Annotated in this window: 99 protein-coding genes and 1 pseudogene (1 of these 100 running past the window's edge); 49 read left to right on the forward strand and 51 right to left on the reverse strand. The window is 47.8% G+C overall.

The features are described from left to right. Window positions 1-264: 264 nt before the first annotated feature. Entirely contained in the window at window positions 265-942 is a 678-nt protein-coding gene (locus MJ770_RS01110; protein WP_239249573.1) for a haloacid dehalogenase type II, read from the forward strand. Window positions 943-1,070: 128 nt separating this feature from the next. On the opposite strand, the gene nhaA is transcribed toward MJ770_RS01110, so the two are convergent. The 3 genes from nhaA to MJ770_RS01125 form a co-directional block, all read right to left on the reverse strand. After that, window positions 1,071-2,933, reverse strand: a complete 1,863-nt coding sequence (gene nhaA / locus MJ770_RS01115) for a Na+/H+ antiporter NhaA (protein ID WP_239249575.1) — start codon at window positions 2,931-2,933, stop codon at window positions 1,071-1,073. Window positions 2,934-3,281: 348 nt separating this feature from the next. Further along, entirely contained in the window at window positions 3,282-3,926 is a 645-nt protein-coding gene (locus tag MJ770_RS01120; RefSeq protein ID WP_239249577.1) for a DsbA family oxidoreductase, read from the reverse strand. A gap of 111 nt (window positions 3,927-4,037) precedes the next feature. Next, window positions 4,038-4,598, reverse strand: a complete 561-nt coding sequence (locus MJ770_RS01125; RefSeq protein WP_239249579.1) for a carboxymuconolactone decarboxylase family protein — start codon at window positions 4,596-4,598, stop codon at window positions 4,038-4,040. Between the two features lie 139 nt (window positions 4,599-4,737). On the opposite strand from MJ770_RS01125, the gene MJ770_RS01130 reads away from it, so the two are divergent. Then, window positions 4,738-5,340, forward strand: a complete 603-nt coding sequence (locus tag MJ770_RS01130; protein WP_239249581.1) for a TetR/AcrR family transcriptional regulator — start codon at window positions 4,738-4,740, stop codon at window positions 5,338-5,340. Window positions 5,341-5,442: 102 nt separating this feature from the next. Continuing rightward, the gene (gene yghU / locus MJ770_RS01135) at window positions 5,443-6,285 is read left to right on the forward strand and encodes a glutathione-dependent disulfide-bond oxidoreductase (RefSeq protein ID WP_239249583.1); all 843 of its coding nucleotides are present in this window, start codon (window positions 5,443-5,445) and stop codon (window positions 6,283-6,285) included. A 603-nt stretch (window positions 6,286-6,888) separates the two neighbouring features. Here yghU and MJ770_RS01140 read toward each other — a convergent pair. Genes MJ770_RS01140 through MJ770_RS01150 form a run of 3 tightly spaced genes read right to left on the reverse strand, consistent with a single transcriptional unit; the run spans window position 6,889 to window position 9,825 of the window. Beyond that, window positions 6,889-7,902, reverse strand: a complete 1,014-nt coding sequence (locus MJ770_RS01140) for a tyrosine-type recombinase/integrase (protein WP_239249585.1) — start codon at window positions 7,900-7,902, stop codon at window positions 6,889-6,891. Beyond that, entirely contained in the window at window positions 7,895-8,869 is a 975-nt protein-coding gene (locus MJ770_RS01145) for a tyrosine-type recombinase/integrase (RefSeq protein ID WP_239249587.1), read from the reverse strand. The genes MJ770_RS01140 and MJ770_RS01145 overlap by 8 nt, the downstream gene beginning before the upstream one ends. Further along, window positions 8,866-9,825, reverse strand: a complete 960-nt coding sequence (locus tag MJ770_RS01150; RefSeq protein WP_239249589.1) for a tyrosine-type recombinase/integrase — start codon at window positions 9,823-9,825, stop codon at window positions 8,866-8,868. Before MJ770_RS01150 ends, MJ770_RS01145 begins: the two co-directional genes overlap by 4 nt. A gap of 193 nt (window positions 9,826-10,018) precedes the next feature. On the opposite strand from MJ770_RS01150, the gene MJ770_RS15360 reads away from it, so the two are divergent. Continuing rightward, entirely contained in the window at window positions 10,019-10,141 is a 123-nt protein-coding gene (locus tag MJ770_RS15360) for a hypothetical protein (RefSeq protein WP_256448763.1), read from the forward strand. Window positions 10,142-10,211: 70 nt separating this feature from the next. On the opposite strand, the gene MJ770_RS01155 is transcribed toward MJ770_RS15360, so the two are convergent. The 4 genes from MJ770_RS01155 to MJ770_RS01170 form a co-directional block, all read right to left on the reverse strand. Further along, window positions 10,212-11,009 (reverse strand): hypothetical protein, encoded by a 798-nt coding sequence (locus MJ770_RS01155; RefSeq protein ID WP_239249591.1) that lies wholly within the window; start codon window positions 11,007-11,009, stop codon window positions 10,212-10,214. A gap of 96 nt (window positions 11,010-11,105) precedes the next feature. Then, window positions 11,106-11,450 carry a hypothetical protein gene (locus MJ770_RS01160; RefSeq protein WP_239249593.1) on the reverse strand — a complete coding sequence of 115 codons (345 nt, stop codon included), beginning with the start codon at window positions 11,448-11,450 and terminating at the stop codon, window positions 11,106-11,108. Window positions 11,451-11,538: 88 nt separating this feature from the next. Next, window positions 11,539-11,994, reverse strand: a complete 456-nt coding sequence (locus MJ770_RS01165) for a hypothetical protein (RefSeq protein ID WP_239249594.1) — start codon at window positions 11,992-11,994, stop codon at window positions 11,539-11,541. A 96-nt stretch (window positions 11,995-12,090) separates the two neighbouring features. Then, window positions 12,091-13,416 carry a hypothetical protein gene (locus MJ770_RS01170; RefSeq protein WP_239249596.1) on the reverse strand — a complete coding sequence of 442 codons (1,326 nt, stop codon included), beginning with the start codon at window positions 13,414-13,416 and terminating at the stop codon, window positions 12,091-12,093. 266 nt (window positions 13,417-13,682) lie between these two features. Here MJ770_RS01170 and MJ770_RS01175 point away from each other — a divergent pair, with 266 nt between their 5' ends. Continuing rightward, window positions 13,683-14,624: an integron integrase gene (locus MJ770_RS01175; protein WP_239249598.1), complete on the forward strand. Its 942-nt coding sequence runs from the start codon at window positions 13,683-13,685 to the stop codon at window positions 14,622-14,624. A 290-nt stretch (window positions 14,625-14,914) separates the two neighbouring features. Here the strand turns inward: MJ770_RS01175 and MJ770_RS01180 are convergent, their stop codons facing one another. The 3 genes from MJ770_RS01180 to MJ770_RS01190 are packed head-to-tail and all read right to left on the reverse strand — an operon-like array spanning window position 14,915 to window position 20,066. Then, window positions 14,915-16,156 (reverse strand): phosphorylase family protein, encoded by a 1,242-nt coding sequence (locus tag MJ770_RS01180; protein WP_239249600.1) that lies wholly within the window; start codon window positions 16,154-16,156, stop codon window positions 14,915-14,917. Beyond that, window positions 16,153-16,623, reverse strand: coding sequence for a response regulator (locus MJ770_RS01185; protein ID WP_239249602.1), 471 nt, complete (start codon window positions 16,621-16,623; stop codon window positions 16,153-16,155). Before MJ770_RS01185 ends, MJ770_RS01180 begins: the two co-directional genes overlap by 4 nt. Next, on the reverse strand, window positions 16,620-20,066 hold the full coding sequence (locus MJ770_RS01190; protein WP_239249604.1) for a hypothetical protein: 3,447 nt from the start codon (window positions 20,064-20,066) through the stop codon (window positions 16,620-16,622). The genes MJ770_RS01185 and MJ770_RS01190 overlap by 4 nt, the downstream gene beginning before the upstream one ends. Window positions 20,067-20,763: 697 nt before the next feature. On the opposite strand from MJ770_RS01190, the gene MJ770_RS01195 reads away from it, so the two are divergent. After that, a complete protein-coding gene (locus MJ770_RS01195) occupies window positions 20,764-21,093 on the forward strand; it encodes a type II toxin-antitoxin system PrlF family antitoxin (protein ID WP_239249606.1) in 330 nt (109 codons plus the stop codon). After that, window positions 21,090-21,596 carry a type II toxin-antitoxin system YhaV family toxin gene (locus tag MJ770_RS01200; protein WP_239249608.1) on the forward strand — a complete coding sequence of 169 codons (507 nt, stop codon included), beginning with the start codon at window positions 21,090-21,092 and terminating at the stop codon, window positions 21,594-21,596. The genes MJ770_RS01195 and MJ770_RS01200 overlap by 4 nt, the downstream gene beginning before the upstream one ends. 395 nt (window positions 21,597-21,991) lie before the next feature. Here the strand turns inward: MJ770_RS01200 and MJ770_RS01205 are convergent, their stop codons facing one another. The 3 genes from MJ770_RS01205 to MJ770_RS01215 are packed head-to-tail and all read right to left on the reverse strand — an operon-like array spanning window position 21,992 to window position 25,036. Beyond that, window positions 21,992-22,705 (reverse strand): ABC transporter ATP-binding protein, encoded by a 714-nt coding sequence (locus MJ770_RS01205; RefSeq protein ID WP_239249610.1) that lies wholly within the window; start codon window positions 22,703-22,705, stop codon window positions 21,992-21,994. Next, a complete protein-coding gene (locus MJ770_RS01210; RefSeq protein ID WP_239249612.1) occupies window positions 22,698-23,900 on the reverse strand; it encodes an ABC transporter permease in 1,203 nt (400 codons plus the stop codon). Before MJ770_RS01210 ends, MJ770_RS01205 begins: the two co-directional genes overlap by 8 nt. 5 nt (window positions 23,901-23,905) lie before the next feature. Then, window positions 23,906-25,036 carry an efflux RND transporter periplasmic adaptor subunit gene (locus tag MJ770_RS01215; protein ID WP_239249614.1) on the reverse strand — a complete coding sequence of 377 codons (1,131 nt, stop codon included), beginning with the start codon at window positions 25,034-25,036 and terminating at the stop codon, window positions 23,906-23,908. Between the two features lie 476 nt (window positions 25,037-25,512). Here MJ770_RS01215 and MJ770_RS01220 point away from each other — a divergent pair, with 476 nt between their 5' ends. Beyond that, window positions 25,513-27,360, forward strand: a complete 1,848-nt coding sequence (locus MJ770_RS01220; RefSeq protein ID WP_239249616.1) for an ABC-F family ATP-binding cassette domain-containing protein — start codon at window positions 25,513-25,515, stop codon at window positions 27,358-27,360. A gap of 45 nt (window positions 27,361-27,405) precedes the next feature. Here MJ770_RS01220 and cysM read toward each other — a convergent pair whose 3' ends face one another. Then, the gene (gene cysM, locus MJ770_RS01225; RefSeq protein ID WP_239249618.1) at window positions 27,406-28,293 is read right to left on the reverse strand and encodes a cysteine synthase CysM; all 888 of its coding nucleotides are present in this window, start codon (window positions 28,291-28,293) and stop codon (window positions 27,406-27,408) included. Window positions 28,294-28,447: 154 nt separating this feature from the next. Next, complete coding sequence (locus MJ770_RS01230) at window positions 28,448-28,753, reverse strand: ComEA family DNA-binding protein (protein WP_239249620.1); 306 nt, start codon at window positions 28,751-28,753, stop codon at window positions 28,448-28,450. 548 nt (window positions 28,754-29,301) lie between these two features. Here MJ770_RS01230 and MJ770_RS01235 point away from each other — a divergent pair. From MJ770_RS01235 to lolD, 3 genes are all read left to right on the forward strand, one after another. Further along, window positions 29,302-30,219, forward strand: coding sequence for a YihY/virulence factor BrkB family protein (locus MJ770_RS01235; protein ID WP_239249622.1), 918 nt, complete (start codon window positions 29,302-29,304; stop codon window positions 30,217-30,219). 390 nt (window positions 30,220-30,609) lie between these two features. Then, window positions 30,610-31,854: a lipoprotein-releasing ABC transporter permease subunit gene (locus MJ770_RS01240; protein WP_239249624.1), complete on the forward strand. Its 1,245-nt coding sequence runs from the start codon at window positions 30,610-30,612 to the stop codon at window positions 31,852-31,854. After that, window positions 31,847-32,527, forward strand: coding sequence for a lipoprotein-releasing ABC transporter ATP-binding protein LolD (lolD, locus tag MJ770_RS01245; protein ID WP_239249626.1), 681 nt, complete (start codon window positions 31,847-31,849; stop codon window positions 32,525-32,527). The genes MJ770_RS01240 and lolD overlap by 8 nt, the downstream gene beginning before the upstream one ends. A 73-nt stretch (window positions 32,528-32,600) precedes the next feature. Here the strand turns inward: lolD and MJ770_RS01250 are convergent, their stop codons facing one another. Next, on the reverse strand, window positions 32,601-32,882 hold the full coding sequence (locus MJ770_RS01250; RefSeq protein WP_239249628.1) for a DUF4389 domain-containing protein: 282 nt from the start codon (window positions 32,880-32,882) through the stop codon (window positions 32,601-32,603). Between the two features lie 1,005 nt (window positions 32,883-33,887). On the opposite strand from MJ770_RS01250, the gene MJ770_RS01255 reads away from it, so the two are divergent. From MJ770_RS01255 to MJ770_RS01285, 7 genes are all read left to right on the forward strand, one after another. After that, window positions 33,888-34,370, forward strand: a complete 483-nt coding sequence (locus MJ770_RS01255) for a Cache 3/Cache 2 fusion domain-containing protein (RefSeq protein ID WP_239249630.1) — start codon at window positions 33,888-33,890, stop codon at window positions 34,368-34,370. Between the two features lie 906 nt (window positions 34,371-35,276). Next, window positions 35,277-35,771 (forward strand): 5-(carboxyamino)imidazole ribonucleotide mutase, encoded by a 495-nt coding sequence (gene purE / locus MJ770_RS01260; protein ID WP_239249632.1) that lies wholly within the window; start codon window positions 35,277-35,279, stop codon window positions 35,769-35,771. A 12-nt stretch (window positions 35,772-35,783) separates the two neighbouring features. Continuing rightward, on the forward strand, window positions 35,784-36,668 hold the full coding sequence (locus MJ770_RS01265) for a phosphoribosylaminoimidazolesuccinocarboxamide synthase (RefSeq protein ID WP_239249634.1): 885 nt from the start codon (window positions 35,784-35,786) through the stop codon (window positions 36,666-36,668). A 651-nt stretch (window positions 36,669-37,319) separates the two neighbouring features. Continuing rightward, window positions 37,320-37,760 (forward strand): phosphate-starvation-inducible protein PsiE, encoded by a 441-nt coding sequence (locus MJ770_RS01270; RefSeq protein ID WP_239249636.1) that lies wholly within the window; start codon window positions 37,320-37,322, stop codon window positions 37,758-37,760. A gap of 10 nt (window positions 37,761-37,770) precedes the next feature. Continuing rightward, window positions 37,771-38,796: an L-threonylcarbamoyladenylate synthase gene (locus tag MJ770_RS01275; RefSeq protein WP_239249638.1), complete on the forward strand. Its 1,026-nt coding sequence runs from the start codon at window positions 37,771-37,773 to the stop codon at window positions 38,794-38,796. A gap of 318 nt (window positions 38,797-39,114) precedes the next feature. Next, on the forward strand, window positions 39,115-40,041 hold the full coding sequence (gene ylqF, locus MJ770_RS01280) for a ribosome biogenesis GTPase YlqF (protein WP_239249639.1): 927 nt from the start codon (window positions 39,115-39,117) through the stop codon (window positions 40,039-40,041). Window positions 40,042-40,131: 90 nt separating this feature from the next. Beyond that, complete coding sequence (locus MJ770_RS01285; RefSeq protein WP_239249641.1) at window positions 40,132-41,511, forward strand: transglycosylase SLT domain-containing protein; 1,380 nt, start codon at window positions 40,132-40,134, stop codon at window positions 41,509-41,511. Window positions 41,512-41,915: 404 nt separating this feature from the next. Here MJ770_RS01285 and MJ770_RS01290 read toward each other — a convergent pair whose 3' ends face one another. The 5 genes from MJ770_RS01290 to MJ770_RS01310 all read right to left on the reverse strand — a co-directional run bounded on the left by MJ770_RS01290 (window position 41,916) and on the right by MJ770_RS01310 (window position 50,022). Further along, on the reverse strand, window positions 41,916-43,994 hold the full coding sequence (locus MJ770_RS01290) for an ABC transporter ATP-binding protein (RefSeq protein ID WP_239249643.1): 2,079 nt from the start codon (window positions 43,992-43,994) through the stop codon (window positions 41,916-41,918). Further along, window positions 43,991-45,445 (reverse strand): ABC transporter permease, encoded by a 1,455-nt coding sequence (locus MJ770_RS01295; protein WP_239249645.1) that lies wholly within the window; start codon window positions 45,443-45,445, stop codon window positions 43,991-43,993. The genes MJ770_RS01290 and MJ770_RS01295 overlap by 4 nt, the downstream gene beginning before the upstream one ends. Before the next feature lie 138 nt (window positions 45,446-45,583). Further along, entirely contained in the window at window positions 45,584-46,561 is a 978-nt protein-coding gene (locus tag MJ770_RS01300; RefSeq protein WP_239249647.1) for an ABC transporter permease, read from the reverse strand. A gap of 737 nt (window positions 46,562-47,298) precedes the next feature. Next, window positions 47,299-47,658 (reverse strand): hypothetical protein, encoded by a 360-nt coding sequence (locus MJ770_RS01305; protein ID WP_239249649.1) that lies wholly within the window; start codon window positions 47,656-47,658, stop codon window positions 47,299-47,301. Window positions 47,659-47,883: 225 nt separating this feature from the next. Continuing rightward, the gene (locus tag MJ770_RS01310; RefSeq protein WP_239249651.1) at window positions 47,884-50,022 is read right to left on the reverse strand and encodes an ABC transporter substrate-binding protein; all 2,139 of its coding nucleotides are present in this window, start codon (window positions 50,020-50,022) and stop codon (window positions 47,884-47,886) included. A gap of 78 nt (window positions 50,023-50,100) precedes the next feature. Between MJ770_RS01310 and ygfZ the strand changes: the two genes are divergently transcribed. Then, window positions 50,101-51,171, forward strand: coding sequence for a CAF17-like 4Fe-4S cluster assembly/insertion protein YgfZ (gene ygfZ / locus MJ770_RS01315; RefSeq protein WP_239249653.1), 1,071 nt, complete (start codon window positions 50,101-50,103; stop codon window positions 51,169-51,171). A gap of 306 nt (window positions 51,172-51,477) precedes the next feature. Here the strand turns inward: ygfZ and MJ770_RS01320 are convergent, their stop codons facing one another. The 4 genes from MJ770_RS01320 to MJ770_RS01335 form a co-directional block, all read right to left on the reverse strand. Further along, window positions 51,478-51,939, reverse strand: a complete 462-nt coding sequence (locus MJ770_RS01320) for a GNAT family N-acetyltransferase (RefSeq protein ID WP_239249655.1) — start codon at window positions 51,937-51,939, stop codon at window positions 51,478-51,480. 199 nt (window positions 51,940-52,138) lie between these two features. Beyond that, on the reverse strand, window positions 52,139-52,615 hold the full coding sequence (locus MJ770_RS01325) for a L,D-transpeptidase (RefSeq protein WP_239249769.1): 477 nt from the start codon (window positions 52,613-52,615) through the stop codon (window positions 52,139-52,141). 132 nt (window positions 52,616-52,747) lie between these two features. Continuing rightward, the gene (gene tadA / locus MJ770_RS01330; protein WP_445083111.1) at window positions 52,748-53,233 is read right to left on the reverse strand and encodes a tRNA adenosine(34) deaminase TadA; all 486 of its coding nucleotides are present in this window, start codon (window positions 53,231-53,233) and stop codon (window positions 52,748-52,750) included. Window positions 53,234-53,379: 146 nt separating this feature from the next. After that, the gene (locus tag MJ770_RS01335; RefSeq protein ID WP_239249659.1) at window positions 53,380-54,162 is read right to left on the reverse strand and encodes a class I SAM-dependent DNA methyltransferase; all 783 of its coding nucleotides are present in this window, start codon (window positions 54,160-54,162) and stop codon (window positions 53,380-53,382) included. A gap of 571 nt (window positions 54,163-54,733) precedes the next feature. Between MJ770_RS01335 and MJ770_RS01340 the strand changes: the two genes are divergently transcribed. From MJ770_RS01340 to MJ770_RS01350, 3 genes are all read left to right on the forward strand, one after another. Further along, entirely contained in the window at window positions 54,734-55,228 is a 495-nt protein-coding gene (locus tag MJ770_RS01340; protein ID WP_239249661.1) for a hypothetical protein, read from the forward strand. 464 nt (window positions 55,229-55,692) lie between these two features. After that, the gene (locus tag MJ770_RS01345) at window positions 55,693-56,082 is read left to right on the forward strand and encodes a hypothetical protein (protein ID WP_239249663.1); all 390 of its coding nucleotides are present in this window, start codon (window positions 55,693-55,695) and stop codon (window positions 56,080-56,082) included. A gap of 164 nt (window positions 56,083-56,246) precedes the next feature. Beyond that, complete coding sequence (locus MJ770_RS01350) at window positions 56,247-57,803, forward strand: bifunctional aminoglycoside phosphotransferase/ATP-binding protein (RefSeq protein WP_239249665.1); 1,557 nt, start codon at window positions 56,247-56,249, stop codon at window positions 57,801-57,803. A 510-nt stretch (window positions 57,804-58,313) separates the two neighbouring features. Here the strand turns inward: MJ770_RS01350 and MJ770_RS01355 are convergent. Together MJ770_RS01355 and MJ770_RS01360 are read right to left on the reverse strand one after the other, a co-directional pair. Beyond that, a complete protein-coding gene (locus MJ770_RS01355; RefSeq protein ID WP_239249667.1) occupies window positions 58,314-59,606 on the reverse strand; it encodes a choice-of-anchor U domain-containing protein in 1,293 nt (430 codons plus the stop codon). A 2-nt stretch (window positions 59,607-59,608) separates the two neighbouring features. Then, window positions 59,609-60,226, reverse strand: a complete 618-nt coding sequence (locus MJ770_RS01360) for a hypothetical protein (protein WP_239249669.1) — start codon at window positions 60,224-60,226, stop codon at window positions 59,609-59,611. A 399-nt stretch (window positions 60,227-60,625) separates the two neighbouring features. On the opposite strand from MJ770_RS01360, the pseudogene MJ770_RS01365 reads away from it, so the two are divergent. Further along, window positions 60,626-60,935 (forward strand): annotated as a pseudogene (locus MJ770_RS01365) (transposase); the annotation flags it as partial. A 92-nt stretch (window positions 60,936-61,027) separates the two neighbouring features. Here MJ770_RS01365 and MJ770_RS01370 read toward each other — a convergent pair. From MJ770_RS01370 to MJ770_RS01400, 7 genes are read right to left on the reverse strand one after another with little or no spacing between them, the layout of a single operon-like run. Further along, the gene (locus MJ770_RS01370; RefSeq protein WP_239249671.1) at window positions 61,028-62,803 is read right to left on the reverse strand and encodes a BatD family protein; all 1,776 of its coding nucleotides are present in this window, start codon (window positions 62,801-62,803) and stop codon (window positions 61,028-61,030) included. Continuing rightward, window positions 62,800-63,765, reverse strand: a complete 966-nt coding sequence (locus tag MJ770_RS01375) for a tetratricopeptide repeat protein (RefSeq protein WP_239249673.1) — start codon at window positions 63,763-63,765, stop codon at window positions 62,800-62,802. The genes MJ770_RS01370 and MJ770_RS01375 overlap by 4 nt, the downstream gene beginning before the upstream one ends. Then, window positions 63,762-64,766: a vWA domain-containing protein gene (locus tag MJ770_RS01380; RefSeq protein ID WP_239249675.1), complete on the reverse strand. Its 1,005-nt coding sequence runs from the start codon at window positions 64,764-64,766 to the stop codon at window positions 63,762-63,764. Before MJ770_RS01380 ends, MJ770_RS01375 begins: the two co-directional genes overlap by 4 nt. Continuing rightward, window positions 64,763-65,704 carry a VWA domain-containing protein gene (locus MJ770_RS01385; RefSeq protein ID WP_239249677.1) on the reverse strand — a complete coding sequence of 314 codons (942 nt, stop codon included), beginning with the start codon at window positions 65,702-65,704 and terminating at the stop codon, window positions 64,763-64,765. The genes MJ770_RS01380 and MJ770_RS01385 overlap by 4 nt, the downstream gene beginning before the upstream one ends. Window positions 65,705-65,724: 20 nt before the next feature. Then, window positions 65,725-66,186 carry a DUF4381 domain-containing protein gene (locus MJ770_RS01390; protein ID WP_320412206.1) on the reverse strand — a complete coding sequence of 154 codons (462 nt, stop codon included), beginning with the start codon at window positions 66,184-66,186 and terminating at the stop codon, window positions 65,725-65,727. Beyond that, entirely contained in the window at window positions 66,174-67,076 is a 903-nt protein-coding gene (locus tag MJ770_RS01395; RefSeq protein ID WP_239249679.1) for a DUF58 domain-containing protein, read from the reverse strand. The genes MJ770_RS01390 and MJ770_RS01395 overlap by 13 nt, the downstream gene beginning before the upstream one ends. Then, the gene (locus MJ770_RS01400; protein WP_239249681.1) at window positions 67,073-68,074 is read right to left on the reverse strand and encodes an AAA family ATPase; all 1,002 of its coding nucleotides are present in this window, start codon (window positions 68,072-68,074) and stop codon (window positions 67,073-67,075) included. The genes MJ770_RS01395 and MJ770_RS01400 overlap by 4 nt, the downstream gene beginning before the upstream one ends. 601 nt (window positions 68,075-68,675) lie before the next feature. Here MJ770_RS01400 and MJ770_RS01405 point away from each other — a divergent pair. Further along, entirely contained in the window at window positions 68,676-69,362 is a 687-nt protein-coding gene (locus MJ770_RS01405; RefSeq protein ID WP_239249683.1) for a DsbA family protein, read from the forward strand. A 54-nt stretch (window positions 69,363-69,416) separates the two neighbouring features. Here MJ770_RS01405 and MJ770_RS01410 read toward each other — a convergent pair whose 3' ends face one another. The 3 genes from MJ770_RS01410 to MJ770_RS01420 form a co-directional block, all read right to left on the reverse strand. Then, complete coding sequence (locus tag MJ770_RS01410; protein WP_239249685.1) at window positions 69,417-69,707, reverse strand: type II toxin-antitoxin system RelE/ParE family toxin; 291 nt, start codon at window positions 69,705-69,707, stop codon at window positions 69,417-69,419. Then, a complete protein-coding gene (locus tag MJ770_RS01415) occupies window positions 69,707-69,994 on the reverse strand; it encodes a ribbon-helix-helix domain-containing protein (RefSeq protein ID WP_239249687.1) in 288 nt (95 codons plus the stop codon). Before MJ770_RS01415 ends, MJ770_RS01410 begins: the two co-directional genes overlap by 1 nt. A gap of 287 nt (window positions 69,995-70,281) precedes the next feature. Beyond that, a complete protein-coding gene (locus tag MJ770_RS01420) occupies window positions 70,282-70,665 on the reverse strand; it encodes an REP-associated tyrosine transposase (RefSeq protein WP_239249689.1) in 384 nt (127 codons plus the stop codon). 541 nt (window positions 70,666-71,206) lie between these two features. On the opposite strand from MJ770_RS01420, the gene MJ770_RS01425 reads away from it, so the two are divergent. The 3 genes from MJ770_RS01425 (at window position 71,207) to MJ770_RS01435 (ending at window position 73,130) form a co-directional block, all read left to right on the forward strand. Next, window positions 71,207-71,692: a Crp/Fnr family transcriptional regulator gene (locus MJ770_RS01425; protein WP_239249691.1), complete on the forward strand. Its 486-nt coding sequence runs from the start codon at window positions 71,207-71,209 to the stop codon at window positions 71,690-71,692. Between the two features lie 517 nt (window positions 71,693-72,209). Continuing rightward, window positions 72,210-72,425, forward strand: coding sequence for a glycine zipper 2TM domain-containing protein (locus tag MJ770_RS01430; protein ID WP_320412207.1), 216 nt, complete (start codon window positions 72,210-72,212; stop codon window positions 72,423-72,425). Between the two features lie 120 nt (window positions 72,426-72,545). After that, window positions 72,546-73,130, forward strand: coding sequence for an outer membrane lipoprotein (locus tag MJ770_RS01435; protein WP_239249693.1), 585 nt, complete (start codon window positions 72,546-72,548; stop codon window positions 73,128-73,130). 480 nt (window positions 73,131-73,610) lie between these two features. Here MJ770_RS01435 and MJ770_RS01440 read toward each other — a convergent pair whose 3' ends face one another. Continuing rightward, window positions 73,611-75,155 carry a hypothetical protein gene (locus MJ770_RS01440; RefSeq protein WP_239249695.1) on the reverse strand — a complete coding sequence of 515 codons (1,545 nt, stop codon included), beginning with the start codon at window positions 75,153-75,155 and terminating at the stop codon, window positions 73,611-73,613. A 597-nt stretch (window positions 75,156-75,752) separates the two neighbouring features. Continuing rightward, complete coding sequence (locus tag MJ770_RS01445) at window positions 75,753-76,757, reverse strand: helix-turn-helix transcriptional regulator (protein WP_239249697.1); 1,005 nt, start codon at window positions 76,755-76,757, stop codon at window positions 75,753-75,755. 311 nt (window positions 76,758-77,068) lie between these two features. Between MJ770_RS01445 and MJ770_RS01450 the strand changes: the two genes are divergently transcribed. From MJ770_RS01450 to MJ770_RS01460, 3 genes are all read left to right on the forward strand, one after another. Next, window positions 77,069-77,518 carry a hypothetical protein gene (locus MJ770_RS01450; RefSeq protein ID WP_239249699.1) on the forward strand — a complete coding sequence of 150 codons (450 nt, stop codon included), beginning with the start codon at window positions 77,069-77,071 and terminating at the stop codon, window positions 77,516-77,518. A gap of 266 nt (window positions 77,519-77,784) precedes the next feature. After that, window positions 77,785-79,266, forward strand: a complete 1,482-nt coding sequence (locus MJ770_RS01455; protein WP_239249701.1) for an NfeD family protein — start codon at window positions 77,785-77,787, stop codon at window positions 79,264-79,266. After that, window positions 79,263-80,030: a slipin family protein gene (locus tag MJ770_RS01460; RefSeq protein ID WP_239249703.1), complete on the forward strand. Its 768-nt coding sequence runs from the start codon at window positions 79,263-79,265 to the stop codon at window positions 80,028-80,030. The genes MJ770_RS01455 and MJ770_RS01460 overlap by 4 nt, the downstream gene beginning before the upstream one ends. A 179-nt stretch (window positions 80,031-80,209) precedes the next feature. On the opposite strand, the gene MJ770_RS01465 is transcribed toward MJ770_RS01460, so the two are convergent. Further along, complete coding sequence (locus tag MJ770_RS01465) at window positions 80,210-81,511, reverse strand: DUF2130 domain-containing protein (RefSeq protein WP_239249705.1); 1,302 nt, start codon at window positions 81,509-81,511, stop codon at window positions 80,210-80,212. Between the two features lie 1,001 nt (window positions 81,512-82,512). Next, entirely contained in the window at window positions 82,513-83,322 is an 810-nt protein-coding gene (locus MJ770_RS01470) for a PEP-CTERM sorting domain-containing protein (RefSeq protein WP_239249707.1), read from the reverse strand. A gap of 461 nt (window positions 83,323-83,783) precedes the next feature. Between MJ770_RS01470 and MJ770_RS01475 the strand changes: the two genes are divergently transcribed. After that, entirely contained in the window at window positions 83,784-85,847 is a 2,064-nt protein-coding gene (locus MJ770_RS01475) for an amylo-alpha-1,6-glucosidase (protein WP_239249708.1), read from the forward strand. After that, a complete protein-coding gene (locus MJ770_RS01480; protein WP_239249710.1) occupies window positions 85,844-88,534 on the forward strand; it encodes an MGH1-like glycoside hydrolase domain-containing protein in 2,691 nt (896 codons plus the stop codon). The genes MJ770_RS01475 and MJ770_RS01480 overlap by 4 nt, the downstream gene beginning before the upstream one ends. A 186-nt stretch (window positions 88,535-88,720) precedes the next feature. Here MJ770_RS01480 and MJ770_RS01485 read toward each other — a convergent pair whose 3' ends face one another. The 3 genes from MJ770_RS01485 to petA are packed head-to-tail and all read right to left on the reverse strand — an operon-like array spanning window position 88,721 to window position 91,140. Further along, complete coding sequence (locus MJ770_RS01485) at window positions 88,721-89,362, reverse strand: cytochrome c1 (RefSeq protein WP_239249712.1); 642 nt, start codon at window positions 89,360-89,362, stop codon at window positions 88,721-88,723. Further along, a complete protein-coding gene (locus tag MJ770_RS01490; RefSeq protein WP_239249714.1) occupies window positions 89,359-90,621 on the reverse strand; it encodes a cytochrome b in 1,263 nt (420 codons plus the stop codon). The genes MJ770_RS01485 and MJ770_RS01490 overlap by 4 nt, the downstream gene beginning before the upstream one ends. A gap of 9 nt (window positions 90,622-90,630) precedes the next feature. After that, window positions 90,631-91,140, reverse strand: coding sequence for a ubiquinol-cytochrome c reductase iron-sulfur subunit (gene petA / locus MJ770_RS01495; RefSeq protein ID WP_239249716.1), 510 nt, complete (start codon window positions 91,138-91,140; stop codon window positions 90,631-90,633). Between the two features lie 883 nt (window positions 91,141-92,023). Between petA and MJ770_RS01500 the strand changes: the two genes are divergently transcribed. From MJ770_RS01500 to MJ770_RS01515, 4 genes are read left to right on the forward strand one after another with little or no spacing between them, the layout of a single operon-like run. After that, window positions 92,024-93,154, forward strand: a complete 1,131-nt coding sequence (locus tag MJ770_RS01500; protein ID WP_239249718.1) for an ABC transporter permease — start codon at window positions 92,024-92,026, stop codon at window positions 93,152-93,154. Beyond that, window positions 93,151-93,915: an ABC transporter ATP-binding protein gene (locus MJ770_RS01505; protein ID WP_239249720.1), complete on the forward strand. Its 765-nt coding sequence runs from the start codon at window positions 93,151-93,153 to the stop codon at window positions 93,913-93,915. Before MJ770_RS01500 ends, MJ770_RS01505 begins: the two co-directional genes overlap by 4 nt. A 10-nt stretch (window positions 93,916-93,925) precedes the next feature. After that, window positions 93,926-94,852 carry an MlaD family protein gene (locus MJ770_RS01510; RefSeq protein ID WP_239249722.1) on the forward strand — a complete coding sequence of 309 codons (927 nt, stop codon included), beginning with the start codon at window positions 93,926-93,928 and terminating at the stop codon, window positions 94,850-94,852. Beyond that, on the forward strand, window positions 94,849-95,412 hold the full coding sequence (locus MJ770_RS01515) for an ABC-type transport auxiliary lipoprotein family protein (RefSeq protein ID WP_239249724.1): 564 nt from the start codon (window positions 94,849-94,851) through the stop codon (window positions 95,410-95,412). The genes MJ770_RS01510 and MJ770_RS01515 overlap by 4 nt, the downstream gene beginning before the upstream one ends. Window positions 95,413-95,643: 231 nt before the next feature. On the opposite strand, the gene MJ770_RS01520 is transcribed toward MJ770_RS01515, so the two are convergent. Then, the gene (locus MJ770_RS01520; protein ID WP_239249726.1) at window positions 95,644-96,102 is read right to left on the reverse strand and encodes a MerR family transcriptional regulator; all 459 of its coding nucleotides are present in this window, start codon (window positions 96,100-96,102) and stop codon (window positions 95,644-95,646) included. Between the two features lie 65 nt (window positions 96,103-96,167). On the opposite strand from MJ770_RS01520, the gene merT reads away from it, so the two are divergent. The 5 genes from merT to MJ770_RS01545 all read left to right on the forward strand — a co-directional run bounded on the left by merT (window position 96,168) and on the right by MJ770_RS01545 (window position 101,560). Continuing rightward, window positions 96,168-96,518: a mercuric ion transporter MerT gene (merT, locus tag MJ770_RS01525; RefSeq protein ID WP_239249728.1), complete on the forward strand. Its 351-nt coding sequence runs from the start codon at window positions 96,168-96,170 to the stop codon at window positions 96,516-96,518. Window positions 96,519-96,608: 90 nt separating this feature from the next. Beyond that, window positions 96,609-96,869, forward strand: coding sequence for a mercury resistance system periplasmic binding protein MerP (gene merP, locus MJ770_RS01530; protein WP_239249775.1), 261 nt, complete (start codon window positions 96,609-96,611; stop codon window positions 96,867-96,869). Continuing rightward, the gene (gene merF / locus MJ770_RS01535; protein ID WP_239249730.1) at window positions 96,869-97,108 is read left to right on the forward strand and encodes a mercury resistance system transport protein MerF; all 240 of its coding nucleotides are present in this window, start codon (window positions 96,869-96,871) and stop codon (window positions 97,106-97,108) included. Before merP ends, merF begins: the two co-directional genes overlap by 1 nt. 13 nt (window positions 97,109-97,121) lie before the next feature. Then, the gene (gene merA / locus MJ770_RS01540) at window positions 97,122-98,762 is read left to right on the forward strand and encodes a mercury(II) reductase (protein WP_239249732.1); all 1,641 of its coding nucleotides are present in this window, start codon (window positions 97,122-97,124) and stop codon (window positions 98,760-98,762) included. Window positions 98,763-99,712: 950 nt separating this feature from the next. After that, on the forward strand, window positions 99,713-101,560 hold the full coding sequence (locus MJ770_RS01545; RefSeq protein ID WP_239249734.1) for a cation:proton antiporter: 1,848 nt from the start codon (window positions 99,713-99,715) through the stop codon (window positions 101,558-101,560). Between the two features lie 80 nt (window positions 101,561-101,640). On the opposite strand, the gene MJ770_RS01550 is transcribed toward MJ770_RS01545, so the two are convergent. Continuing rightward, window positions 101,641-101,790, reverse strand: a complete 150-nt coding sequence (locus tag MJ770_RS01550) for a hypothetical protein (protein ID WP_239249736.1) — start codon at window positions 101,788-101,790, stop codon at window positions 101,641-101,643. Between the two features lie 549 nt (window positions 101,791-102,339). Between MJ770_RS01550 and MJ770_RS01555 the strand changes: the two genes are divergently transcribed. From MJ770_RS01555 to MJ770_RS01580, 6 genes are all read left to right on the forward strand, one after another. Then, window positions 102,340-102,909, forward strand: a complete 570-nt coding sequence (locus tag MJ770_RS01555; RefSeq protein WP_239249738.1) for a c-type cytochrome — start codon at window positions 102,340-102,342, stop codon at window positions 102,907-102,909. A gap of 971 nt (window positions 102,910-103,880) precedes the next feature. Continuing rightward, entirely contained in the window at window positions 103,881-105,302 is a 1,422-nt protein-coding gene (locus MJ770_RS01560) for an efflux transporter outer membrane subunit (RefSeq protein WP_239249739.1), read from the forward strand. A 74-nt stretch (window positions 105,303-105,376) separates the two neighbouring features. Then, complete coding sequence (locus MJ770_RS01565) at window positions 105,377-106,624, forward strand: efflux RND transporter periplasmic adaptor subunit (protein ID WP_239249741.1); 1,248 nt, start codon at window positions 105,377-105,379, stop codon at window positions 106,622-106,624. Beyond that, window positions 106,621-109,731 carry an efflux RND transporter permease subunit gene (locus MJ770_RS01570; protein ID WP_239249743.1) on the forward strand — a complete coding sequence of 1,037 codons (3,111 nt, stop codon included), beginning with the start codon at window positions 106,621-106,623 and terminating at the stop codon, window positions 109,729-109,731. The genes MJ770_RS01565 and MJ770_RS01570 overlap by 4 nt, the downstream gene beginning before the upstream one ends. Before the next feature lie 418 nt (window positions 109,732-110,149). Next, window positions 110,150-111,250 (forward strand): PQQ-dependent sugar dehydrogenase, encoded by a 1,101-nt coding sequence (locus tag MJ770_RS01575; protein ID WP_239249745.1) that lies wholly within the window; start codon window positions 110,150-110,152, stop codon window positions 111,248-111,250. Window positions 111,251-111,550: 300 nt separating this feature from the next. Beyond that, the gene (locus MJ770_RS01580; RefSeq protein ID WP_239249747.1) at window positions 111,551-112,828 is read left to right on the forward strand and encodes a hypothetical protein; all 1,278 of its coding nucleotides are present in this window, start codon (window positions 111,551-111,553) and stop codon (window positions 112,826-112,828) included. On the opposite strand, the gene MJ770_RS15535 is transcribed toward MJ770_RS01580, so the two are convergent. Together MJ770_RS15535 and MJ770_RS01585 are read right to left on the reverse strand one after the other, a co-directional pair. Next, window positions 112,776-113,003 carry a hypothetical protein gene (locus MJ770_RS15535; protein ID WP_445083112.1) on the reverse strand — a complete coding sequence of 76 codons (228 nt, stop codon included), beginning with the start codon at window positions 113,001-113,003 and terminating at the stop codon, window positions 112,776-112,778. The two genes, MJ770_RS01580 and MJ770_RS15535, sit on opposite strands and share 53 nt — an antisense overlap. Window positions 113,004-113,799: 796 nt before the next feature. Beyond that, window positions 113,800-114,654 (reverse strand): hypothetical protein, encoded by an 855-nt coding sequence (locus tag MJ770_RS01585; protein ID WP_239249749.1) that lies wholly within the window; start codon window positions 114,652-114,654, stop codon window positions 113,800-113,802. A gap of 119 nt (window positions 114,655-114,773) precedes the next feature. Here MJ770_RS01585 and MJ770_RS01590 point away from each other — a divergent pair, with 119 nt between their 5' ends. Together MJ770_RS01590 and MJ770_RS01595 are read left to right on the forward strand one after the other, a co-directional pair. Then, entirely contained in the window at window positions 114,774-115,109 is a 336-nt protein-coding gene (locus MJ770_RS01590; protein ID WP_239249751.1) for a hypothetical protein, read from the forward strand. A gap of 217 nt (window positions 115,110-115,326) precedes the next feature. Next, window positions 115,327-115,343, forward strand: the 5' end (the start) of a protein-coding gene (locus MJ770_RS01595) for a hypothetical protein (RefSeq protein WP_239249753.1). Its footprint extends 391 nt past the window's final position; only the first 17 of its 408 coding nucleotides appear in the window; the start codon lies at window positions 115,327-115,329; its stop codon lies off the right edge, out of view.

Raw genomic sequence — 115,343 nt, forward strand, 5'->3', positions numbered from 1 at the left:
GGCTTAAAGTGTGAAATGCATTATTTTCAAAATATTTAATTTCGCTTAATTTTTATTCGGGAGAATTGCCACGTATCTTTACCACCAGAATTAGTGGTAAAGGTTCGTCATCGCGTTAGGTATGGTTCGGCAAAAATCGACTTTGTTTATGAATAATCATAGTCAACTAGCGGTTGGGCGGCTTGTTGCTCCACTTTTATTAGCCCTGTTTATATTGTGCGGGATCACGCTATCAACCTCGATTTTTCAAAGGAGCAAATTGCTGTGGCAACACTTAAAGCCATGATCTTTGATGTCAACGAAACCCTACTGGACCTCGCACCTTTAAGAACGTCAGTCGGAAAGGCTTTAAAGGAGCGAGAAGATTTACTGACACTGTGGTTCTCCACCATGCTGCATTACTCTCTAGTGGAGACCTTAACGAACAACTATCACGATTTTGGCCAGATTGGTGCTGCGGCGTTGATGATGGTTGCGGAAAGCCATGGCATAGCGCTCGAACCTGAAATTGCTAGTCAGAGCATAGTTGAAGTAATTACTAAACTACCTGCCCATGATGATGTTGTCCCCAGTTTACAAGCACTCGCTGCCAAAGGGTTCAGAATTGTCTGCCTCACAAATTCTTCTAATAAAGGTGTCGCAGCACAGTTCGACTATGCTGGTCTAACCGAACTTTTTGAACAACGATTCAGTGTTGAAGACGTGGCTGCATTCAAGCCCGATCCGCGCACCTATCAATGGGCCCTTAAGAAGCTTGGGCTCGACCCAGAAGAAGTAATGATGATTGCCGCCCATGCCTGGGATCTTGCAGGTGCTAAAGCCGTTGGCTTGCAAACGGCCTTCATCCAACGGCCGGGAGCAGTGCTCTATCCGCACACATCCCGCCCCGACTATGTCGTTGAGAATCTGACGCAGGTAGTAAAACAAATTTCTTTCAATTAGGGAGCCTTGAATAAGCCAAACCATATTTTAAATGGAGTTAAACACACTATAGCCTGCCAGATAGTGCTTCCAGGCGTTCTGATTTGTGAGATTTTTGAAAGTACGCACGTTGTGTCTAGCGTATCCGACTACCCTTTAACTTCTGCCTGAAGGTTGGGGTGTTTATCAACAGATTTGCCCGAACCGCTATAAAGCAGTGCGGTACCAATACAGGCGGCTAACACAGAAGCGGCGAAAACCGCTATCTGAGCTGCTGCGAAATCCGCTGCGGACTCAAATGCCTGCCCGGCAACAAATAAGGACATGGTAAAACCAATCCCCGCCAATGCGGTGGCCCCGACCAAATGGCGCCACGAATAAGCATCTGGTTTAGTTGCCAGACCCAACCGAACAGCCAATAACGCGACTGTCGCCATCCCCAATGGTTTACCAATAACTAAACCCACCATTATCGCCAATACCAATCCCGAATGCGTCCCGAATACGTCCATTGACATGACAACGCCAGCATTAGCCAGCGCAAAAAGGGGGAGCACCACGTAACTTGATTGAGTACCACCATGACGTAGCAAACGGGCCGCTGGCGATTCAAGACGATCATGTACAGCGTCAATAGCAGATATCGCAGGTAACGAAGGTCCATGTCGCAAGACATCACCACCGGATCGCATATCTTCTTCGAGAATAGTGTTCGCTTGCGCGACCAATGCCTTGAGATTGGGCGGTGGTCTGGTTGGAATAAACATCGCTAACACGACACCAGCTAGAGTGGCATGCAATCCAGCCTCGTAAACAAAAAACCACAGTACAATTCCAACGCAAACGTACGGTGAAAGCCGGTAAACATGGGCTCGATTAAGCAACGCGAGCACGGCTGTTGTAGCGGCCGCAGCGATAAGGTACCCAACTTGTAAATCAGCAGAATAAAATACGGCAATAACTAAAATTGCACCTATGTCATCGACCACTGCGGCAGCGGTCAGGAATACACGCAGCTCCACTGGCACGCGTGATCCCAATACCGCGATCAACGCAATTGCGAAGGCGGTATCGGTTGCCATGGGAATGCCCCAACCATTCGCCCATGGACCCTCTGGAATGAGTAAGATATAGAGAAGTGCGGGCACCGCCATACCGCCAATCGCAGCGGCGATAGGCAAAGCGGCGGAGCGGCGATTGGTGAGATGACCCACTGTAAATTCACGTTTAATTTCCAGACCGACCACCAGAAAGAAAAGCGTGAGCAAACCGTCATTGATCCAGTGATGGATTGACATCCCAAATGAGAGCTTGCCGAGCGTGAACTCAAAAGGCTGTTCCCAGAACTCGTTGAAAGCATGGGCAAGTGGAGAGTTCGTTAGTGCCACGGCCACCAGCGTCGCAAGCAGCAACAGCAATCCGGCAGACGGCCCCCAACTTAGAAAATCTAGTGTCGCAAGTCGTGCACGGTGGCCCGGAGTTTGAAACATTGCGTCGCTTAGCGCATGCTGATCCCAAGGCCCTTCATAGCGACGACCGTTAATGAAGAATGAGGGGGTGACAAGGACGCCGCTGGCATCTGCACTCTTGATGTCGCCATCTACCCTTGCGCGAGCTTCTTCGGCGGCCGAGTCAGGTATTTCATGATTGTTCTGTTCTTCCAATTTGGCACTAACGGCCCGCAAATCTTCTTCCATCAACTGACTGGAGTGAGTCATAAGTTCGACGTGCATCGCCCAAAACTGTTCCGGATTTTGAGCATGTTCTACCAACTCGGCGGCACGACGAGCGATATCGCTATCCGTTATTGGCCGATGTCGAAAAACATAGCGTAAGCGATCTCCAAATTCGTCACGCAAGCCAGCAATTACTTCGTTGGCAGCACGGCAACCTGGACAGTCGTAACCGCCGTATTCTACGAGTGTAAATTCGGCATCCTCGGGGCCAAGGACATGATCAATATTCTGATCGACGGGTCGATCAAGCCACTTGCTTCGTACGATCGGAATCATACGTACAGTTCCTGTATCCGCAATTTGTTTGGATGGGTGGTCATGGCCGCCTCATTAGATTGAATTTGCTGGATTAACCAGCAACAGAGATCTTGGCGCTTGTCATCTTTTCGACAAGTGGCTTTCACGCTTCTGTGCATTACATCAGACCGCGCTAATTGTTCCAGTGTATCATCAGGTTAAACAAAATCGGCAGCTCATGTGACCTCAATCAGCAGGTTCGACAGGGCAAAGCGTGTTTCCGTCAAGACGCTTGCGAACATCCTTCCAAAAATGAAGCAAGATAACACCAATATTCCGCTCGAAATTTAAGCAGTCTGCCCGGCATTAGCTGACAGAATTAGATAACTACAACCCGGCCAACTTTTGCAGCACCTCTTTATAGGCGCTCTGCGGGTGCGCACCAGTCATAGCGCTGCTGTGGTTGAAGATCACTGTTGGCACCCCTGAAATTCCCTGTTGCTGCCACTGAGATTCTTGGTTCAATACACGGTTGCGGCGCTCAGCATCATCCAAAGCTAAAGCGGCAACAGCTGGATCCAAGCCAACACTCTGAGCCTCTGCCAGCAAGACAGCGCGAACTGATACATCCTTATGCTCGCTGAAGAAGGACGCAAACAAGCGCAGCATTAGCTGATGCTGCATCCCTTTTTCATGAGCAAAATCCAGCAACAAATGCGCATCACGGGTGTTAACCATCTTCATCTCTTCAAAGTAATCAAACTCAAACCCATACTTAGCACCAAGAGCACTGATATTTGCACGGGCTTTGTCACTCTCGTCGCGCTCGGCACCGTATTTGCGCTGCACATGAGCCCGCAGATTCTCGCCTTGCTCAGGCATATCGGGGTTCAGTTCAAACGACTGCCACTCAATTTCCACCCTATCTTGCAGGCCCAATTCATTGATGGCGGCCTCCAGATGTTTGTAGCCAACGATGCACCATGGGCACACAACATCGGATACGATATCTAGCTTAATTTTCTTGTTCATAGTGCCGCTCTTCCATATGACATTAACAGTCGTAAGAAATTGCCAGCCAAAGCTACCTGCAGGCAGTGGCCAGACCGTTACCGGAATTGCCACCCGTGATTACAACTACTGCTAATGTGATGATTTCTTCTCCCAATAAAATCGCTTGAAAGGTTCGTCGGTAGGCGTTTTAGCAATGTAGTTGGTGTAATTACTCATGATTTTTTGGCTAACACCCAAGATGACTTCCAACACGTTTTGCTGGGTAAAACCGGCCGCATAGAAGTATTGCATTTGCTTTGCCTCAAGCTCGCCACGCTGGCGCACCATGGCCAGTGTAAAGTTGCGTAACGCCTCAAGCTTAGCGGTGGGCAACGGTGTCTCATCGCGTAGTGCGTTGCTCACTTCATCCGAGACCTTCATCGACTTGGCAATACCAGTATGTGCAGGCACGCAATAAAGGCAGGCATGCTCAACGTTGATTGTTTGCCAAACTACGGTTTTTTCATCAGCGTTGAAGCTGCTGTTAACAAACAGGCCATGCAACACTTGATAACCTTCGAGCAGACCGGGGGATTCTGCCATCACCGCATGCAAGTTTGGAATCATGCCAAATTCTTTCTGTGACTTCTCCAACAGGGGCTTAGCTGCGTCAGGTGCGCTATTCTGGTCGTGCAGCGTAAAAATATTCATTGGGTTCCTCCTTTTTTGAGTGATCGTTCAATTATTAAATTATCTTAGTTGCAATTAAGAAGGTAGTCAAGATAAAATTGAACGATCACTCAAATTTAGCCCAATTAGCTGCACTCAACCTTTTATCTGAGAGCCATTTATGTCCCGCACTGCCCGTTTTAATCGACAAGTCGCTCTGAATAGCGCTGTTGCGCTGTTTTGGTCAAGAGGCTATTACGCCTCATCAATGAAGGATATTGAGAAGGCGCTGGATATGCGCCCCGGCAGTCTCTACGCCACCTTCGGTAGCAAAAGCGGCCTGTTTGCCGAAGCGCTGGAGGCTTACGCTACCCGCACTTGTGATGACTTTGACCAGATAATAGAAGAATCACCGAGCGTTATAGACGGCTTACAGCGCTATCTGCGCTCATTCGCTCAGCCTTGTAGTAGCGACGCGCAAGCGCCTGCGCAGGCTTGTATGCTGATTAAGACCTTACTTGAGGTTAATGCTGAAGACGCCGCATTAAGGTCCCAGGTCGATGCAATGCTCTTAACCATTGAACAGAAATTTTGCGAAGTGCTCAAGCAGGCCCAAACAAATGGAGAATTGCGAACTGATGTTGAATGTCCTCGACTGGCGCGCTTGCTACAAACACAGATCATTGGGTTGCGGGCGTTTGCCGAGCGCAATGTGCCCAGCGATCAAATTGAAGCCCTTGCAGAAGATATGGCTGGCCTGCTCGATACATACCGAACAGGCTGAATTGGGCCAATTCGCGCACCGATTGATCTTTTCTGATGAGAGGCCACCCGAGCTGATGATTATGAAAACTTTATTATTCTCTCAAAGATAAGGCCTAGACCAATGAACGAAGCAGACACATACATTCCCCCACAGGTGTGGGCCTGGGACAGCGAAAACGGCGGAAAATTTGCTAACATCAACCGACCGGTGGCCGGGGCGACCCATGAGAAAGAACTACCCGTCGGCAAGCATCCGCTGCAACTATACTCAATAGGGACACCGAATGGCGTAAAAGTCACCATCCTTCTTGAGGAGCTGCTGGCCTTGGGTAAAACAGATGCAGAGTACGATGCCTGGCTAATCGACATATTTGAGGGCGATCAATTTGGCAGTGGATTTACCCAGTTGAATCCGAACTCCAAAATACCTGCACTAATAGACAACAGCGTTAGCCAACCTATCAGAATATTTGAATCGGGTGCAATCCTCGTCTATCTGGCAGAAAAATTTAATGCCTTCCTACCCACCGAACCAGCTGCGAGAGCAAAATGCATGTCCTGGCTCTTCTGGCAGATTGGCAGCGCGCCCTTTCTCGGGGGCGGATTTGGCCACTTCTACGCCTACGCACCGGAAAAGTATGAGTACCCCATCAACCGCTATGCTATGGAGGTAAAGCGTCAGCTAGATGTACTGGATCGTAACCTGGCCGCAAACCGCTATCTTTGCGGCGAAGACTACAATATCGCCGATATGGCCAATTTTGCCTGGTACGGTGTTATGGCCGAAGGAAATCTCTATGATGCAGGTGAATTCCTGAATGTAGAGTCATACAAAAATTTGCAACGCTGGACCCGGGAAATCGGCAAGCGTCCTGCTGTGCAACGAGGTCGGCGGGTCAACCGCACCTGGGGCGATGAAGAATCGCAATTGGCCGAACGCCACAGCGCTAGCGATCTAGACTAACTGCTCGGTTAAATATAATTTGCTCTGTGGTTCACAAAGTGCTTCTGGTATACGCCTAGTCATTTGTTCTGTAGTAGATTTAATGAAGCCTCTCAATGTCAGCAATACTCTGAAACTCTATTAAACCCAGATAATCCATTAGACCTGATTCGTGCGATGACTTCGCATTCCCCCCTTTGAAAAAGGGGGGCTAGGGGGGATTTGATCATTGCAGGGACACAAAAACCCCCCTCAATCCCCCTTTTTCAAAGGGGGAGGCTGGTTAAATTGCCTAATGGATCATCCGGGTTAAAAGTAACTTAATTCTTAGCAGGTCCAAAAACGGAGCAGAGTAGATGCAAGCTCCACTTATGTTCACCTTAATAGCGAAGTTATCAATAGTCAGGATTCGGTACTGTTGTTGCCATTATCAAGTGCCGCTTTTAGCTACCTTGAGCATTTGAGATGCTCATTAATCCCCAAAGGAATGGATGCTTCTCGGCCTTATGTAGCGCTCCACATAAGGCCGATTATGTAGACTGCTCGATTATGTGGACTTGATCCTGTGGATACGCGCCAACCGCTGATGGGCAGAGGTCGACGCGTTTTTTGCTCTCCACATAATCAAAGCGTCTTCAGAAAGTCGATTAGCGAGTCAGGCGCACGGTAGCGTTGAAGCTTGACGTCTGGCTCGTGAAGTCTGGCCAAGGCGCGTTCCTTCATTGTCAGATCGGCCTCAACGTAATGATGAGTGGTGGACGGACTCTCATGACCGAGCCAGAGCGCGATGACGCTGATGTCGACGCCCGCCTGTAACAGATGCATTGCCGTAGTGTGGCGGATTGTATGTGGCGAGACGTGCTGTTGAAGCAGACGGGGATGCTGCTCCGAGGCCATTCGTACCGCCAGCATCAGTCGCTTATTCACATTCGAGCGCGTCATTGTGTTTCCGTCGCGGCTTGGCAGCAAGGTCGATGTTGCCACGAACTGGCGATTGAAACGCAACCAGGCCCGCACTGCCTTCACAGTCGAATGCCACAGTGGCACGCTCCGCTGCTTTCTGCCCTTGCCGTGGAGATGGACGCAGGCGGCACTGTCATCGAGTACCACATCGCCAACTTTGACCCCGATGATTTCCGACACGCGCGCTCCAGTGTTGTACATCAGCAGAAACAGCACATGATCCCGTTGGCTCAGCCATGACTCGCTCGGTGTGCCAATTACCGCGAGCACCTCCTCGCGCGACAGATAGCCGAACATCGGACGCTCGAACCGCTTTACAGGAACCCCTAATGCACGCTCTATCACCTGAAGTGATGCCACGTCTCGATGCCCCGCAAATTTCAGGAATGATCGCAGCGCCGCCAATCTCGCATTGCGGCTACGCACGGAATTGTGCCGCTGGCGTTCCAGATGATCGAGGAAGGCCATGATCAATTCCGGTGTGATGTCGGCCAACGCCATTGTCTCTGGCGACTTGCCCAAACGTGCCTCGGCAAAGTCAAGGAACAGGACGAAGCCATCCCGATAGACAGCAATGGTCTGCGGGCTAAGCGCCCGCTGCTGGGTCAGGTACTCGGTGAAATAGGTTTGTACAAGCGCAGCAAAAGACGACGGGAACTTGGTGCGCTTACTCATCGCAGCCTCCTGTCAGGTCAGCGTATCGCTCGAACTTACCACCAGCCAAGGCCATCAGTTCCGGGACGGCGGTCAGATACCAATAGGTGTAGAAGATCTCGGCATGGCCCATATAGGTCGACAGCGCCAGCATCATCTGATCAATGTCGGTGCCCTCGGCATGCCAGAGCATCATGCGACGAACCGCAAAGGTGTGACGTAGGTCATGGAGACGTGGTGCTGCGTGGCCGCCACGATTTACCCAGTTCAGACTGTCGCGCAGCATGTTGAAGACGCGATGAGCCTGACGAACGCCGAGAGGCTCCCCCAGTCGCCGGCCACGGCTGCTGATCAGGAAGGGCATCTCAGCGATGGTGGCAACATGCCGCGCACGTTGCCGGCGGTATTTCATCAACGCAGCAACAGCAGTTGGGTGAATCGGTAACTGCCGCGACTTGGCGAACTTGGTTTGCCGGATGGTGAGTATTCCAAGCTTGAGATCGACATCGGTATCAAGCAGATGGATGGCTTCCGAAACCCGCAGACCGGTCGAGGCCATCAAGCCAAACAGGATTTCATAGGTTGCAGGTCGAATGCTGCCCGGAGTTCCAATCTGGCGGGCAGCTGCGAGCAATTGGACGATTTCATCATCATGGAAGATGTGTGGGGCGACACGGCCTGCCTCCGGCCCGAAGACCGATTCGTCGGGAACTTCGGTCTCCGGTTCGAACTGTTTCAGGTAACGCGCGAAATGGCGAACTCTGGCAAGCCGGACAGCCCAAGTTGCTGGTGTTTCATGGTGCCATTTATCATGGCGCGCCCACTCGATCATGAGATCGGCTGTCAGTGGGCCATGGTGATGCCGGGCCACAACGTAGCGGGCAAATCCGGCCAGCAGCGTATCCCGCGAACGCAGCTCGAAACCGAGGCGGTGCCGTTCGGCAAGATAGTCGTTGATTCGCTGCTGCAATCCGATGCGCGCGCTCATGATGTGCTCCCGGGCCACGGCAGGGCAACAGCCGCCAGCTTCGGCGTGTCGAGCTTGGCGTAGATCAGAGTGGTATTGAGCGAGCGGTGGCGGAGCAGGTCGGCGACTTCCTTGAGCGAACTACCGTTCTCAACCAAACGACAGGCGAAGGCATGGCGCAGCGCGTGCGAACGTGTATGCGTCAGACCGATGCGATGATACGCCCATCGGATCACACCTCGAACCGCACCGGCAGTCATCGGTCGATCATGATCACCGAGGCGTGGAACGAAGACCGAAAGGCTGGCGGTACGTGGTCTCTCGTTCTGGAGATAGTCCACCAGCGCTTGCCCGGTTTCCATCGGCAAGGGCAGTACGTCCTGTCGTAGTGACTTGGTACCCCGCAGCGTTACGATGCCGGCAAGCCAGTCGATGTCGCCGATCTTCAGGCTGGCGATCTCGCACGACCGGAGCCCCATATCCAACGCGCAACGAATGATGGCGTAACCGCGCTTTGGCCAACGAAGATCGTCGGTGAATGAGTTCAGCAGGCGTTCGATCTCGTCCGGCTTGAGCGCGCGTGGCAATGATGCCAGCTTCCAGTGGACTGGATTCAGAATGACGGCGGTGAGCTTGCCTACCGGATCGCCGCAGGTCGCCCGATAGCGAAGGTAGCTGCGTAGCGCCGCTGCGAGACGCGATGCGTTGGAAGCCGTCCTGTGCGCCTCCAGTTGGCTGGCAAGGAATTGGCGAATGTCATCGGGTCGCAGCCGCGATATGTCGACGGCGCGCCTCTTGAACTTCTGTCGCAGCAGCATGCCCGCGACGTAAAGGCGATCCTTGCGCGTACTGGCCGCCAAACCTCTTACGTCGCGCAGATGTTCATCGTAACGGTGTAGTTCGTCAGCAATGTGTGCCGGGAATGATGCAGATGACCGAGCCTTTGGCGTAGCCTGGTGCGATGAGATGGGTTTCATAATGACCTCCTGAAGTGGGGCCACCACTTCAGATGATCATTGAAATTATGTCGAGCGTGTCGTTACATCAATCGCCGAAAACCCAAATTGCACAAGGCTTCCATGCCATGCAGCATCGAACAGTCCACATAATCGAGCGGTCTACATAATCGGCCTTTACTGTCGGTGACAGTTAGACCTGGGAACGACCGGTATGGAATGGTTACCAGCCATAGGCGATGGAATCATTCAGAACGGCTGCTTTCTCGATACGCGACTGCGTACTATCGACACATACCGGCCATCCGACTTTCCGGAAAGCAGACCTTCAACGTAGAGCTAACCGGCGCTGCGCGGCTTTATCGCGCAGCGTCCAGCGACCGAAGGGAGCGCGGTTGCGCGCCGGGTTAGACGGGGTTGTCTGCATGGTTGATGCTATAGACATGACTGTTGCCGGCAATTGTGAATTGTTTTAGCGCTGTCATGGCACGATTGATTTCTTGAACCTCTACCGATGCTCCTCCGGTATATGGATTCGCGCTAGCAACTCGCAGGTGTTCGTTGACTAGAAGAAATGCGGAAACTAAGTTAATGGTGTTGTCCAATGCAGACGGCACGCCGGGATATTCGTCCGGCGATATTAGATGATTGTGCCGGAGTGACTTTGTCGGCCGATCTACGCAATGTCCATGTGCAAACGTATTTCTCCATGCGACTAGCTTTCTGACAGCCTCAAAGACAGCTTTACCTTTGACTCCAATACTCCCGCTTGCAGCAGAAGCCACAAGCAGCTTTTCAGCGGGAGACAGCTTTTCGATCGGCTCAGCAATGTCTTTGTGAAGGTTGAAGACACAGAACCGGTTTAGATCGTCTTCAGACTGGATGGCGCTCATGAGACACGCCAGCTCCGCCTTTAACTTTATCTTATGCTCCAGAGCCCATAGACCATCGGCAATGTCGGCAAACTCCTCCTGAGCTTCCTCATCGTCGTCGTCTTGCTCTGGGTATTTTTCAAAATGCTTTTCAAGGCGGGACTCGGTGTCCGCATGGACGGGAATCAATTGGTGCATTAAGCGTTCGAGTTCCTGCAATGCATCCGAAAGATGAAATATTGCACCGCTACCCCGCCAATATGGGGGAGGCATTTTCATTGGATCGTCAGGCAGTTGATCCACAGACAGGATTCGTTCTGGCTCGATACTCATTCGTAGTCTAAGACACCGTCTAACGCCGCAATAAAAGGCGAGCGTAAGCGAGTCCAGTGCAACTGGCTTTTTGTTGCACGATTTTTAATTGCCTTGTTAGGTTTGTGGCCATAATAGATCACCATAACCCCATATGATTGTGCCAATTACTAAAAAGGTATGCGCAACTATAGAAATTCGCTTTCTTTCTTTAGTTGGTTTTGCCGGCAATGGAACACTAATATCTATTGTTTTGTTAAGAAATTGCGAACGTTGAATATCATCGTATATATGCCCAGAGATACGAAACTCAACTACCGCAGCAAAGAGAACCACTAGCGCACCTGAGCGGGCAAACCAATTTAAATCACAGAAGTAGATATCCAATATAAATGACACAATTGTGAGTAAAAGAGCCCCAGCTAAAAGAAACCATTCATTTTTGTAACTACGATGTTTCATATATAGGAAAACCTAACGCCCAAGCTCAGCCGGCGGTGAAGCCGGACGGTTGGAGCGCCTGGTTATGCGCCCTCTACAAACAATACTTCTAAAGAAGTGAACATGTTCCTATTTTTATGTGTGGAGTGTCATGCCGTTTCTCTCCTGATGTTACAACGCTACCAGTTACCACATAGCCAACAGGATATACGAGCTGGAACCGAAGCGAATGTTTATTGAATCTAATTAGCTCCCCATAATTAGTACAGTGAAGAAATCCCAATTCATTAAACAGTCCACATTTTTTCGGCCCAAAGAAATCGGGTAGTTTTTCAGCTTCGTCTTCGCCAAACTCTAACCATACCCATTCGCTGTCTTTGCGTTTCAAAATATATTTCTGGTTCTTGACATCAAACTGTGTAGGCCCCCATTTTCCATTGCCACCAATTGTATAACCAGTCGAATAATCTGGAATGCAATTATATGTACTCACAGGAGTGCTTTCTTCGGCTGTTGATGATGCTATCAGCATGAATCCGATCACAAAAAATACAATTTTCTTCATCCTGGACTCCTACAGCGCATAAACGTAAAGTTGAGGGGCTGACGCGGGCTGCTTCGCGGCAGTCCAGCTCGAACGTTCGGTTAGCTGTCGTGGTGCTCATTTGAGAAATTTATCGTAGTCAGCCTTCACGCCACTTGGAACACTCGCCGGATCAATCAGCGCAAGGTTTTGTTTAAATCGCTGGCGGCAAGATGGATAGCTACTAAGACGATGGCCTAATGACGTACTTGGTGAAGATGCTAGGCGAATCATAGTAGCTATTTCGCGGGGTGAGAACGACTTAATAATTTGATCGTAGCTCGTAGCTGCGGCCCACGAAACGCCATATCTGTTGCCCACATTGCAACAGACGACTACCTGAACAAATGTCTCTTGCACTGTTTCTGGAACTGCGCCTTGTTGTGAGAGTTCGAGTAAACGCTCAGCAAATGGAGGTTCGTTGTAGAAATTGTTCGTCCCGTTGTGAACATTCCATAGACGCTCGATCGCACGATAGAAAACCGCATGTTGCTCAGACTCATTCAGTAATGTGAGAAGCCCTAATTTCTCAAAAAACTGTAGTGACGCAGTATGTCGCTGTTCGTCACCTTTCGCCGCGTACTCGCTGTGTTTGTTGATGAGGTCAGAACGCAATGCGGCAGTAAATCCGGCCTTTAAAGAATTACATAATTCAAACGCATTAAGTCGCGAAGGCTCTGACGTATTCGGATCGCAATAGAGACCGTGAATCATTCCCACGAGCATCTGACGCTGTGCGTCATGAGTTTCACCAAGTCTTTGAACCCACACCCCGCACTGATTTGCGTTGAAGCGTGCGCCCTTGACCGCAGAAATGAATGCACCAATGTCAACGCCCTTCGGAGATGACGCATCAGCGAGCGCATATCGGGTGCAACGATTGAGAAAAGTAGTGAATTCGCGATCATTTACCGTTCCAAGGGAAGGGTGTGCAGCCGAAAAGTTGTTTCGAACATCGCGACATTGATCGAGAAAGAAAAAACCATCTTCATTGACGAGATTCAGCTTGAGGCATAGCTCCAACAAGCGGCTGTCTTGAGGTTCTAGCAAATGCTTTTCTTCAAAGTCCGTTTGAATAATTTGGGCAACGATTGGCAGGCCAAAGTTTCTTACCTTTGTACGGAGTTGAAGGATTGCAGCATTCCAGATGTAGTTCATCGCGCCATCAAAGAGCCCTGTGCTTACCGCGACACACATTCTGGCTATTAGCTCACCTCTGAGGGCAACTGGAATATCCCTAAGCTCACGTGGCAAATCGCGCCAAGCGTACTGAATTTCTTCGTCACTTGCGAGAACGGTACGTGGAATTCCAAGTGCTGTCGTGAGCGCGGCTAGCGACGGTAAAATTGTAGCGGGCAGCGCTGGAAGCAGAGGTTCATGTGGATGTGGGACTAAGGATGACAAGGGTTATCTCCGATTGTTGTAAGACAGCTAACAGTTATTAGACAGACCCACCGGTCTGTACTATTAAAAATAGTGTGGAATGCATATTTTCGGTAAGCAATTGATTCATTGAAGTCCCCCGTTTTTATTGTTCCTCATATACATAATAGTACAGGAAGGGTGGTTTTGTTTAACATTACAAATTTTAACCACCAACTAAGGAGTTACAGTTATGGGGTCAGCAACAGTTTAATCACCCCCTTCATACCAATACCCCACCACGATTAATGGATCAGATTCATGAGGTGTGCCGTCGCAGACATCTTAGTAAAAGAACTGAAGAAGCTTACCGCTTCTGGATACGCCAGTTCATCTTCCATTTTGATAAACGTCATCCACGGGAACTTCGGGAGGGCGAAGTTGCACGGTTTTTAAACCACTTAGCTGTACAAAGGGAGGTATCCGCGTTTACACAAACACAAGCACTCAACGCACTCGTATTTCTATATAGGGATGTGCTGGAAACGCCCCTCGATAAAATGCCCGGCTTCAATCGTATTCAGCAGCACCAGCGCATACCGGTGGTAATGTCCCCTGGTGAGGTTTCAGCAGTTTTGGCGCAGATGTCTGGCTCGACTGCATTGATGGCACGCTTACTGTTTGGATCAGGGTTGCGTGTTGAGGAATGCTGCACCTTGCGCATCAAAGATATAGATTTTGCTTCGTCCATCGTCTCGGTTCGCAACGGCAAGGGCGCAAAAGATCGCACCACAGTTCTTCCTGGCAGTTTGAAGGCTGACTTGCAGGCTCACCTGATACGAATTGCACAATTGCATACCGATGACCGGAACCGAGGTGCAGGATTGGCGCCCTTGCCGGGTGCGCTCGAACGAAAGTATCCGAAAGCGTCTGAATCACTTGCCTGGCAATTCGTATTCCCTTCAACCGTGTGTCGCCCATGGGGTCAAAGCGGGCGAATGGCCCGTTGGCATGTATCGACTTCAACTATCCAAAAAGCGTTCCGGCAAGCCGTGACACGGGCAGGCATCATGAAGCACGCCACGGTTCATACCCTACGTCATTCGTTTGCAACACAGTTGCTCGCAGCCGGCACCGATATTCGGACGATTCAACTATTGCTCGGTCACCGTAATCTTCAAACCACGATGCTCTATACGCATGTTCTGGAGGTGACGAAGAAAGTCTCCAGTCCACTTGATGCGTTGTGATGCGAAATTGCTTATTTGTGCGCAGTTAAGGATGTGCGCTGAAGATGGTGAAAGCCAGACACTATTGATCATCGGCGCACTCATACGTATGTCAGCTTTGAAGAATATTCTCGAAGGACTGCAATTGGCACTAAGCGGACTGTGGCGATTTTATGAAAGGACTGCCGGTTCAACCAGCGGGAATGTCTGCTTCCAACTTTTTAGAATCGTCACTTTTAATCAATGCTGTCCTTCTATTTTCTAGAAAGGCGTTCCGCAACACCTATGAAGGCAAGTGAAGTACAGCCCAATTATTCTGCTCGTGCCAATTTTGAGACAGCGAAATCAAAAAGAAAGCGAGCACTGGTATGTGCCGCATATTTATGAAAAATATCATTCTTTTTGTCATCTCCAAAATCGCAAACTGATTTTATGGAGATACATTTTGGACGGGGGGCAGTGCAATAGTGTGCTGCTGTGAAAACCGCATAGGATTCCATCTCAACGCCTATCAAGTTCTTATGTGATTCTTTAACGTCATCCATAAGTTGCGTCGCCTGCAAAACCGAACCGCCGCTGGCCATTGCTTCCACCATTACTTTAGGTATATTTTCTGGTTTGTTCCCATCAAACGATTCGTAGATATTTTTTGTCAGGCCAGCTATTTCGGCCACCGCCTTGACTCCGATTCTGAGAAATTCGTCAAGACGCCATTGATAAGGAGCTGGGCGAAATTTAAGTCCCTGCTCATCTGGCATCTGCTCCCATTTTCCACTTCCCCAGTCGAAACATGGATCCGCAACGAGAATGTCGCCTATATTTGTTTTTCCGCGCACTCCAGCACATATCCCCGTCATCGCCAGATACCGCGGTCGAAATGTATTAATGAGCTTGTTGGCAACCACTGCAGAGGCTGGCATACCCATTTTGGGGGCTGCAACTGCAACCATGTCTAGAACAACATCTCCAGATTTGAAGCTTCCCCTCAAGTAGCGCGAGTCATCATGGGGCACTTCAACATCTTTCCAGTCAACGTTTAGATTTCGTATACTTTCTAGTTCTACGTCTTCGAGCGCAACAATAATTCCGAGGTCAGTGTGGTAGCTAAGCCCATCAGTAACATAGGGAGGTGCGTTTTGACCAATCAGATAGGAAATTGCCTGCTTGAGCGGTTCCTTCCAGTGCTGATCGGTATGTGAGAATTTGACCAGCTTCCAAAGAGGTGACGCAAAATCGGCTGCAGCCATCTCATACCCGTCATCATGGGCGGTCATACCAACGATGTATGACGGCTTATTCGCAATCACATTGACACGAATATAAGTAAGCACATCAAGACCGCCTCCCACTTCCGTCCGCTGATCTGCGCGACGTGGAATATTGATATCAAGGATTAGTAAATCAAACTTATGAGTCTTGATGGCTTGCTTTGCCGCATGCGCATCTGCCACTATGACTATGTCATCAATTTTTAGCAGTGGCACTTCGAGGGCAGCTGCAACAAGCAGCCTTTTCTTCTCTAGTTCGTCCTCCACTAATAAGATTTTTATCATTGTTGATCACCGTTACTGGATTGTGCCATCTGAATCAATTTGGTGAGTTCCTCCTGCCAAGTAGCCTCGCTTTGTCGAAAATAAACGCTTCCAATAAACATCTTTGAGAACTCCCTCTCACAACGAGCATTTATTTCTGAGAAACTTATCTCCTCCTCACCCTCACCAAACGTTTCAAGCTGTGTAACTACTATCACCCGAGTGGAAACATTATGGAGCTTGAGTTTTCTCAATAGATCATAGCCCCCAAGCGGACGGAGTCGGCCTTCTCTCTTGTTGCTTCCCCGATCATAAGTCGGAATCGTCATATCAAGAATGAGCATCTCAGGGGGAGCCGATACTACTGCTTGAAGGCCGCTTTTAAAGCTACCCAGAACTTTACTTGTAAAGTCGGGATATCGCTCGGCGAGGAAGGAGATTAAACGGCCTGCTTTGAGTCGGTCATCTTCTACAATGTAGACGATCATTCTAGAACTCCAATGTCCCATATTATTAGCTGCGCGCAAAATGTGTAGTCATCATTTACCATTAGCTTTAACGAATGACTCATCTTGAGGTCAAAATGCAATATTCGCCACACTTTCGAAAGACCAGACCCCCCCTCTTTGCGAGCCATTTTCAAGGCAGTATCTTCCCTGTGGCGGCTCATCCAGTCACTTGCTGCCTTCCTGTGCTCATCCAAATTTACAGATTTTGCCAAGTCATTTTTTACAATTATCTCCAGAGTTTTGTTATCCAAACATGCATTGATGGTAACGCCAGATGGAATATCTCCAAAGCCGCTATGGCGAATAGTGTTCTGAAACAATAAATAAAGTATTTCAACTGTGCCATCCAGCAATTCACCAAGAATCTTATTGTGTACATTAATTTGTTGTCGCGGGGAAAAGTTGCTTGCTACATAACAGTTTCTAATCTGCTGCTGCGCGACACCAACAGCTATCTCAAATTCAAATGGATCCCGCCGAACGTCAGTAGGTCGCTTAAACCATCCGCATATGCCATCGACAGCAACCTGAAACTCTGTTTTCGCTCTCACTGCCGCATCTGATAATGCACTTACTTTTTCCTTTGCAATTTGTGTTTCAATTGATGATATTAGCGTATCGATAGCCTGATTAACTTGGAGTTTAGATTTACTTAATTCAAGTTTTATCATTTCCATTGAGCTGTCCGTCACTCCCCAGCAATGAGCCATCAGGAGTCCAACAAACTCATCGTAAGTTGTATTTACAGTTACCCCCTCCATCAATTTTATTTTTGAATCATGCGAAGCATAGAAATTGAATGCTCCTTTCAAAAAGGTGTCCTCAGTGCGCACATGAAGTAGTTCTTTACGGTAGTAATCTATGACCTCTTCAACTTTTGAGGTAAATCGCCCCATTTGCTTTTTGACATGCTGCAATTCATTTGGCTGAAGTTCGCAAAAACACTCGTTCCAACGACCTGGTAAAATGTATTCATTACTCGTTTTGCTAGCCTTGTCGTCATGTGAACAAAGTAAATCATAAGTAGCAAATGGATTTCTTATATGCCCTTCAATTTCACCATGTCGAATAGCAGTACTCAAGTGCGTGTCTAATCCAAACGCTGGGTTTAGCGCGAATTGGCTAACGAAGTCATGAAGCATCATTGAAAAAAGCCCTTCACGTTCAGTGGCTGGTAACCTAAGGGGTTTTAATATCTCTGAACTTGAAAAAAGAGTCCCGAGTATTTTTGATATTTTTTCGGCCCGATTGTCGAGATCTGGGGACTTAAGAAGCTTTTGGTATCGCGCAAACGAATCACGCAATGTCTCTTCAACTTTTTTGCGGACGCCTTCTTCATCGACGTAAATCTTACTTGCTTCTACTTGCTGTAGGAGTTGAGCAACGTTGGCGTCGCGAGTAATCGAACGAATCTCGGATGAATATATTGTTGAATTCTCAGGATCAATATCGATGAGGAGTTGGCATATGGCAATACGCTCCTCTTCAACTTCAAAAAGAGTGTCGAAACTGGTTATATCATCAAGAATTCTTGGCACGCAGACAAATCGCAAGAAAAAAACTAGTTGTTCCAAATTGAGTGAGGTGTTTTCTGATGTCAGCTCTGATGGCTTAAGGACATTAACCTTCAACATCGCATTTTCGTACACATCCGACAGATCCCTTTCCCACCTCGGTTGCCCATAACGTGAGGCAATGTGCAAAAGAACGGCCAGGGAGAACTCATCTAGAAGTTCTGGCACCTTTAGTGCAGCCTCTGCTAATTCATCAAGGGGGTAAAGTCGGAATGCATTTGGATTTGAAAGGCAATGTATGACGACATGGCTCAAGCAATCCCTCAGCGCCCCCTCGGCAAACATGGATTTAAATAAGTAGGCTTTAGCTCTATTTGAGATGTATTGATTGTCCGATTCTGCGGCTTCTTGGTAGTATTTATTGGCTTGCGAATATCGACCATGCTTAAAAGCAAAATGCCCGAAATACATTGATCGCCGATGATCTGGCACTGGAAGATTTGCGATCTGCATATTCCCTTCAACTTCATCCAGAGTAAATATTTGCTGCAAACGAATCGAGGATGAATTTATGTGGGTCCCAATTAATTTATCTAGCAATTTATCGTTAGCAGTGATATCCGCGAATATGGCGCAAATCCAAGGATTGTCAGGTCTGCCACACACTGCGCCGAGACGATCTAGTTCTGTATATGACTTGACTAAAACATGCTCATGCGTTCGTTCAATGAATGCCACAATATGATTGGCAACATCGTGGTGGGCACAGAATAAGGCCATTTTTTTAAGAAATAGTGTTGCCTTCTGATAATCTGCAGATACAAAAAGAATATCGCGCATGGCAGAGGTAATTCGTGAAGCGAGGGAAAGTTCTTCCCAATTAACAGAGCTACGATCCATTTGCAATGTTGACCGCGCATTGAGTTCGAATAAATCGGGGAGCGAGCTTAGGGCCTCTTCGTACCTTCCCTCGGTATAAGCATCAAAAAATTTGATAGCGCTGCCATCTCGATAGTCGTCTAACGAATCCCTTGTAGTAAACCATAGAATATTTTTAATGCGATCATCATTCACGTCTCGAATCAATTCGAGAGAAGAGAGAATGTAACTACTGTCATCAACCCCATAACGTGCGATACCTAATTGAGCCATCGCAACGTGAGTTTCAAATCGGTCTATTATTGTTTGACTTTCCTCCACCAAGATTGGGTTAGCGATATCACGAAGCTTATTAGGGTGATATGGGATGACATGGTACCGCGCATAGTCTCCAAGTACAGGCTCGTCTATCAATCCAGCAAGCTCTGACTCCAATGATGCAAGAGAAACATTTTCTTCGCTTCGCACGCTGAAGTAATATGCCATGTGCGCGGCGAAAGTATTTAGTCCCTTAGTAGAAAGAATACTTTCTAAATATGTTTTCTGTGCGGAAAGGCCTGAGGTTAACTGAAGAAGACGAAGCCGGTTTTCAATTAGCCAAATAGAGACTCCAAGTTCAACCTCTATGGAATACAAAATCTCATCAGCTTTTACAAGGTCACCTCCAATAAAAGCGCTGCAAAAGTTTGAGCGATATTGCACAAAGCGTGCAAGTTCTGGAACAAATAGCGAAAGTATTGAACCACTCCAAATAAATTCCTTTTCTCTGCTAGTACTTTCCAACCTATTTCTCAAAGGAAATTGAGAAAATTTTTTGGGAAATGGATTTCCTGCAAAAGCCCTGATACAGTTAGGATCCCTCAGTGACTTAACAATTCTTGGAAGATAGTCAATATAAGCTTGGGAGCGAGCTTGACTAAGCCCGACCCTGAGATTGCGGTTGGCATACATTGTTCTCCGAAATGACGTAATCGCTTCGGATAAAGATTGGCCGTGTGATAATTTTGGTTTTACTTGTTTTTTGCTCAATCGAGTCGACTCAAGGGTTGCTGGCTAGGCAAATTCTACCGGTATTACCGCGAATAAAGCAGTCTGTCTTTAGTGGCTATAACACATAGGTGCCATTTCCAAATTCGGAGCAGTTATTCAAGTAGACTCAAACGTCAGCCATTTTAGCGAACCGCCACAGTCCGCTTTGTGTCGATAGTACGCAGTCGCGTATCGAGAAAGCAGCCGTTCTGAATGATTCCATCGCCTATGGCTGGTAACCATTCCATACCGGTCGTTCCCAGATCTAACTGTCACCGACAGCAAAGGCCGAAAGCTGACTAACGATAAAACTGATTATCGATAGTAAAATTTATTGGAGGTATTGTGTACATCTGATTAATAGGAATCAGCTTTCAATAGCGACGTGCTGTTCCCGACTCACTGCGGACATTAACAGCTCGATGCACGCACATCTTCTTACCATTAGCAGTGTCATTCGCCTTCAGGTATCAATTGATACTGTCAGCAAGCATAGCCTGGGCTAATGTAGATATCCGTCTTTACTGTCTTCCGAACCGAAATCAGGCATCGTTTGTCCAGTGTTAGATGTGGATAACTGATCGCCATCTGAATTGATGGAGCTGGACAGCGACAACTAAAGGTAATGCACTTGCATTGACATGATAATGCAATCTCCTTACCATGCAAGGCGCCAACATTTTTGATAGGAGAGTCCATGCCTGCCACCCTCGAAGTCGAATCTACGCTTACCGACCGCTATCAGACTACGGTACCAGAAACTGTGCGGCGCGCCCTCCAGCTAGGCAAGCGCGACAAGATTCACTACACGATCCGGTCCAGCGGCGAAGTCGTGCTGACACGCGCCGAAGTTTCCGAAGGAAATGACCCGGTGCTTGGCCAGTTTTTGAGCTTTTTAGCCCGCGATATCGCCAGCCATCCGGAACGCCTGCAGGTCGTCGATGCTAGTTTTGTGCAGCATATCCAGTCGCTGGTCGATCGTATCGAGGTTGATCTTGACGCTCCACTTTTGGCAGACGATGAATGAATGCAGGCAAACCCGCGCCCTTGATCATCAACGGCTGGACGGTTTTCGCTCACCCCCTGTTCTTGGTACAACTTGAAGCTTTGACCCGGCAGGTCGAGGTTTCCAAGCAAAAAGACCCTGTGATGTACGTGAAGAAAAACGTCAGCAAACGACTGGCGGCGATCACCAAGTTGGCGTTCGACGTTATCCCGCAGGATCCGACGCGGCCGGAATACCGACAAGGCAACACTCTCGGCGATGAGCACAAGCACTGGTTCCGGGCCAAATTTCTTCAGCAGTACCGGCTGTTCTTCCGTTTCCACGCGCCGAGCAAGATAATCGTGTTCGTCTGGATCAACGACGAGGAAACCAAGCGCGCCTATGAGAGTAGCGACGACGCCTACCGGGTTTTCCGCAAGATGCTGGAAAGCGGCCATCCCCCTGACGACTGGAACCAATTGGTAGCCGAGGCGCATGCTGAGGGTCAACGCCTGCAGCAGTTTGCAGCAGGCGTAGCAACGTAATTTGTAGCGAAGAAATAACAACGTTGTTAAGGCCGCAAGTTTGCAGGAAAGCTTTTTTCACCCCGCATATTCGATCACGGCAGCATCAATAGCGCCCAACATTGAAAGCAGGCTTCATATCTGGTCTTTCGTACTTACCCATTTAGAACCGCTGCGAACTTCTGCGAAAAGGTGCGGAGTTCTGCTCCTGGTGCCAAGGATTGTATCAATCCCGCCTGCTGTTTGCATTAACCCAGATAATCCATTAGACCTGATTCGTGCGATGACGACGCATTCCCCCCTTTGCAAAAGGGGGGCTAGGGGGGATTTGAGCGTTGCGGGGACACAAAAATCCCCCTCAGTCCCCCTTTTGCAAAGGGGGATGCTGGTTAAATTTTCTAATGGATTATCCGGGATTAACCACGTGCCTCATCGCTTTCGATGTTGCCGTCCACGAGCGTGATCGTGCGGTCGCATTGATCGGACATGCGCGAGTCGTGGGTGACTAGCAGCACGGCGCAGCCGAACTCGCGGTTGAAGTTGCGGAACAGTTGAAACACTTCGGTAGCGGATTTGCTATCGAGGTTGCCGGTGGGTTCGTCGGCCAGCAGCAGCGCCGGGTGGGTGACAAGGGCACGGGCCACGGCCACGCGCTGCTGCTGACCACCAGAAAGCTGGTCGGGCTTGCGTTGCTCGAGCCCATCCAGGCCGACCTGGGCAAGCAGGCTGCGGCCACGGTCGATCTGTTCGCGCATGGGTTTGCCGGTGGCCACCATGAGTGGCATCAGCACGTTCTCCAGCGTGGTGAAGGCCTGGATCAGATGGTGGAACTGGAACACGAAGCCAATCGCACTGCCACGCACCGCCGTGCGCCGGGCGTCATCCATACTCCGGGTGGGCTCGGCGAGCAGAAACAGCTCGCCCGCTGTGGGTCTGTCCAGCAGGCCGATTAAGTTGAGCAGCGTGCTCTTGCCCGAGCCCGAGGCGCCCACGAGCGCGGTGAAGTCGCGGCGTTGCAGGCGCAGATCCAGCCCGTGCAGCACTTCAACTTCGGTCGGCTTGCCGACGTTGTAGCTTTTTCGAAGACCCTGCAGGCGCAGTACCTCTTGGCTGGCGTCGTGTTCAGACATGGCGGATCGCCTCCACTGGGTCAAGGGAAGCGGCGCGTCGTGCAGGCACGGCTGCCGAAATAATGCCGGTCACCATTGCCAATCCAGCAGCAGCCACCAGCAGCCACGGACTCACCGGGATGTAGAACAGTTTTGGCCCGAAAGTATTGAACGCGCCCACCAGGCCATAACCCGCCAGGCCACCCAGTAGCGAACCGGCCAGTCCGAACAGTGCCCCCTGGACCAAAAACACTCTTAACATCTGTTGTCGTGTGGTGCCCATTGCGCGGAGGATGCCGATCTCGCGCGTGCGCTGAACTACGCTCACCGACAGTACGCTGGCGATGCCAAGCGCCACGCTCAATGCTACAAACGCGCTGATCATCTGCGTGGAAAGGCTTTGTGAGCGCAAGGCGTTCATCAGTTGGGCGTTGGTTTCCATCCAGCTTTCTGCCTTCAGTCCTGTGAGGCGGGTGATGCGCGTGGCCACTGTCTGCGCGTCAAAAATGTCATCCACCGTCACATCAATGATCGTCGCTGCACCGGGCAGGTTGAGCAGCGACTGTACTTGCTTCATCTCCAGGTACACGTAGCGCGCGTCCAGTTCGCGCACCCCCAGCTCGAAAATCCCGGCCACGTTCACCACGCTCTCCCGTTGCTGGCCGCCGTCCAGCCGTAGCTTGTCGCCCGCGCGCAGGCCAAGGTCGGTGGCCAGCTGCTTGCCGATTACGGCGTCGCCAGCAGCGATGCGGAACACGCCGGCGACGATGTCGTTCTGGATCGGGATGATGCGCAGGTAGCGCGGCGCGTCGATGCCGACCAGCACCACCGACTGCAGTGCCTCGCCGCGGCGTGCGAACGCCGGCCCCGAGATTACCGGCGACACAGCTGTGACCCGCGGCAGCGTATCGAGCACGTCGCGCACCTGCTGCCAGTTATTGATCGAGCGCAGGCGCTGGGCGCGCTTGTCCTCCAGCACCAGCTGCACACTTCCCGTGGCGGGAGGCAGGATGCGGTTGCGCTCTTCTGTAGGTTGAACCTTGATGTGGGCCTGGGTACCCAGGGTGCGATTAATGATGTTGCTCTGCAGTCCGGTGATCAGCGCAGTGAGGAATACGATTACCGCGACGCCCACGGCGATGCCGACCAGGATCAGCGTACTCTGCACCTTGCCTTCATGCAGGAACTTGGTGGCGATGGTCCACTCGATCCACATCGGCATCAGTCCAGCTTGGCGGGCAATTCCTTGCGCGTGGCAGTCTTCGCAGCACCGACAGACAGGCTGCTGGACACCACGCGCACCCGATCGCCTTGGGCCACCACGGCCTGCGCATCCGCCAAGATCCAGTCGCCGACCCGCAAACCGGCCGTGACTTCGGTTTGGATCAGGCCACGCAGGCCCAACTGCACTTGGCGCCGCGTGGCGCGGCCATCGGAGACCAGCCACAGCTCCGCGTGGTTGCCGTTCTTGGCACCCAGCGCATCGTTAGGCACTACGATGGCACTGTCTCGGCGGCCCGTTTCCACATTCACTGAGATGGTCATGTCCTGGCGCAAAAAATCAGGCACCGGCTTCACGGTGAGGCGTATGTCCACCGTGCCGCGCTGTGGATCGACGCTGGGCGCAATAAAGCTGACCTTTGCCGGGAATGGCCGCGCAGGATAGGCATCGGCGATGCACATAGCCGCCTGGCCGAGCGCGAGCACTTCGAGGTTTTTTTCATCTAGTGGTACCAGCACTTCGGTGTCGTCGTTGCGGGCGATTTCGAACAGGACGCGGCCGGGCTGCACCAGGTCGCCTGGCTCGACATTGCGGGTGAGCACGGTTCCGGCGATTTCAGCGCGGATCGTTGTTTTGGCCAACAGCGCCTTGGCGCTGGCCACTCGGGCGCGCGCCAAGGCCTCGTTTGGGTTGCCTGCCACTAGCGAACGGGCGGTCAGCCGCGCCTGCTCGGCGGCGGTGCGGGCAATTGTCTCGGCCTGTATCACCCGTTCCATCGTTTCCCGGGCGACCGCTTGCCGCTGAAACAGGGCCCGACTACGCTGGGCTTCGCGGCTGGCTTGGGCCAGGCTCGCCTCCGCCTCGCGCAATGCGGCCTGCGCCTGTGGACGCGTCGACTGTTGTAACTGGGCCAAGGCAACCTCTGCTTCGCGCACGGCCGCCTCGAGGTCATCGGCACGCAGCACCGCCAGCACGTCGCCAGGCTGAACCACGTCGCCCTCCTGCACACGCCGCTCGACAATCACGCCGGTCACCGGACTGCCGACCTGCGCCCGCGAAACGGCCACCACTCGGCCGGTCGCTACGACTGTCTGCACCAACGGCCGCGCTGCCACTTCGTAACCAACCAAGACCGGCCCTCGCATTTTCTGCACCACAACCCATGCCAAGGCACCTAAGATCAGGCAGACAACGGCGACGAGGAACAGATGGCGTTTTATGGTGTCATTTATGGTATCACTCCGAAATATACGTGGAGGCAAACATGATACACGAGGAGAGGTGTGATACTCGAGGAGAGGCGTGCCGTCCAGGCACTGAAAGTGGTCAGGGACAATTTCAGCAAATGGCAACACCAAATAATCTGCCACCACAAGGGTGACATTATTTGGATGATGGAGGCGATGGGAATTTAAGTTACGTCCGTAAGCAAGCTAATATACTGCTCAATATCTTTAGCCAGACTTTGTCATGAGTGCTCAGTTAAATTTACAATTCTGCGCCAACCTATGACTCACCGCTACCATTGACGAACAGCTACAATCGGACAAATTAACCCAGCTTTTGCTCTATTATTTTGACGTGACACGTCTGTTATCATTACACCATGCTAAACATTCAAAATCTGACTTACCTGCAAGGCGGCACTACGTTATTACAGCAAGTAAATTTTCAGGCTTACGCCAGCCAACGTATCGGGCTGGTAGGCAAGAATGGCTGTGGTAAATCCACACTATTTCGACTGATTCGTGGCGTAATTATGCCGGACAGCGGCGAAATCTCGTTGCAATCTGGTAAGACAATCGCTTTTGTCGAACAGGAAATCGCCAACTCAGATCAGCCCGCGTTGGAGTTCGTGCTCGACGGTGACGTGGAGCTGCGTACGCTTGAAAAAAGTCTGGCGCGAGAGCAGCATGATTCGGACTGGTTTGAAGCTCAGCAGCGCTACGAAGCAATTAATGGTTACGTGGCCAAAGCCCGTGCCGCTCAACTGCTGAATGGATTAGGTTTTGCCAACGACACTCTGGAGCGCCCAGTAAGCAGCTTTTCCGGCGGGTGGCGCATGCGTTTGAATCTAGCCCGCGCACTCATGCATAGAGCCGATTTGCTGTTGCTGGATGAACCCACCAATCACCTCGACTTGGAGGCGATCCTCTGGCTTGAACAATACCTTGCACGCTACCCCGGCAGCCTTATTCTGGTTTCGCATGATCGCGAATTTCTCAATGCTTGCGTCAACCGTATCGCCCATGTTCATGACCAAATTATTGATTGCTACAGCGGAGACTACGACGATTTCGAGCGCGCCCGCGCCGAGCGCATAGCCCAGCAAAATCAAGCTTTTCACCAGCAGCAGGAAAAAATCGCGCACTTGGAAGATTTTGTTCGTCGTTTTAGTGCCAAGGCAACTAAGGCGAAGCAGGCACAGAGTCGTGTTAAAGCGCTGGAGCGGCTGACGCGCATAGCCCCAGTCCATATTACAGACGGCCATTTCGCGCTGGAAATCGAGGCGCCGGAACGTAGCCCTGACTTATTACTGCGTGCCGATAAAATGGGATTTAGCTATGGTGACAAAGCGCTATTTCATAATGTTGATTTGGTGCTGCGAGCAGGTGCGCGTATCGCCCTGCTCGGGCCGAACGGTGCCGGCAAATCTACCCTGATTAAATTGCTGGTGGGTGAGCTTCAGCCCACCTCAGGTACGCTGGAAATCACGGCCGACATCCGTATCGGTTATTTCGCGCAGCATCAACTGGAAAACCTGGATAGCGAGGCAACGCCTTTGGAGCACATGGAAAAGCTGGCACCCAAAGTAACGACACAGGTACTGCGTACTTTTCTCGGCCGTTTCGGTCTGGCTGGAGACAGCGAAGATCGCCCAGTGGCGAGCTTTTCTGGTGGCGAAAAAAGCCGTTTGGCGCTGGCACTGCTCGCCTGGCAAAAGCCACATTTATTGTTGCTCGATGAACCCACCAACCATCTTGATCTGGACATGCGTGACGCCCTCACCCTGGCGCTCGAAGAATACACTGGGGCAGTGGTATTGGTGTCCCACGATCGCAGTCTGATCCGCGCTGTAGCTGATGAGTTATGGCTGGTTGCAGATGGTAATGCCAAACTGTTTGATGGCGATCTGGAAGACTACAAAAATTGGATCGAAACACGCCGCCCGCGCGAAACGACTCAAGCTCAACCAGAAAAACCGCGCCAGTCACCTGCATCCAAGCCAAACAGGAAAGCACTTCAATCGAAACAATCCAAACTCGAAGCCGCGCTTTCAAAAGCTCAGGCGGAACTAGGTGAAATAAATCGCCAGTTGGCCGATCCTGCTACCTATGTCAATCCTGACCGTGATGCAATCATCAAACTGAACGCGCTGCATGCAACCTGTGAAAAAAAAGTGGCCGAATTGGAGGAAAGCTGGCTGGAACTTGAAATGGCTATGGAGGAATAAACTTAGCTCCGACCACCCCTAAATTTTTTGTCAGAAGCGAGCACGTTACGCCGGAAATATACCTGTACTCAAGTAGCGATCTCCACGATCACACACGATGAACACGATCGTTGCGTTCTGTACCGTCTGCGCTACTCGTAGCGCTATTGCCAAAGCACCACCGGACGAGATACCACAGAAGATGCCTTCTTCGCTCGCCAAACGACGGGTCATATCTTCCGCCTCTTGCTGACCAACCATTTCCAGCTTATCTACACGTTTGCGATCATAAAATTTGGGAAGATAAGCTTCAGGCCATGTTCGAATGCCGGGAATCTGCGCACCCTCTTCTGGTTGTGCGCCAATAATTTGAATATCGGGATTTTTTTCCTTTAAGTAGCGCGAACATCCCATGATTGTACCGGTGGTGCCCATACTGCTAATAAAATGGGTGATGCCGCCCTGCGTATCGCGCCAAATTTCCGGTGCGGTGCCTTGATAATGTGCCAGAGGATTGTCTGCGTTAGCAAATTGATCGAGGATGATCCCACGCCCTTCGTCGCGCAGTTTCTCCGCCATATCACGCGCCAACTCCATGCTACCCTTCTTGGCTGTCAACACTAATTCCGCGCCATATGCACGCATACTTTGACGACGTTCGATACTCTGGTTTTCAGGCATCACCAGTATCATCTTATAACCCCGCATAGCCGCTACCATCGCAAGCGCAATGCCAGTGTTACCACTGGTAGCTTCTATTAAGGTGTCACCCGGTTTAATGTCACCTCGTTTTTCGGCCTGCGTGACCATTGTGAACGCCGGACGATCTTTCACCGAGCCAGCAGGATTGTTTCCTTCCAATTTAGCCAACAGCACATTACTCGTCGCACCGGGAATACGTTTTAACTTGACTAGTGGCGTGTTACCAACAAAATGTTCAATAGTGTGGTGCATCAATTTTTTCCTGAAACAAAGTGGGTTATTTTACCATTACATACAAGTACAAATAATAACCCCGTCAAGCTCGCGCTAGACGGGGTTATTATTTGTACTACATCGAAAACAGAGTAAAACTTTAGCTAGCCTCAGGTGCCTAGCATTTTCTCACTTAAACAATCGTAGAGATAGTTGAGCTAAGCGAGGGGTAAATTTCGGTAGTAACACCGAACACGATCAACTCGGACCGAATTTTTTTGACTGACTTGCTACCAAAACCTTTTACATTGTCCAATTCATCCACACTCTTAAATGAACCATTCTTCTTACGGTAATCGATTATCGATTGAGCCTTCACTGGGCCTATCCCCTTAACCCCAGCTAAATCATCCTTTGTGGCCGTGTTTAAATTCACAGCAGCCATCGCAAGGCTGGATGAAAAAACGAATGTAATAAAAGCTAGTAGCAATTTTTTCATTATTGTCTTTCTGCAGAATGGGCGACGGAGTCACCCTTCGAGGATAAACGCACAGCACCCTGACAAAGTTGACAGACTAAATAAAATTTGCTATAGGCACTTGATTTCACACCACACCCAGCAAGTCTAGTCATAATATTTTAAAGATATGAAATGACATTAAATCGATGCGGGTTATTGTTTTTGAAAAGCTACGCCAACGTCGAAGCATGGTCGACACAATAACTTACAGAACAGGTCACAGAGGAAATGAAATCAAAGAGATCTCGAAAATCCAATTCTGTATTGCGTAGAAACTTGAACTTTTAGAGACGTCGTTGAGAAATAAGCCACTTTGCCTCAAGCAGAGGAATGTAAACTGTTCTCTTACAATTCGCTGATTTTCAGCCAGCCTTATCCAGAACCGAGGGAAATCAAACCTACAGATTAAATAACTTAAATCATAATTAAAATAATAAAACTTAAATGCCAAGAAAATTCGGGATACGTAATAATCAAAATAATTATTTAACCATATGCAATAATTATTATTTATTCAAAGCAATACCATGAATATAAAAATTATATTGAATTTCATCAAAGCCACTTTTTCAGCGTGGATTGACGATAATGCACCCAGCATGGGAGCAGCACTTGCCTATTACACAGTCTTTTCGATAGCACCACTTCTACTGATTGTTATATCTGTAGCGGGGATAATTTTTGGCGTTGAAGTAGCAAGGGAAGAAATTATTGCTCAGTTACATAATTTTATGGGGAAGACTGGAGCATTGGTAGTGCAAGGTATGCTTGAAAGCGTTAGTAAGCCAACTGAGAGTGTAACTGCCGCCATCATCGGTGTGGCATTGCTCATGGTTGGAGCAACGACAGTATTTGCCGAGTTACAGAACAGCCTGGATAGAATATGGCGTGCCCCCACAAGAACCAAGGATGCAGGAATATTTGGATTAATTCGCACGCGACTGCTTGCTTTTGGAATGATTTTGGGGATAGGTTTTTTGCTAACTGTTTCACTCATCTTAAGTGCTGCATTGGCAATACTGGGGAGATGGTGGGCACCTTTATTTGGCGAATTCAGGTTTCTCGCAAATTTCGTAGATATAGCATTGAGTTTTATGCTAATTACAATTGCATTCGCAATGATCTACAAATTAATGCCACGCATGAAAATATATTGGCGCGATGTATGGGTGGGTGCGGTGGTCACCGCGATTCTATTTACAATCGGTAAATTTCTGATCGGCATGTACATTGGAAGAAGTGGCGTTGCTTCAGGATTCGGAGCAGCAGGATCGCTCGTTGTTTTATTGACATGGATATATTACTCAGCTCAGATATTTTTGATGGGCGCTGAATTTACTAAGATCTATTCTTATACGTTTGGATCACGCAAAGAACAGCCTATGCAAACTGCAGCACAAACTACAGCCATCCCAGCTGAACAAATGGAAACTCATACTCCTTGAGTATCTTATGCTACGCTTATCAAAACCACGATACTAGCAGGTTGTGCTTAAATATCTGTAATAGAACAATTTTCTGAACAGCTATAAATCAACAGACTCTGACTGATGGCAGCGATATTTTATATCTTACATTTGTACAACGCCGCAGCCCATTGATCTTCGCCTTGTTGCTTATCAAACAATAAAACAAGAAATGCTTAAGTTTTTCGAATTATCGAGATGCAATTCACCTACTGGAATCACTGCAGCCGAATTTTCGTTTAGACTCCTCAAGTTCGACAGGCTGCTAGAATGACTGGAACAAAGTAATTTTTATCCGCAACAGTTTGCCGACCCACAATGAACGCTCTTGTGGCAAACTAGCGACCTAATTTTTTTAAGTCATTCACTTTGCGTCCTTACGAACTCTATATCGGTCTGCGTTACACCCGTGCGAAGCGACGCAATCATTTCATTTCTTTTATTTCGCTTATCTCCATGTTGGGTATGGCTTTGGGCGTGGCCGCGCTGATTGTAGTGCTGTCGGTGATGAACGGCTTCCAGAAAGAAATCCGTACGCGTATTCTAGGTATCGCGCCTCACCTGCAAATCAGCGAAGAGGGTAACCACATGCTGGATTGGCAACCTACCCTACAGCTCACGTCACAATATCCACAAGTGGCGGCTGCTGCGCCTTTCGTAAACGGACAAGGCATGGTGTCGTTTAATCAAAATGTGCAGGGCGTAATGGTACGTGGCATTTTGCCGCAGGATGAAAACAAAGTAACAGACCTGTCTGGCAAGATGAAATTTGGTTCGCTGGAAGCCTTGCAGGAAGGCAGTTTCGGTATCGTGCTGGGTTCTGACTTAGCGCGCACACTGGGGGCAAATTTGTACGACAAGGTATTACTCATCTCTCCTCAGGGGCGGATCACGCCTGCTGGAATGTTGCCGCGACTCAAGCAATTCCGCGTCGTCGGCATTTTTGAGATCGGCATGGCTCCCTATGACAATACTCTGGCACTGATTCACCTTAATGATGCACAGAAACTCTATCAAATGGGTAACGCGATAAGCGGCATCAGCGCACGTCTGCATGACCTTGATCTAGCTCCGCAAGTGGCCATCGAAATGCAACTTGCATTGCCGCGCAATATATACGTTAGTGACTGGACGCGCCAGCACGCTAACTATTTCCGTGCAGTTCAGATCGAAAAGAAAATGATGTTCATCATTCTTTCACTCATTGTGGCGGTAGCCGCATTCAACATTGTCTCCACGCTGGTAATGGCGGTTACCGACAAGCAAGCCGACATCGCGATCCTGCGCACGCTTGGTGCCTCGCCTGGCAGTATCATGAAAATCTTTATTGTTCAAGGCGCCCTTATAGGCCTGATCGGCTCTGTAATCGGCGTGGGAGGAGGTATACTTTTAAGCCTCAACATCGACACCGTAGTGCCGTTTATAGAGCGAATGTTGGGTATGCACTTCCTCTCCAAAGAAGTCTATTTCATCAGCGAATTACCCTCCGACTTACAGCGAGACGATGTGCTGATCGTGGCCTGCTTCTCATTCATAATCAGCTTATTAGCTACGCTATATCCAAGTTGGCGCGCATCAAGGACACAGCCAGCAGAGGCGCTACGCTATGAGTGAGATGGTAATTTCCTGCCGCAACTTATGTAAAGTATTTGCGCAAGGCAAACTCAATGTACCTGTGTTAAACGGGGTTAGCATTGACGTCAAACGTGGCGAACGTATCGCCATCGTAGGTAGCTCTGGCTCAGGCAAAAGCACCCTGCTCCATCTGCTTGGTGGATTGGATAAGGCCAGTAGCGGTAGCGTCGCCATCCTCGGTCACGATGTGCAAGCCATGAATGAAGCAGAGCGCGGCACTCTGCGCAACCGGGCGCTGGGTTTTGTGTACCAGTTCCACCATCTGTTGGCAGAATTTACAGCACTGGAAAATGTTGCTATGCCATTACTGATCCGTGGCATGAAGCGGAGTGAATCAGACCCGATTGCTGCTCGTATACTCGGGTTGGTAGGACTCGCACACCGTACGGAACACCTACCCGCCGAACTATCTGGTGGTGAACGTCAGCGTGTTGCCGTAGCACGCGCATTAGTCACAGAACCAGCCTGCGTCTTAGCAGACGAACCTACCGGTAATCTGGACCGCTCCAGTGCACACGCATTGTTTGAATTAATGCAAGAACTTAATTCCAAGCTTAACACCAGCTTCATCGTAGTCACCCATGACTTAGAGCTAGCGGGGAAAATGCAGCGTCAACTTCGCCTGATGGATGGAGTGTTGCACGAGGCGTGACTACGCCAAAGGATTAAGCGATACTCAATTTTCTGGTTGATTCTGTTTGCAATTGTATGCAATCTTCAATATTTCAGTCGCTTGATGGCCAATCATTAAAAGGAAAAGGCACCTCTTCAGAAGAAAAAGTAAGAAAATTTACAATTTGTTGGAAGTAGCGACCTAAGCTGCTGCCAAACGAAAGTAGTTGAGTATTATGTTTACCCGTTATTAAAGTCATCAAAAATTGAAAGATAGCAGCGATAAACATCAATGTTCCAGATATTTGGTAAGCAAGCGCCATTAACAACATATACAAACCACGAACCCATATATTGCGCTTGTTCTCAGTAATAATATTAGAATCTTGGTTCATGTTATTTAAAATCCTCCGTAATAGTTTTCCAGGACATACAACTCAAAGGTAACGTGAATCACACGTCATGCTTATAGACATTATTAAGACTGATCTCAAATCTACAGGTACACTCCTGCTTACATTTGTTTAAATAACAAATATATATTACACAAATTAAATACTTAAGATTAATAGAAAAGTTATTCTCAGAGTGAAGAAGGCTGGGATCTACTTAAAAGCACTTCTAAAAATCTAATGTTCGTCAAAATACAGCGTTACTCGAAAAATATTATCACTTACATATCAAACATATGCTGAATTCAATTTTTTACTCACGCCTAGACTTGCCTGGCAATGAGGTATGCAGACAAGGTGCGAAGCGGCGGCTCGCAAAATTGAATTTTTAGAGACACCCTTGATAATCTTTGGAGCAGCACGAAAGATGATAACGTTGGAAACGTCAAATCCTCGAGGTTACTTGGATAGAAAATATATCAATCATCTACTAATGCGATATCACACTACGATTCGAATTAGTTCAACCACGATAGACAAACTAAAGAAAATGCGGAATCTGTCGAAGAGACAACTTAAGTGGGCAATGTTTACCATAACATATAACATCCAATCACTACCAAAAACTGAACAACGCCACTCAATTGCACTGTAAAAACGAGTTACGCTTCCAGATGTTATGCGAATATAGTGTCAAATAGTGCCTTAGTGCTTACTTAAAGTGGGATTCAAGCGCTTTAAACATTACTGTCGACATTACTAAATGTAACTCAGGCTCGATTGTGAGTTATGTTTTTGATTTTCTCAGGATCATCTATCGCTTATGGTAGTTATTCCGTTTTTATGCCATGATTCATGGCGGTCTCCAGCGTTATTTTGGTTGTTTAAAAGGCAAGCATCATAAATATTCTTTGCGAGACATATTTATTTTCGCAGTCAATAAATTAAATTATTTTTTAAGATCATTTTCAACTTCGAAATCTTACTTTTTAAAAAAGGAAATTTTTTATGAAAATAACAATTTTGTTTCTAACATCATTGCTGTTCATGTCCACTGCGGGCGCAGATGACGCCAGGAATACAGTTAATGAACTTAAAGTTAAATTTATAAAAATGGGTGAACCTAGATTAGAAGGAGTGGAAAAATCTGGAGATATAATTGCTCCAGTCGTTTATTTCGGCAAACACAAAATAAACAATACGTATACTGTAGTTGATGAAATTAAAGAAACATCTGGTGCTTATTCAACTGTCTTTGTTAAAGATGGCGACGAATTTATACGGGTTAGTACAAACGTATTAACACCTAGAGGTGTTCGCGGGGTAGGAACTAAACTTGCCCATAACAAAGCGTATGACGCAGTGATTAAGGGTAAAGTGTATTGTGGAGATATCGATATTTTAGGTAATTCATTCTATACTTGTTATGATCCATTTACAGACAAAAACGGAGAAGTTATTGGCATCTATCTTATTGGATTTAAAAAATAATTAAGGACATAATCACGCAGTTAAAGTTTAAAGTTCACCCATATTTCAAGAATACTTTATATTAAAGTCCTACTAAAACGAAATACTTGCTTAGCAAGCAACAGGGCTGAACTTTGATCATTTACTAAATTTTAACTGCGGTATAATTTCAATTTGTTATTACAGTATTGAGCACGCCGAAACGAAGCAATAATCAATCTTTTTAGTTCCTCTATAGTTTTTAGGCGCTGCATTGCGTTGATCGGTTTTATTGAAATAATTCATATTTTTTTCATTTTCAATTGTTGAATTAATTTCAGTATTCGATTGCTTAATCTTAAATGTAGGTGCTACTCACTATTAATACATAGATTGACAGCACGGATACTTTAAACAAAATTGATTTATAGGAAAAATATAAACGAACATCTAAAATTTCACCCTTCCATACGACACGCCGATTGACATGGACGCCGAGATTCGCGACGCCACTACTCACTGGATCGAGCGCGTATACGCCAAGGCAACCAACCTATGCTCGCCGGCGCCAAGAACAAGCTCAACAAGATTGATTTACGATCATTGAAGCCGAAGAGATTTATGCTAGCCGCATAATTTCTGGATGGTCAGTTTGACCTGACCTAAAGATAAGTTAGGAAAAATTACGGGATCGCGAAGCTTTTATCCTCCCACAGTTCGACAGTTTCAAATTTGCGAAAAAATAAAAGTGATGAGCTTGTCAGTGCGTAACTAGCAAACAGCTATATTTGCGACTTAGTATCTGAGTATCATAATGGCTATTATAAATTAATGCGATTTCTTAAATTGCCAGGCTCCTCAATGTCTCAATTTCTAATAACAATTTTTAGTAAGAAATCAACAACAGCTATATACACGTAAAAAATTATCAAATATTAAGGAGGTAGTATGAGCAAACCACTAGTTTCTATCTTGATGGGTAGTGCAAATGATTGGGAAATTATGGAGCCGGCCGCACGCCCTTTGCATGACTTCGGCGTAGCCTATGATGCACGCGTAATCTCCGCGCACCGATCACCTGAACTTTTGTTAGACTACGTTCAGGAAATGAGCGAACAAGGTGTACAGTGTTTCATCGCGGGCGCAGGTGGTGCTGCACATCTGGCTGGCGTTATCGCCGGTCAAACTACGCTGCCAGTGTTGGGCGTACCCATTCCATCAAAATACCTTAAGGGTATCGATTCTTTACTTTCCACCGTTCAAATGCCCAAGGGTATTCCAGTGGCCACATTTGCAATCGGCGAAGCTGGTGCGGCGAATGCTGGCCTGTTCGCAATAGCCATGCTGGCACTGAACGATACACAATTAGCCAAGCAGCTCATCGCATTCCGCAAACAGCAGGCCGAAGCAATTGCTGCGATCAAGCTGCCATCACTTAACTAAAAAGGGAACCCTATGTCTGTATTACTTGAATCCAACTTAACCAGCTTGCCTTTATTGCACCGCGGCAAAGTACGTGACATTTATGAAGTGGATGAAGATCGCCTGCTCATTGTGCAAACTGATCGTTTGTCTGCCTTTGATGTCATTTTACCGTCTCCGGTTCCAGGCAAGGGGCAAGTACTCACTACCCTATCCAACTTCTGGTTCAGCAAGCTTATCAACGTTCTTCCTAATCACCTTACCGGTATCAAGCCAGAATCATTAGTCAAGACTGATGAAGAACGCTCGCAACTGGCTAACCGAGCTTTCGTAGTGAAACGCTTGAAACCCGTACCTATTGAGGCCATTGTTCGCGGATACTTGGCTGGCTCCGCGTGGAAAGAATATCAAGAAACTGGCATGGTTTGCGGCATTAAATTACCTGCCGATTTACAGGAAGCGCAAAAACTGCCACAACCATTATTTACACCTTCAACCAAAGCAGCAGTAGGTGAACACGATGAGAACATTTCCTTCGAGCAAGCCTCAAAATTGTTAGGTATTCCCCGTGCGAATGCAGTGCGCCATGCCGCTATGTCGCTATACACCCAGGCCGCGGATTATGCAGCCACTAAGGGTATTATTATTGCTGATACCAAATTTGAATTTGGTACGGATTCCTCAGGCAAAATGTATTTAATTGATGAAGCGCTGACGCCCGATTCCTCTCGGTTCTGGCCAGCTGATCAATACCTTGTGGGTAGTAACCCGCCAAGCTTTGATAAACAGTTCGTGCGTGACTGGCTAGAGGCTTCTGGCTGGAACAAGCAACATCCAGCACCGAAAATCCCTGCCGACATACTAGAAAAGACAACGGAAAAATATAACGAAGCCGTACGACTACTAATGGATGCGTGACGCATCCTTCAGCAATTAGCATTAGCTCGATTTGGAGTTTAGTGAAGTTACCACTAGCAGTCTGTAGAACTTAAAGAATCGAAAATTTAACTGTAGGTGGGTGGATTTTGCGAGCTTTCAATTTGCTAAGAAATGCCTGCCTGCCCACTTGACGATAATTGGGCATTAGTTGCTCTATTGCCCAATAAGCAGCGATACATACACTGCTCAGATAAATTCGCAGCCGACTTCTTTTAATTTCAGCAAGATTGCTAGTGTGAGCTACATAACAATTCGGTGACATCCCCATAGCGGGAAACACATATGCTTATCAATATAATTATACTTTTTTCCTTAACTATGTTAGTTGCGATTTAATTATCTGATCGAGCATGCCGAGGATGGAATGCTGACTTTATCAGCTATATTTGCTTTATCCGCAAAAGGAATAGCTTCATTACAATGCACTGCGAATGTATCAGGCGCACTTTAGCCAATACATTTTTTCTAGCCAACAGCTGTCACCCTCCGTTAGCGTATTTCGTGAGTGCAGCACATGTATCCATCGTGAAGGTCTGACCATTACAATAGCTTTGTAATGTCAATATTCATTAAAAACTAAACCCCACGAGATTCAACGACACGCTTTAATACTATTGAGGTGCTAACAGATTGCAAACGAACATTAAAAGATTCAACCAGCGACTTCTTGCTTTGGTCGAGCATATCGGCCTCCTAGTCATCGCCATTGCCACTGTGGTCGCCATGGCGAACGAAACCATGATTATGGTGCGAGCGGGACAAGTGTTACTAACCGACCTGCTGCTACTCTTCCTCTATCTGGAAGTCCTCGCCATGGTCGGACTGTATTACGACTCAGGCAAGCTGCCAGTGCGCTTCCCGCTGTATATTGGAATGGTGGCGCTTGCGCGCTACCTAATATTGGACATGAAAGCCATGGATGACTGGCGTATGCTCGCGGTGACTGGCTCTATCCTGTTACTAACGCTAGCAGTGTTCTTGATCCGCTTCGGCCACGTACGTTATCCTTATTCAGGTGAAGGATCGTCAACTGGAGTGCGACAAGTTGACCAAGCGCATGAATCTAAATAAGACACTATCAGTGAATCCTCATACTATCTCAGATGACAAGATACAAGCTGCCGTAGCTTTACTGCAGGCAGGCGAGACTGTGGCTTTCCCGACTGAGACTGTCTATGGATTGGGGGCCGATGCCTCCAACCCGCTTGCAGTGCAAAAGATTTTTGAGATCAAAGGACGACCAATTTATCATCCTCTAATTGTTCATATTGCCGCAGCCTCTCAACTGTCAGTTTGGGCGCAGAGTATCCCCGACGATGCATGGCGACTAGCGGCAGCATTCTGGCCTGGCCCACTGACCTTGATCCTTCAACGTTCCAGCCAAGTACCAAATGAAGTCACCGGTGGGCAAGACACCGTAGGTCTGCGTGTGCCAGACCACCCAGTCGCGACCTCTCTGCTGCGTGCGTTTGGCGGCGGAATTGCAGCCCCATCAGCCAATCGTTTTGGACAGGTAAGCCCAACTACAGCACAACACGTGCACGACAAATTGGGAGTCATGGTGGGTATGATTCTGGATGGAGGTCCATGCCATATCGGTGTAGAATCTACTATCGTTAGCTTAGTGCATGGAGATGCTGTGTTATTGCGGCCCGGCAGGCTATCTGTCGAAGCTATTGAAGACACTCTCAACAAAAAAATCTTGCTGACTCAACCAATTTCCACCAAGGTGCGGGCCTCCGGCATGTTGAACTCCCACTATGCTCCCGCAACTCCGATTGAAATCCAACCTGCAGATGAATTATGGATTCGAGCACATCAACTGGCTAATCTTGGCTATAAAGTAGCAGTCCTTAATCTGAGTGATCATAAAAAGTGTGCAAGCAGTGCTGCCATTACAAGATTTCAGATGCCACTGCAAGCTGATGATTATGGGCGCGAGCTCTATGCGTCACTGCACCGTATTGATCACGCCAATTTTGATCGCATTTTGGCTGAAGCGCTGCCCGCAACGCCAGAATGGGTTGCAATCAATGACAGAGTTCGGCGCGCAGCTCAGGGTACGACCAATGAAACTAGAATATTGGTGAGAACAGAAAATCGATAAAAGAAACAAGGGCACCACTAAAAATCAAGTATATCCATAATTACTGGTCAAATGACAATTATTTGTTAATTTCCCATTAAAATTCGGGCAGATTCAGCTATGAAGTACAATTTTTGTTAGCAAACTTAGTTGTCAAGCTGTATTAATATCAGAGCCATTTCAGCAACCAAGTAACAAAATCTCCCTCCCCCGAATCATAATCTTTGTTCCCCCTTGTGTCAGACCATGCTGTATAGCCTCACCCTTCGAGTAACAACAAACATGACGTCTCAGCCAACGAAGAGTAAAATGTACCTTTAGTTAGATAGTTGATTACGAATGTCCATTCAGTGGTTTCCCGGCCACATGGTCTCGGCGCGCAAAAAGGCAGCCGAAACCATGGAACGCGTCGATATGATAATAGAGGTATTGGATGCACGCGTGCCAGAAGCGGGTAGCAACCCTGTCATTAAAGAGCTGCGCTTACATCGACAGCGCCCCTGCTTGAAAATTCTCAACAAATCTGATCTGGCGGACCCCGCTGCCACTACAGCTTGGCTGAATTTCTACAATTCTCAAGAAGGAATTAAGGCCGTAGCGATATCTTGCAAAAAACCGGGAGATGTCACCAAGGTCCCTGGTTTATGCGAGATGCTCGCCCCGCATCGAGATAACAGGCTTAAGCCACTACGCATGATGATCATGGGAATCCCTAATGTAGGGAAATCCACACTTATCAATGCGCTTTTGAAGCGCCGGGTGGCGGCTGTAGGCGACGAGCCGGCAGTGACCAAAAACCAACAGGGATTCGATCTGAATGAACGGATGACATTGATCGATACACCAGGGCTAATGTGGCCAAAGATCGAATATGACAGCGATGGTTTCATGCTGGCCGCAAGCCATGCGGTAGGACGAAATGCCATAATCGATGAAGAAGTAGCCAGTTTTCTGGGCGACATTCTACTAGCAAACTACCCCAGCCTCCTTGCAAACCGCTACGGATTCTCTGTTGAAGGTCTGGATGGAGTGGGCATTATCGAAGCAGTCGCAAAACGTCGCGGTTATCAACTCAAGGGAGGTATTCCCGATGTTGAAAAAGCTGCCCTCACACTGCTGCAGGATTACCGTACTGGAGCACTTGGACGTATCAGCTTGGAAACACCAAAAAGTCGCAATATAATGATAGACGAGCAAGCGTTTACCAAAGCAAAGGAACAAACTTCAAATATAAATGATTCATGCGAATATAAACTCCAAACGTGATGCTGCTGGAGAAAACTGATTTAACCAATAATCAAACACTTATATCCTCGGCTACCATAAACATAACTTTATTTCTGTAGGACATCGCTAATGCAGTTCAGCAAACTTTACTTACTCGTTTTTTCCGCAGGCATTGCGCTTACGACAATGCCCGTGGTACATGCGGATGATAAATATTATTTGAATAGCGCGCTCGATCCCGTACCAGTCAACTCCGTAACACCATCACCCTCCACAGATTCCACTGGCCTCGGCCTGACACTTACAGTTGACCTTGATTTTTCGCAAAGCGACTTATGGCAACGCATCCGCAATGGTTTCGCATTGCGCGAATTAGATAGCCCACTAGTGGCGAAGCACGAACAATGGTACGCAAAACATCCGGACTATATGCAGCGAATGACGAAGCGTGGAGAACGTTATCTCCACTTTATCGTAGAAGAAGTTGAGCGACGCGGAATGCCAATGGAAATCGCACTGCTGCCCATGATTGAAAGTGCTTTTAATCCAAGAAGCTACTCTACCGCTAGCGCTGCTGGCATTTGGCAGTTCATCCCGTCTACTGGCAAACATTTTGGAATGCAGCAGAATTGGTGGTATGACGGACGGCGGAATATTATCAGTGCGACCCTAGGCGCGCTCGACTATCTGCAAAAACTGCATGGCATGTTTGGCGATTGGGAGTTAGCACTTGCCGCATACAACTGGGGAGAAGGCGCAGTGCGGCGGGCTCTCGCACATAACCAAAAATCGGGTTTACCGATGAATTATGCCAATCTGAAAATGCCATCCGAAACACGTAATTATGTACCCAAGCTTCTAGCGATAAAGAATATTATCGGCAATCCTACAAACTTCGGCCTGGCGCTACATCCCGTTTCAGATCAACCGTATTTCGTGGCTGTCAATACGCCAACAAATATAGATATAGAGCTCGCCGCAAGTTTGGCAGACGTTACGCTGGATGAATTCAGCGCATTGAACCCTGCCCACAACCGTCCAGTGATTCTGCAAGAAAATTCCAATGTACTATTACTACCTGTGGATAAGGTGGAAACATTTCGCGCCAATTTGGCAAGCTACAGCCAACCACTCGTATCATGGCAGGCTTATGAGAGCAGGGAGGGTGATCACTTAAACGAACTCGCGACACGATTCGGCCTGTCATCAGAAACACTTCGATCCATCAACGGCCTGCCAACACAACTTAATGTGGGTGCCGGACAGATGCTACTAGTGCCAGTTAATAGTCTGAATGCTGAAAATGAATTCAATTCAACTGATGCAAGCCCTGCCCTCACCAACCAACTGTTTGGCGATCCTATTATCTACAAGGTGCGTAAAGGTGACACATTAAGCGCTATTGCTCGCCGCTACAATGTGAGTTTGAAAAAGCTGCAAGGCTGGAATAGCAACATAGATATACTCTATCCAGGTCAGCGTATTGTTATCGTACAAAGCAACCTATAAAGAAAATACGGCAAATAATGAGGTGTCATTCCGACCGTAGTGGAGGAATATCCCAGTGGACACAGTTCTCTCGGATCGACCTTGGTTCGGTGTCAGGCTTGCCGCTGAGATTTGCGCAACCTTTCCGTTCCCCTCGCTTAGCAAATGGTCAACAATTATTGTCAGGCATTGCATAACAATTTTAAGGTGTCGTTAACCGATATCGTCTTGTGAACTGCCAATAATAGAAAACCGCTGATGCCTATCATGCAGAGCGATTCGTAGGGGCTGGCCCCCGTGCCTGCCCTGATGTCGGGCAACCACAAGGGGTTGCCCGACGTATGCGGACATTTTAAAACATGTCATAACGCCAGACCCCGATATTTGTGGGCATTATGCTTACAAGCGCGCAAATTGCGTAACTTTTACTTCCCCAAGAGATGACAGTGAACGCGATGCGTGGGGCTAAGAATGGATTCACCTGGATAAACTTCGCGACATTCCGCCATGACATGTGCACAGCGAGCGTGAAAGTGGCAGCCCTGAGGGGGATGTGAGGGCGAAGGCGTTTCTCCAGCCAGCCGAATAGTTTTCATACCCTGCCCATCTATTCTCGGTACTGCAGATAGCAGTGCCTGGGTATAAGGATGCTTAGGTGTACGCAACACTTCTTCCACCGTACCACGCTCAACAATTCGCCCCAAATACATCACGTATACATCGTGCGCGAGATATTCCACCACAGCCAGATTATGCGAAACAAACAGGTAGCTTAATTTTAATTGCTGCTGCAATGACTTCAGCAAATTTAAAATTTGTGCCTGCACCGAAACATCCAGCGCACTGGTCGGCTCATCGCAAATAAGCAAATTCGGATTAACTGCCAGCACCCTGGCGATAGCGATGCGCTGACGCTGTCCGCCAGAAAATTCGTGCGGATATCGCCACTTAGAAGCTTTCTCTAGCCCAACCTGTTCCAGCAATTCATCTATGCGACGTTGCCGCTCATCGCTATTTTTAGCGATAGACAGCGCATCCATACCTTCTTGTAACACTTCCGCTACGCGCATCTTGGGGTTCAAAGATGCATAAGGATCCTGAAATATCATTTGCATCCCAGCGCGCTGCTTGCGCAATTCACGCGCACTGATGCCAATGAGCTCATGACCCGCAAAGCGCACACTACCTGCTGTGGGTGTAATGAGTTGCAGCAGCGCCTTGCCCACCGTTGTTTTACCGCAACCGGATTCACCCACCAGCGCCAGCGTACGTCCTGCTGAAATACTCATTGACACGCCATCGACCGCTTTAACGTGACCTACCGTGCGCTGAAATATACCTTTGCGAATAGGAAAATGGACTTGCAGGCTTTCAACTTGTAAAAGTGGCGTATCTATTCGCTCTTCCTCAGGTTTTTCCTTACCTGCAGCACAGGAATCGGGGGATAGAGGAACTTTTAAGTTTGATTTTTCATTTCCCATTTGAGATGAGTACAGATGGCATCTAACGCCCTGCCCGTTTTCCAGCTGCGTCCACACTGGAACCTTATCGTGGCACAGTGCCCACGCTTTATCACAACGAGGAGCAAATCTGCAGGCTGTAAATGGCGTACCCAACTGGGGAACATTGCCAGGAATAGCTGCTAGTGGTTGTCCACTACGTCCAGCATCTGGTAATGCGGCAAAAAGTTTTTGTGTATAGGGATGAGCGGGACACGCAAACAATTTTTCACGCGGTGCCTGTTCAATAATTTGTCCCGCATACATCACTCCAACCTGATGTGCCATTTGAGCTACTACGCCCAAATCATGCGTTATCAGCAACAACGCCATGCTGGTTTTCTGCTGCGTATCACGCAGCAATTTAAGCACCTGCGCTTGTATGGTGACATCCAAAGCGGTAGTTGGTTCATCTGCAATCAACAACTTGGGTTGTCCTGCTAATGCCATTGCTATCATCACACGTTGTTTCATACCACCAGAAAGCTGAAATGGATATTCATACACACGGCGAGGCGCGTCGGAAATACCCACTAGCTCCAGTAGTTCAACACATTGCGATCGAATTTCATCGCCACGCAATTCCTGATGCAATTTCAATGTTTCTGCTATCTGATCGCCCACCGTCATCACTGGGTTCAAACTCAACCCAGGTTCCTGAAAAATCATTGCCATTTGACCACCACGCACTTCGCGCATGGCATATTCTGGCAGCGCCAAAATATCTTCTTTTTCAAGTTTAATATCGCCGCTTGCGATGCGTATTCCATCTGGCAGTAACCGCATTAGTGATAACGCCGTCATGGATTTGCCACAGCCCGATTCACCAAGCAGCGCGAAGGTTTCACCCTGTTTAATGCTAAACGAAACGTCGTCCACAATACGCACATCATTGTTCAGTCGTGTCACCAACCCATTTACATTCAGTATAACTTCTCCTCGTCCAATTTCTGGAGGAGACTGGAGTAGGGGACCAAACTGGTTAATAGTGGGGTTCGATTTCATGCGGCCGCTTCCGTCCGATTTAAGCGTGGATCAAACGCATCACGTACAGCATCAGCAAAAAGATTGGCAGACAACACCAGTACCAGCATGAATCCGAATGCAGCCGTCAGCGTCCACCATACCATTGGCTCGCGGCCCATCTCCAGACGAGCGGAGTTAATTAACGTGCCAAAGCTCATCGTACTAGGGTCAACACCCACACCGACATAAGATAACACCGCTTCGGCCAGCACCAGACTACTGAAATCCATCACCACCGCAATCAGTACGATGTGCATCACATTCGGCACAATGTGGCGAGTAAGAATGCGTGGAGACGAAACGCCAAATGCCTGTGCTGCCTGGATGTATTCCATCTCTCGCAGCTTTAGCGTCTCGCCACGAAGTAGGCGACATAGTCCAGTCCAACTGGTCACACCAAGAATCAGACACAAAAACAATAAGCGTAAATCTGCACGCGCAGCAGCGGTTTCAAACCACTCGGGATGCATCTCAATATAAACCTGCATCATTAACACTGCAGCTGCAATCAACAACACACTAGGGATAGAACTTAGTACGGTATAAAGGTACTGGATCACATCATCCACCCAGCCGCGCAGGTATCCTGCCGCAATACCCAGCAGTAAAGCAAATGGCAACATCACCAGCGTAGTAACAGTGCCTATCACAAGTCCGGTGCGAATACTTTTCAGTGCGAGATACAGCACGTCCTGCCCCACTTTGTCGGTACCCAGCACGTGGTAAACTGCGGCCAGATTGACAGTTATGCCTAACAGAATGGCCATCAATAAGGCCGTTATCAACAATGCTCTGGACGGCTTGTTTTTTATCAATCTCGCAAAGGTAAAAATCAAGTTGTTACTTTTCCTGATTTCCTGTCCCGCTGATGTCCGGGCTGTCCTAAGTTTTACGAAAAAAATTAACCAATTACCAGCCACAATCAATAATATAGCAATTGACAGCCCTTCTAAAGCACCTATCATTGTGCGTTTAAGCACATCACCCAGAAGTTCGCTCTGTGGATCAACCAGATGGGCACCACCGTAACGCAAGCGCGGATAATCTCGGCGTATCTTGCCATCCGGTGTTTCAATACTTTCTTTGGCATACAAATACGCCGCCAATGGTGCAGAATATGTTTTCTCGTTACGATTCTTTATGTCTTTAGCAAGCGCATCAAAGACACTCAGCACTTCGGCCGAATAAACTGTCTGACCATTGCTCTTTTCTGGCAGCGCCTCGCGGTAGTGCATGGTATCGAGTAATCCCACCAACACAAATAACGACAATATCAGTAGCGAAACCATGCCCATACTGCTCTTAGCCAATCGTTGCCATGGCAAAACAAGATGAGGACGCTTTCGTACCCACAGTACTGCAGAGATAACCGTTGCGAGCAACAGGAAGATCATTGCATCTGTCCAAAGAATAACGGGCATTTTATTCATCCCGCCATTGAGTACTAAAAATCACTTGTTTTGAGCTCAGCATGAAATTGAAATATGGGTCTCTTGCTTTGCACATTAAGCTCGATCTGGGCTTAAAGAATGACTCATTGCAAGCAGAACAAAGTCTTCTACAAGCTCTCATTTCAACCTCACTCGTGGGTCAACGATGGTATATGAGATATCTGTCAACACTAAACCAGCGATATACAACATCGAACCAAGAAATACCATGGCGCGTACTACACCGAAGTCCTGCGCTTTGATTGCGTCTATTGTGTAACTACCCAAGCCGGGGATACTGAAGAAAGATTCGGTCAGCAAGCTGCCCATGAACAGCAGCGGAATAACTACCACCACAGCGGTTAAAATCGGAATCATCGCATTCTTCAACACATGGTGAAATAACACGCGCAATTCTGACAAGCCTTTAGCGCGAGCGGTTCGCACATAGTCCTTACCGATCTCTTCTAAAAAAATTGTTCGATACCAACGGCTGCTGGCACCGACACTACCCATTACGCCAATCAACACAGGCAACAACACAAACTTGATACTGTCAAATCCACCCGCATAACCAGAAATCGGCACCCAATGCCACAATTTGCTCGCCACGAATTGCCCGCCAATGATATAAAACAGGCCGGAAATGGACATCAACACTACACACAACGAAACGCCCAGCATATCCAGCGCAGTCGCTCTGAAAAATGTCATCAGCAGCGCGAAAGTAATATAGATGAGCAAACCAATAAGAAAAGTCGGCAGCGCAATGGCCAGACTTGGCATCATTCGAGTTTGAATTTCACGCGCAATATTACGGCCATCATTGGATGAACCGAAATCAAATACAAACATCTTGGCCGATTTTTGAAAAAAAATCGTATCGCTAATTTTGCTCGCACCCTCAGCAGAAGCATTAAATAGCAACGGTTTATCATAACCATGTTGCTGTTTCCACTTTTCAATTGCTTCAGGTGTAACGCGCTTCATGCCCAATTGCATCCGCGCCATATCGTCTGCCGTATTCACCACGAAAAAAAGAGAAAAAGTGAGTAAATTCACACCGATTAATATCGGGATAGCATACAGAAGACGGCGGATAAGGTAAGCGATCATTTAGGGGAAACTTTAGGAAACGCTTGCATACCAAAATGGATTAGTAGAGAAGAGGCGATACATGATGTATCTATATATTTGTCCGAGCAAATGAGCTGCAAATTTAAATTTACACAGCCATCCCTGAAAAATCTTTTTCACGGTTTAGACATCAGCTATTAATAGTAATTTGAATTTTTCTGGCGCACCAAACTTGGTGGCGATTCCTCAATGCGGGCACACAAAAGCAACCGTTAGCGCACAACCTTGCGCAGATCGTAGACGTCTCAGCACAGCAAGATAAATTACTCCCTCCATCAACAATCGAACCGAGACGATTAATTGATCTTCTTCCAAGTAACAAGACACCGAAATATTAAGTATTTCCGTTCTGATAAACTGGCTTGCTGATTACTATCAGTTTACGGTGCTGATTCAGTGTCTTATTCAACATTTACAATATTTACTGGAACATTTGTTCCTAGGGGGCTAGATCAATTCACGTGGCTACCTGTTCCATAATATCTTCATTCGACAACTTGAATGTTAATGAGATCCCTGCTCATTCAACCCTTAGGACAAAACAAAACATTCATCACTGATCATTGAGCAAAAGCCTATGCTGGCTCATTTCGAACACATGTTAATCTCATGAATGGGCCAGCAAAATTATTATTGGCCAATGATTTACTGTTTTATTAGATGAGCACGTTTAATACTAAAGATTCGCTTAGATATTGGAAATAGCGTTGTGAAATTTAGCCATTACTTTTCGGCTTAGCGTCCACTTTTTTTTCTTTACTTTCATTAGTACTGACTGAAACGTCATGCTCCATCAACAGCTTTAATCTTGCTGCTTCACGCGGGAGGCATACCATTTCTGAATCTATTTCCCGTTCAATCCCCTTAACCAATGCACAGACTATGATTGGGCCTTGAGGCGTCGCTTTAGCGTCGCGACACCACCCATCAGCAGGTGTGGTTTCAAAGTCTATCCATCTGCCTTCTGCCGCCTTGCATTCCTCTGGATTGGCAGGATAAGCGTGACTAATCACCGGCACGGCAGCCAAAATTGCTATCAACGCGGTTCCAGATACTGTTTTTATAAAAGTGTTCAAAACTTCCCTTTCTTTAAAAATCGCGACAAAAAATGTTGTCGCACTCCCGCCTGTTATATTAAAAAGCTTACAATTTTATCAAACATGCTTATAAAACGACCTCATACTTTAACACTTAATCTAAGTATAAAGCACCCCTAGTATGCATCGTAATATTAACACCACTACTCAAGCCGCTCTCTACCGCCAGCCGTCGTTACAAGCAATGGAAGATACCCAAAGACATCATCGCGCCTCTTCTCGCTGTAATAATGCCCGCCACAGCCACCAGCCCAGTAAGGCAAGCGCTATACCAATCAACCACAATGGCCACAGCTTCGGCTGATTCCATTGGCTACGCAATTCATCACGTTGTGCTGCATCTATGCGCAAATATTTAATATTGTTGTTTGCCATTTTATTGGGTTTGCTATTCTTCAACCAAGCATTCCGCAGCACATAGTCTTTTGGATGTTGCCCCCATATCCATGGCGAATCGCGGCGTAAAATTTCCAGCATTTTATCAATTATTTCTTGGCGTACTGGGCCATTTTCCATGTTCTTCATCTGCTCAAACAGACGGTCATATTCTGGGCTATTGTAATTCGACGCATTTTCGCCACCCTTTAAGACCTTGCCTTGCGCACCGTGCAGCAAAAACAAAAAATTCTCCGGGTCAGGATAATCAGCGTTCCATCCGAAATAAAAAAGCTGTGCATATCCTTTACGTAACTTATCCTGGAAGCGATTGTAGTCAGTGCTACGTGCCACCAGTTGCAGATTGAGTTTATCAAATTGCTTACGTAACCAATCCAAACGCGATTTACTGCCAACGCCAGTAGCGGTAGTATCAATATAGATAATCAGCGGCTGTTTTGTTTTTTCATCCAAGCCATCAGGGTAGCCAGCTTCGGCCAACAGCTTCTTTGCCTCATCAATTGATTTGCGTTGAGGTGCACCGTTAACCCAGTCATATACATAATGATTGATGCCTGACTCACCCTCGCGGTAGCCGAAAATACCCGGTGGAATAGGTGATTGTGCGCTAATACCGCGGCCGTTAGCGAAAATGGAAATGAATTCCTCGAAATCCACTGCAATGGAAATAGCACGACGCAGCTTAGTCGCACGTTCACTCGCTCCTCCCACAACTGGATCAAGCCAGTTGAAACCCATATACATAGTTGAGGTGGCTACTGATGTGGAAAGCTTAATGCCTTGTGCTTTCATCTCATCTGTAACGTTAGTCTCGCCGCCAACATCCACCTGTACTGCTTGATCAAAACTATCAGAACTAATGCCCGCAGCATCATAATACCCTTGCAGAAATTTGTTCCAGTAGGGAATGGTCTCTTTCTCCAGACTAAACACTACTTTATCGATTAACGGGAGAGGTTTGCCAGCGTCAGCCAGCAACCCAGCTTCTTCATCCCCAGCCTCACCTTCCGTCGGATAAACTTCGCCGGAAAAATGTGGATTACGTGTCAGCACCATACGCTGATTGGGATTATTTTCAGACAGATAATACGGGCCACTCCCCACAGGCCACCAATCCAGAACCAGGTTGCGCTCTGACATTCCCTCCTGCGCATAGAAACGCTCAGCCTCTACTGGCATGGGTGAAAAAAACGTCATCGCCAACCAATATGCAAACTGTGGGTACTTACCGTAAATCTTGATACGGTAAGTGCGGTCATCCACTGTCTGTACACCTTTCAGTGGATAGTCGTGTAGATCCAGAAAAGTATTGGGACTATTATTTTTAGCATTTTGCAAAGTCTCGACATACTCTTTTAGACCAACGATGTAATCCACCATAAGTCCTAAAATTGGCGAATGAATGCTCGGGTGAGCTAGCCGTTTGATCTGATAAACATAATCCATTGCTCTCACTTCCCGCGTGCCGCTGTGCGGGAAATCACTCAGTGCATGAATATCGTGTAAATCATCGCTTGCAAGCGCATGATATTCCAACTCACCTTTAGCATCGCGTGCAAAAGCCGGATGTGGTTGATAATTTAAACCGGTACGCAAATGAATTTCGTAAACACTGAACGCGACTTCATCAGCAGGCGCATCTTCCGGTAATAGATTGTTATTTTTATCCAAATAACTCACTGTCGGCATTTTACTGGCAGCCTGTGGCACTAATGTGTAAGGACGCTTCAAAAAGTGATATTGCAGCGGCGGCTGATATATCTGCGCAAGGAATATATATTCATTCTCGCTATATGCAGATGCCGGATCGAGATGCTTAGGCCGTTCGGTAAAAGCAGAATAATAAATCGATTTGCCTGAATCACTTACTGGGTAAGGATTGTTCCACAAACCACCGTCACAAGCCGTTAGTATTAGGAGCAGCGGTAAGTAATATACATATTTCATGGCGCGAGAGTTTATCCGAAATACCGCTATTCGTGGTAAAGTTACAACCACTTTTTATACTTATGAATGGGCTGTAAGATGAATTCGACTTGGCAAGATTTTCTACAGGAACAAGGCGCTGAAATAAAAGATGGCATAGTGCAATACTTTGGTACCGGTCAAGGCGAACTCGCTGCCGCACAAAATGGCTTAGTAGTATGCTATCTAAGCCATTTTGGTGTACTCAAGGTTACTGGTGAAGATGCTGAAACTTTTTTACAGAACCTGCTTAGCAGCGATGTTCGTGAAGTCTCTCCGTGGCATGCTCAATTCAGTAGTCTGAACAATCCCAAAGGAAGAATGCTTGCAAGCCTCCTTATCTGGCGAAAAGGCGTGCTTGACGACGTAGACAAAGCTTTTTTCCTGCAATTACCGATTAGCTTATGTGCCGACATTCAGCAACGTCTATCCAAATACATCCTCCGCGCCAAAGTAAAAATTGAGGATGTAAGTGATACACAGCTAAGCTTTGGCTGGGCAGGAGAGAATTCTGAGGATCAACTGCGGGAATACCTAGGCTCAGTTCCGGTAGAACCTTGGGGAGCAGAAGAAGTAGGCAATCGCGTATCAGAACACAATGATACTGGTGTCATTCGTCTCGGTGAACAACGCTTTCAAATCAACACAACTCTCAAACACGCACCCGAGCTATGGAAAAAACTCATTGGCACTGGACGCCCTGTTGGATCACCATGCTGGGACTTTCTCGCGATCCATGATGGCATTCCAATAATCCTGCCAGCTACCCAAGAGCAATTCGTTCCACAAATGACCAACATGGAATTGATTGGTGCAGTGAACTTCAAAAAGGGCTGTTATCCCGGTCAAGAAATTGTGGCGCGCATGCAATATCTCGGTAAGCTCAAACGACGCATGTATCTAGCGCATATTGAAAGCGATACCCCACCACAACCTGGTGACGAACTCTACAGCGCGGACATGGAAGGACAGGCCAGTGGCATGATAGTCAACGTCTCACCTGCTCCGGACGGCGGTTACGACATGCTTGCGGTGGTGCAAATTAGCAGCCACAAAGACCAAACTGTGCACTGGAAATCTTTGCAAGGAGCAGCACTACGATTTATGAGATTGCCGTATCCGATCTACTAACAGCCTGCCACCTATTTGAAGATAGAATCGGACAAAACTATTTTATATATTAAATAATATGTAGGGCACCTCTAATAAATCAGGCTGCTAAGCAAAATACGATTCAAAACCATAATTCCTTATAGGCTACTGATATATAACCATATTATGGAACGCCATATTCTGACAAATATGGCGTTAGCAGGAAAGCGGCTGCTCTCAAAGCTAGTTTCATAGGGTTTCTTAGTGGTGTCCTGAAGGGGTTGTCAGCCATTGCTACATAATCCAATAATACACGCGTGCGGATTTGTGGATATACAGGCGATTTTAGCAATGTTCCAAGCTTAGCTGCATCTTGATGTGCGGCATATTTGCGTCCATGAAAATCTCACCAACCTCACTAAAATTAAAATGCCAGTAAAATGGCACAGCCTGTATCTGAGCGCTTAGATCCACCTGAGCGTAATGTTGACTGCGCGCATAACCAAGCAGCGACTCCAGTAATGAGCTGCCGACCCTTTTGCCTCGCCATGCTGGCAACACAGCAATGCGTCCAATATGGCCCTCAGGGGAAATACGCCCGCAACCAATTGCATCACCCGTCGCACTTAGTGCCAGTGCATGTTGACATGCCTCATCCAGCCCGTCCCATTCCATCTCGGCTGAAACGCCCTGCTCAACCATGAACACTGCTTCGCGGACCAAGCGCAATAAAGGTTGACCGTTACTCCAAGAAAGCAGCTGTACGCTAAACAAATTATTTATTGGCACCTCTAACAATCCAATCATCGTCACAATACTTCATTGCTCTAAAAAATTATCACTTACATATAATAGATATGCTGCGTTCAATTTTTTAGTCGCGCCTTGTCTTGTCTGGCAGTGGTGTAAGCAGACAAGCTGCGAAGCAGCTGCTCAAAAAATTGAATTTTTAGAGGCGTCCATATAACAGTCCCTCGTCATCAAATAACAAGATAGACATTGCAGGTTACTCCATGATAACTTCAGTACCCGCCGGAACAATGTCGAACAGCTCGACAAGGTCGGTGTTGCGCATGCGCACACAGCCCTTCGAGCCAGGCAGGCTGAGTTTCGTACTGTCCGGCGTACCATGAATATATATATAGCGACGCATGGTGTCGCAGGTTCCTAAGCGGTTGAAACCGATCTCACTTCCAGACAACCACAATATGCGCGTTAGAATCCAGTCACGCCCCGGATGCTGCGCTGCCAGCTCTGGCGTATAAATTTCACCAGTGGGACGACGTCCAACAAATACTGTGTTGAGCGGCTGGTTTACACCGATTTTGGCACGAATGATGTGCTTGCCACGCGGTGTGCAATAACTGCCAGATTTCTCACCCACTCCATTTGCAGCTGTGGAAACCGGATACCGATGCAACAGCATACCTGCATCGTCGAATAACTCAAGTACTTGGGTAGCGATTTGAATATTGATTTTTATAATATGACCTTACACGACTGTAAATGAATTTGCCTTCCGTTAATGGAAAGCAAATAACTGAGTGGAAGAGGAAAGAAGGAAGAAGGCATTAAATTTTCTCGACAAATTCCTGCTTCTTTATAAAGATTGTTACTACGCAGAGTTAATTATTTTTTTTTGCGCGCGTCGCGTAGCAAAAAAGGCACTCAACACTTGACCACATTCATTAGCAAGTACCCCTGCAACTATTTCAGCGTGATGGTTTAGGCGCTGCTCGGCAAACAGATTAAGTACACTGCCGCACGCACCAGTCTTTAAATCACTGGCTCCAAACACTACACGTGCAATGCGTGCATGGAACATTGCGCCTACACACATCACGCAGGGTTCGAGTGTAACAAATAGTTCACAACCAATCAGTCGATAATTACCAAGATATTGAGCCGCTTCACGCAGAGCCAGTAACTCGGCATGCGCGGAAGGATCGTGGCGATTGATCGGCGCATTGCTACCGCGCCCTATGATAACGCCATCCTTCACCACAATGGCACCAACGGGAACCTCTCCAGCTAACTCGGCTTGCCTTGCCAGCGCCAGTGCAACGCGCATGAAATTGTCATCGCTTCTAATCACATGGATATCTCTAATAGCTCTAAGAAAGCGTGTAAAAAGCGTTGGTTAAATATGAACAAAAGCAAGGTAATTCAGAGCACAAAATAGCATTATGAACAAAAAACATTCATTTTAAACTAGCTTAACAATAACCGCCTGAAATTGACTGAGGATCAAGCTTCAAAGCCAAATTGGCTTAAGAAATCCTGTGGTATATCTGCATTTTTTCTGCCTGCTATAGCATAGTAGTATAGCGGTTCGCCTTCTATTGAAAGACGATGCCGGTAACGCGTCATGTGATAAAGTTCCAGATACTCAGAAAAAATTAATTCACGCATCATGCTCGGAAATCCAGAGGTATCTTTCTTATCCAGAAAGGTCTCTTTTATATTGAAGGCCACCCAACCCTTCCCGTCAATGATGTTGAAAGCCTTGATAAAAGCTTCTGGCGGAATATCGCCAAAACCAAGAGCAGCAACGGTTACCAAACAATTTAATGACCACGATTCAATTTCAGATCGTTTCTCGTCATTTAAATTACAAAAATCTTCAACATAGTAAGCGTCATAAACACTCGGCCGATCTCTTTCAGTTGCGGAAAAAGCTTCAGGAATAATATCGACTCCGACAATGCGCGAAACGCCATATTTCTTTAACTCCTCTGCCATAATTCCATTGCCGGCACCGAGATCCAACACACGAAGCTCAGAAAAGCTTTCCTGAGACTGTGCGATTGCAGAACTGAGGACATCTGCTACTTTTGCGGGAGAAAGACATTTTAATCTGTCGTAAAACAACTGCTCATACAACCCCGGAACTTTATAAATATCGCCATAGTCGTGAAATCGTATTTTTCTTTTATTCTCTTTCTCAATCAAATAAAAAAACGTCTCATCTTGTCGCAAATCATGGGCTTTTATAGATGGGAATTGAATTTTATGCCTAAAGTTAAACATATTTTCTCCTTGAATTAATTGAATTTATATCGCGCAGCCAGCGATGGACAAGCAACGGTCATCAACCTGCCGAAGGACAGGAACGGCTTGTTGCGCTATAGCGATGAATTTAAATCCGTTACTTCACGAGGCCAAAGTTTATTAGGTATTGATGCTAATAGCTGACTAGACTCAGTGTACCACACGCTCAGCAGCTAGTTATTGCCTGAAATATACATTATCACTTTAACAAACAATCGTAATAATTTGTTTTTATAAATATATTTTAATGAACATTAGAGTGGTTTTCGGTCTAGGCCCATTAAACGTAAGTATCAAGCAGTCAGCGAAAATGGCGCAAAACTTTACAATTAAATCCAGTGCATGCACGGCGCGTCCAGAAATAGCGTTGTGCAAAGTAGCAAGCTGAGGCTTGATCTCGACAGTTTTCAGCGCAAAACAGCTGATGATCAGCCAATATCCTGAGCATTCGAGGTGGCATAATATTGCTACTTTGAATTATCATATTTGCGGTGACTCATACCTCTGCATGAGTCACACAAATTATTTATCAATCGTGATGGAGTACGGAATGAATATTTTTTTAAAAGTTTTATCAGTATTTTTACTGCTACACACAAACTTGGCACAGGCTGCACATGATGACATCACAGGTAAAGAAAAAGCGTTACTCGAAACTAATCAAGCATATACCCCAAGCCTTGGCGATATAATGATAGGAATACAACTTCGTCATGCAAAGCTCTGGTACTCAGGTCTAGCATCTAATTGGAAATTGGCGGAATATAAGCTTGAAGAGATCTCAGAGGCATTTGAGGATATTAAAAAATACCAACCAAACTTTGATGGTAAACCCACTGCGGAAATGATTGTAAGAATCACTTCCGAACCCGTTAAAAAACTTGAGCAAGCTATCAAGGCTAAAGATCAACCTGCATTCATAAAATCGTTTGATGAAATGTCCAATGCATGCAACGCTTGCCACACGGTGAATGGGCATGATTTTATTTCAATTCAAAGACCGACAGCGCAACCACTCACTAACCAGCGATTTACTTTACACTGAAGATTTTAAATCTGATTGGTCGCTATATGTCACTGCAGGATGACGGAATCAGCGCTTCAATTTTTATCCGAGATCAAGAGGGAAACTTTGCATATGGACTTCGCCTTGTTCACAAAAATTTTGCGTTGTGAGGTGACTGCAATTATCACGTCCTGTAGCATAAAGGTGTCCTCTGGCGTAGTTTCAGCGTGAGACTATGCCCGAGGATTACTTGGGGGTATTCTGAGTCACTTATAACTCAACTTCCACTCAGCTAGCGCAAAGTGTAAGGGTGGCATTTCGGTATTAGCAACCTGATGGACTTAGCGGAAATCGGCTACAACTAGTATTGCCAATGTCACTTCTGTGCAATTGGCACAATTGCTTTTTGCAAGCAATCTTTCATCAAATACTTATAATATAAAACTAATTTAATGGGCTTAATTTAGAATTTTTTATTGTCCACATAAACTGTGGACAACATTGTGAGTAACTTCAATAAAACTAGGCTAACTGCTAATATTACATACAGTTTTATCCAACTGCCTATTTCACAGGCAAAACTTATATTCAATAAAAACAATCAGTTAAATTTATCAATCAAATACATTGATAACAAACATCTAGTTAGCAAATACTTATCTGCCCTGTGGGCAACTAACATAATGTCAAGCACTTTTGTTAATATTTGGCTTGATTTATTTGACTACCTACCCTACAACAAACATTACAGCAGAGTTGTCCAACAATCTAATCAGGAAGCCTCTAAACTTTCCATTATGCGAGCAGCCTCTTTGCAGCTTGCCTGCTTTCCCCGTTGCTATGCAAGACACGGGGCAAGTAAAAAAAGGAACACAGCAATATATGCTATGTAAGTCATAACTTTTTTCGAGTAATGCAGTATTGAGACTAAGATTAGATTTTTAGAAGCACCCTGAATTTTTGCTACAATTTATTAAAGCCTGCCAGGTAATTACACTGACCATTGCAGAATAAAACCCAGACTGAATGATAAACCAGCCTCCCTGCTGTACTAACGATGAGTAAATCGGAGAAATTACCAGCACTCATTAGTGCGCTGCTCAGCCCAACCTGCTATGACCACGCAGTAGGAAAGGTACAATTGATCGAAACGCATATTTCTTGGGTGTTACTCACCGGAGAGTATGCATACAAGCTAAAAAAACCGTTGAATCTTGGTTTTTTGAATTTCAGTACGCTAGAACAGCGACAGCAAGCATGTGCCGATGAAGTACGTTTGAACCGTCGGCTGGCGACAGAGATTTATATTGGCGTGGTTACCATCACCGGTAACGCAGATGCGCCGCGTATCGGCGGACAAGGCGATATCATCGAGTATGCCGTAAAAATGCGCCAGTTTCCTATCGATTCCACCCTTGACTCTATTGATTTACGCGGCGAATTGACCACTGAGCAGATAGACCAGCTTGCCGCGCGTTTGGCGCATTTCCACCTTACTGAATGTTCCCATACCACCGAAAGTAGTTCGTGGGGTGAGCCAGACGCGATAGCACAGTCAGTCTTGGAAAATTTTCACCCGCTAACCAGTCTATTAGAGAGCTCAACAGAAAAAAATCGTCTAGCGGAATTACAACGCTGGAGTGTAACCGAACACAACCGACTCAAAACAATGATGTGCGAACGCAAGCGTGATGGCTGGGTTCGTGAGTGTCATGGCGATCTGCATTTGGGCAATTTGGCATGGATGGACGGCAAGTTACTAATTTTCGATTGCATTGAATTTAATTCATCCTTGCGCTGGATAGATGTCATCTCGGAAGTTGCATTTTGTTTCATGGACTTGCTACATCGCCAGCACCGTGATTTGGCCATGCGTTTTCTCAATGCCTGGTTGGAAATCAGTGGTGATTATGACGGCATCGCACTGTTACGTTATTACGCCGTATACCGCGCATTAGTTCGCGCAAAAGTCGCTGCTTTACGTGCCAAACAATCGGATGACGGTGATGTCGATACAAGCAACAGTGATGTAAATACCTTTTTGCAACTAGCCGAAAATCTGTCTCAAAATATACCGGTTCAACTCTGGATTACGCACGGCCTCTCTGGTTCAGGAAAAACCACGCTTACTCAGTCACTGCTACAAAACAAAGAAATGATCCGCTTACGTTCAGATATTGAACGCAAGCGTCTGGCCGGTTTAGGCGCTCTATCTCGCAGTCACAGTGAAATTGGAGAGGCACTGTACTCAAAAGAAGCTAGCCACCGTACCTATTCTCACCTGGCGCGTCTAACAGAGATATTGCTGTGCGCTGGCTATTCTGTAATCATCGATGCAGCTTTCCTCGAATACTGGCAACGAGACTTATTCAGAAACATTGCACAACGACTCGGTGTGTCTTTTCAAATTCTGGATATAGAGGTGGACTTCGACACGCTACGCGAACGTATCAGCCGCCGTGCTGCACAGGGAAAAGATGCTTCAGAGGCTAATTTACGTGTACTGGAACACCAGATCGAATCCGCTCAGGAGTTTAATGCGGACGAACTAGACGTGGTAACCCGAATATATGGAACGTCTGAACCACCCGATCTAAATAAAGGGCGCCTCTAAAAATTCAACTTTGCGAGCAGCTGCTTCACAGCTTGCCTGCATACCCAAAGGCTAGGCAAGCTAAGACGCGAGCAAAAATTGAACGCAGTATCAGTTTGATATGAAAGTGGTAATTTTTTCGAGTAACGCGGTATTGTGACGAAGATTTGATTTTTACAGGTGACCTAAAGTAATGGCAACATCAAAGTACAGATATATTGGAACGGCACATAATGAGTCAAAACTGGCATATTCCGTCGATATTTTCCAGCCCGATTGCCGCATTAATTTCCACACGCAATTTTTAACAGCAGCTTCGACAATGTTGTCTATGGTGCCAACACCAGTGAGTGCGAATACACCATTCACAATGCAACAGTAAAATGGGCGTGTTAGTTTAAACTTGAATTAAAGTTGTGGATGATGGCTATTGCATCGTTATCGCCGATGGAGTTGAAACCGAGGCCGTGTACGTTCGACAACTTTTACATTGCTTCTTTAGCTCAACCCATCAGGCTACGCTCTCGTCAATCAGTGGCGAATAAATCGTCGGCTTGCCATTAACGCCAGACTTATCGCGAGCACTAGCAGTAACCAGCGAGGCAATACCGGGATTGGAATCAAGGGGGAGACGACCGCTACCGGATCACTTATCACACTGTCGGACGGATCTGTGTCGAGTTCGCCGTTGTTGACAAGGGTGTAGGATACTTTTGAGCCCTCAATGCGTGCCCCCGCAATGGGAGTCCAGATGCCGGAAACTACTTTATAGGCCACTGCTCCGGGGGGAAATTCCTGTCCGAAATCGACTGTAACTTCCAGCGATTCACTCGGGCTACAGTTAGTCAAGGTGAAATCGACTTCCTTTAGAGAAACAACACCAACAGGTCGGTTTTCCGAGGTAACAGCTGTTGCAGTCGACGCTGCGATGGTACAAGTCGAACTGGGAGATAGTGGCGTCAGCGTCAGAACTGTGCTGCCAGATTCAAAATTAGTGCGAGACTTCGGAAATGGATCGTCTTTGTTCAAAATGCCGTCACCGTCCCTGTCGCCATTTTCCAATTGGGTCAGCCGAGTTTTTACTAGCGCTATCTGGGACTTGAGCTGGTTCAGCTGATCTTTCCGCCCTTGGAGGACCGAGTGATCTTCAATAGCGCCGACGGTAAGTACATCAGTTGGCCCTGTGGGCTGTGCGACGTGCTTAAGTTTGCGCAATGAGTCGAGAGTACCGACTGATACACTGCCAGGTACAGGCATACTGCCGCTTCCGATAGTGACACTATCTTCGGCTGTTGCAGAGAGCCTTAGAACGGTGTCCTCAGTGAACCAGGGAAGGGTACTGCAAATGTTGCCAGAGGGAACAATGAGCGGCTCACCGTAAGGGATCAGTGTGTTAAGCAGCTCAGGGGCATTCGGAAAAGGTTGAACGACGTCCCCCTCTTCGCAGTCGTAGGCACGGTGTTGACCATCGCTGCGCTTGATTGTGTCTTTGTCGAAAGACATCGCCATGAAGGAAAAGCGGGAGGGGCCACCATTGGATGAGTCATTGGCTGAGAGTACCCAAGCTTTGGCAAGCACATCTTGGGATGCGGTATTGTAGAGCCGGATTTGAGTATTGTTCTCTTTCAATTTGACGCTTGAATCACCGAAGTTTTCGGCGCCTCCGATGAGGCAATCGAATCCGGTACAAAGCTTTCCTGTAAGCACCAAATCGTCCGCAATCAACTGGTCTGCAACACTGTGCATGGGAACAAGTAGGCAGCCAAGCAGCGGCAAAGCCAGCGCAACTGCGCGCTTTGAAGGACATAAATCCATTATGGTCATTATTAATCCCCCAGTGCGCTTTCGAGTGCCGTGAGGCGGTCAAGTAGATCGTTCATTTCCATCTGGAGAGTATCAATTTCGCCATCGAGTTCAGCGCGATCCTGAACCAACTGTGCGCCAAAGTTCGTATTGACGACGGCAATATAGTCATCCAATTGACCCTTGGTGGCGGCATCGGTGGCGTCAACGCCATCATCTACATAGGAGATCCGACGTTCACTGCCGGTAGTGCCAACGGAAACAGCACCCGGCTCTACACTGGAGCCAGCACCGAGTACAACTGACGACCCGGGACCAGACTCCAATATCAGTACATTCTCGCCGCCGCTCACATCCTTTATAACAAACTGCGGAGCACCGTTAGCACCTGTATTTGCAATGCCTATTGACCAATCATTGCTAGGAAAATCTGCGGAAGTGCTGGTGTCCTCGAGTTTGATCAGCGGGTCGCTGGCCTTGATGCGAATGGTGTCTAATTCAAATTCCTCTCCGTCTGCGCAGGAGGTTCCGACACAGAGTAAGCCATCGATGATGAGGTCGTCATTGATAACTTCATCGGCAAATGATGTGCCGCTTAACAGCAGGATTGATACAAAACCTGTGGTTAAAATTCTTTTCATCGCTTTACCTCTTCCCTAGTGTAATAGTTGTCTTGCTTATAAATGTGGAAATAACGCGGCGGGATTCTACGGACTTCCATGCGTGCTGTCACATTTCAGTCTCCTTTCTCCCGTCCTTGTAACGGCCTATAGTCAGATTTTTTTACCTGACATATTATGCATTTCGAGCCCGCCAGATTTAGCTGTATAAATGAAGCCCAACCCACTGCGCATTATTCAGCTCAACCTCGCTAAAATATTTCAAATGTAACATCAGGCTATAACTGTGATTCCAAGACTTGACCATTCGTCCGACCATGTGTGCTAATGAAGAATAAATCAATAAGTTTATTATTAATCAAGTAACTTGACCCATTATTTTTACCGTAGATACTGAATTCTATACCGGAGTACATGCCTAGGCACATCCTCGAACGCAAGCAGATAAATGTCGATGTTGACATGCTGAAGTTGTGGTGCAGGAATGTCATGCTGCACCACAGCCGACCCCATGAAAGAGGTCGCCAAAATGATCCGCAGTCACTTCGATAGCATCGCTGCCTGAATTCAGACCAGACAAACCAATGGCTTCATTGATACGCTCAATGGATTACTCCAGACCGCGAAACGGAAAGCCTGCGGCAGTTTCAACATCAACACCATGCGGACGTTGGTATTCCACATCGCTGGCAAGCTGGATTTCAAGAAGTTCTATGCACATGCTGCATAACCCACTCGAAATTTACAAAAGCAAATTTATAGCAGATGAGATTTGCATTGCTATCTAACAATGCATGTCAGCTCAAGTCTGTACTACTACATTTAAGGGTACAGCTCCGGTAGTGTGTTTTTTTTCTCCGGAGAAGTCGTTTGTGCAAGAGGTACGGGTAGTGAAAGTGCAAGGTCTTCACCATGCCATTTACTGCCTGTATAGCAGGCGCGATCCAGTTGCCGGAGCGCCTGTATGAGTTTGGTGTCATCCAGACGACGGGATAACGCATTAAGTCCGTATGGTATATCTTCAGGCCATACCGCGCTGGCCCACGCAAGTAGTTGCTGGCGCGCGGCATGCGGGTCGTTGTCGCTGCACGCACGTTTAAAAGCTTTGAAGGCACTGGCAGCTTGAATGCTGCTGGTCTGAGCATTGTCCGGCATTTTTTTACCAATGAGATTTGCTGGCTGTGCATGATGGACGCGCTGGCGTTCACGCCACCAGGCCGCAGTTGTGCCCACCCAGAGCAGGCCCAGCGCCAGGCTAATCCACCTCCATGTCTGGGTATTGGCAATCCCGATTGACTGTTCAATGGAACTAGCCTGAGAAGCAGAGTCATTCTGAATCAAATTTTCCTGTTTTGCCGGCGGTGGAATTACCGCACTGCTTGAACCGGCGAGGGCAGGAAGAACATCAAATGAGCGTGCTGGCAACATGGCTTCGTGCCGGGTGTTGTGCTGCGTATCCCACCAGCCAATCCGTATGGCTGGCAGCTCATAGTGGCCCGGACGCATGGCTATCAGCGCGATATCCTGGTCGCGACTACCAAGTACCGTTTCGCCTTGGAGGCTGTCTGCTACAGTGGATCTGTCCGGATAGACCTTGATGCCGTCGGGCACGGACATGATGGTATTGAGCTCCGGCAATTGCTCACCGGTCAGCCCCAATGCTTCGAGACGCAGATGACGTGTGATCGGTTCACCCACATGGATCTGCGTCACATCCGGGCGCCAGGTTTCTTCGAGTGTCACTTTTTGTGCGGGCAGCCAGTTTGCGCTGTCCGCGCTGTCTGGGCGTGGCAGAACATTCAATTCAACGGGCTTGGCATGCAGACGCAGGGGACGTGTCGAATTCATAATGCCGCCAAAAGGCATTTGACTGAACAGATTTCCAAACATCCGGTTGTTCCTGCCTGTGTCCTGCACTTGGGCGTTGAGCACCGGCCCGTTCAGACTGAGTTTGCCGCTACGCTGAGGAAACAACAGGTATTTGCGTTCAACAACATGGTAACTACGGCCATTGCGCACTTCATCCATCTGCCTGTCCTTGCCAAGTTGCTTGACGAGCACATTGCTGCTGGCCGGTAAATCCAGGCTGGCCTGATAGAGGGCCTGGTCCGTGTAGAGCCGAACCGTCAGCACGACAGCTGCCTGAACATAGGGTTGTTTCTGGTCCAGCGTTGAAGTGAGGAACACCTGCTGCGATGTATCGCTTGTCGCTTCAGCACCTTCTCCGGTTGCACCCCCGCTTCCGCCCACCGTCAGTTCGAGCGCCGCAGATTGCTGACCGCCCCATTCCAGCGGCGGTATCTGTATCTTGCCATCGTGCTTGGGCGCGAGCAGGACATTGACTTGGGACAGGGAAGATAAATGCCCGTTTATGATTTGGACTTTGGAGCCGCTACTACTGCGGAGGATGTCGAAATCGCGCTTGAGTGGACCGAGATCGGGCTGGCTACCGGTGCTGCCTTCATGTTGAAGAAGTAACTGTACCGTTTCACCGGATGCAACGTGGCTCCTTTCCACCGACGCCGTCACTGCCGCCCATGCGGACAGGCTGATACAGCAGGCAATCAGGGCGGCAGAAATGCGATACCCAGTTTTCATTGTTGTGCTTCCCGTTGTCTCATCAGGTGTTTAATCATAAATTTGCGCTGCAGCAAGCCGCCCGGGTCGTCCGGGATACTACGCAACCATTGCTCCTGTACAATCTGCTGTTCGGTCTTTCGAGCAGTGGCTGGCTTTGCTGTGGTAGTGTTTGCTTCATCGCCCATTCCCGTGCCGTTTTTCCCATCAGCTGTGGGCTTGACGAAGCTCGCTTCAGCATCGCGCCGAGCTTGTTCGGCATCATCTTTTGCACGAATTTGCTGACCAGCAGCCTGTCCAGATTGTGCAGCGCTTTTTTCAGTCGATTGCGCCTGCTGGCCGCTTGTCTGCTTACTCTCCTGGGGCTTTCCATTCAGGGCCTGGTCGTTCTGATTATTGTCGTCCTGAGATTTTCCGCCTTCTTTGTCCGACTGTTCTGGCTTGTTCTGTGCGGAAGAATCCTTACCCATACTCGGCTTATTATCCGACTGGCTTGACTTTCCCTCCTGGCTATTCTGGTCACCCTGCTTGTCTTGCTTGCCTTCCTTTTTGCCATCTTCTGATTTTTTGCCGTCAGCATTCTGTTGTTGCGGCGGCTGCTGTTCCAGAGCCTTGGCCACCAGTTCGCGGTTATGACGTGCATCTTGATTATCCGGATCACTCTTCAATGCGGCATCATATGCTTCAAGTGCACGATGCAGATCACCCACATGAGCGAGTGCATTACCACGGTTGTAATCTGCTTCGCTATCGTGCAGATTTTCCAGATCATGTATGGCACCTTGATAGTCCCCCGCTTTCAGTTTGGCGTAAGCTTTGCGCCGCGGGTCGGCATACTCCTTGGCCGCGTTGCTTGCGTCACCTTGCTTTAACAACGCTTCGCCCCGCTGGTCGGCGTTAAACCACAACTTAGACCAGAAATCGCTGGCCTGTGCAGACAGCATAAATGCAAGCAGGCTAAGTGCGAGCACGATGCGCATCATAGCCAGCTCCTCCGCGCCAGCAGGCTTGTCAGCAGCAACAGTATGGGCAACAGCCACACACCATCGTCGCGCCAATGCGAAACCTCAATACCTTGTGCCGCAATTGCACTGCCGGTCGAATGCTGCATCACTTGCAAGTCAGTGACCAGGTTAGTCAATTGTGCAAGATCGACGTAGCTGCCTCCCCCGACTTTGGCTAACTGCTGAAGTTGATCTATATCGAGCCGGGCCAGTTGAGACCTGCCATGTGCGTCTTTCGCGAAATGCCCTTCCGCGTTTTGTAACGGCGCGCCGCCCGGCGTGCCTATACCCACCACACTCAACGTCACACCACGCGCCTTGAGCGCTGCGGCAGCCGAAAGCGCGGCGGCAGGGTCATCAAAGCCGTCAGTCAGCAACACGATTCGCTGATTTTTCATACCCCCCGCTTGCAGCAGTTTTTCTGCCTGATTGAGTGCGGGTGCGAGATGATCGCCTGTACTGGGCATGATACCGGGTACGAGCGGAGGCAGCAGCGTCTGTATAGTGGCAACGTCCTGCGTCAGTGGCGTCACGGTGTAGGGCTCATCGCTGAATACAACCAGCCCTACACGGGAGTCACGGGCCGCGCCCAACAGATCGTCCAGCGCGTACCGTGCGCGCGTGACACGATCCGGCGCAACATCTGCCACCGTCATAGTGGGTGAGAGATCGAGCACAAAAACCAAGTCGGCCGGAGCACGAAAGGCTGCAGTCTGGTTACGCTCCCAGCTGGGGCCGGCCAGAGCCAGCACGGCAAGGCTCCACAGCAGCGCCAGCAAAGGCCAAGGGCGCATGCTGCTAGCACTGGCAGCGTCCATGCTCAGCTCTGGCAGCAGATCGGCGTCGATGACGCCGGACCAGTCGCCGTCACCTTTGTGCCGCCGCGCCAACCAAAACACCAGCATCCACAACAGTGGCAAAGCGATCAGCCAGAGTGGGCGCAAGAAATGGAAAGCATGTATGTAGGTGCTGATGTTCATACCCGTTCCCTGATCATTACGGCAGGTATGCTGAGCAACAGTGCCAGCGCGAGCGGCCAGATAAACCATTCGCTGTGTTGTCGGTACCATTGTTCGCGGCCGGCGCTCGGTTCGAGTTTGTCGATGCGTGCGTAAACCTGTTTCAGTGCTTCTGCGTCAGTGGCACGGAAATATTCACCGTTGGTGATGCGCGCGATGGACTTCAGGGTGTCTTCGTCGAGGTCGGTGTTGCCATGTGTGCCGAAAATGCTTTGCTCGACCTCGGCGCCCACGCCAATGGTATAGATACGCAGGCCGGCGCTTACAGCAATTTTGGCAGCCGCCAGTGGACCCATCAGCCCGGCATTATTGCCGCCGTCAGTGAGCAGGATCAACACCATTTCCCCCGGTTTTCCCGAGTCTGCTTGATTGCTTTGCTGACGCTTGAGCGCGAGCCCGATGGCATCACCTATCGCTGTCTGGGTCCCTGCCTCGCCGACTACCGACTCGCGCAAAAACTGGCTAACCGTATCTAGATCGGCTGTCAGCGGTGCCTGCAGATAAGGCTGCGTGCCGAACAGGATGAGGCCGACTTGGTCGCCATGGCGGTTTTTTATAAAATCGCCCGCCACTTTTTGAACAACATTGAGGCGGGAATAATTGCCGGCCATATCCGGCGTCGCCATCGAGCCGGATACGTCGACTGCCAGCAAAATCAGTCGCCCGGTGGTGGGAACCGGCAGCGGATCATCCAGCCACTGCGGGCGCATGGCGGCAGCGACTAAAAACAACCATGCCAGTGCAAACAACAGACTGCGTTTGCGTGAATTTACCTGCAGAGCAGGTGTTTTATCTATCGGTACCAATGCTGCGAAAGGCAGGAACAATGCACTGCCTTGCACAGTTGCCGGGGGCAGCCAGCGGCGAAGTAACCAGGGCAGTGGGAGAAATAAAATCATCAAGGGCCAGGCAATATTAATCATGAGCGCCCCCTGATAAAATCATGCGCACCTTTCAGCCAGCTGTTGCGGTCTGCATTCACTGCGCCGCCGTAGGCTGCACGCAGCAAGCTGGCTCCGCTCTTTCCGGACCATGCGACACCGCCGTGTTTGACGACGAAAGCGATCCAGCGCTCACCGCTCAAATTTGCCACCGTGTCGCGTCCAAAACGCGCCACGGCGTAACGGCGCAGCAGAAGCTCAAGCTCCCGTGCCAAAATGATGTCGTCCATAACGGTAGCTTGCAGATTTTTCAGTTCGCGCAAGGCGATGCGGCGCAGGCGAACAGCCGGACGGCGATGCCAATAAATGTATCCTGCAACCATCATGGCCAGCAGAATCAGCAGCCCCCACCAGCCCGGCGCGGGCGGCCACCAGCCGGGCGGCGGCGGTGCATGGGCTGGTGCAAGCTGGCTGATCCAGTCCGGTGTCATGTTGCCCATGCCGGTTCTTTCAACAACGCCACCATGCTTTCGATTACGGAATCGTTCGTATTCACGCGGCTAAGCGGCAGATTAAGACGCATGGCCAAATCGTTCATGTTCTGTTCGCGTGCGCGCCAAGTGTTTCGCCATTGGACGTGTGTATCTTCGCCATTCATCCACCACAGACGGCCAGGCAAGCCGACACGGTAAGTACCGGGCGGCAGACCACCGCTTTCGAGCGGATCGGTGATCCACAATAAGCGACACTCGCTATGCAAAGTCGAACTGGCCAGGATATCTTCGGTAGCGGAATCCAGCCCGGCAAAATCGCTCAGCAGCAGAATCATGCTGCCCGGTTGCAGCAACGGGCGCAGTGTCGCAATAGCATTTTGTAAGCCACCGTTTACCGGCAAGCCGAAGGCGCGCGGCTGCGATTCCACCAGCGCTTGCAGGATGGGCAACACACCCGCCTCACGGGCACGCGGTGGAAAAATCAGAGGTTCGTCATTGCCGGCGGTAATCACCGCGCCAACACGATCACCACCAAGTGCCGCCGCCCAGGCAAGCATGGCTGCGGTGCGCAACAGCACGGCCGATTTAAACTGGCGGCGGCTTCCGAAATAAAGACCCGGATGCAGATCTGCAACCAGCCAGACGGGGCGCTCGCGTTCTTCCCGATACAGTTTGGTATGCGTCCGCCCGCGCCTTGCCGTGACGCGCCAGTCGATATTGCGCGCATCATCGCCAGGAGCGTAGAGGCGCACTTCTTCGAATTCCAGCCCACGCCCCCGCTGGGCGCTGCGATGCCCCCCCTGTAGCTGCGCCATTGCCGGACGGTGCGCCCGCAAACTTAATCCGCGAGCTGCGCCACGCAAGGCGGAAAGCTCTGCAAGATCGGGGAGAATCATGGTGCAGGTACCTTCTGCAGCAATTCGTTCACACAATCCTGCGCGACAATGCCACGCGCCTGTGCGGTATAGTCGAGCAGAAGGCGGTGGCGCAACGCATCCGGCGCAATGGCCTGAACATCCTCAGGACTGACGTAGTCGCGCCCGTCCAGCCAGGCCAGTGCGCGCGCGCCACGCTCGATGGCGATGGCCGCGCGCGGGCTGGCGCCCCAGCGCAACCACTCTTTCAGTTTGCTGCTGTAGGGTTCAGGCCGCCGGGTTGCATCGACCAGCGCAGCAATATAATCGGCGACGGAAGGAACGAGGGTAAGGTTCAACGCTTCAGCGCGCGCGGCAAATACTAATTCCTGAGACATAGGCTGAGCCAGCGGTGTCAACTCGTGCCCATCCAGCGCTTCGCGTCGCGCCAGGTCCATAATCAGGCGAGTGGTTGCACGGTCCGGATAGTCGATGAGCGTGTGCAGCATGAAGCGGTCAAGCTGGGCTTCGGGTAGCGGATAAGTGCCTTCGTGCTCGATTGGGTTCTGAGTCGCCATCACCAGAAAGAGGCGCGGCAATGCATAGGTGGTCATACCCACGCTGATTTGGCGTTCGGCCATCGCTTCCAGCAGCGCGGATTGCACCTTGGCAGGCGCACGGTTGATCTCGTCGGCCAGTATCAAATTGTGAAACAGCGGACCACGCTGAAAACGGAAACCGCCCTCCTCCGGTCGGTATATGTCCGATCCGGTGAGATCAGCCGGCAGCATATCGGGGGTAAACTGAACACGCTGAAAGTCGCACTCCAGACCATGTGCCAGCGCTTTGATGGCGCGTGTTTTGGCCAGACCGGGCGGACCTTCGATAAGCAAATGGCCTTCTGCCAACAAGGCGACCAACAAGCTTTCGACCAAGCCAGGCTGGCCGAGAATCTGAGTATTGAGGTAGCGGCGCAGTTCTTTGAAGATAGCGAGGGCGTCGCCGGTTGAGCTAATTGAATCGGCCGCAGATTTGTTCATTAATAACTGTCTCCATTTTGAAATTGAATCGTAGGTTCAACGGGCAACAAAGGCTTCACAGGCGTGCTACACGCAAAAAATACTCGACCAGAACTATACTCGGCACTCGGTTTTTCGATTTCGAAGCGATCGCAGACGGCGAACAAGAATAGCCGGATCGGCATTTTTTCGCACTTACTTATTGTTGTGTACATCTTTTTTTGGATACGGTTAAGCGCAATATTTATTAAGAGAAAATGCGGATGCTGCCTGAATATACAATCTCGTGGCGTGGCAGAAAATTTCAAGTTAAGATCAGTTGACAATTCACGAAGTTCCGCAGAAGAAGGGACTCTGCGGATTGTTCAGGCAATCGTGGCGTATTTGCATGGCAGCGTGACGCATTTTGCCCATCTGGGCGATTTGGCAGAAGGATTTCTGATGATGCGCTACTGGAAAAATTGGCGTTAACTTTAAAGATACAGGCAGAAATCAGTTCGATGCTAAGCAGGGACCGAGACCCATCAATCAATCGCTCCTAAGTGCGGGCGCTAACCCTGTTTGACCGGATAAACTCAACTTTGATATGCGCACATCAAACCGTAAGGCTTCTAATCAAACAATGGAAAAAATCACCCAATCAGGTAGCACCACTTCACCCATAACCCGCCTTTTTTATATTCACGACCCGATGTGCAGCTGGTGCTATGCGTTTAGTCAGAGCTGGGCTGCACTGCAAGCCGAATTACCTGAGAATATTGCGATTAATTATTTAGCGGGTGGACTCGCGCCCGATACGACAGAACCCATGTCACTAAGTATGCAACATACAATTCAGCAGGTCTGGCAGCAGATTGAGCAGACTGTGCCTGGGGTATCGTTTAATTATGATTTCTGGTCACGCAATACGCCCTTCCGTTCAACCTATCAGGCTTGCCGTGCCGTTCTGGCAGCCAGAAAGCAACATGCGGCATCCGAACCAGAAATGGTGCGAGCTATTCAAAGAGCCTATTATCAAAACGCATTGAATCCATCCTTACCGGACACACTGCAAGGATGTGCGCAAGTGATAGGGCTGGATGTGGCAGTATTTGCCAGAGATTTGAGTAGTACGGAAATAGATAATTGTCTGCAACATGAGATTCGCCAATCCCGGCAGCTCGGTGTTTCTTCCTATCCATCTCTGCGACTTGTACACAATAATTCTAACTATCCCATTCCCATCGACTATCTGAACCACCAGACAATGCGGAATGAAATAAAATGCATTATTCGAGAAACAACATTGACCAAATTTGCGCCCGGTTAAAGTGTGAGCATGGAAAAAGCTTCCTTCGGTCTACGTTGAAATATCAATTGTGATTTATCTTTCTGCAAGAGATAGTAAGTCACGACCACCGTAGACTACGCGCTCAATCCTCACGACCTTGCCCATTATACGGAAGAAAAACGCATAATTCCCGACAGCTGCCATGCGCGCTTCCTCGCCAATATCGGAACGAAGTTGGTAGATCAGTGGGGTGCGCTGGATGTCGCGAAACTTTATGCGAATGTCCTGGATGAATGTTACGGCACAGCTTGGATTATCTTGGGCGATATAGTCAGCGATATCATCCAAGTCGCCTTCAATGAAGCGTGAAAGCTCCAGTTGCATCACTTTTTTGTGTCCGTAGCGTCGGCGATAGCTTGGAACTTGCGCTCAAGACGGTCAAGTACGTCGTCAGATGAAATACCGGATGTCTTATCGTTCAGCGCTTCCTGCCAGACTCGACGCAATTCGGCAACGCCTTGCTGGCTCAAACTGCGCTTGTATGTCCAGTCGCGTAACGCATCACGAATGACTTCGCTGCTTGATGCATATTCGCCAGTAGCAACCGCGCTACGGACGATATAAACCATTTCTGGCGGCAAGGCTATACTGATTTTCTTGGCAGTGGTCATTGGCGTACCTTTAAGCTAATGGTAGGAATAATTCATACCATAATAGCAAGTCTGGGAGAAGTGGCAATAGATTCGGCAAGCGGTCAGCGTCAATCATACCCCAGCACCGCACTTTCCATCGCAACAGTCCAGTCATGCGCATATACCCCATCACGCACATAGCGGTGAAATGTCGAATGAGGTCAATCGACCGCACGTTAACCATGCCCGTGTTTAACCGGGTTAAAATGAGTTTAATCGACATGGCGGGCAAAATCATTTTCATCACGAATTTGGTGTTCCCAGAATCACCGTTGCCAGATAGTCGATTCGCGATGTTTGAGTTTTGATGCAGTCAGCCAATCGGCACGACGATAGTCTTCTCTGCAGGCCAAAGAAACTGCTCGCTTGATCATCATCCAACGGGTAGAAAAAACGGAATCACCGTCAGGTAATTTCCACACGCAAAGTAAATGGTCAGGCAACAATACCCATGCATCAATGACGAAAGGACGCGCCACACGCACCGTTTCGATTGAGGCGCGCTGTGCGTTACGAATCGCTTTGTCACATAGAATCGACTGCCTCTGGTAAGCGATCACCGTAAAGAAATAGCTTGAGAAACTGCAGCAATTCACAGCGATAACGTGCCCATAACTGTCTACTCCAAAATGTCGAATCCGCGTGGTCACAAAATCGTGCCCACCTTACATGGCTGGATGTTTACAGGTCCCAACGTTTCTTAAACACATTGTTTTTTCGAATTCAAAGCGCATCCGTCAGAGTGGTCGCAATTGCTCATCAAAACCGACGTCCCGGGTATTGGGTTGGTTGACGTTGTGATTCCGGCATTGTCCGTGATCATTACCGTGCACAATTCCACGGCAGTCGCAATTAGCCGACTTTCCTCTGCAATGTGACGCCCGAAGGAATATCTGTCAATTTAACTGAAACGGTGTAATCGCTGAAGTCGCGCGCAGACTCATCAGAGCTTTTATTCACCTGAATCAACGCGAACAACTTGTGCGCTAGTATTGAGATCTTTATTGCTATATTGCAAGTCCTGACCCTGTTACGTTTTAATGGCAAGAAGCCTGGTGTTGGCTCGGTATTGAATGTCGAACATGCAAAGTGACATTTTTCTGTAACCACGCCATGAGGATGCCCTTAAGCTATAATAAAAACGTGCAACATTACTGACTCGACGGCATAGAAGAAAAGGAGCACTTTGAAATGAGCAATGAGGCAGACTACAAGCTAATCGGCAAATCAGCGCTATGTTCGGAAATAACAGAAGACGAAGCCAAGATTCTGGCGGAGAAAATGGGTGTACGCCAGTTAAAGGATGGCGAATTACTCGTCAGCGAGGGCGAATCCGTCCAGTCACTTTTTATTCTCGCCTCCGGCAAGCTTGCCGTTTTCAACACCGACATTAGTGGCAAGCAGAATACGATTTACACAATGACTGCCGGCGAGTGCGCCGGTACCCGCGCATTTGTCGACCAGACGCCGCGCAAGGCAACTCTGCGTGCTGTAGGCGATGCCACGGTCTACACGCTCACCCCGGAGGACTTTGACGCAGTGGTGGACGCCCACCCTCGCCTAGCCTATAAAGTGATGCGCGCACTGTTCAGGGTTACCCACTCCAACTTAATGCGAATGAACCAGGAAACCCAGCAGCTTTCCAATTACATCAACAAAACACAGGGACGTTATTGAAACGCAGATAAACCGAATTTAAGGTATGGACTCAAGCCGCTCCGTTTGATTCTTTAATCTTCCTTCACAACTAAAGAATAATTAATGTCAGAGTAATGTTAAATATGAAATTAATGTTACTCTGACCCCAATTATTATAGACACTAATTATTATATTTCTCTTACCCGAATGGCACTAAGTTAAGGCTTTTTAGCAAGTTCAGACTATCGTAAAACCCGCGTCAACATTAGCTTAACTTATTATTTTAGCTGTGTTGAAGCTCCTTAACTTAGTGGCATTCTTCTCTGACCCCAATTAATACATAGGAGTTTGCCAGCAAGGGCGATTTAGGTTGCGCGAGGCGACAGCTGTATTGCATCCCTCAAGGATGCCATGCGGCAAAAGTGAATGTAGGATGGGCTATTATGCAGATAATTTCCGACGCCAATGAATGATTAATTTGTGAATGAGATCAACCAGCTGATATGCAAACCAAACTTAAACGTAGTTAAATGTAGTTAAACAGGAGTATTTTAAATGAAAACAATGAATAAATTTGCAGTCAGTATGCTTGCAGCAGCAGTGTTGCTGGGTCTGGGCGGTTGTGGCGGGATGTCTGAAAGAGATCGGAATACTGCAATCGGTGCCGGAGTAGGCGCTGTCGGAGGGGCTGTGCTCACGGGAGGCAGCACTGCCGGGACAATTGGCGGCGCTGCTGTTGGTGGCGTCATCGGTAACCAGATCAAAAAATAGCTTAAGCAATAGCAGATGAAGGATGCATCGGCCTTGTTCGGCCGGTGCTTCGACTTCTAGTTGTCATTTGACGTCGGCATAGACGTAATTCGAAGTAGTAAGACAACAATGGAAATAAACATGGAAACGCAAGCCAACAAATTCCCCCCCGTACTGATATGGACAGCAGGCATCGCGATAATCTTGTTCTGCGCCGCCGGTATCGCGGCCATCATGGGTTGGATTCCAAACTCCAAGGGCCAGCAGAGTGACAACGCGGCCCCTATCAGTCTCGAGAAATCTCAGTCCGAAGTGCCCAAACCTACCAAAGCAAAAGTGCAATCGGATTCGCAATCACGTGTAGCGGCAAACACACAACCGGCACGGGTAAAATGTGCAGAATGCGCAACAATCGTGTCGACGCGAGAGGTTGAAACCAAGGGTGAAGGCACCGGACTCGGTGCGGTCGGCGGAGCGGTAGTAGGCGGCCTCATTGGCAACCAGGTTGGCGGTGGCCGCGGCAAGGACATCGCGACCGTGGTTGGCGCGGTGGGCGGAGTAATGGCAGGAAACGAGGTCGAGAAAAGGGTGAGATCGACTAAAAGCTACGCAGTCACCGTTCGCATGAACAACGGATCGAGCCGCGTCATTCATATGGCCAAAGCACCGACGTGGCGGAACGGAGATCACGTAAAAATCGTCGACGGCGCTATTCACTCGAATTGATGCGCATGAATGCCTGAAGGCTGTGCAGACGTGCAACAACAATCTAAAACACCTATCAACACGCACCTAAAATTAAGTTACCCCCGGCAAAGCCGAGGGTAACTTAATTATGCGCGTCTATTTTTTCTTTTAACTATAAGAACAAACTTTGTATCTGCAGATGATTGAAGTATCGGTGAATGGCGTAGAGTTTTGAATACATGAATGCAAATATAATTAGGGTCAGAGTAGTATTGATTGGTATTGTCTATTTTATTTTGTGATCACCCTGCCTTTCTTGACATAATTAATATTACTCTGACCCCAATTATTGTTGGAGGTGGTTGATCTGATGCGTTACCTATGTGCCGATGCAGTGGAAGGCACATAAGACCGGATGCTTGCGGCGACTGGGGAAAGACAAGCACATTCGTTCCTGCCACCTGGCCAAGCGTAATTGAGATGTTGGGCTTCATTTCATTCAGCCCAACCTACCGCGCTTCATCTCCTTGTGTGTCTCTTCACTGCTACTAATGTTTGCCAGATTAGGCTGGCATACACAATGTAAAAAATGAGACTAATAAACTCCATTCCCTCTTTGAGAAATTTACTGAACGGTAGGATGTTGACCGCGACTCTATTCAATATGCTTGAAAAAATATTTAGTACCCCATTAATGCCAGGATGTATCTCATAAACAACGTTCTGTTCATATCCTAGTATTAATATGTAATAAATAATCGAAGTGACTAGCATATAAATGATTGGTCTGATATAGCTTTGCCCATAATTTGAAATTTTTTCATTCAAGAACAAAATAAGCTTTTCTTGAGTTCTATTTGTTCCTTTCAACTCCTCTTTATATTTCTGCATTTCATGGGCGAAATACTTGTTTGCTTCGATATAGTTTCCCGTTTTGTCGAACGAGCTTTTTATAATCCTGAAAGTTTCCCTATTGCAATATTTCGCATTGATCTGGGATTTTAGGAAATTAGGTGCTTCCTTTAAATTGATGTTTTCAATATCTAGCCCACTAACAAATCTTGTGTTTCTAAAATTAATAAAACTAAGGAACGTTGCATAAGTAAATTTGGCTACTAAATCATCATTGGCTTCATTAGCATAACCAAATAAACATTTTTCAAAACCAACAAAATCCTCAAATATACTTTTCTCAAGATTGAACTTCGTAAATTTAGTTTCATAAGTGTCAACAACTTTGGAGAAATTAGTGTTAAAAATTTGAAATATTTTAACCACATTAGATTTGAACTCGAACTTTGATTCAATCAAAGAATCTTCGAGCTTAAATAATCCGATTTTGCAGTGGTTAAGTATAAATTTATCTTTTACTTCACAATCGAGTAGACGGATGGACTCTAAGTGTAGATCCATATCATCAGTGTTATTGAATATCGGAGCATTAAAAACTACTGATTCGAATTCGATGCCTTTCTGAAAATTACAATTATTAAATAATTGGCTATCTATTTTGCGCTTTCCTTTATCAGTGGTGTATGTGCTTACTGATTTATTGAAGGTGCAACACTGATATAGAACACTATTGTCATTTTCTAAAATTGGTGAGTTGTAAATGGACCACCTATCATGAAAGACACAGTCTTGATAGAAGCATCTAATATCACCTAAATCCAGTCCATATACATGGAACTGACAAGAATCAAAGTGAATTGCACCTAATTTTTTTAGTAGGTTCAGATAATCAAAACTATCTCTGCTATCCCTACTTGGGTACACAATATTAGAAAACGCAACCTTGATGTCCTTATTGAGGTGGTCAGAAGTGCTTTCATTATCATTTCCCTTTAAAAATTCTTCCAAGTTGGATTTATTGAATTCTGACGTTTCACTTTTGTATGAGAATTCCTGTTCAACGATAAACAGAATTAGTTCTTTATAGAATGAACTCAAAAAGCCAATTTTATGAAAATCTTGAGGGTAAGCACTTTTTTCACAATGAAGAATGCAATTACTACTATCTTCATAAACCTCAAGTGAGCAATCATCAATGCTACATGTCGTCAATTTTTATCCATCTCTAAATTTGAAACTTAAAGTAACAAAAGGGTAAAGCCGAATACTATTAAGTTAAGTGGCTTCAGCAAAGCTAAAACAAGAACTTAAGCCAGTATTGGCGCGGTCCCACAATAGAATAACCTTTTTAAAAAAGTTGAACTTAGTACCATTTAAGGCAGATCTCTTTAAATATTAATACGTTGTTGCTTTTTTCTCGTCACTGTATCAGAAGGATGTCAATTCCAAGAAAGCGTCCTTGTATCATCCCGAATGCTCCAGCCCACAAAATGCTTGGAACCTTACAAACTAAACAACAAATGTAACATGCAAGATCCTGCTCAGCACTCCGCTCAGCGTTATGGTTGACAACAATGCCGTGAAGAGCCCTCTATGTTTACAAACTTTACTAAACACCCCCCTCAAATCTCAATAAACCATATTCACAACAGCCAACACAACTCCACCGAACATACATCCGAAAAATACCAGTCGGTCTGGGTTATTTTTTATTTCTTTCCACATGAGTTTCTCCTTATTGATTGAATTTGGAAAAACCCATGATAGCCAGGGTAGTAGCTCATGACGTGAGCTACTGAAATAAATTTTTTAGAGTTTATATTGCGCCAAAGCAGATTCGAGCAATTTCTGAACGCACTCCCTCAGTTCCATAGGTGCTATAACCTCGACTTCAGTGCCATGCTTGAGAATGTCCATTAATAGTTCGCGGTCATCGGAATACGGGACTTCCAGGCAATAATATCCATCTTTATCAAAACGAGATTTTTGCTCGGGATGCCATTGTTCAGTGGAGACCCATCGTGCCCGCTCTGGGGTAAATCTGAGTTTTGCCCAAGCCACTTTTGTGCCTGAGAAGATACCGTATCCTTTTTCGAAGTATTCCTTGAACTCATGTTGAGATAATTCAATTGCGGGTGCTTCTAGCATCTCCGCATGACGGATGGCATCAATGGAAAAGCTGCGGATTCCTTCTCTCAGATGACACCATGCATCGACATACCAGTTATCCCGATAGAACAGAAGTTGCTGGGGTGAAATAATGCGGGTGTTTTCTTGCCCGTTCTGGCGGTTGAAATGAGTTATCTGCAGTTGCTTCCGTTGCAATGTTGCCGTGGCGATTGTCTCGAAACACTGAAGAGGCAAGGTGCGTCTGGTGGCGTGCTCTAACTTGATACGTTTTACGACTTCTTCAACGCTATGGTCAGCACTGCCAATCAGGGCTTTAAGGCGGGTCTGTAATGGTGCAATATGGCTGCTCAACAAACCATTACCAAGATTGGCGAGCAGGTGTTGCATCGTCAGCAGGGCATGCACTTCAGATGCAGTGAACCACAATCCAGGCAAGGTAGAGGACTGGCCATTTGGATTGGTTGTTACATACCGATATCCCCTGGCTTTCGGATCCCACTCGATGGGCATTTTCATTCGGTCACGCAGATAATCCAGATCACGCTTAAAAGTGGCAGGCGATATCCCAAGGTTCTCCAGAAAGACGGAAATTGGTACGACCCGACGTGAAATCAGCAGCTGCTCAATTTTGTAAAACCGTTCTGTCCGATCCATATGCTGTTCACTTATAGTTGCCTGTGACAAGAGGGTAACTCATCTATTGATCCGGCATCGTTTATCCAGGAAATCGTTCGTATTGAGCTAGTTGGAATATGAATGGCTTTTTGTGCTTCGGCAAGTTCATCACGAACATCAGTCAAGTTCAATTCGTGCTGGATCAACATCGCTATAAACGTCCAAATATTGGTTTTGGAAATGGTTTCGTTTTGCCGCTATTGCTGTTAGATTGTAGTCAAACGCCCATAGTATTTATTGAGCATAATAACCAGGCCATGTAAAATTTTATTGAAATATAGCAATTGCACAATTAATACTTAGATCTTTAGGAGAACACTATGTTTACAAGAGAAAATCTGCTGGACCTTTTGAATGACGTAGATTCAAGGCACTCAACCTTGAAAAAACAATTTGAAATATTCCATTCGACAATTAGAAGCCAGCTAAACAACTCAAAATTTTCTCTGCAAGGTGCAAAAGTAACAACACTTAGTAATGATGAATTTTATATCGGGTTCGCTGGACATAAATTACGATTTAAGTTTTCAGCAGTTGCAGATCCTGGCTCTTCAATATTGTATGGCTATATTTACTGCCATCTTGTGGAACTGGATGAGCCAAAGAAAGTTTGGCTGGTAGAGCCATTAAAGTTCAATGTCAGCGGATTATCTGAACTTGCCTTTCAAGAAAATGATGAGCATTACTATTTCAATATAACGGATGATTCTCATGCAACTCATATAGTTTTGCATTGCCTCTACCAAAGTCTATCTCAAACGATAACCTGAAATTTTGTACTTCAAAAGTTCGTTAATCCATCCACCCACTCTGATTCTTAGTCAAGTGGCGTCAAGAATCTACCGCAATAGTTAATGATTAATGGCTGTTTTGTTTATTGATATTTTAGTTTTTCAAACCCAAACCTAAATCTCCAATGACCAAATCAGCCAATCTCATCCCTACCCATCGCCTGGCATGATGCACGTCGTGATCGTACCGCGCTAACGCCTGACTATCGATATTCTGTCAGGCCGCGCCAGGATGGCGTTGACGCATGGACGCAGAAATCGGGAAGCTGAAAAATCAAACAGACATTTCAGCATATTGCCCTCTCACCTCAATGCGGGTATACAGTACATATAGTGATGATTGTTTGAGAAACGCGATGCCACTGTTGTCAGGAAAGGGATCGATGAAACGCCTCTTCTGCATTATTGTTGTATTGCTGCTCTTACCGCTTGCCGCCTTTGCCAAGACGGTCGTGGTGGCAGGGATTGATGGTGCCATCAGCCCGGCCAGTGCAGCCTACTTTCTGCGCGCTTTAGACGAAGCGAAGCAGGCGCGAGCGGAGCTGTTGGTGCTCAGGCTCAATACGCCGGGCGGGCTCGACTCGGCCATGCGTGAGATGATTCAAGGCATTCTTGCCTCGCCGGTGCCGGTAGCTATTTTCGTTTCACCATCCGGTGCCCGGGCCGCTAGCGCAGGCACTTATCTCCTTTATGCCAGCCACATCGCCGCCATGGCACCGGGCACCAACCTGGGCGCCGCCACGCCAGTGGCAATTGGCATGGGCGGCGAAACCAATAAACCCCCGGCGGCGGAAAAATCTACCGAAGGACAAGAACGCGCACCGCCCGCTAGTGCCATGGAGAAGAAGGCGGTGCATGATGCCGCTGCCTACCTGCGCAGTCTTGCCCAATTGCGCGGCCGTAACGCCGAATGGGCAGAGAAGGCGGTACGTAAGGCAGAAAGCCTGTCTGCCGAAGAAGCAGTAAAACTGAAGGTGGTGGACTTCATCGCCACAGACCTGCCTGATTTTCTGAGCCGAGCCGACGGACGCAACGTTAGTCTGGCACAAGGCGAAACCAAGCTAACGCTCACCAATGCCACCATTGTCACCATCGAACCCAACTGGCAGGAACAATTGCTGGCGGCAGTGGCTGATCCAAATATCGCACTGATTCTGATGTTGCTCGGCATCTATGGGCTGCTATTCGAGTTCTACACGCCGGGCTTCGGTGTGGCCGGTGTGATCGGCGCCATCAGTTTGCTGCTGGCCCTCTACGCGCTTGCCATGCTACCGATCAACGCTGTCGGCGCCCTGCTCCTGCTGGTGGGTATTGTCCTCATGGCGGCAGAAGCCTTCGCCCCAAGCTTCGGCATATTGGGCATCGGCGGGATCACAGCCTTTATTGCTGGTTCCCTGATGCTGATCGATGGCAACATCCCTGGTATGGAAATCTCGCTTAATTTCGTCGTGCCGCTGGCCATAACCAGTGCTTTGGTGCTGGCCAGCATTGGGGCCTTCGCACTGCGTTCACGGCAACGTCCGGCAGTCACAGGCACCGAAGCAATGCTAGGCAGCACGGCGGTGGTACTCGAAGATTTCGAGCACGAAGGCTGGGTGCAGGCTTTCGGCGAGCGTTGGCATGCGCGCAGCGAGACAGCTTTGATCCATGGTGCGCAGGTCAGGATTATGGCAGTGGAAGGGCTTACCTTGGTAGTTCAACCGGAACAAAAAGGAGAAAAATCATGATATTGGATTTTGGCTGGGGCGGCGCACTGCTGCTCATCATCGTTCTGGCGGCTGCAAGCGTCTTCCGTATTCTACGAGAGTACGAACGTGGTGTTGTCTTTCTGCTCGGCCGCTTTTGGAAAGTAAAAGGGCCGGGCATCATACTCATTGTGCCGGGCATTCAACAGATGATACGGGTGGATCTGCGTGTGATGGTGATGGATGTGCCGAGCCAGGACGTCATTTCTCGCGACAACGTTTCGGTGAAGGTGAACGCGGTGGTGTATTTCCGCGTCACCGACCCGGAGAAAGCGATTATCCAAGTACAGAACTATCACGAGGCTACCTCACAACTGGCACAGACCACCTTGCGTTCTGTGCTCGGCAAACACGAATTGGATGACATGCTAGCCGAGCGCGAGCGCTTGAACATTGATATCCAGAAGATCCTGGATTTACAGACCGACGCCTGGGGCATCAAGGTGGCAAACGTGGAGATCAAACATGTGGATATCGACGAGACAATGGTGCGCGCCATTGCCCGTCAAGCTGAGGCTGAGCGCGAGCGGCGCGCCAAGGTCATCCATGCCGAAGGTGAACTACAGGCTTCCGAAAAACTGCTCCAGGCCGCACAAGTGCTGGCACAGTCGCCGCAAGCGATGCAACTCCGCTATCTGCAAACTCTCAATGCAATTGCTGGCGACAAGAGCAATACCATCGTCTTCCCGCTACCGATGGACCTGATCAATTCACAGTTCGGCCCACGACGCGAACAGAGTGACTGATGGTGCGCGATGTCAGGCTGAATCGCGCTGACGAACGTGCTCGGTAACATAAATATGGCTGGCTGCCTTTTCCTTCGGCCTAACCTTGCTGATCTCTAAGAATCCGCGTGGGCACAAAAACGTTTCCACCCTGCATGACTGTTGAGTTTTGAGAACGTTAAAACAAGACAGTCCAAAGCTTATCCATTTTCCACCGTTTTGGGTGTTGAATTACTTGCCTCCAACGCTGGAAATTCCAATCCCTCAATCTCCTGCAACGACTTCCCAGCAATCCCCTGCAAATCCCCATACATTCCCACCGTCGCCCCCATCACGCGCATAATCTGCTCTTCTCGCTTGGCCCATTGCTTCATGATGACTTTTCTTTCCTTGTCGAGGTCATCCTGCATGGTGGAAAAAGCCTCAACGATGGCTTCAACGCGCTGGCGAAAACGCGGGCCGGTGAGATATTGGTAGACCATTTCGGTTTTGGTCTGCTGCCCTTCGGTGGACTGCCGTGCAAGCGCAAGCTCCAGCAATGACTGGCGCAAAATCATCGCTACCGGCAATGCCGCGCGAGGATGTGTTACCCAGACGCCTTCTACCATTTCAAAGGTTTCAACACCTTTCGGCAATACCTGGCTCACAATCACGGCGATTTCTGCCTTCGCGGTACGCTGGTCTCCGCGAAGTTTTACCAGCCAGCCATCGCTCCAGTTTTTGGTGCGCTTGAGTTCCCACAAAATGGTGCCACCGGAGTGGCCACCTGATCCAACAACACGGTGCAGCACATCCCCGCCAAATTCACCTTTTGGTACTGGATCGATGGCATCGAATGGAAATTTGGTACGCAGCAAATTTTCCAGTTCGAGTTCTTGAACTTCACCTTGTAATTGTTGTGATCCTTGCTCAGCCCGGCGCTTGAGATCTTCAATTTGTTTTTGCATCGCAGCAATGGTCTGCTCTTTTTCCATTACCTTCAGCTTCTGCTCATCTTCGGCATCTTTTTTAGCTTGCGTACGAACGACGGTCAATCCGTCCTGCACCCGCTTTTCTACCGTGAGATCCAGTTCACGAGTAGCATCATCGAGCTCTCGCTGCTTCTTGATGAGTTCGGCTTGTGCTTTCTGCGCCTCGGCCAGTTTTCCATTGTTTGTTTTAAGCACCTCTTGCAATTCGGACAGTTCACGTGCCTTGTTATCCAGTTCGGCAGCACTGGCAAGTTTAGCTTTCCTGGCTTCCTCAGCAATAACGCGAGAGCGCTCTTCTTTCAACTGTGCCGCAACTTGATCGGCCACTTGATCGTCGAGTTTGTGCTTGTCTACTTCTAGCTGCTTTTCCTTGTCGCGCATTGCCTGTTCGCGCTGTGCGATGTCACTGTCTTTTTGCGCCAGCTGTTGCTCAAATTGCTTGCGTGTCGCCGCGACCAGCGGTGCTGCCAATGATTCTGTGAGCTTGATCTCGATCTTACAACTTGGACAGGTGATGGTAGGTTCGGTCATGCTTCGCCCTTTCTGAATTTATTCATCATTTCACCAAATCTACCGACTGCTTCTCGGTCATCCAGCTCCAACTTTGGCATTGAATTTTTTACCACTTAACGGTTTCCTTTAAGATTCTCCGATGGTACCCGTTCAGATTAGTTTGTCACCAATACGTTTGATGGGGTTATGTATCTCCCTTGCTAACCAGTTAGCGAAACTGGATAGCAATATTCTTAATATCGCACATTGTTGCACCGCTTGCGATGATCGCACGCGATCTAAAAACCCAGAATCAACCGCTTCAATTCTTGCGACAGCGGAAAAAGAGTGTTTTGACATCGCCATAACGCCAAGACAACAGCTTACGCTGCTTACTCATGCGAGGTTCGATAGTGAGTAAAGTGTGACGAAATTTTTGCGTGATATGTACTAGAAAATCGTTTCGTTAAAACAATGATCAACAGACTGTTCGGCCTTATAGACGGCCAGCATTGGCACGGGAGAATTGGTTCGCCGTGAAGCCATTACCCAAGATGTACAACGCGAGCTCAATCACAAGTGACAATCAGTGTCATAGACACGCCAGAACTGATTCATTAATTACTTAAAAAAGTATATTTTTTCTGATCAGTCAGTTAACACAGACATATAAGTATATTGATGCAGATTATTGATAAGTATTCGGATCTTCAGAAAGATAGGACCTTGCTCCAAAATATTCCAGCAAGTATCCTGCAGGTGGGAGCAAAATACGCTCAGTGATAGACAATCATGATTTTGGCTCAGCGGAACAATTGGCGGCTTAATCTGGGACTCGTTCCAATGGAATCACAATCGGGTAGTTCGCTACTGGGGTGCGCTACAACACACGTCAAAGCTGTTTATGAACGCCTGCTTTCCCGAGGTAAGTCCAAGATGTCCTTCCTCGGTGCCGCAATGCGTAAGCGGGGGTATTTATGCTTTAGCATACTCAAAACTGAGCAGCCATATCAACACGATCAACTGATAAATGCTTGACTTTAAAAACGGTATTTACCGAGCTTACGCCTGCTGAATCCAAGTCCAGCTAGGCCGAGTCCGAAAAGGGCAAGGGTAGTAGGTTCAGGAACAGGAGCAGGTAGAGTAATTGTGGGGATTTTAGAAGCTGTGAAAACAACCATATCTTGCGTACTATTAGAAATACCGTCATTCAAATACGTGAGACTATAATTCCCTGTATTGCTTGCTGTATTTAAGTTCTGTAGCCACGTGTCAGCCAAGATTCCATAGGTTGAAGCCGCTGTACCACTGTCTACCTTGAAGCCCGAGTTAGTCGTATTGATGCGATAGAACCCACTTTCAGTATTCCCGTAAGTAATCGCCCATACGGCCAATTGAAAAGCTGCTGACTCATCCTTAGTGTCAACAATGCTATACACTTGATTGGCCAACTGTCCCAATTGGTTCACTCTCGCAGTTCCATCTGGAGTTCCAGGACGCAAAGCACTCAATGTAGTGGCAAGTTCAGCTCCGGTCGCAACATTGTATGTAACGCTGCCACCAATCAACCAATGGTAAATGTCTATGCACCATGTATTGAATTGGCCGGTAGCGGAGAAGTCATGTGTCTGATCTGCTGTCGTGAAACTGTCGCCGCCAATTCCAACGCCGACTAAATTTGTACCGGAGGATGGATTGGGAGCAATTTTACCGTTGTAATAGCCAACGGATCCACTGCCGAAGTTAGCTGAATTTGCATAGGTAACATCAATCGTTGTCGCCAAAGCTGAGTGGCTTCCCATCGCAAGACTTATTAAGCTGATTACCGCCAGGATTTGTTTAGATTTCATTATATTCACCTAAAATATTTATTGATCGTAACCTAGTTAAAGCATTTATCGTGCCAATAAATAATACTTAAATATTTCATATTGTTATAAAATATTTAAATATATTTATATGACACAATGTAAAACTTTTCGACAAATCACCTTATCAACTTACCTGCCCTAAGCCCTATCCCTTTGTTACAGCACCACAGGTTGGCCTGAATGAAAGAAGCTCGATATTTCACTCATGGTTAACCTGAAGGTAGACACGATATTTTTGGTCTTTTCAGTCGCAGCTAGCACTTAGCCTTACCATGGGTAAATCATCAGTCTGCGCAAGACTTATCACATCGAGTTACCATCCCGTTGCAATATCACCCGTAAGGTTTTATTGTTTGGACAGACTAATTCTCTATATTTGAAATATGTGACCTAGCCGATCAATGCCTGTTTTTAAGAAGGAATTAAAATTGAGCTCACAAATGTCGTTGAACGTAATGAACGAGACACACCTTCATTTGGGACGGGGTGTTTGCGGAAATTTTGAACAGGCAGTTGAACGTGAATGGCTAGTCACCAACGGTATGGGGGGTTACGCTTCCGGCACAGTCGGCGACCTGAACACGCGCCGCTACCATGGCCTGCTCATGGCCGCCTTGACACCTCCAGCAGGGCGCACCTTGCTGGTAGCGAAGATGGATGTAACGGTGCGTTATGGAGGTAAAACCTATCCTCTCTTCTGCAACGAGTTTGTCGACGGTACGGTAACGCCGCACGGATACCTTCACCTCGAAACTTTTTTTATGGATGGCACCGTCCCAGTGTGGCATTACGCGCTGGCAGACGCGTTGATCGAAAAACGTGTGCTGATGGCACCTGGGCAGAACACCACCTATCTGCATTTCCGTATATTGCGTGCGAGCGATACGCTCGAACTCGAGCTGAAGCCATTGTGCACATACCGGGATTATCACAGCCACAGCCATGGGGATTGGGATATGCATATCAGCGAAATAAGAAATGGCTTTAAAGCACATGCATCCCAGAGCGCACGTTCCTACCGCATAATTTGCAATGGCGCCAAGTTTATCGCTGACCCCGCATGGTACTGGAATTTCAAACACCGAGTGGAGACCGTGCGCGGAATGGACGATAGCGAAGATTTATTCTGTCCGGGTCGTTTTACTCTGACTCTCGATGAAGGGCGGGATACGACTTGTGTAATGTCCGCCGAATCGACTGCACCGAAAAAATTTGCTGTTATCAGTGCGCAAATTCACGAATCTTCGCAAGCGCTGTTGGCCGTGCTTCCCGCTGATGCGCCACACTGGATAAGACAGCTGGCACTGGCCACCGAGCAATTTATTGTCGATCGTTACCATGATGGTCGTCCGACAGGTAAAACCCTCATCGCGGGATATCCCTGGTTCGGCGATTGGGGTCGCGACACCATGATCGCCTTGCCCGGTCTGACCTTGGCATTAAAGCGTTTTGATATGGCCGCCAGCATCTTGCGCACGTTTGCTGCGCACATCAACGAAGGCATGTTGCCGAATCGCTTCCCTGACCATGGCGAAATGCCGGAATACAACACAGTCGATGCAACGTTGTGGTACTTCAACGCGGTGGATCAATACACCCGTCGCAGCGGCGATATCACTCTGGCAAAAGCGCTTTATCCGGTACTCGTCGATATCATCGCGTATCATCGAAAAGGCACTCGCTATGGTATCAAGGTCGATGTTCGGGATGGCTTGCTGGCTGCCGGTGAAGAAGGCACGCAACTTACCTGGATGGACGCTAAGATCGGTGATTGGGTAGTGACGCCGCGCATCGGCAAGGCTGTTGAAGTCAATGCGCTTTGGTACAACGCGCTGGCTATCATGGCCGATTTGAGTAAGCAGCTGGGTAGGAAAAAATTGGCAGGTGAATATTGCAAAGCGACGGCGCAAGTACGTTCAAGCTTTCAGCGTTTCTGGAATGACGAACAAAGTTATTTATATGATGTAATCGACGGACCAGAAGGTGTTTCTGACTCCGATGAGCGCAAGCTCGATTCACGCCTGCGTCCTAACCAGATATTTGCAGTATCGTTACCCAATAGCCCCTTGAACAAGAAGCAGCAAAAGGCTGTCGTGGATGTATGCGCACGTGAGTTGTTGACCTCAAATGGATTACGTAGCCTGGCACCTGACCAGCACGGCTACGTGCCCTACTATCGAGGCAATCCATTGCAACGCGACGCGGCTTATCATCAGGGTACCGTTTGGGCCTGGCTAATCGGTCCGTTCGTGGATGCGCACTACCGCGTCTATCGCGATGCGGACAAGGCACGCTCTTTTCTTGAGCCGCTGGGGCTGCACCTTGGTGAGGCCTGTGTCGGCAGTGTCAGCGAGATATTCGATGCCGAATCGCCATTCGCACCACGCGGTTGCTTTGCCCAGGCATGGAGTGTTTCGGAAGTACTACGCGCGTGGCTGGATTTGAATGATGGCGCACATAACCGGTTAATGAATACCTCAATTGGAAAAGGAAAATCAAGATGACCACCGCATCGACTCCACGCAAGTCAAATCCAAACAATCAAGCCAAACGGGGCGCACCCATCAGTGTAGAACAGAAACGACTCATCGCACGAGATAACGGCGAGCCGGAATGGTCCAGATGGGGGCCTTATGTGAGCGAACGCCAATGGGGAACGGTTCGCGAGGACTACAGCCCGCACGGTGAAGCCTGGGAATATTTCAGCCACGATCATGCACGCAGTCGCGCCTATCGTTGGGGTGAAGATGGCATCGCAGGAATCAGCGACAAATATCAGCATTTGTGCCTGGGGCTGGCATTGTGGAATGAGCACGATCCGATTCTGAAAGAGCGTCTGTTCGGATTGACCAACAATGAGGGCAACCACGGCGAAGACGTCAAAGAACTGTATTACTACCTGGATGCTACACCGACTCATTCTTATCTGAAGATGCTCTACAAATATCCCCAGCAGGCGTATCCCTATACTTGGCTGGTGGAGGAAAACGGACGGCGTGGCATGGACATGCCAGAATTCGAACTGATTGACACCGGTACCTTTGCCGATGACCGCTACTTCGATGTGTTTGTGGAATACGCCAAGGCCGACGCGCACGATATTCTGATGCGGGTTACCGCACACAATCGCGGCCCCGACGACGCACCGCTGCACATTCTGCCGCAGCTATGGTTCAGAAACGAATGGATATGGGAAGGGAAAACCGAGAAGCCGGAGCTGTCAGCCACTGAACAGAATTCCATCGTGTTGCAGCACCCAAAATTGGGTACTTATTACTGTCACTTCGATAGTGCAACGGAATTGCTATTCTGCGATAACGAAACAAACGTACAACGCCTGTACGGTACAGAAGGGAAAGGCTATTTCAAGGATGCCTTTCACGAACATATCGTCCACGGCAACCCTCATGCCGTCAATCCACTTAAAAGCGGTACCAAAGGGGCTGGGCACTTCGACTTTACAGTACCGGCACATGAGAAGGTTGAAGTTCGCTTGCGTCTCACCCGCGCAGTGAATAAGCGCCCTTTCAAGGATTTTGATTCTATTTTAAATTTACGCCAAGCCGAGGCTGACGAATTCTATGCCGTGCTTCAAGCTGATATTACTGACGATGATGCGCGCATGATTCAACGCCAAGCCTTTGCTGGCATGATCTGGAGCAAGCAGTTTTACCATATCGATATCCCGAAATGGCAGCAAGGCGATCCGAACATGCCACCGCCACCGCCCGAACGTCTTAACGGGCGGAACAGTGAGTGGCAGCATTTGAACAACGAAGACATTATTTCGATGCCGGACAAGTGGGAATATCCTTGGTATGCCGCATGGGATCTGGCTTTTCACTGTGTCACTTTGGCGGATATCGATCCGGTGTTCGCCAAAAATCAACTACTGTTGTTGACGCGCGTTTGGTACATGCATCCTAACGGCCAGATGCCCGCTTACGAATGGGCTTTCGGCGACGTGAATCCGCCAGTGCATGCATGGGCTGTGTGGGAGGTATACAAAGCCGAGAGAGATGCCAACAATGGTAGCGGTGACCTTGATTTTCTTGAGCGTGAGCTGCACATGCTGCTGCTGAACTTTACCTGGTGGGTCAACCGCAAGGATATCGATGGGCACAACATGTTTCAGGGCGGTTTCCTCGGTTTGGATAACATCGGCGTATTTGACCGTAGTGCGCCACTACCTACAGGCGGTTATATCAATCAAGCCGATGGCACCAGCTGGATGGCCATGTATGCGCTCAACCTGATGCGTATTGCACTCGAATTGGCGCTGCACAACCCTACCTATGAGGATATTGCTACCAAGTTTTTTGAGCACTTTTTGTACATTGCACAGGCCATGAACAACATCGGCGATCAAGGTGTCGGCTTGTGGAACGAAGAAGATCAATTTTTCTACGATGTCCTGCGCATCCACAATAGCAAGATGATACCGCTCAAGGTGCGTTCTATGGTGGGCCTCATCCCACTATATGCCGTGGAAATTATCGAACCAGATATGCTTGATCGGCTGCCGGGTTTCAAAATACGACTGGAATGGTTCATGAAACATCGTCCCGAGTTGGCAGGACTCGTCTCTCGCTGGCAGGAACCGGGGCGTGGCCAACGTCGCCTACTCTCACTACTTCGTGGTCATCGCATGAAAGCATTGTTGAGGCGCATGCTGGACGAGACTGAATTCCTTTCCGACTACGGCATACGCTCGCTCTCACGCGCCCATAAAGATGACCCTTATGTCTTCAGCTGCATCGACAGTCCGATGAGTGTCAGCTACCAACCAGCCGAATCGGAATCGGGGATGTTCGGCGGCAATTCCAACTGGCGTGGACCGATCTGGTTCCCAGTCAATTATCTATTGATAACTTCACTACGTCGCTTCGCCGAATTTTACGGCGATGAGTTTAAGATTGAATGTCCTACAGGCTCCGGAAACATGCTCTCCATTCATGCTGTTGCCGACGAACTGGCGCTACGCTTGACGCGCTTGTTCAGGCGCGATAGCTCAGGACGGCGACCGGCGTTCGGCGATCAAAAAAAACTTCAGGAAGACCCGCACTTCCGAGACTATATTTTGTTTCATGAATATTTTCATGGTGATACCGGTCGCGGGGTGGGTGCTTCGCATCAAACTGGCTGGAGCGGCTTAGTGGCAAATCTTTTGAAACCGCACAAGCACGATTGACTCAACCAAAGGCACCTCTAAAAAACAAATTTGCGTCACAATACGGTGTTACTCGTAAGATTATTCACTAACATATCAATCATATGCCGCACAAAAATTTTTACTCGCGTCATGTCTTGCATAGCAACGGAGTAAGCAGGCAAGCTACGAATCGGCTGCTCGAAAATTGAATTTTGAGAGGCGCCCTTATTTCAATCTTGACCATATCTGATTCTTGACTAAATAGAGTAACGTGGTCAGCACGAGCAAATAGGCAATCACATAGTAGCCTAGCCGGATACGCTCCGCTGCATGCGGATCAGCTGCCCAAGAGAGGAAAGATACGATGTCGCGTGCCCGTCTTTGAATCTCGGCACGCTGCGTGCCTTCGGTGGCATTGCTGATACTGAGTATGTCGGGCATCTTGGTTTCAGGATAGACATAATTACTCTGCATTCCTTCGGGGGTGATGTAATAACCCACCAGATAGGAATACACATAATTCGCGCCGCCGTCACGCGCCTTCACCATCAGACTAAGATCAGGTGGTGCTTTGCCGAATGCCTGCAAGGTATCGCTCTCTGACATCTGCGCAAGTAACGAGGCGTCCAAAGATTGATTGCCACGCCAAACATCCACTTTCTGCTTATCTATTCCAAAAGCAACTAAATCGCGGTATTTGATGTACTTCATGCTATGGCAACTATGGCAAACATTTATCATAATTTCAGCGCCACGCTCAACGGCTGAAATATCGGTCTCTATGCGTATTTTTTCCAGCGTAACGTCTGACGCCCATGCATGCACACTAAAGCAACAAAACATTGTAATTTTCAGAAGCTTGTTCATGTTTTGTCACTACTACGGTTGTGATTCTTGAGTTTACGGTTCTCGATGGCGAGTGCTTCGCTCTCCATCTGAATCTTCACTTCAGGTGGCAAGCCGCGTTTGATCAGCCAGCGCTCTTCCGCTTTAGATATGAACGGGATGAAAAAGAATGAACCAAAATAGCACAACGTTGCCACCTGTCCGATCAAGACGGTCTGATTGGTCGAAGGAACGTAGCCGACATAACCGAGTACCAACATGACCAGCAAAAAGAGGTAAACCTGCACCCTGTAGACTGGACGAAAATGCGCTCCGCCCGGAATACGCGAGCGATCCAGAAAAGGCATAAAAGCAAACATCATCACAGATAAACCCATCGCCACCACGCCACCAACCATGTTGGGCACTGAACGCAAAATAGCGTAGAACGGCAGGAAGTACCATTCCGGAACAATATGGTTTGGGGTTTTCATGGGGTTGGCCGGAATATTGTTGGCTGGTTCCATTAAGCTGTCAGGCAGGAAGAATACAAAATAGCAGTACACGATCAAAAACAGCCCTAGCCCAAATAAATCCTTGATGGTGAAATACGGATGAAACGGAATGTTGTCTTTGTCGGCCAGATTGATACCACTTGGATTGCTGCTCTTCACCTTGTGCAGCGCCACCAGATGCACCACCACCGCACCGATAATAAGGAATAGGAACAGATAGTGCAGTGCGAAAAAACGAGTCAGAGTGGCATCACCCACGGTGTAGTCGCCGCGTAACCAGATAACCACTTGGTCGCCGATAAAGGGGGTGACGTGAAACAGATCGGTGATTACCGTTGCACCCCAGAAAGACATTTGCCCCCACGGCAGTAAATAGCCCATAAACGCGGTCGCCATCAACAGCAGCAATAAACCTTGCCCGGTCCACCACAGCAATTCGCGTGGCGCCCGATAGGAACCGTAATACATCGTGCGCGCCATGTGGATGTAGATCACCAAGAAGAAGGCAGAAGCTCCGGTCGCGTGCATATAACGCAACAGCCAGCCGTAGTTTACGTCACGCATGATGTGCTGGATGGAATCAAAGGAAAGCGCAATATCGGCCTTGTAATGCATAGCCAGGAATATTCCAGTAGCAGTTTGCAGTATCAGTACGAATCCAGCGAGAAAGCCGAAATTCCACCAATAGCTTAGATTGCGCGGCGTGGGATAACCCGTCAGCTCATGTTTGACGAAGCTAGTGAGAGGGAAACGATGGTCTATCCATTTGATGATGCGGCTGCGCATAGTCGTCTCCTAAGTTGCTCCGATGACGACTTTGTTTTCGGCCACAAAGTGATACGGTGGCACTTCAAGGTTCTTCGGTGCAGGACCGCGTATGACGCGACCGCTTTCGTCATACTCACTACCATGACAGTGACATACCCAACCAGGGCCTTCCTTGTTCGGCACACACCCCATGTGCGTGCAGACGCCAACCACGACAAGCCACTCAGGCTTTTGTACGCGCTTGCTATCCGGCTCAGGATCGATCCCGCCATTCGACGCTTCTGCCGCTTTAATCTGCTCTGGCGTGCGTTGCACAATGAACACCGGTTTGCCCTGCCAGGCAATGGTATGCATTGTTCCTGGCGTAATTCCGGATAGATCCACCTCAGTCTCTGCCTTCGCCAGCACATCGGAACTCGGATTCATGCTAGCGACAAATGGGACACAGGTTGCTACTACGCCCGCGCCACCAACCACAGAAGTCAGTTTGATTAAAAAGTCACGACGATTACCTTCGCTTAAGTTTGCTTTCTCCATCTTCGCCCCCCATGAAAATGATACCTGTCACAGATTTAACTGTGCATCCTGCACCAGTATTCTGCCAATTATCATAATAATTACAATTGGCAGTGAATGTGGTTTTATGTCTCTGAACAATTTCCAGTTATTCTTAATAAAAATATTATAATCAAGCATATATATTATAAGTATGACGAAAATAATCCCGCTGAACTAGCAGAGATTCTGCAGAATGAAAATTCTTGTACTCAAGCACTAGTGTAATAACGCTCGCCAAGTGACTTCTGTTACCCGGAATATGAAAATGATCGCGGCTATGCCATCGCCATTGCGTCATTATTAGTCCATTTAATCTATCAGGTTGCAAGAAATGCCACATCATCAACCGGCTTTGATTTCAACTGTAGTTTGATGGCGCCCGATCCAGACGGCCATGCGTTGATTTTCATGACTCACTGACCTCTCAAGGCCATATTTATACACTCACTAAGCAATCAACTGAGTAAAAATGTATGTTAGAGAACGGGTTATTGCCTGCCTTTTCTCCCTTAACAAGCAATTAGTAGTTAATTTTTAGAGGTGCCCCCAGCCCGCTTTATGATTGAGCTGACCGCTCCCTTTGAGCGTTTTTCGCGTGTATGTCAAAAAATAACCCAATACCAATACCTATTGCTGATAAGCAGGTATAAATTTTGGAACTTTCTTGTTGCAAGCCGTTATTATTGACTCCCAAACTGTTCCCCAGTACATTCAGGCTTGGTGAAAATTTGCGTTTATTTTTCTATTTGCATCAGTCACTTGATTAATGGCGCTGCCTTTAACAAGTGCAGTTGTTTTGTGACCAGTATTCATTTTCTTTGATGAACAAGTATTACCATATGTTACCAAAGGGACTATTGATGTGAGTGACTTACAAAACGCAAGTAAACCTGAGTTAACCTTCCCAAAGGAAGCGAACGACAGATTAATCAGTCTGAGTGGCCAGTGGACCCTCCGTACGCTGGCGGCATCTCCTGATCTGCGACAGACAATAAAAAAGCTGGGCAGAGAGAAGGATAAGCAATGGGATCTAAGCTCGATTGAGCGACTTGACAGCACCGCAGTTTTTTTACTCTGGCAAGCCTGGGGTGAGAAACTGCCAAAAAATCTGATCCTGCAGCCGGAACAAAGACAACTTTTCGACCATTGGCGTAACAGGCCAATTCCAAAGCCTAATTCTATGGTGTTTGGCTTTGTAGAATTGATCCGTCATTGGCAGTTGCCAATGCAAGGTTTTTACCATCATATACGCGCTTGGCTTACCTTATTTGGCCGGTTGTTGCTTGATGTTATTTTTTTGTTACGAAATCCCCGTTTCACACCATATAAAGAGATATCGCAAACGATATATAAAGCCGGCGTCAGCGCCATGGGAATAACAGCGCTAGTTGGTTTTTTAATTGGTGTCTCTATGAGTTACCTGTCTTCGTTGCAGCTGCAACAGCTCGGCGCTGAAATTTATATCATTGATCTGCTTGGACTTAGTATCATTCGCGAAATCGGGCCCATGTTAGCAGCCATTTTGATTGCGGGTCGATCTGGTTCGGCGATGGCCGCCGAGATTGGCATCATGCGTGTCACACAGGAACTGGATGCGTTATCAGCAATGGGTATTTCCCATTCGTTACGGCTGGTTCTGCCAAAAGTTGTTGCTTTGTCTTTGGCAGTACCACTCTTGATCGTATGGACTGATACTCTGGCCTTGATCGGCGGCATGCTTTCAGCGCAATTAACTTTAGATATCGGTTATCAGCAGTTTTACGAAAATTTACCCAAGGCGGTACCGATCGCCAACCTTTATATCGGCCTGGCCAAAGGAACCGTATTTGGTATGATGATTGCCATGACGGCCTGTCACTTCGGCTTTTTGATCAAGCCCAATACCGAAAGCCTTGGTAAGGAAACTACGCGTGCAGTGGTAACCTCCATAACTGCAGTGATCATTGCCGATACCGTATTTTCCATTCTATTTAGAAATGTAGGATTTTCATGAACCATTCATGTGCGGTAGAGCTGAATCACGTATGGACTTATTTTGGCGAGCATTTAATACACCAAGACATCAGCTTATGTCTCGAACGTGGTGAAATCCTGGGTCTCGTGGGATTATCCGGTAGCGGAAAAACAACGTTGTTACGAGAAATGATCGGATTGGAATCACCCAGCAAAGGGAGTCTGAATGTCTTAGGTAAGAGCGCGCAGGAATCCTGCTTAATGGAGTGTCGGCAAAAGCGCAATCAGACTGGTGTTTTATTCCAAAACGGAGCTCTATTCAGCGCCTTAAACGTATTTGACAACATAGCCTTCCCGCTGCGAGAGATGGGAATCAGCGATGAAAATCTGATTGAGCAATTGGTTTGCATGAAGCTGACAATGGTGGGTTTAAACGCGCATGACGCTATGCAAAAACCATCTGAGCTGTCGGGTGGCATGGTTAAACGGGCGGCAATGGCTCGTGCATTAATTCTGGAACCTGAATTACTATTATTGGACGAGCCGACCTCTGGCCTTGACCCCATTGCCAGCGAGGATTTTGTCACCTTGCTACGACAATTGCATCAGGAACTCGGTTTTACTGTGGTTATGGTGACACATGATTTGCATATTTTAAGAGATTTGTGCACAAAAATTGCCGTGTTGGCCGATCATCGCCTGGTTGCCTATGACTCGCTGGATAAGGTGCTTGAGTGCGACCATCCCTTCATTCAGCAATTTTTTCATAATAACCGCGCACAGCGGGTATTTACTTCATAGGAGGTTGGGTATGGGTAAAGACAGTTATGCGCTGATCACAGGCTTGTTTATGTCTGTGCTGATAGCAGGTGTTGTGGTTGTTATCATTTGGTTGGGCGACGTTCAATCACAAACAAAAACTTATATTGCAGAAACTCGTGAGTCAGTAACCGGGCTTAAGGTGGGCTCAACTGTTTATTATCGGGGTATAGCGGTAGGCAAGGTAAGCGCCGTGCGTTTCTCTCCTGATAATCCGGAGATTATTCTTGTACCAATGGAAATCGAAAGTGACGTTCAACTTAAGCGCGGTGTTTATGCAACATTGGAGCTTCAGGGCGTCACAGGGTTGACGCAGATATCACTTCAGGATAGCGGCAATCAAACTGAACCGCTGATAAAAAATGATCAACCAGAGAGCCATATACCGATCAAGCCTTCATTCATTGACCGGTTGTCAATATCCGGAGAGAGTACGGTCAAGGAAACCCGTGAGTTGATACTCAGGCTAAATCATTTGTTAAATGAAAATAATATTCGTAATGTGGAAGGTATTTTGACTAATCTCGAATCTGCTACCGAACGTTTCAACGAATTGCAAGATCAGGCCAGCAAAGCCTTGGCACAAGTGCCCACTTTAACAACAGAAGCCAGACACACGCTTGCAGAGATAAGCAGTCTGAGTCGTGACGTCAAACAGTTGAGCAGTCAAGTGCAGCAAGATTTGACAACGCTATCCGGTCAATCAAGTGAATTAATACAGACAGGTACCTTAGTAGGGCAGCAACTTTTGCAAGAAACGTTGCCCAAGGTCAATACTCTGATGTTGCAAATGCAAACCACCGCTCGCCGTTTCGATCGCGTTATAGCAACTCTGGAAGCTAATCCACAAGCTTTCTTGCTTGGAGAAAAATCACGGTCGCCAGCCCCTGGCGAATCTGGTTTTAAGGAGCGGAAATGAAACGCTATCTGAAGCATTACTCAGCAATTATTTTGAGCGCATCAATTTCTGCTTGCAGCATTGGTTCCAAACCAAGCATGCCGATCATTCACGATCTTGGACCTGCTGCTCAGCATACATCCAATAATGTCACGATTACGATGGATGCACCGGTCTGGCTGTGGGATGACAGGATACGTTACCGCTTGCTTTACGATGATGCCACCGTCATCCGTTACTATAATAACGATCGTTGGGAAGCACCGTTACCTGCTTTATTGGAACGCCGATTGATTATCACAGGATTGCGACGACCCGTTCACTTACGGGTTCAGCTGACACAATTCGAGCAACAATTTGAGGCGGCGGATACTGCGCATGTAGTAATGACGTTGACGGTCAATATTTTTGCCGCCAACAGCGCTGGACTGCAGGGTGAACGTAGATTCAGCCTGATACAAAAAAATGTTCCGCCGAACGCAGCCGGAGCAATCATTGGCTATGGTGCGTTGATCGAACAGGCGCAAACAGAGATTCAAACCTGGCTGAGCACTTTGTCCGATGAGCCTTTAGAGACCTGACCTCGAAATACTTGCAATTTCGTGTCCAGCGGAATTATTCACGTACCTACAACCGGCTCTGGTTTCAACTGTGGTTTGTCGGCGCGCGATCCAGACTGCAATGCGTTGATTTTCATGGGTCTGAGCTCTCAAGACCACCTTCCACCCACCCATTCAGTAATCGACAGTCATGGATCGGATCCACTTGCGCGAAGTTTTCACAGCGAGTGATGTCATCCTTACACTACACCTTCAAGACGTAATATTTTTTCCGTTCACCAAGCTGTAAATTATCGGGCAGCCGCAGCCATTTTTCCCTCTACGACAAGAAGAAATAAGTTTTGTAAGTGCCGATTCGATGGCCAGCAAATCTGCGAGCTTCTGTTCTACCATGCCAAGTTTTTTCTCGGCCAGCGCCTGTGTTTCCGCGCAGTGTTCACCTTCAGCCAACTGGAGCAGCAAGGTGATTTCTGTCAACGAAAATCCGAGTACCTGGGCGCGCTTGATGAACAGCAAGCGGTTCAGCTCTTCCTCACTATAGCGTCGAATTGAACCCGGGCTGCGTTGCGGCGTGCGCAGTAATTTCTCGCGCTGGTAATAACGGATGGTTTCAACGTTAACGCCACCAGCACTGGCCAATTGGCCGATGGTCATTCCCGTTTTTGAATTCGGTGTTTGCAATGTCGTAAAACTCGCTTTACTCGTTTTCATAAGACTTGACTACGTAGTTGACTACGGGTTTAAGGTTAGCATGTCTTTAAGAAATGGAGAACCTCATGTCTGGAACGAAAACAGGTCGCGGTGCGCTCTTCGCAGGAGGGTTAGCTGCCATTCTAGCCTCGACCTGCTGCCTAGGGCCGCTGGTACTGATAACTCTAGGCTTCAGCGGTGCGTGGATCAGCAACCTGACTGTGCTGGAGCCTTATCGGCCAATTTTTCTCGGCGCAGCATCGCTGGCACTATTCTTCGCCTGGCGACGCCTATATCAGCCCAATGCCACATGCAAGCCGGGTGAAGTTTGCGCCTTGCCACAAAACAAGCGTATTTACAGAGTCACTTTCTGGGTCGTCGCGTTGCTGGTACTTGTTGCGCTGACCTTCCCCTATATCGCACCATTTTTCTACTAAAGGAGTAATGACATGAACAGATACACCCAGACAAGTCTTAAACAAGTGGCTCGCAAATTCAATAAATTTTTTTCCATCATTATCGCTGCAATGCTGACCGCACTGTCTGTTCATCCGGCCTTTGCAGTCAGCAAAACGGCCACGTTGGCAGTATCCAACATGACCTGTTCGGCATGTCCAATCACCGTAAGAAAGGCACTGTTCGGTGTGCATGGCGTCGAGAAAGTGGCCATCAATCTCGACAAGAAAGAAGCTGCCGTGACCTTCGACGATACCCTGACCACCGTCAAGGCACTCTCCAAAGCGACTAAAGACGCGGGCTATCCATCTCGTATTGTGGGAGGTCATTGATGAAAACCTCTACCCTCTTGAAAACCGGCACAATCGGGGTAATTATCTCTGCCCTGTGCTGTTTCACGCCCGTGCTGGTACTCATTTTCGGCGCGGTTGGCCTGGCTGCCTGGGTGGGGTATATCGATTATGTATTGATGCCCGCCCTGCTGTTCTTTGTCGGTTTGATTATTTATGCCGTCACACGCAAATCAAAGGTGTCCTGCACCGAAAATGTAAACGGCCAATCCAAATATTGAAAGGCGATCAATCATGAACAACATCACCCTGCGCATCACCGGCATGACTTGCGAACATTGCGCAAATACTGTGGTGAAGGCTCTGTCCAACTTACCCGAGGTCGTCTCTGCCTCTGTTTCATATGACGATGGGCTTGCCAGCGTGGCGGCGCAAAGCGAGATTGATACCGACACCCTGGTGCGCGCGGTCAAAGCCAGTGGTTACAACGCCGAGATCATAGGCTCGGACGATGCGGCGGCAGGTAAAGCAGTAGAGGCCAAGCTGCACATTGCCGTTATCGGCAGCGGCGGCGCGGCGATGGCGTGCGCGTTGAAGGCGGTCGAACGCGGCGCGCGGGTAACGCTGATCGAACGCGGCATCATTGGCGGCACTTGCGTCAACTTCGGCTGCGTGCCATCCAAAATCATGATCCGAGCGGCTCACATCGCTCACCTGCGCACTAGCAGCCCGTTCGATGGCGGCATCTCGGCAGTTGCACCCACCATCCAGCGCGATTGGCTGCTCGCACAACAACAAGCGCGCGTGGACGAGCTGCGTCACGCCAAGTACGAAGGAATACTGGAAAGCATTCCGGAAATTAACCTGCTGCGCGGCGAGGCCCGTTTCAAGGACGGCCACACGTTGATTGTGCATTTGCGCGATGGCAACGAACGCGTAGTGTCATTTGATCGCTGTCTTATAGCCACCGGGGCAAGTGCGGCGGTTCCGCCGATACCCGGATTGAACGACACACCTTACTGGATTTCAACCGAAGCACTAATTAGCCCTGCCATTCCGCCAAGACTCACCGTGATCGGTTCGTCGGTTGTTGCGGTGGAACTTGCACAAGCCTTTGCACGGCTAGGCAGCAAGGTCACGATCCTCGCTCGCCACACGCTGCTCTTCCACGAAGACCCTGCAATCGGTGAAACGGTGACAAAGGCATTTCGTGCGGAGGGTATCGACGTGCTCACACAAACACAAGCAAGCTCGGTGTCGTTTGTTGATAGCGAATTCGTGCTCGTTACCAACCAAGGCGAAATACGCGCAGATAAATTGCTTGTAGCCACCGGGCGTTCGCCCAACACGCGCAGTCTTGGCTTGGACAATACCGGTGTGACACTCAGCCCACAGGGCAATATTGTAATCGACAACCACATGCGCACCAGCTCACCAGACATTTACGCCGCCGGCGATTGCACCGATCAGCCACAATTCGTGTATGTCGCGGCAGCAGCGGGTACGCGTGCGGCGGTTAACATGACCGGCGGCGAGGCCGCCCTCGATCTCACCGTCATGCCCGCAGTGGTGTTCACCGATCCACAGGTGGCGACGGTGGGGCTTTCCGAAGCAGAAGCGCACGACAAAGGTATTGAGACCGTCAGCCGTACACTGTCGCTAGAAAATGTGCCCCGCGCACTCGCCAATTTCTATACACGCGGTTTCATTAAACTGGTAGCAGAAGCTGAGAGCCTGCGCCTGCTGGGTGTGCAGGCAGTTACACCGGAAGCGGGCGAAATCATCCAGACGGCAGCCATCGCTATCCGCGCGCGTATGACCGTGCAGGATTTGGCCGACCAACTTTTTCCGTACTTGACGATGGTCGAAGGGCTAAAGCTGTGTGCGCAGACATTTACCAAAGATGTGAAACAGCTCTCCTGCTGCGCGGGATAGCCGCATCCGAAGTAGAGCTTGACTATAGAGCAAGCTCCAAGGATTACCGTAATGATGTACGGTAATCCTTGCATATATGTACTGATCAAACGACTTAACCATTGCAAGCAGGCAATGATCCTCAATGGAATTCATCCTATCTAGTCGGAACCAGTGTTCAAATTGATCAGGCATCGCATGGTGACGAGCAATCTGAGCATATGGATATGCTTAAGTGCTGAATTTAAATTGTGTCAATATTGGGAGATGACGCGATAAATTCTTGCCATGGGAACGGACAAATAGAAGGGCTGTTATGGATTTAACGATTAAAATCGAACTGGCAAAGTGACGTGGAGAAAGTTAATTTGACTTGCGTGGTTTAATTTCCTATCCTTCGGCGCCGAATAAACCCACTTAGCAGTGCGTACATCGTTCGCGGCAATATCCAAGTCAGGCATTCGCCCGGAATTTAGTTTTGTTGTATGTGCATCGACTCGGCGCGATCGATTTTGAAAACGACTCAATCAGTGCGAGGTCGCTGGCCCAAACACAAATCCGTAATCAACTGCCTTATTTCTTTTCGGCCACACTTTATTTTGACAATCGTCTGCCGATGTTATTTTGTGTGACAGAGTTTTTGCTTTACTGACCTAAGAAGATGCAACTATTCGCGATGGCTTGATTTTTGCGCTTCGTCGCTGCTTGGTACATATACTGTGCTAGTTACCACACGACACGCAGCGACACGATGTGCTGAAGATCCAAAATTTTGGTGAGGTGGCGCGTGTTTGCAGGCAGTGAACAGACAGTTCAGTTTTCTAAATTGAGTTGACGCATATTTCAACGTGTTCTACTGATTTAACATTAAACGCACGGATGTCGTCGTTTTGATTCCTTAGCCGCCCTTAACAAGGGCAACGCCGGTTGGTCAGGCGATTAACCCAATTTAACGAGGTTTAAATCTACCTATGGTTGAGCATAATCTAGTCAGCCTCAGTATCGTCGTCATACTGGGCATTGCAGCCCAGTGGATGGGGTGGCGCATGCGTATCCCGTCGATTCTGCTGTTGCTGATATTTGGAATTTTGGCCGGCCCGGTTTTTGGCTGGATTAATCCTGGCGAATTGCTGGGGTCCCTGCTTTATCCCGTGGTGTCACTAGCGGTGGCCATGATTCTGTTTGAAGGCGGGCTGAGCCTATCGATGAAAGAGTTCCGTGCCATCGGCGGAGTGACAGCCTGGTTGGTAACTGTGGGTGCGGCCATTACCTGGTTCATTGTCGCCGTCGCATCACACTGGATTCTAGGACTGGACTGGTCACTTGCAATTTTGCTGGGCGCAGTGCTCGTGGTCACTGGCCCAACGGTGATTGGCCCGATGCTGCAATTTATCCGCCCTACTGGGCAGACGGGTGCCATCCTGAAATGGGAAGGCATCATGATAGATCCAATTGGCGCTATGCTCGCGGTGCTGGTGTTTCAGGTAATTCTGGAATCGGGAGGGAGGCAGCCCGAAATGATAGTGCTGATCACGGTGCTGAAAACCATCGGAATCGGTACACTATCGGGATTGCTAGGCGCATTGATTCTGGGCTTCTGCATGAAACGGAATTACATTCCCGACTATTTGCATAATCCGGTAGCACTCATGTTTGTGATAGCCTCGTTTACCGGTGCCAATATTTTCCAATCCGAATCGGGCCTGCTGGCAGTCACCATCATGGGATTTGCGTTGGCCAACCAAAAATCGGTATCGATTCAACACATCGTCGAATTCAAAGAAAACCTGCGGGTATTGTTAATTGCCGGCGTGTTCATTCTGTTGGCAGCGCATCTCAAGCCGGCGGACCTCGATCAGATCGGCATCGGCAGTTTCATTTTTTTACTGGTGCTGGTGTTGGTTGCGCGACCCGCTTCCGTTTTCGTTTCTACTTTCGGTAGCAAGCTTAGCACCAAGGAAAAGCTGTTTTTATCCTGGATGGCACCGCGTGGAATTGTGGCTGCAGCAGTGGCGTCTATTTTTGCCCTGCGGCTGGAAGAGGTAGGGCTGACCGGTGCTGAAGCGTTGGTGCCGCAGACCTTTTTCGTCATCATTGGTACCGTCGCCCTGTATGGATTGACAGCGCCGCTGGTGGCACGGCGGCTAAATCTGGCCAAGGCGCATCCACAAGGCGTGCTTTTTTTAGGCGGTCAACATTGGGTTCGCAAAATGGCCAAAACTTTGCTGGACGAGGGCTATCCAGTGATGTTGGTGGATAACAGTCGACACAATATTTTAGCTGCGCGCAATGCCGGCATACCGGCTTTCTATGCCAGTATTTTTGCCGACAATGTACTGGATCGCGTCGAAATCAGTGGAATCGGCAAACTCATGGCCATGACCAACAACGATGATGTTAATTCGTTGGCAGCCTTGCACTTTGCCACGCTGTTTGGTCGCTCACAAACCTATCAATTAATCCCGGAGGACGAAAAGCTGCTTGATGCCCATTCGCGTCATCTAAGAGGAAACATTCTGTTTGGAAAAGGTATGACGCACTCTGCTCTGACAGAATGGTTTACCGATGACGCCGTCATCAACAAGACCAAATTAAGCGAGGAATACGGTCTGGAAGAGTTGAAGTCTCAGTATGTAGACAAAGTGCTACCGCTTTTCCTGATTACGGAAGGTGGCGATCTTCAAATATTTACGGCCGAAAGCTCAACCAAACCTCAGGCAGGCCAGACCCTGATCAGCCTGCTATTGTCGCAGCCTGACGTCATCGAGTCTGCGAAAGAAGTCTCGTCAGACAAGATCGGCGACGAGCAAATAGCTTAAAGAACGGTTGAGCACGGCCCCTTGGAAGGGGATGCCTGGAGCTTTAGGTTAATTCAAGACTCCAGCGGACTAGTCCGGTATCACGATGTCCAGGGGCTGTGGTCGAGCTTGCCTTCTACTTCGCCCACATAGGCTGAAGTGTGGCTGCGACATGAATTTCCATTAGCGTTCAGCAATGCCTGTCCCATGCCTTCAACCCGTACACTCAGGTCGGTTTGGAATTTTTTCATGGCCTCCAGCAATTGTGCTGGGGGAGTAAATGTAAAAAAATTGGGCAAAATACTTAATTTATAATAAATTTACAGATATCTTCTACTTCCTTTGTTAATTCGGTCTCCTTACTTATAAGTATTGATTATGCGACTTGAAACGTTACCTCCTGAATCTACACCACCCTCCGTCGCTTTGAATCCAGCGTCTTCGTAACTTTCAGCGGTTCGTCCTCTCGTTTAACCGGACAGCAGTGATAAATCATATGGTTGCTCGTTCTTGAAATTAACGAAAATTCTTCATAATTAAGTGGCTACCAATGGTCACAGACAGCTATGACATAGCCTTTTTTCTGCTGAATGTATAAAATCAAGCCACACACTATTGATTTGTAATATGCGATGTGGTAAACGTCAAATATCAAGAACTTAATATCATAATAATCACAGAACGTAAGCATATAACTGACCTACTGATTTTCATAAGCATCCAAGATTTTCTTACGAGAGAGCAAGTCAGATAAAGCCATTCAACATGAAAGGGATTGCAATATGAAAATGAGAAGAAGAATGCTTGTTGGAAGCACGTTAATCGCTTTAGTGGGATTAACATTGTCCTCAGGGCTATCGTTCGCGAGAGATGAATCGCATGCAATAGAAACTCTTCGCTGGGCCTGTACTCATTGTCACCGGGTGGATGGAAAGCCCGAGCCTCACGCTAATCTCAAGGGGCCTGATCTTACCTGGGTTGAGGGAAAATTCCGGCCGGAAGCCTCCTGCTGGCAGCCGCGAAGGAAGATAGCAAAAGCACCTGCAGATTTCTTGGCCAAGATCAACCCTCTCCCTATGTCCGCTGACGTAACTAAGGCCGGAGAAACACTCTTCTTGAAAACAGCCAAGCCCGCCAACTGTGCAATATGCCATGGTGAACAAGGTGACGGTAAAAGCAAAATGAGTACGTCTTCAGTGCCGCCGCCGAGAAACTTTACTTGCAACTCGATGATGAAGGACATTCCTGATGGTCAGCTGTTCTGGATTATAAAAAATGGTTCACATGGAGCACCCATGATATCGTTCGCTGGCCTATCGGACGAAGAGGTGTGGCAACTCATCCATTACATTCGATCATTGGCACGATGATCAGTACAGGGGCTTGCTCCAGCGTTGTTAGCCCCCATTTTTTCATACACTTAAATAGGCTATCCCACAATAAAACATTAGGTCAAGTTACTTAATTAATAATAAATTTATAGGTATCTTCTAATTCATTCGTCAATTCAATATCCTTGCTTGTATGTAATGATCAAGTGATTTGACCCGTTTTCTCATATTTAAGAGAACATGCCTTGATAACGCCTGCTCGGAAAATCCTTCTGTATATCAAGTGTCGCTGTAATTTTTCTTTTAATACAATATTTATCTTAAAAAACCAAGCTGGCCGGCTCCTTGCTCTATCGATTGAATGTCAGATGAGCGGGGGTATCTGTGTCAGCAGACCTCACATTTCCTTAGCCTCCAAAGGTCTGCACTTTCAAAAAAATCAGTACAGTTCACCTGATGACGTTAAAGATTCTACAGTAAACGGCGGTTCATCCTCTACAATAAAGCGGACAAAACACCGCAGATTATTTCAATTTCTGAAGGCAGTAATGAACCCTATCAAACAAATCTGCGAGAGCTCGGGCTCACCATCAAATAAAATATTATAAGTGAAACGGAAGATAGCCCAGCAGTCACCTTTAGCTACCAGGGATCAGATATTACACTTGCTGAAGGTGATCAGAAGTCCTTTAAACAGCAGACGGTCACCCTTGGAGAAAAATGCACATCGGCAAGTCTGCCACCGATAGCAAAACCGTTATCAAATACCACTGATGACGGCGAGAGAAAGGGACATCTTTACTTTGCAGGCGAGGGGACATATCTATTTAGTGTTGACAAAACATGGACTACTACTTGAAAGCAAAGCCTACTATGTTAACCTGATCATCTATAAATAATATGATGTGATTTTGAACAGGCCATAAAAATCAAAGGGTATAAATGTCCGTTACTGAATTTATATATGAGGTTTTGCAGTTGCAGCATTTTTATTTCGTTCGGCATAATTTATGATCAATTTTTCAGAAAAATTTGACCCCCCCCCATGGATTCGCATAACGGTATTACTTACCAGTCTGGTTATGACAGCCTGCGCCATGGGTCCAGATTATAAGCGCCCACCGATAGACATTAACAAACAGTTTCTGATGGCACAGGAAGAAGGAGAATCTATTGCCAATCTCGCATGGTGGGAGTTCCTTCAAGATAAAAAGTTACAAAAACTGATAAATCAAGCTTTGCTGGATAATAGAGACCTCAAGCAGGCCACTGCCAGTATTGAAGAATTTCAGGCGCGTTTGAAAATAGCACGCATGGATTTTCTTCCTAAGATCAATGTAAACGCCAATGCGCCCTTTATGGGATCCATGGGTGGGTTTGCACGGCCCGGCTTTCCATCAAGTTATAGTTATTTTGGACAAACAGACCTGAATTGGGAATTAGATGTCTGGGGAAAAATCCAGCGCGCCAATGAAGCAGCACGTGCCGAGCTGCTTGCGCGTGAGGAAAGCCGCCGTGCAATTATACTGATGTTGATTAGCTCAGTTGCGCAATCCTATTTTGATCTGCTGCAATTTGATTCGCAACGGGGCATCGCTCGCCGTGCTTTGTCGTCATGGCAAGAATCGGTAGCAATTTCCAGCGCACAGCTGAAAGGCGGAATTATTTCACGCCTTGATCTGGACCAATTCGAAGCCGAACGCGCTAATGCCGTTGCACGACTGGCTGAATTTGAAAGATTAATCGTACAGAAAGAAAACGAACTCAATGTATTAATTGGGAAAAATCCGGCGCCGATTTTACGGGTTGATTCACTGAACGAGCAAACAATGCCACTTAAAATTCCCGCTGGATTGCCATCCGAATTGCTACAGCGTCGGCCCGATATTCTGCAGGCTGAACAATCCATGATAGCTGCGACTGCTCGAATTGGTATGACAAAAGCCATGCGTTTTCCCAGTTTTTCGATCACTGGAGTTCTAGGTTTAGCCAGCCCAGCACTGTCAGATCTATTACTTTCCGACAGCAAATTTGGTGTGGGTGGCGCAGGATTAGCGGGGCCTTTGTTTAACTCGAATAGCCTGGGTTTCGAGCAGCGGGCGGCAGAAGCACAGGCCAAACAAGCCTTGGCAAATTATGAACAAACGATTTTAGTAGCATTCAAAGAAGTTGAAGATTCCTTAGTCGCTATCCGTACAGCAAACGAACAACGAGAAGCCAGACAGAAACAGGTTAAAGCATTGCGATCAGCCTTGCATGTAGCGAGTCTGCGTTACAGAGGTGGGCTTACCAGCTATGTGGATGTATTGCTTGCCAAGCGCAATTTGTTCGAAGCGGAGTTTTCACTGACAGAGATGCATCGCTTACATCTGGTGTCTATCGTGCAATTATACAGAGCCTTGGGAGGCGGATGGAACCCCAACGATCAATAAATTAGTCATATTATTCATTATGTTAATTTACACATCGTCGAATTTTTTACAGCATAAATATATGGATAACAATTATGATTTACTCCGGTCTGCTTCAAGCGCAAGTGCAACTATGTGCCAATCGCATAAAGACATTCATTTGGGCAGGATTCATAGGATTACTCCTTATTCTAGTTAGTGGTTGTTCACCAGATGAACCTACTGACAAACCTATACAGTTACCGGAAGTTAAGGTTATGACGGTAACTGCTAAAACGGTGCCTGATGAGCCTGAATTTATCGGTAAAACTGAGGCTTTTCGTCCAGTAGAAATTAGATCGCAAGTATCTGGAATTATTCAAGATGTTTTTTTTACTGAAGGTCGAAACGTCAAGCAAGGTGACAAGTTATATCTTATCAATCCTGTACCGTTTAAAGCAATTTATGAAGCCATGAAGGCCAAAGTAACGCAGCAAAAGGCACGTCTGGTCCAAGTTGAACAAAATCTTGCACGCGTGCGGCCTCTGCTAAAACAACAAGCAGTTAGTCAAAAAGATGTTGATGACGCAGTAGCAGAGGTTTTAAGTGCTAAGGCTGCATTAGACGCCGCGCAGAACGATCAAATTAAAGCAAAGTTTGATTTAGACAACACACTAATTTATGCGCCCGTAAAAGGACGTATTAGCCGCAGTAACTTTTATCAAGGCCAATTAATTTCTGCGCAAACCACACTATTAAACACGATAGATCAGCTAGATCCCATGTATGTAACTGTGAATGTTCCTGAAAGCTACCTGCTACGCCGCCGTCACGAGCTTGCTGAGGGCAAGGTTCAACGACCGGACATTTTTCAATTACGTGGCGTGATGACTTTTTCCGATGGCAGCGTTTATCCAGAGAAAGGGATTTTGGACTTTGCGGCTGTCACAATAAGCTCTGCGACAGGTATGTTACAAGGGCGGTTCAAGTTTTCTAATCCAGAAGGTGATTTTTTACCGGGGCAGTCATATTTTTATCCCGGGCAATTCGTCAAAATCCGCCTGGAGGGTATTATCCGCCCTAATGCAATTCTGATCCCACAACGTGCCGTTCAACAAAGTCCTGCTGGATCATTCGTTTTTGTGATTGATAAAGAAGATAAAGTTGAATTTCGTTCAGTTAAAGCCAGTACTTGGTATGGGAATGAATGGTTGATTGAAAGCGGCCTTGATTCAGGAGAACGAGTAGTGGTCGAGGGGTTTCATAGAATTCAATCGGGCGTTAAAGTCTCTGCCGTTCCTTATGAACAAGCTGCAGCTTCAAATAAGCTCCAAAACAATCAGACCTCGCAAAAAATACAATGAGCCCTCATTTCTTTATTGACCGTCCCATTTTTGCGTCGGTCTTGTCCATTCTGATTGTGGCAGTAGGTTTGGTATCACTACAAAACCTTCCCGTAGCGCAATTTCCTCAAATCACGCCGCCTATGGTGCAAATTGAAGCGGATTATCCTGGCGCTAGTGCAGAAGTTGTCGCAGAAGCTGTGGCGCGGCCTATCGAGGTGCAGATACCAGGTATAGATAATCTACTTTACTATGAATCTACCAGCACGAATGATGGGCATATGACGATGCGCCTCACATTCGAAATCGGAACCGATGTGGATATCGCCCAGGTTCAGACACAGAACCGCCAACGTCTTGCCGAGCCTCAATTACCGGATGAAGTGGTTCGTCAAGGTGTGACGGTTAAAAAAATGTCACCAGATTTGTTGGCGGTGATCGCATTAAGCTCTACAGATCCTAGACACGACCCTGTTTATCTTTCAAATTATGCATTGATTCAGGTGCTCGACAATATAAAAAGGCTTCCGGGTGTCGGCGACGCGGTCATTTTTGGAGCGCAAAATTATTCCATGCGCTTGATTCTTGATCCCGTACGAATGGCGCAACTCAATATCACACCTACAGAGATTGCTGCTGTCGTACGTGAGCAAAACCGTGATTTTCCAGCGGGCAGGATAGGCCGGGAACCTTCTGCAAAAGGCACAGAGCTTACCATTCCGATAATAACTCAAGGTCGAATGAGCGACGCGAAGGAATTCGAAGATATGATTATTCGGGCTAATCCCGATGGCTCTATGATTCGGATGCGAGATGTCGCGCAGGTGAAATTGGGTGCTCAGTCCTATGATCTTGAAGGACGGTGGAATGGAAAAGCTAATACTTTTATGTTGACCTTTCTTGCCCCGGGAGCCAATGCGCTTGATACCGTCAAAGGGGTGCGCCAGGAATTGGATAGACTGTCGAAGAGCTTCCCTGCAGGCGCGTCCTATGACATTCCCTATGACACCACAAAATTTATTGAGGTTTCAATTAATGAGGTTGTGAAAACACTTGTCGAAGCCACCTTGCTAGTTATTTTGGTGGTTTTTCTATTTTTACAAAGTTGGCGAGCAACACTCATTCCGGCCATTGCCGTTCCTATTTCACTTATTGGAACTTTGGCGGGCATGGAAGCACTTGGATTTTCAATTAATACACTTACCCTGTTTGGCATGGTGCTGGCCATCGGTATTGTGGTGGATGATGCGATCGTTGTGGTGGAGAATGTTGAGCGGCATATGAACAAAGGCGGACTGTCGCCTAAAGATGCAGCGAAAAAAGCCATGGATGAGGTATCTGGGCCTGTGATTGCAATCGTTCTCGTACTAGTTGCTGTGTTTGTGCCAGCCGCCTTTTTGGGAGGAATTACTGGTGAGTTGTACAAACAGTTTGCAATTACTATTGCGCTTTCTGTAATTATCTCCGGAGTTGTGGCACTAACCCTAAGTCCTGCACTTTGTGCACTAGTTCTGAAACCCAATCACAGCGCTCCTCGAGGATTCTGGAAAATCTTTAATCGCTCATTTGAGTGGATACAAACAAGATATGTTGGAACTGTCGGCACTGCCATCAAACGATCCGTGATTGCTTTGGCCGTCTTTGGAGCGCTGTTAATTGTCATTTTTGGACTGTTCAGAAGCATTCCAGGCAGCTTTCTTCCAGAAGAAGATCAAGGGTACTTTATTACCATCTTTCAATTACCTGAAGGGTCCTCCAAGGAACGGACTATTGAAGTGGTTAAAAAAATAGAAAATTTCTATATGTCAAATCCGTCGATTCATTCAACAGACGCTCTAGTGGGTCAAAATTTTGTTTTCAATACCCGAGGAGCAAATCAAGCAACAATGTTTGTGCCGCTACACGATTGGGATAAACGCACTGAACCGAATGAAAAGGTGCCGGGACTCATTGCGGCGGCTTTTCAGGAATTTGCCAAAATTCCCGAAGCGCTGATTCTGGCGTTTAATGCGCCTTCTATTAGAGGATTAGGATCAACTGGCGGTTTTACGCTTCAACTGCAAGACCCCAATGGCGGTGATTTTTCTGTGTTTGCTGAAGTCGCTAAGGAGTTTTCGATTAAAGCCTCAGAGCATCCGGCAATCGCCTCCGCTAACACCAGCTTCCGTGTAAGTACTCCTCGACTCTTTGCCAAGGTAGATCGGGAACGGGCTAAAGCTCTGGGAGTACCTATTTCAGAAGTATTCGATACCATGCAAGCTTATTTCGGGAATATGTATATTAACGATTTTGTGAAATTTGGTCGCGTCTATCGTGTGCAAACAGAAGCTTTGCCTGAGTATCGATCGAGCCCGGAAGATATTAGTAAGCTTTATGTGCGCGCTCAAAATGGTGCAGAGCAAACCATGATTCCCTTGGATTCTATCGTTTCCACTGAATTTAGCAGCAGTCCAGATCCAGTTACTCATTTCAATGGCTTTAATTCTGCACTGGTGATGGGTGCCGCCGCGTCAGGCTATAGTTCAGGACAAGCAATTGAAGCACTAAAGAAAATTGCAGATGAAATCCTTATTCCTCGTGGCTTTTCGATTGACTGGAGTGGCATCTCTCTCCAGGAACAAAAGGGTGATGGACAAGCTATCATGGTGTTTGCTTTCGCGATTCTGATGGTCTTTCTGGTGCTGGCTGCTTTATACGAAAGCTGGACAATTCCATTTGCCGTTATTCTTGCAATACCTTTCGGCGTTTTAGGTGCATTGTTAGCCATTTGGGCCTTAGGGCTGAATAACGACATTTATTTTCAAATTGGATTGATAACCTTGATTGGTTTAGCGTCAAAAAATGCAATCTTGATTGTAGAGTTCGCTAATCAACGCTATGTTGCGGGCGAGTCATTGATTGATTCCGCAATTGAGGCAGCGCGTCTTCGTTTCCGTCCGATTATTATGACATCAATGGCTTTTATTCTAGGCGTGGTGCCGCTTGTTTTGGCAACCGGCGCTGGCGCCGCCAGTCGTAACTCAATCGGAACAGGCGTATTTGGAGGCATGCTAGCCGCAACGTTTCTAGCAATCCTTTTTGTGCCGCTATTTTTTGTATTAATTGGAAGGATATCAAAAAAGAAGTAATGATCTGATCAGGTTCAATGCAGTCAACTTCGTCAATTGATTCTCGGAACCAAAATCTTCAATTTAAGCCTGATAAATCCCCAGCGATGCTAAGAGGCATTAGTACTGCCAAGTTAACTGTATCTGAACGAAATTTGGATGAGCGAGGGCAGATTTTGCGAGCTTTCACCTTGCGGCGAAATGCCTGTTTACCACACTTGCCGGATTCGCCTGTCAATAGTCATTCTATTGACCAAAAAAACGGAGGTAACTGCACCGGGCAGGTGGATTTGTAACCAATTTTCTTTAAATCCAACTGCCAGGCTGGGAGTCATTTTAAAATTCTTTAATACAACAGGATACTTCTTAGAGACAGACTTATAATATTATCAGCGCGTTTATTTCAAGTTGGGTGGACTAAATTGGGGAGCTTATTAAAATGTTAAAAATTCTTTTGCAAATATTAACCATTTTTATCTTTGCCACTCCCCTCTATGCCGAAAATCATTTTCTGCCGAAAGTTGCTAAAGGTTTTAGCATTTCAGTATATGCAGATGTAGAAAATGCAAGGCAACTGGCTGTGGCCGAAGATGGCACCTTGTTTGTCGGGACTCGTAACAGCGGCAAAGTATGGGCAGTGCAGGATAAAGATAACGATGGTTTTGCAGAAACCAAAACTTTATTGTTGGACTCTCTCAATTTGCCCAGTGGTATCGCTTACCATAAAGGTGATTTGTACATCGCCGAAGTTCATCAAGTTTTACGTCTCAAAAATATTCTCACTCAATTGGATAAGCCGCCCGAGGCAGAAATTGTATATTCAGATTTACCTGATAAAAAACATCACGGTTGGAAATTTATAGCTTTTGATGAAAACGATTTCCTGTATATCCCGGTAGGAGCTCCCTGCAATAGTTGCAATCCTGATGACGAACAATTCTCCCACCTGAGAAAAGTAAATCTAACAACAAAGCAATGGACGATTATTGCCAAAGGGATACGCAATACAGTGGGATTCGATTGGCACCCAACCACTGGCAAGCTATGGTTTACCGATAACGGTCAAGATTGGATGGGAAACGACAAACCCGCAGACGAACTCAACCGAATAGATAGAGATGGGCAGCATTTTGGATATCCATTTATACACGGTAAAAGTACTGCAGACCCAAAATTCTATGTACAACGTCCGAAGCTTTTAAAAACCAGCCCGCCAGCACTAGAGTTACAGGCTCACGTGGCACCGCTGGGCATTCATTTTTATACTGGGAAAATGTTCCCGAGAAAATATATCAACCAGCTGTTTCTCGCCGAACACGGCTCCTGGAATCGAACCAGTAAGGTCGGTTATAAGGTGTTATTGGTCAATATTGCAAAAGATAAAGTAATTTCATCGGAAACTTTTCTTAGTGGGTTTCTGGAGAAAGGAGAAGTTTTAGGGCGACCTGTGGCTTTTGCAGAACTAAAAGACGGGTCATTGTTAGTGTCAGATGATTTTGCAGGAAAAATTTATCGAATTACTGTCTCTAAAAATCTATAAGCTCGTTATATATCGCCCAGCTGAAGGCAAGCGGAAGCGGATTTACCCCTAAAGCGAAATAAAATATTACCTGTGACATCTGCTTGTTATGAGTCAGTCCCAATTTCACTCCGCCTCTGAAATACTACAAGTCATATGTTTAAGAATGGATTTATCAAAAAATTTAGATCTCGGCTTCGCTACCAGAACATGCGAGCCTGAATCAACATGAACCACTCTTTCGTTATTTTTATGAGTTCAGCGTATAGAATATTCTTATATAAACTGCTCTCAATCTGATTTGACAAAGCATTTGTCAAAGTGAGCGCTACCGAGTTTGATATGGCTCTCGAATCCGTCATCAAAGTCTGGAATATGCAACAATACATTTATTGCTCCATCCGTGGTTTATTAAATATTTTGTCTAAAATTCCGCCGGAATGGATCAAACTCACGGGGGGAAGACAAATCATGGAACATTCAATTACCAATTACAACGCAAATTTAGCGACAGGTGGCACTGATTTTGTTAGTGCTATGCGAGTGAAGTTTCGCTACCTGCTGTTGGTTGCGTGTACGTTTATGTTGCTAGTCTCATCAGGTGTTGAGGCGCGTCCACATATTTCAGATACGCTTGCCAAAGGTAGTCAATGGAATCTTAACGTAGACGGTGCAACCGGAATTCTTAAACTGCTGGGAGGGCATGGCGAGATCACCGATGACGGCGGTTGGAAGATGGAGATGGATGTCGAATGGGATGGCAGGCCGGGTAAATTACACGCGACCGCGGACGATTCAAACGGGTTGCAGCAAGTGTCAATGGAGCTCAGCCACGCTAACACTATGCCGGTAAAATGTACGGGTTATATTGCACTCAGGTCAGACAAGATGATGGCTGGCACCAGTCGCAACGGTGTAGCCAGGGGAGCCTGGTACGCAACTCTGGTTCCCGACACCGCCGTTGTCCCGTTTCCGGCTGTGCTCGTTCCTGTAAAACCTGATACCAAAGATCCAAAACCGTCAACCCGTTTACCGTCAGGACCGCAAATTAAGGCCGGCGTCACGCCATTCTCACCAAATTCGAAAGAAAAGGTCAAATTCACAGCACGCGCAAAAGGGCCGGCAAAGGTGTTTGCCGTGACTATCTACGTTAATGGCAAGATGGCCAAGTCGTGCCCTAACAGCAGCTGCACCTATGTGGGCGGGCCATACTCGCCGGGTAAGTTGAACTGGAGCGTTTCTGCCAAAGATCACAATAATCAAAGTTCAAACACCGGCAAAAAAATCTTGAAAATCACCGCCGCCAAGGCTCCAGAACGGACGCAAACTGGGAAGTGCCGAATCACCGGCAAGGCGACTGGGTCGGGCAAGGACAAGGCCAGTCTGTTTACGGTTTTCCTGTCAAAGGGGGGATCAGTGCAGAAGACCAGCAGATTTAACTCGTCCGGTAACTACAGTTTTTCCAAACTAGTAGCAGGAACCTACAATGTTTCGCTAGACAGTAAAGCTGACCTCGCGATTTCCCCGCAGCCAAGAAATCGAACAGTCACTTGTGGCAACAGCGGTACAAAATCAGGGCAGAATTTTGAGTTTCGTTAATCGCGGAGCCAGGAAAAATAAACCATCTTTCTGCGGCTAGGTGTTGCACGAATTCTAGAGGCGAGATGACAATATGTGTATCGCCATCCCGATAAGGCGTTTTTAGCATCAGCACCACCTGACCAGCACCATTATTGAGTGTTAGTCGTTCATTAGCAATCGCAGATCGCGTTATGTAACGTTACAGAGCCTGCCGCTACGGAGGCAAGGACGCCCAATTCTTTGCTCTGATTCACCGCAACATTGCACGCCAGCGTTAAGACTAAAGCCATACGTATTGAAGCAATATTATTTGCTTGGCTGCGGCTGCACATTTTGTGTGGGCGCACTTTTCTGAGTCAGTACTTTTTGTTCTGCCCAGCAACCGAGCGCAATCCGTTAAATGCAAGCCGACTAGTGCAGTACGCCAACACCGCATATGTTTCCATTTCAGCTAAGCAACTCATTCCCCTCCTCCACTGTAAACGCGGCCTTGCGTTGCGGATTAATACTTTCATGATGCGCTTGATTATCTGGCTGAGCATACATTGCAACTGCTCAGCCGTCGGTGGACACACGCTACAGAATTCCGCCACACCATTTTTGATACAGCAAATAACAGATACTCTGAACGTTAGAGCAGGGCCAAACGAAATTGGCAGCCAGTTCTCGTTGTGCACCTGAATCCGGATCAACACATTAAAGGCGAACATAAGGAAGGAGATTTAGCGTACAAAATAGCAGCATGAACAAACTCATTCAGACGGCAAGTAGCTTAGCAATCAACGCTTGGATTGGTGAGATAGATTTTTCAAGGTTTCTCGGCTAACTTTAATCAATTGAACCTAATGCAGATTTTATTAAAACAACTTCAAATATTCTTACCTTCGCTGGCATTCTATGATTGCCTGAAGGTATTCCTGCTCTGATAGTTCCCGCGATTCTGCAAGCAACCATTTGGATTCACCTCGCACGGAGGAACCGCCATTCACTTAGGTGAACCGAAAAGGTTTCATTACCCCGTTATCGTTCCTGTTCCTGTTTGCGAAGCGTGCATAGACGTAATAGACAGATAAGTAGGGGTATGCACATTCAAACTTCCAGTTTTCGGGCAGCTTTCCAGTTTTTAAAAGTTCTTGCTCACCATTTGGTTTCGCCAATTGTTCACGAATTTTTTTCCTGGAAAGTGGCGCCAAGAGAGGCAGGAGGTTGCTCCACTTTTCATCGCGGTAGGTCCGCATGGATTTTTCAAAGGCTGCCCGGACAAACTCTGAATCTTCAATGCTTTTTGGGACAATTTTGTCATTATTTAAGGTCAGAATACTTTCATTTCGGACTTTGCAGTCTGTGAGCAAGGTTCGGAGTTCAGTGCTTTCCACAAGCGTGGTCTCGCTGTATGGGCTCCAGACACCTGTGTTTCGCAGGTGATATCCTCTTAGTTTATTGGTGCTTTCCGTGTTGAATTGGATATTGACAGTCACAACGCATTCACCCACCTCGTCGCAAGAAATACATTCTATTTTGTGGAACACTGGTATCCGGGGAAGATCAGGATCCCGTTTTAAAATATCTTGAAACTCGTGAGTCAGCGGGCCATCGGTTTTATTGTAATAAATTAACGCTCCGAAAAATCCTTGAGACCAGCGCCGCATGGCCTGTTCAAAATCCCATGCGACTTGTTTGATCAATTCGTCGTTTCTATAAGTCTCTAAATTAGCATTGGAGATTAAGGTATTACTATCAGGATCGACCGCAGGATGCGAAAAAACTGAACGCGTACTACAAAGACAAACCAACACAATTGCAAACAATATTGGTCTTCCAAGTTTACAAACTGCAATAATCATGAGCTCCTCGTATAACATTCAACCAGTCAAATAAACACTTTATTTGTGGAAATTTTTAATATCATAAGCTCAATGGTTCATTTTAAAATAAATTTCATGAGTTAAATTGGTGTCACGCTATGGGGAGAACACAGAACATATTCGAAGCCAACTTTATCCTTCGGGGTAATCCTGTTTCTGCTGCCTGGAGAGATTTGCTCAAGATGCTCAATTGTCGAAAAAGCGATCGTGGGACGAAAGATTATCCAATTTGGCGGCGCATCGACGGTAAAGGTTTTACTCTCTGGTTATCAGAAATACAACTTGCCGACTCTGCATCCAAACCTCCGACTTGGCGATTTAAATTAGAATCGCTAGCCACATTACCGCCCATGGGAAAAGAACAATGGGATATTTGCCTTGGTGCCATCGAAAAATTTTTGCAAGACGCTGAACTACAGTACGAAATAACTTGAGGGCGCCTCTAAAAATTCAATTTTGCGAGGAGCCGCTTCGCAGTTTGCCTGTTTACCCCGTTGCCATGCAAGGCAAGGCGCGACTAAAACATTGAACGCAGTATATATTTTATATGTAAGTGATAATTTTTTCGAATAACGCGGTATTGTGACGAAGATTGGTTTTTTAGAGATGCCCTTGATAGCATTCACAAGATGGTGATTACGCAATACAGCTATGGATAAAACTCTTAA

Source organism: Candidatus Nitrotoga sp. M5 (assembly GCF_927904885.1).
In the GTDB taxonomy this organism is placed as follows: Bacteria; Pseudomonadota; Gammaproteobacteria; order Burkholderiales; family Gallionellaceae; genus Nitrotoga.

Coding starts and splice junctions, on each gene's coding strand:
- nhaA (WP_239249575.1), bottom strand. CDS start 2,933: ATGATTCCGATCGTACGAAGCAAGTGGCTTGATCGACCCGTCGATCAG.
- MJ770_RS01120 (WP_239249577.1), bottom strand. CDS start 3,926: ATGAACAAGAAAATTAAGCTAGATATCGTATCCGATGTTGTGTGCCCA.
- MJ770_RS01125 (WP_239249579.1), bottom strand. CDS start 4,598: ATGAATATTTTTACGCTGCACGACCAGAATAGCGCACCTGACGCAGCT.
- MJ770_RS01130 (WP_239249581.1), top strand. CDS start 4,738: ATGTCCCGCACTGCCCGTTTTAATCGACAAGTCGCTCTGAATAGCGCT.
- yghU (WP_239249583.1), top strand. CDS start 5,443: ATGAACGAAGCAGACACATACATTCCCCCACAGGTGTGGGCCTGGGAC.
- MJ770_RS01140 (WP_239249585.1), bottom strand. CDS start 7,902: ATGAGTAAGCGCACCAAGTTCCCGTCGTCTTTTGCTGCGCTTGTACAA.
- MJ770_RS01145 (WP_239249587.1), bottom strand. CDS start 8,869: ATGAGCGCGCGCATCGGATTGCAGCAGCGAATCAACGACTATCTTGCC.
- MJ770_RS01150 (WP_239249589.1), bottom strand. CDS start 9,825: ATGAAACCCATCTCATCGCACCAGGCTACGCCAAAGGCTCGGTCATCT.
- MJ770_RS15360 (WP_256448763.1), top strand. CDS start 10,019: ATGGAATGGTTACCAGCCATAGGCGATGGAATCATTCAGAACGGCTGC.
- MJ770_RS01155 (WP_239249591.1), bottom strand. CDS start 11,009: ATGAGTATCGAGCCAGAACGAATCCTGTCTGTGGATCAACTGCCTGAC.
- MJ770_RS01160 (WP_239249593.1), bottom strand. CDS start 11,450: ATGAAACATCGTAGTTACAAAAATGAATGGTTTCTTTTAGCTGGGGCT.
- MJ770_RS01165 (WP_239249594.1), bottom strand. CDS start 11,994: ATGAAGAAAATTGTATTTTTTGTGATCGGATTCATGCTGATAGCATCA.
- MJ770_RS01175 (WP_239249598.1), top strand. CDS start 13,683: ATGGATCAGATTCATGAGGTGTGCCGTCGCAGACATCTTAGTAAAAGA.
- MJ770_RS01180 (WP_239249600.1), bottom strand. CDS start 16,156: ATGATAAAAATCTTATTAGTGGAGGACGAACTAGAGAAGAAAAGGCTG.
- MJ770_RS01185 (WP_239249602.1), bottom strand. CDS start 16,623: ATGATCGTCTACATTGTAGAAGATGACCGACTCAAAGCAGGCCGTTTA.
- MJ770_RS01195 (WP_239249606.1), top strand. CDS start 20,764: ATGCCTGCCACCCTCGAAGTCGAATCTACGCTTACCGACCGCTATCAG.
- MJ770_RS01200 (WP_239249608.1), top strand. CDS start 21,090: ATGAATGCAGGCAAACCCGCGCCCTTGATCATCAACGGCTGGACGGTT.
- MJ770_RS01205 (WP_239249610.1), bottom strand. CDS start 22,705: ATGTCTGAACACGACGCCAGCCAAGAGGTACTGCGCCTGCAGGGTCTT.
- MJ770_RS01210 (WP_239249612.1), bottom strand. CDS start 23,900: ATGTGGATCGAGTGGACCATCGCCACCAAGTTCCTGCATGAAGGCAAG.
- MJ770_RS01220 (WP_239249616.1), top strand. CDS start 25,513: ATGCTAAACATTCAAAATCTGACTTACCTGCAAGGCGGCACTACGTTA.
- cysM (WP_239249618.1), bottom strand. CDS start 28,293: ATGCACCACACTATTGAACATTTTGTTGGTAACACGCCACTAGTCAAG.
- MJ770_RS01230 (WP_239249620.1), bottom strand. CDS start 28,753: ATGAAAAAATTGCTACTAGCTTTTATTACATTCGTTTTTTCATCCAGC.
- MJ770_RS01235 (WP_239249622.1), top strand. CDS start 29,302: ATGAATATAAAAATTATATTGAATTTCATCAAAGCCACTTTTTCAGCG.
- lolD (WP_239249626.1), top strand. CDS start 31,847: ATGAGTGAGATGGTAATTTCCTGCCGCAACTTATGTAAAGTATTTGCG.
- MJ770_RS01250 (WP_239249628.1), bottom strand. CDS start 32,882: ATGAACCAAGATTCTAATATTATTACTGAGAACAAGCGCAATATATGG.
- MJ770_RS01255 (WP_239249630.1), top strand. CDS start 33,888: ATGAAAATAACAATTTTGTTTCTAACATCATTGCTGTTCATGTCCACT.
- purE (WP_239249632.1), top strand. CDS start 35,277: ATGAGCAAACCACTAGTTTCTATCTTGATGGGTAGTGCAAATGATTGG.
- MJ770_RS01265 (WP_239249634.1), top strand. CDS start 35,784: ATGTCTGTATTACTTGAATCCAACTTAACCAGCTTGCCTTTATTGCAC.
- ylqF (WP_239249639.1), top strand. CDS start 39,115: ATGTCCATTCAGTGGTTTCCCGGCCACATGGTCTCGGCGCGCAAAAAG.
- MJ770_RS01285 (WP_239249641.1), top strand. CDS start 40,132: ATGCAGTTCAGCAAACTTTACTTACTCGTTTTTTCCGCAGGCATTGCG.
- MJ770_RS01290 (WP_239249643.1), bottom strand. CDS start 43,994: ATGAAATCGAACCCCACTATTAACCAGTTTGGTCCCCTACTCCAGTCT.
- MJ770_RS01295 (WP_239249645.1), bottom strand. CDS start 45,445: ATGAATAAAATGCCCGTTATTCTTTGGACAGATGCAATGATCTTCCTG.
- MJ770_RS01300 (WP_239249647.1), bottom strand. CDS start 46,561: ATGATCGCTTACCTTATCCGCCGTCTTCTGTATGCTATCCCGATATTA.
- MJ770_RS01310 (WP_239249651.1), bottom strand. CDS start 50,022: ATGAAATATGTATATTACTTACCGCTGCTCCTAATACTAACGGCTTGT.
- ygfZ (WP_239249653.1), top strand. CDS start 50,101: ATGAATTCGACTTGGCAAGATTTTCTACAGGAACAAGGCGCTGAAATA.
- MJ770_RS01320 (WP_239249655.1), bottom strand. CDS start 51,939: ATGATTGGATTGTTAGAGGTGCCAATAAATAATTTGTTTAGCGTACAG.
- MJ770_RS01335 (WP_239249659.1), bottom strand. CDS start 54,162: ATGTTTAACTTTAGGCATAAAATTCAATTCCCATCTATAAAAGCCCAT.
- MJ770_RS01340 (WP_239249661.1), top strand. CDS start 54,734: ATGAATATTTTTTTAAAAGTTTTATCAGTATTTTTACTGCTACACACA.
- MJ770_RS01350 (WP_239249665.1), top strand. CDS start 56,247: ATGAGTAAATCGGAGAAATTACCAGCACTCATTAGTGCGCTGCTCAGC.
- MJ770_RS01355 (WP_239249667.1), bottom strand. CDS start 59,606: ATGACCATAATGGATTTATGTCCTTCAAAGCGCGCAGTTGCGCTGGCT.
- MJ770_RS01360 (WP_239249669.1), bottom strand. CDS start 60,226: ATGAAAAGAATTTTAACCACAGGTTTTGTATCAATCCTGCTGTTAAGC.
- MJ770_RS01370 (WP_239249671.1), bottom strand. CDS start 62,803: ATGAAAACTGGGTATCGCATTTCTGCCGCCCTGATTGCCTGCTGTATC.
- MJ770_RS01375 (WP_239249673.1), bottom strand. CDS start 63,765: ATGATGCGCATCGTGCTCGCACTTAGCCTGCTTGCATTTATGCTGTCT.
- MJ770_RS01380 (WP_239249675.1), bottom strand. CDS start 64,766: ATGAACATCAGCACCTACATACATGCTTTCCATTTCTTGCGCCCACTC.
- MJ770_RS01385 (WP_239249677.1), bottom strand. CDS start 65,704: ATGATTTTATTTCTCCCACTGCCCTGGTTACTTCGCCGCTGGCTGCCC.
- MJ770_RS01390 (WP_320412206.1), bottom strand. CDS start 66,186: ATGGGCAACATGACACCGGACTGGATCAGCCAGCTTGCACCAGCCCAT.
- MJ770_RS01395 (WP_239249679.1), bottom strand. CDS start 67,076: ATGATTCTCCCCGATCTTGCAGAGCTTTCCGCCTTGCGTGGCGCAGCT.
- MJ770_RS01400 (WP_239249681.1), bottom strand. CDS start 68,074: ATGAACAAATCTGCGGCCGATTCAATTAGCTCAACCGGCGACGCCCTC.
- MJ770_RS01405 (WP_239249683.1), top strand. CDS start 68,676: ATGGAAAAAATCACCCAATCAGGTAGCACCACTTCACCCATAACCCGC.
- MJ770_RS01410 (WP_239249685.1), bottom strand. CDS start 69,707: ATGCAACTGGAGCTTTCACGCTTCATTGAAGGCGACTTGGATGATATC.
- MJ770_RS01415 (WP_239249687.1), bottom strand. CDS start 69,994: ATGACCACTGCCAAGAAAATCAGTATAGCCTTGCCGCCAGAAATGGTT.
- MJ770_RS01425 (WP_239249691.1), top strand. CDS start 71,207: ATGAGCAATGAGGCAGACTACAAGCTAATCGGCAAATCAGCGCTATGT.
- MJ770_RS01430 (WP_320412207.1), top strand. CDS start 72,210: ATGAAAACAATGAATAAATTTGCAGTCAGTATGCTTGCAGCAGCAGTG.
- MJ770_RS01435 (WP_239249693.1), top strand. CDS start 72,546: ATGGAAACGCAAGCCAACAAATTCCCCCCCGTACTGATATGGACAGCA.
- MJ770_RS01450 (WP_239249699.1), top strand. CDS start 77,069: ATGTTTACAAGAGAAAATCTGCTGGACCTTTTGAATGACGTAGATTCA.
- MJ770_RS01455 (WP_239249701.1), top strand. CDS start 77,785: ATGGACGCAGAAATCGGGAAGCTGAAAAATCAAACAGACATTTCAGCA.
- MJ770_RS01460 (WP_239249703.1), top strand. CDS start 79,263: ATGATATTGGATTTTGGCTGGGGCGGCGCACTGCTGCTCATCATCGTT.
- MJ770_RS01465 (WP_239249705.1), bottom strand. CDS start 81,511: ATGACCGAACCTACCATCACCTGTCCAAGTTGTAAGATCGAGATCAAG.
- MJ770_RS01470 (WP_239249707.1), bottom strand. CDS start 83,322: ATGAAATCTAAACAAATCCTGGCGGTAATCAGCTTAATAAGTCTTGCG.
- MJ770_RS01475 (WP_239249708.1), top strand. CDS start 83,784: ATGTCGTTGAACGTAATGAACGAGACACACCTTCATTTGGGACGGGGT.
- MJ770_RS01480 (WP_239249710.1), top strand. CDS start 85,844: ATGACCACCGCATCGACTCCACGCAAGTCAAATCCAAACAATCAAGCC.
- MJ770_RS01485 (WP_239249712.1), bottom strand. CDS start 89,362: ATGAACAAGCTTCTGAAAATTACAATGTTTTGTTGCTTTAGTGTGCAT.
- MJ770_RS01490 (WP_239249714.1), bottom strand. CDS start 90,621: ATGCGCAGCCGCATCATCAAATGGATAGACCATCGTTTCCCTCTCACT.
- petA (WP_239249716.1), bottom strand. CDS start 91,140: ATGGAGAAAGCAAACTTAAGCGAAGGTAATCGTCGTGACTTTTTAATC.
- MJ770_RS01505 (WP_239249720.1), top strand. CDS start 93,151: ATGAACCATTCATGTGCGGTAGAGCTGAATCACGTATGGACTTATTTT.
- MJ770_RS01510 (WP_239249722.1), top strand. CDS start 93,926: ATGGGTAAAGACAGTTATGCGCTGATCACAGGCTTGTTTATGTCTGTG.
- MJ770_RS01515 (WP_239249724.1), top strand. CDS start 94,849: ATGAAACGCTATCTGAAGCATTACTCAGCAATTATTTTGAGCGCATCA.
- MJ770_RS01520 (WP_239249726.1), bottom strand. CDS start 96,102: ATGAAAACGAGTAAAGCGAGTTTTACGACATTGCAAACACCGAATTCA.
- merT (WP_239249728.1), top strand. CDS start 96,168: ATGTCTGGAACGAAAACAGGTCGCGGTGCGCTCTTCGCAGGAGGGTTA.
- merP (WP_239249775.1), top strand. CDS start 96,609: ATGCTGACCGCACTGTCTGTTCATCCGGCCTTTGCAGTCAGCAAAACG.
- merF (WP_239249730.1), top strand. CDS start 96,869: ATGAAAACCTCTACCCTCTTGAAAACCGGCACAATCGGGGTAATTATC.
- merA (WP_239249732.1), top strand. CDS start 97,122: ATGAACAACATCACCCTGCGCATCACCGGCATGACTTGCGAACATTGC.
- MJ770_RS01545 (WP_239249734.1), top strand. CDS start 99,713: ATGGTTGAGCATAATCTAGTCAGCCTCAGTATCGTCGTCATACTGGGC.
- MJ770_RS01550 (WP_239249736.1), bottom strand. CDS start 101,790: ATGAAAAAATTCCAAACCGACCTGAGTGTACGGGTTGAAGGCATGGGA.
- MJ770_RS01555 (WP_239249738.1), top strand. CDS start 102,340: ATGCTTGTTGGAAGCACGTTAATCGCTTTAGTGGGATTAACATTGTCC.
- MJ770_RS01560 (WP_239249739.1), top strand. CDS start 103,881: ATGATCAATTTTTCAGAAAAATTTGACCCCCCCCCATGGATTCGCATA.
- MJ770_RS01565 (WP_239249741.1), top strand. CDS start 105,377: ATGATTTACTCCGGTCTGCTTCAAGCGCAAGTGCAACTATGTGCCAAT.
- MJ770_RS01570 (WP_239249743.1), top strand. CDS start 106,621: ATGAGCCCTCATTTCTTTATTGACCGTCCCATTTTTGCGTCGGTCTTG.
- MJ770_RS01575 (WP_239249745.1), top strand. CDS start 110,150: ATGTTAAAAATTCTTTTGCAAATATTAACCATTTTTATCTTTGCCACT.
- MJ770_RS01585 (WP_239249749.1), bottom strand. CDS start 114,654: ATGATTATTGCAGTTTGTAAACTTGGAAGACCAATATTGTTTGCAATT.
- MJ770_RS01590 (WP_239249751.1), top strand. CDS start 114,774: ATGGGGAGAACACAGAACATATTCGAAGCCAACTTTATCCTTCGGGGT.